General features: G+C 70.7%; 96 protein-coding genes (1 of these 96 running past the window's edge). 45 read left to right on the top strand and 51 right to left on the bottom strand.

The window, feature by feature from the left end; genetic code table 11:
- Positions 1-550, bottom strand: partial view of a DUF3616 domain-containing protein gene (locus tag ABGB01_RS33360; RefSeq protein ID WP_347777561.1) — the 5' portion only. 428 nt of this gene lie to the left of the window's left edge; the window shows 550 of its 978 coding nt (coding positions 1-550); its start codon is at positions 548-550; its stop codon lies beyond the left edge, outside the window.
- Between the two features lie 170 nt (positions 551-720).
- Between ABGB01_RS33360 and ABGB01_RS33355 the strand changes: the two genes are divergently transcribed.
- From ABGB01_RS33355 to ABGB01_RS33325, 7 genes are all read left to right on the top strand, one after another.
- Positions 721-1,482, top strand: coding sequence for a hypothetical protein (locus ABGB01_RS33355; RefSeq protein WP_347777560.1), 762 nt, complete (start codon positions 721-723; stop codon positions 1,480-1,482).
- A gap of 38 nt (positions 1,483-1,520) precedes the next feature.
- Positions 1,521-3,467 (top strand): ATP-dependent zinc metalloprotease FtsH, encoded by a 1,947-nt coding sequence (gene ftsH, locus ABGB01_RS33350; protein WP_347777559.1) that lies wholly within the window; start codon positions 1,521-1,523, stop codon positions 3,465-3,467.
- A gap of 66 nt (positions 3,468-3,533) precedes the next feature.
- Positions 3,534-4,154 carry a DUF937 domain-containing protein gene (locus ABGB01_RS33345; RefSeq protein ID WP_347777558.1) on the top strand — a complete coding sequence of 207 codons (621 nt, stop codon included), beginning with the start codon at positions 3,534-3,536 and terminating at the stop codon, positions 4,152-4,154.
- Between the two features lie 16 nt (positions 4,155-4,170).
- Positions 4,171-4,752, top strand: a complete 582-nt coding sequence (locus ABGB01_RS33340; protein WP_347777557.1) for a nucleoside triphosphate pyrophosphatase — start codon at positions 4,171-4,173, stop codon at positions 4,750-4,752.
- A gap of 10 nt (positions 4,753-4,762) precedes the next feature.
- A complete protein-coding gene (locus ABGB01_RS33335) occupies positions 4,763-5,521 on the top strand; it encodes an EI24 domain-containing protein (RefSeq protein ID WP_347777556.1) in 759 nt (252 codons plus the stop codon).
- 251 nt (positions 5,522-5,772) lie between these two features.
- Positions 5,773-6,156, top strand: a complete 384-nt coding sequence (locus tag ABGB01_RS33330; protein WP_347777555.1) for a DoxX family protein — start codon at positions 5,773-5,775, stop codon at positions 6,154-6,156.
- A 104-nt stretch (positions 6,157-6,260) separates the two neighbouring features.
- Entirely contained in the window at positions 6,261-7,361 is a 1,101-nt protein-coding gene (locus tag ABGB01_RS33325) for a DUF4192 domain-containing protein (protein WP_347777554.1), read from the top strand.
- Positions 7,362-7,473: 112 nt separating this feature from the next.
- Here ABGB01_RS33325 and ABGB01_RS33320 read toward each other — a convergent pair whose 3' ends face one another.
- The gene (locus tag ABGB01_RS33320) at positions 7,474-7,818 is read right to left on the bottom strand and encodes a hypothetical protein (RefSeq protein ID WP_347777553.1); all 345 of its coding nucleotides are present in this window, start codon (positions 7,816-7,818) and stop codon (positions 7,474-7,476) included.
- 136 nt (positions 7,819-7,954) lie between these two features.
- Between ABGB01_RS33320 and ABGB01_RS33315 the strand changes: the two genes are divergently transcribed.
- Positions 7,955-8,551: a DUF1707 and DUF4870 domain-containing protein gene (locus ABGB01_RS33315; protein WP_347777552.1), complete on the top strand. Its 597-nt coding sequence runs from the start codon at positions 7,955-7,957 to the stop codon at positions 8,549-8,551.
- 199 nt (positions 8,552-8,750) lie between these two features.
- On the opposite strand, the gene ABGB01_RS33310 is transcribed toward ABGB01_RS33315, so the two are convergent.
- The 4 genes from ABGB01_RS33310 to ABGB01_RS33295 form a co-directional block, all read right to left on the bottom strand.
- Positions 8,751-9,530, bottom strand: a complete 780-nt coding sequence (locus ABGB01_RS33310) for a septal ring lytic transglycosylase RlpA family protein (RefSeq protein ID WP_347777551.1) — start codon at positions 9,528-9,530, stop codon at positions 8,751-8,753.
- Between the two features lie 433 nt (positions 9,531-9,963).
- On the bottom strand, positions 9,964-11,487 hold the full coding sequence (locus ABGB01_RS33305; protein ID WP_347777550.1) for an ATP-dependent DNA ligase: 1,524 nt from the start codon (positions 11,485-11,487) through the stop codon (positions 9,964-9,966).
- Positions 11,488-11,759: 272 nt separating this feature from the next.
- On the bottom strand, positions 11,760-12,134 hold the full coding sequence (locus ABGB01_RS33300; protein WP_347777549.1) for an FKBP-type peptidyl-prolyl cis-trans isomerase: 375 nt from the start codon (positions 12,132-12,134) through the stop codon (positions 11,760-11,762).
- 120 nt (positions 12,135-12,254) lie between these two features.
- On the bottom strand, positions 12,255-13,694 hold the full coding sequence (locus ABGB01_RS33295) for a GuaB1 family IMP dehydrogenase-related protein (protein ID WP_347777548.1): 1,440 nt from the start codon (positions 13,692-13,694) through the stop codon (positions 12,255-12,257).
- A gap of 97 nt (positions 13,695-13,791) precedes the next feature.
- On the opposite strand from ABGB01_RS33295, the gene ABGB01_RS33290 reads away from it, so the two are divergent.
- On the top strand, positions 13,792-14,244 hold the full coding sequence (locus tag ABGB01_RS33290) for a GyrI-like domain-containing protein (RefSeq protein ID WP_347777547.1): 453 nt from the start codon (positions 13,792-13,794) through the stop codon (positions 14,242-14,244).
- A gap of 21 nt (positions 14,245-14,265) precedes the next feature.
- Here the strand turns inward: ABGB01_RS33290 and ABGB01_RS33285 are convergent, their stop codons facing one another.
- Entirely contained in the window at positions 14,266-14,784 is a 519-nt protein-coding gene (locus ABGB01_RS33285) for a helix-turn-helix domain-containing protein (RefSeq protein WP_347777546.1), read from the bottom strand.
- 83 nt (positions 14,785-14,867) lie between these two features.
- Between ABGB01_RS33285 and ABGB01_RS33280 the strand changes: the two genes are divergently transcribed.
- Positions 14,868-16,091: an FAD-dependent monooxygenase gene (locus ABGB01_RS33280; protein ID WP_347777545.1), complete on the top strand. Its 1,224-nt coding sequence runs from the start codon at positions 14,868-14,870 to the stop codon at positions 16,089-16,091.
- Here the strand turns inward: ABGB01_RS33280 and ABGB01_RS33275 are convergent.
- Positions 16,088-17,209: a CaiB/BaiF CoA-transferase family protein gene (locus tag ABGB01_RS33275; protein WP_347777544.1), complete on the bottom strand. Its 1,122-nt coding sequence runs from the start codon at positions 17,207-17,209 to the stop codon at positions 16,088-16,090. The two genes, ABGB01_RS33280 and ABGB01_RS33275, sit on opposite strands and share 4 nt — an antisense overlap.
- Positions 17,210-17,463: 254 nt before the next feature.
- Between ABGB01_RS33275 and ABGB01_RS33270 the strand changes: the two genes are divergently transcribed.
- The 4 genes from ABGB01_RS33270 (at position 17,464) to ABGB01_RS33255 (ending at position 22,726) form a co-directional block, all read left to right on the top strand.
- The gene (locus ABGB01_RS33270) at positions 17,464-18,999 is read left to right on the top strand and encodes a protein kinase (RefSeq protein ID WP_347777543.1); all 1,536 of its coding nucleotides are present in this window, start codon (positions 17,464-17,466) and stop codon (positions 18,997-18,999) included.
- Entirely contained in the window at positions 18,996-19,964 is a 969-nt protein-coding gene (locus tag ABGB01_RS33265) for an NAD(P)-dependent oxidoreductase (RefSeq protein ID WP_347777542.1), read from the top strand. Before ABGB01_RS33270 ends, ABGB01_RS33265 begins: the two co-directional genes overlap by 4 nt.
- 145 nt (positions 19,965-20,109) lie before the next feature.
- Positions 20,110-21,459: an FAD-binding oxidoreductase gene (locus ABGB01_RS33260; RefSeq protein ID WP_347777597.1), complete on the top strand. Its 1,350-nt coding sequence runs from the start codon at positions 20,110-20,112 to the stop codon at positions 21,457-21,459.
- A gap of 7 nt (positions 21,460-21,466) precedes the next feature.
- Entirely contained in the window at positions 21,467-22,726 is a 1,260-nt protein-coding gene (locus ABGB01_RS33255) for a cyclopropane-fatty-acyl-phospholipid synthase family protein (RefSeq protein ID WP_347777541.1), read from the top strand.
- Between the two features lie 48 nt (positions 22,727-22,774).
- Here ABGB01_RS33255 and ABGB01_RS33250 read toward each other — a convergent pair whose 3' ends face one another.
- From ABGB01_RS33250 to ABGB01_RS33230, 5 genes are all read right to left on the bottom strand, one after another.
- Positions 22,775-23,449: a DUF6069 family protein gene (locus ABGB01_RS33250; RefSeq protein WP_347777540.1), complete on the bottom strand. Its 675-nt coding sequence runs from the start codon at positions 23,447-23,449 to the stop codon at positions 22,775-22,777.
- Positions 23,450-23,535: 86 nt separating this feature from the next.
- Positions 23,536-24,819 (bottom strand): PHB depolymerase family esterase, encoded by a 1,284-nt coding sequence (locus tag ABGB01_RS33245; protein WP_347777539.1) that lies wholly within the window; start codon positions 24,817-24,819, stop codon positions 23,536-23,538.
- 155 nt (positions 24,820-24,974) lie between these two features.
- Positions 24,975-25,925 carry a phosphotransferase gene (locus ABGB01_RS33240; protein WP_347777538.1) on the bottom strand — a complete coding sequence of 317 codons (951 nt, stop codon included), beginning with the start codon at positions 25,923-25,925 and terminating at the stop codon, positions 24,975-24,977.
- Positions 25,926-26,122: 197 nt separating this feature from the next.
- Positions 26,123-26,671, bottom strand: a complete 549-nt coding sequence (locus ABGB01_RS33235; RefSeq protein WP_347777537.1) for an AAA family ATPase — start codon at positions 26,669-26,671, stop codon at positions 26,123-26,125.
- An 86-nt stretch (positions 26,672-26,757) separates the two neighbouring features.
- A complete protein-coding gene (locus tag ABGB01_RS33230; protein WP_347777536.1) occupies positions 26,758-28,293 on the bottom strand; it encodes a long-chain fatty acid--CoA ligase in 1,536 nt (511 codons plus the stop codon).
- A 196-nt stretch (positions 28,294-28,489) separates the two neighbouring features.
- Between ABGB01_RS33230 and ABGB01_RS33225 the strand changes: the two genes are divergently transcribed.
- Positions 28,490-30,031: a GMC family oxidoreductase N-terminal domain-containing protein gene (locus ABGB01_RS33225; RefSeq protein WP_347777535.1), complete on the top strand. Its 1,542-nt coding sequence runs from the start codon at positions 28,490-28,492 to the stop codon at positions 30,029-30,031.
- 169 nt (positions 30,032-30,200) lie between these two features.
- Here the strand turns inward: ABGB01_RS33225 and ABGB01_RS33220 are convergent, their stop codons facing one another.
- Positions 30,201-31,385: a transposase gene (locus ABGB01_RS33220; protein WP_347777534.1), complete on the bottom strand. Its 1,185-nt coding sequence runs from the start codon at positions 31,383-31,385 to the stop codon at positions 30,201-30,203.
- A 180-nt stretch (positions 31,386-31,565) separates the two neighbouring features.
- Here ABGB01_RS33220 and ABGB01_RS33215 point away from each other — a divergent pair, with 180 nt between their 5' ends.
- Together ABGB01_RS33215 and ABGB01_RS33210 are read left to right on the top strand one after the other, a co-directional pair.
- Positions 31,566-32,462 carry an alpha/beta hydrolase gene (locus ABGB01_RS33215; RefSeq protein WP_347650595.1) on the top strand — a complete coding sequence of 299 codons (897 nt, stop codon included), beginning with the start codon at positions 31,566-31,568 and terminating at the stop codon, positions 32,460-32,462.
- 87 nt (positions 32,463-32,549) lie between these two features.
- On the top strand, positions 32,550-33,791 hold the full coding sequence (locus tag ABGB01_RS33210; protein ID WP_347777533.1) for a cytochrome P450: 1,242 nt from the start codon (positions 32,550-32,552) through the stop codon (positions 33,789-33,791).
- A 16-nt stretch (positions 33,792-33,807) separates the two neighbouring features.
- Here ABGB01_RS33210 and ABGB01_RS33205 read toward each other — a convergent pair whose 3' ends face one another.
- The gene (locus tag ABGB01_RS33205; RefSeq protein ID WP_347777532.1) at positions 33,808-35,571 is read right to left on the bottom strand and encodes a hypothetical protein; all 1,764 of its coding nucleotides are present in this window, start codon (positions 35,569-35,571) and stop codon (positions 33,808-33,810) included.
- Positions 35,572-36,036: 465 nt separating this feature from the next.
- On the opposite strand from ABGB01_RS33205, the gene leuS reads away from it, so the two are divergent.
- The gene (gene leuS / locus ABGB01_RS33200) at positions 36,037-38,484 is read left to right on the top strand and encodes a leucine--tRNA ligase (RefSeq protein ID WP_347777531.1); all 2,448 of its coding nucleotides are present in this window, start codon (positions 36,037-36,039) and stop codon (positions 38,482-38,484) included.
- Here leuS and ABGB01_RS33195 read toward each other — a convergent pair.
- Both ABGB01_RS33195 and ABGB01_RS33190 read right to left on the bottom strand, forming a co-directional pair.
- Entirely contained in the window at positions 38,481-39,449 is a 969-nt protein-coding gene (locus ABGB01_RS33195; protein WP_347777530.1) for a TIGR03557 family F420-dependent LLM class oxidoreductase, read from the bottom strand. The genes leuS and ABGB01_RS33195 overlap by 4 nt on opposite strands.
- A 52-nt stretch (positions 39,450-39,501) precedes the next feature.
- Positions 39,502-39,927, bottom strand: coding sequence for a hypothetical protein (locus tag ABGB01_RS33190; protein ID WP_347777529.1), 426 nt, complete (start codon positions 39,925-39,927; stop codon positions 39,502-39,504).
- A gap of 147 nt (positions 39,928-40,074) precedes the next feature.
- Between ABGB01_RS33190 and ABGB01_RS33185 the strand changes: the two genes are divergently transcribed.
- Positions 40,075-43,224 (top strand): PDZ domain-containing protein, encoded by a 3,150-nt coding sequence (locus ABGB01_RS33185; protein ID WP_347777528.1) that lies wholly within the window; start codon positions 40,075-40,077, stop codon positions 43,222-43,224.
- Between the two features lie 79 nt (positions 43,225-43,303).
- On the opposite strand, the gene ABGB01_RS33180 is transcribed toward ABGB01_RS33185, so the two are convergent.
- From ABGB01_RS33180 to ABGB01_RS33170, 3 genes are all read right to left on the bottom strand, one after another.
- Positions 43,304-46,105: a vitamin B12-dependent ribonucleotide reductase gene (locus ABGB01_RS33180; protein ID WP_347777527.1), complete on the bottom strand. Its 2,802-nt coding sequence runs from the start codon at positions 46,103-46,105 to the stop codon at positions 43,304-43,306.
- Positions 46,102-46,557: a transcriptional regulator NrdR gene (gene nrdR, locus ABGB01_RS33175; RefSeq protein WP_347617844.1), complete on the bottom strand. Its 456-nt coding sequence runs from the start codon at positions 46,555-46,557 to the stop codon at positions 46,102-46,104. Before nrdR ends, ABGB01_RS33180 begins: the two co-directional genes overlap by 4 nt.
- Before the next feature lie 453 nt (positions 46,558-47,010).
- Positions 47,011-47,457 carry a LysM peptidoglycan-binding domain-containing protein gene (locus tag ABGB01_RS33170; RefSeq protein ID WP_347777526.1) on the bottom strand — a complete coding sequence of 149 codons (447 nt, stop codon included), beginning with the start codon at positions 47,455-47,457 and terminating at the stop codon, positions 47,011-47,013.
- A gap of 897 nt (positions 47,458-48,354) precedes the next feature.
- Here ABGB01_RS33170 and lexA point away from each other — a divergent pair.
- Positions 48,355-49,065 carry a transcriptional repressor LexA gene (gene lexA, locus ABGB01_RS33165; protein ID WP_347777525.1) on the top strand — a complete coding sequence of 237 codons (711 nt, stop codon included), beginning with the start codon at positions 48,355-48,357 and terminating at the stop codon, positions 49,063-49,065.
- Positions 49,066-49,401: 336 nt separating this feature from the next.
- On the opposite strand, the gene ABGB01_RS33160 is transcribed toward lexA, so the two are convergent.
- Complete coding sequence (locus tag ABGB01_RS33160; protein ID WP_347777524.1) at positions 49,402-50,244, bottom strand: aminoglycoside adenylyltransferase domain-containing protein; 843 nt, start codon at positions 50,242-50,244, stop codon at positions 49,402-49,404.
- A 114-nt stretch (positions 50,245-50,358) separates the two neighbouring features.
- On the opposite strand from ABGB01_RS33160, the gene ABGB01_RS33155 reads away from it, so the two are divergent.
- Positions 50,359-51,426, top strand: coding sequence for an aminotransferase class I/II-fold pyridoxal phosphate-dependent enzyme (locus ABGB01_RS33155; RefSeq protein WP_347777523.1), 1,068 nt, complete (start codon positions 50,359-50,361; stop codon positions 51,424-51,426).
- A 199-nt stretch (positions 51,427-51,625) separates the two neighbouring features.
- Here the strand turns inward: ABGB01_RS33155 and ABGB01_RS33150 are convergent, their stop codons facing one another.
- Complete coding sequence (locus ABGB01_RS33150) at positions 51,626-52,507, bottom strand: glycerophosphodiester phosphodiesterase family protein (protein ID WP_347777522.1); 882 nt, start codon at positions 52,505-52,507, stop codon at positions 51,626-51,628.
- A gap of 199 nt (positions 52,508-52,706) precedes the next feature.
- On the opposite strand from ABGB01_RS33150, the gene ABGB01_RS33145 reads away from it, so the two are divergent.
- Complete coding sequence (locus ABGB01_RS33145) at positions 52,707-54,065, top strand: MFS transporter (protein WP_347777521.1); 1,359 nt, start codon at positions 52,707-52,709, stop codon at positions 54,063-54,065.
- Here the strand turns inward: ABGB01_RS33145 and ABGB01_RS33140 are convergent.
- Both ABGB01_RS33140 and ABGB01_RS33135 read right to left on the bottom strand, forming a co-directional pair.
- The gene (locus ABGB01_RS33140; protein WP_347777520.1) at positions 54,016-54,486 is read right to left on the bottom strand and encodes a TIGR03618 family F420-dependent PPOX class oxidoreductase; all 471 of its coding nucleotides are present in this window, start codon (positions 54,484-54,486) and stop codon (positions 54,016-54,018) included. The two genes, ABGB01_RS33145 and ABGB01_RS33140, sit on opposite strands and share 50 nt — an antisense overlap.
- Before the next feature lie 57 nt (positions 54,487-54,543).
- Positions 54,544-54,945: a nuclear transport factor 2 family protein gene (locus ABGB01_RS33135; RefSeq protein ID WP_347777519.1), complete on the bottom strand. Its 402-nt coding sequence runs from the start codon at positions 54,943-54,945 to the stop codon at positions 54,544-54,546.
- Between the two features lie 37 nt (positions 54,946-54,982).
- Between ABGB01_RS33135 and ABGB01_RS33130 the strand changes: the two genes are divergently transcribed.
- The 3 genes from ABGB01_RS33130 (at position 54,983) to ABGB01_RS33120 (ending at position 58,319) form a co-directional block, all read left to right on the top strand.
- Complete coding sequence (locus ABGB01_RS33130; protein WP_347777518.1) at positions 54,983-56,194, top strand: amidohydrolase; 1,212 nt, start codon at positions 54,983-54,985, stop codon at positions 56,192-56,194.
- Between the two features lie 59 nt (positions 56,195-56,253).
- On the top strand, positions 56,254-57,348 hold the full coding sequence (locus ABGB01_RS33125) for a PrsW family intramembrane metalloprotease (protein ID WP_347777517.1): 1,095 nt from the start codon (positions 56,254-56,256) through the stop codon (positions 57,346-57,348).
- A 350-nt stretch (positions 57,349-57,698) separates the two neighbouring features.
- Positions 57,699-58,319 (top strand): pyridoxamine 5'-phosphate oxidase family protein, encoded by a 621-nt coding sequence (locus ABGB01_RS33120; protein ID WP_347777516.1) that lies wholly within the window; start codon positions 57,699-57,701, stop codon positions 58,317-58,319.
- 22 nt (positions 58,320-58,341) lie between these two features.
- Here the strand turns inward: ABGB01_RS33120 and ABGB01_RS33115 are convergent, their stop codons facing one another.
- The 3 genes from ABGB01_RS33115 to ABGB01_RS33105 all read right to left on the bottom strand — a co-directional run bounded on the left by ABGB01_RS33115 (position 58,342) and on the right by ABGB01_RS33105 (position 59,576).
- Positions 58,342-58,509, bottom strand: coding sequence for a hypothetical protein (locus ABGB01_RS33115; RefSeq protein WP_347617856.1), 168 nt, complete (start codon positions 58,507-58,509; stop codon positions 58,342-58,344).
- Between the two features lie 329 nt (positions 58,510-58,838).
- Positions 58,839-59,069 (bottom strand): carboxymuconolactone decarboxylase family protein, encoded by a 231-nt coding sequence (locus ABGB01_RS33110; RefSeq protein ID WP_347777515.1) that lies wholly within the window; start codon positions 59,067-59,069, stop codon positions 58,839-58,841.
- A gap of 57 nt (positions 59,070-59,126) precedes the next feature.
- The gene (locus ABGB01_RS33105) at positions 59,127-59,576 is read right to left on the bottom strand and encodes a hypothetical protein (RefSeq protein WP_347777514.1); all 450 of its coding nucleotides are present in this window, start codon (positions 59,574-59,576) and stop codon (positions 59,127-59,129) included.
- A gap of 71 nt (positions 59,577-59,647) precedes the next feature.
- Between ABGB01_RS33105 and ABGB01_RS33100 the strand changes: the two genes are divergently transcribed.
- Complete coding sequence (locus ABGB01_RS33100; protein WP_347777513.1) at positions 59,648-60,754, top strand: MFS transporter; 1,107 nt, start codon at positions 59,648-59,650, stop codon at positions 60,752-60,754.
- 75 nt (positions 60,755-60,829) lie between these two features.
- Positions 60,830-61,081, top strand: a complete 252-nt coding sequence (locus ABGB01_RS33095; protein WP_132516502.1) for a hypothetical protein — start codon at positions 60,830-60,832, stop codon at positions 61,079-61,081.
- 51 nt (positions 61,082-61,132) lie between these two features.
- Here the strand turns inward: ABGB01_RS33095 and ABGB01_RS33090 are convergent, their stop codons facing one another.
- The 7 genes from ABGB01_RS33090 to ABGB01_RS33060 form a co-directional block, all read right to left on the bottom strand.
- Positions 61,133-62,827: an ABC transporter family substrate-binding protein gene (locus tag ABGB01_RS33090; RefSeq protein WP_347777512.1), complete on the bottom strand. Its 1,695-nt coding sequence runs from the start codon at positions 62,825-62,827 to the stop codon at positions 61,133-61,135.
- Positions 62,828-62,845: 18 nt separating this feature from the next.
- Positions 62,846-64,867 (bottom strand): ABC transporter ATP-binding protein, encoded by a 2,022-nt coding sequence (locus ABGB01_RS33085; RefSeq protein WP_347777511.1) that lies wholly within the window; start codon positions 64,865-64,867, stop codon positions 62,846-62,848.
- Positions 64,864-65,772 (bottom strand): ABC transporter permease, encoded by a 909-nt coding sequence (locus ABGB01_RS33080; protein WP_347777510.1) that lies wholly within the window; start codon positions 65,770-65,772, stop codon positions 64,864-64,866. The genes ABGB01_RS33085 and ABGB01_RS33080 overlap by 4 nt, the downstream gene beginning before the upstream one ends.
- A complete protein-coding gene (locus ABGB01_RS33075) occupies positions 65,769-66,755 on the bottom strand; it encodes an ABC transporter permease (protein ID WP_347777509.1) in 987 nt (328 codons plus the stop codon). Before ABGB01_RS33075 ends, ABGB01_RS33080 begins: the two co-directional genes overlap by 4 nt.
- Positions 66,756-66,823: 68 nt before the next feature.
- On the bottom strand, positions 66,824-69,175 hold the full coding sequence (locus ABGB01_RS33070) for an AAA family ATPase (protein WP_347777508.1): 2,352 nt from the start codon (positions 69,173-69,175) through the stop codon (positions 66,824-66,826).
- Positions 69,176-69,239: 64 nt separating this feature from the next.
- Entirely contained in the window at positions 69,240-70,136 is an 897-nt protein-coding gene (locus tag ABGB01_RS33065; RefSeq protein ID WP_347777507.1) for a haloalkane dehalogenase, read from the bottom strand.
- Positions 70,137-70,197: 61 nt separating this feature from the next.
- On the bottom strand, positions 70,198-71,937 hold the full coding sequence (locus ABGB01_RS33060; RefSeq protein ID WP_347777506.1) for a tetratricopeptide repeat protein: 1,740 nt from the start codon (positions 71,935-71,937) through the stop codon (positions 70,198-70,200).
- A gap of 258 nt (positions 71,938-72,195) precedes the next feature.
- On the opposite strand from ABGB01_RS33060, the gene ABGB01_RS33055 reads away from it, so the two are divergent.
- Genes ABGB01_RS33055 through ABGB01_RS33045 form a run of 3 tightly spaced genes read left to right on the top strand, consistent with a single transcriptional unit; the run spans position 72,196 to position 74,455 of the window.
- Positions 72,196-72,834 carry an MFS transporter gene (locus tag ABGB01_RS33055; protein WP_347777505.1) on the top strand — a complete coding sequence of 213 codons (639 nt, stop codon included), beginning with the start codon at positions 72,196-72,198 and terminating at the stop codon, positions 72,832-72,834.
- Positions 72,762-73,727: a hypothetical protein gene (locus tag ABGB01_RS33050; RefSeq protein ID WP_347777504.1), complete on the top strand. Its 966-nt coding sequence runs from the start codon at positions 72,762-72,764 to the stop codon at positions 73,725-73,727. The genes ABGB01_RS33055 and ABGB01_RS33050 overlap by 73 nt, the downstream gene beginning before the upstream one ends.
- A 35-nt stretch (positions 73,728-73,762) precedes the next feature.
- Positions 73,763-74,455 carry a DoxX family membrane protein gene (locus ABGB01_RS33045; protein ID WP_347777503.1) on the top strand — a complete coding sequence of 231 codons (693 nt, stop codon included), beginning with the start codon at positions 73,763-73,765 and terminating at the stop codon, positions 74,453-74,455.
- Between the two features lie 53 nt (positions 74,456-74,508).
- Here the strand turns inward: ABGB01_RS33045 and ABGB01_RS33040 are convergent, their stop codons facing one another.
- Positions 74,509-75,102 (bottom strand): glycoside hydrolase family 76 protein, encoded by a 594-nt coding sequence (locus tag ABGB01_RS33040; protein ID WP_347777502.1) that lies wholly within the window; start codon positions 75,100-75,102, stop codon positions 74,509-74,511.
- Between ABGB01_RS33040 and ABGB01_RS33035 the strand changes: the two genes are divergently transcribed.
- The gene (locus ABGB01_RS33035; RefSeq protein ID WP_347777501.1) at positions 75,059-75,409 is read left to right on the top strand and encodes a CBM35 domain-containing protein; all 351 of its coding nucleotides are present in this window, start codon (positions 75,059-75,061) and stop codon (positions 75,407-75,409) included. The two genes, ABGB01_RS33040 and ABGB01_RS33035, sit on opposite strands and share 44 nt — an antisense overlap.
- An 84-nt stretch (positions 75,410-75,493) precedes the next feature.
- A complete protein-coding gene (locus tag ABGB01_RS33030; protein WP_347777500.1) occupies positions 75,494-77,077 on the top strand; it encodes a Coagulation factor 5/8 type domain-containing protein in 1,584 nt (527 codons plus the stop codon).
- A 117-nt stretch (positions 77,078-77,194) separates the two neighbouring features.
- On the opposite strand, the gene sthA is transcribed toward ABGB01_RS33030, so the two are convergent.
- Positions 77,195-78,604, bottom strand: coding sequence for a Si-specific NAD(P)(+) transhydrogenase (gene sthA, locus ABGB01_RS33025; protein WP_347777499.1), 1,410 nt, complete (start codon positions 78,602-78,604; stop codon positions 77,195-77,197).
- A gap of 64 nt (positions 78,605-78,668) precedes the next feature.
- Here sthA and ABGB01_RS33020 point away from each other — a divergent pair, with 64 nt between their 5' ends.
- Positions 78,669-79,496, top strand: a complete 828-nt coding sequence (locus tag ABGB01_RS33020) for a PhzF family phenazine biosynthesis protein (RefSeq protein WP_347777498.1) — start codon at positions 78,669-78,671, stop codon at positions 79,494-79,496.
- Here ABGB01_RS33020 and ABGB01_RS33015 read toward each other — a convergent pair.
- From ABGB01_RS33015 to ABGB01_RS32990, 6 genes are all read right to left on the bottom strand, one after another.
- The gene (locus ABGB01_RS33015) at positions 79,474-80,418 is read right to left on the bottom strand and encodes a biotin-dependent carboxyltransferase family protein (protein WP_347777497.1); all 945 of its coding nucleotides are present in this window, start codon (positions 80,416-80,418) and stop codon (positions 79,474-79,476) included. The two genes, ABGB01_RS33020 and ABGB01_RS33015, sit on opposite strands and share 23 nt — an antisense overlap.
- Positions 80,419-80,501: 83 nt before the next feature.
- Complete coding sequence (locus ABGB01_RS33010; protein WP_347777496.1) at positions 80,502-81,131, bottom strand: allophanate hydrolase subunit 1; 630 nt, start codon at positions 81,129-81,131, stop codon at positions 80,502-80,504.
- Positions 81,128-81,883: a 5-oxoprolinase subunit PxpA gene (locus ABGB01_RS33005; RefSeq protein WP_347777495.1), complete on the bottom strand. Its 756-nt coding sequence runs from the start codon at positions 81,881-81,883 to the stop codon at positions 81,128-81,130. The genes ABGB01_RS33010 and ABGB01_RS33005 overlap by 4 nt, the downstream gene beginning before the upstream one ends.
- A gap of 17 nt (positions 81,884-81,900) precedes the next feature.
- Positions 81,901-82,677 carry a thioesterase family protein gene (locus ABGB01_RS33000; protein ID WP_347777494.1) on the bottom strand — a complete coding sequence of 259 codons (777 nt, stop codon included), beginning with the start codon at positions 82,675-82,677 and terminating at the stop codon, positions 81,901-81,903.
- Positions 82,678-82,698: 21 nt separating this feature from the next.
- Positions 82,699-84,189: a hypothetical protein gene (locus ABGB01_RS32995; protein WP_347777596.1), complete on the bottom strand. Its 1,491-nt coding sequence runs from the start codon at positions 84,187-84,189 to the stop codon at positions 82,699-82,701.
- Between the two features lie 199 nt (positions 84,190-84,388).
- Positions 84,389-84,613: a hypothetical protein gene (locus ABGB01_RS32990; protein WP_132597337.1), complete on the bottom strand. Its 225-nt coding sequence runs from the start codon at positions 84,611-84,613 to the stop codon at positions 84,389-84,391.
- A gap of 154 nt (positions 84,614-84,767) precedes the next feature.
- On the opposite strand from ABGB01_RS32990, the gene ABGB01_RS32985 reads away from it, so the two are divergent.
- From ABGB01_RS32985 to ABGB01_RS32975, 3 genes are all read left to right on the top strand, one after another.
- Complete coding sequence (locus ABGB01_RS32985; protein WP_347777493.1) at positions 84,768-85,337, top strand: HhH-GPD-type base excision DNA repair protein; 570 nt, start codon at positions 84,768-84,770, stop codon at positions 85,335-85,337.
- 244 nt (positions 85,338-85,581) lie between these two features.
- On the top strand, positions 85,582-87,675 hold the full coding sequence (locus tag ABGB01_RS32980) for a SpoIIE family protein phosphatase (protein ID WP_347777492.1): 2,094 nt from the start codon (positions 85,582-85,584) through the stop codon (positions 87,673-87,675).
- A gap of 242 nt (positions 87,676-87,917) precedes the next feature.
- The gene (locus ABGB01_RS32975; protein ID WP_347777491.1) at positions 87,918-89,570 is read left to right on the top strand and encodes an RNA polymerase sigma factor; all 1,653 of its coding nucleotides are present in this window, start codon (positions 87,918-87,920) and stop codon (positions 89,568-89,570) included.
- Positions 89,571-89,748: 178 nt separating this feature from the next.
- Here the strand turns inward: ABGB01_RS32975 and ABGB01_RS32970 are convergent, their stop codons facing one another.
- The gene (locus ABGB01_RS32970; protein ID WP_347777490.1) at positions 89,749-90,486 is read right to left on the bottom strand and encodes a peroxide stress protein YaaA; all 738 of its coding nucleotides are present in this window, start codon (positions 90,484-90,486) and stop codon (positions 89,749-89,751) included.
- A 382-nt stretch (positions 90,487-90,868) separates the two neighbouring features.
- Between ABGB01_RS32970 and ABGB01_RS32965 the strand changes: the two genes are divergently transcribed.
- Together ABGB01_RS32965 and ABGB01_RS32960 are read left to right on the top strand one after the other, a co-directional pair.
- Positions 90,869-91,606 carry a GNAT family N-acetyltransferase gene (locus tag ABGB01_RS32965; protein WP_347777489.1) on the top strand — a complete coding sequence of 246 codons (738 nt, stop codon included), beginning with the start codon at positions 90,869-90,871 and terminating at the stop codon, positions 91,604-91,606.
- Between the two features lie 83 nt (positions 91,607-91,689).
- Positions 91,690-92,148 (top strand): GNAT family N-acetyltransferase, encoded by a 459-nt coding sequence (locus tag ABGB01_RS32960; RefSeq protein ID WP_347777488.1) that lies wholly within the window; start codon positions 91,690-91,692, stop codon positions 92,146-92,148.
- A gap of 224 nt (positions 92,149-92,372) precedes the next feature.
- Here the strand turns inward: ABGB01_RS32960 and ABGB01_RS32955 are convergent, their stop codons facing one another.
- Positions 92,373-92,603, bottom strand: coding sequence for a hypothetical protein (locus tag ABGB01_RS32955; RefSeq protein ID WP_132342023.1), 231 nt, complete (start codon positions 92,601-92,603; stop codon positions 92,373-92,375).
- A gap of 248 nt (positions 92,604-92,851) precedes the next feature.
- Here ABGB01_RS32955 and ABGB01_RS32950 point away from each other — a divergent pair, with 248 nt between their 5' ends.
- Positions 92,852-94,918, top strand: coding sequence for a DNA topoisomerase IV subunit B (locus ABGB01_RS32950; protein ID WP_347777487.1), 2,067 nt, complete (start codon positions 92,852-92,854; stop codon positions 94,916-94,918).
- Between the two features lie 570 nt (positions 94,919-95,488).
- On the opposite strand, the gene ABGB01_RS32945 is transcribed toward ABGB01_RS32950, so the two are convergent.
- The gene (locus ABGB01_RS32945; RefSeq protein WP_347777486.1) at positions 95,489-96,001 is read right to left on the bottom strand and encodes a carbonic anhydrase; all 513 of its coding nucleotides are present in this window, start codon (positions 95,999-96,001) and stop codon (positions 95,489-95,491) included.
- Positions 96,002-96,141: 140 nt separating this feature from the next.
- On the opposite strand from ABGB01_RS32945, the gene ABGB01_RS32940 reads away from it, so the two are divergent.
- Entirely contained in the window at positions 96,142-96,456 is a 315-nt protein-coding gene (locus ABGB01_RS32940) for a hypothetical protein (RefSeq protein ID WP_347617887.1), read from the top strand.
- A 16-nt stretch (positions 96,457-96,472) separates the two neighbouring features.
- Here the strand turns inward: ABGB01_RS32940 and ABGB01_RS32935 are convergent, their stop codons facing one another.
- Complete coding sequence (locus ABGB01_RS32935; protein WP_347777485.1) at positions 96,473-97,036, bottom strand: thioredoxin family protein; 564 nt, start codon at positions 97,034-97,036, stop codon at positions 96,473-96,475.
- A 54-nt stretch (positions 97,037-97,090) separates the two neighbouring features.
- On the opposite strand from ABGB01_RS32935, the gene ABGB01_RS32930 reads away from it, so the two are divergent.
- Positions 97,091-97,462 (top strand): VOC family protein, encoded by a 372-nt coding sequence (locus ABGB01_RS32930; protein WP_347777484.1) that lies wholly within the window; start codon positions 97,091-97,093, stop codon positions 97,460-97,462.
- Positions 97,463-97,626: 164 nt separating this feature from the next.
- Here the strand turns inward: ABGB01_RS32930 and ABGB01_RS32925 are convergent, their stop codons facing one another.
- Both ABGB01_RS32925 and ABGB01_RS32920 read right to left on the bottom strand, forming a co-directional pair.
- Positions 97,627-100,680 (bottom strand): glycoside hydrolase family 3 N-terminal domain-containing protein, encoded by a 3,054-nt coding sequence (locus ABGB01_RS32925; RefSeq protein ID WP_347777483.1) that lies wholly within the window; start codon positions 100,678-100,680, stop codon positions 97,627-97,629.
- A gap of 243 nt (positions 100,681-100,923) precedes the next feature.
- Complete coding sequence (locus ABGB01_RS32920) at positions 100,924-103,431, bottom strand: DNA topoisomerase IV subunit A (RefSeq protein WP_347777482.1); 2,508 nt, start codon at positions 103,429-103,431, stop codon at positions 100,924-100,926.
- 489 nt (positions 103,432-103,920) lie between these two features.
- On the opposite strand from ABGB01_RS32920, the gene ABGB01_RS32915 reads away from it, so the two are divergent.
- Positions 103,921-104,742 (top strand): TauD/TfdA family dioxygenase, encoded by an 822-nt coding sequence (locus tag ABGB01_RS32915; RefSeq protein WP_347777481.1) that lies wholly within the window; start codon positions 103,921-103,923, stop codon positions 104,740-104,742.
- Positions 104,743-104,836: 94 nt separating this feature from the next.
- Complete coding sequence (locus ABGB01_RS32910) at positions 104,837-106,954, top strand: ATP-dependent DNA helicase RecQ (RefSeq protein ID WP_347777480.1); 2,118 nt, start codon at positions 104,837-104,839, stop codon at positions 106,952-106,954.
- A 13-nt stretch (positions 106,955-106,967) separates the two neighbouring features.
- On the opposite strand, the gene ABGB01_RS32905 is transcribed toward ABGB01_RS32910, so the two are convergent.
- From ABGB01_RS32905 to ABGB01_RS32895, 3 genes are all read right to left on the bottom strand, one after another.
- On the bottom strand, positions 106,968-109,652 hold the full coding sequence (locus ABGB01_RS32905) for an ABC transporter substrate-binding protein (RefSeq protein WP_347777478.1): 2,685 nt from the start codon (positions 109,650-109,652) through the stop codon (positions 106,968-106,970).
- Positions 109,653-109,756: 104 nt separating this feature from the next.
- On the bottom strand, positions 109,757-110,056 hold the full coding sequence (locus ABGB01_RS32900; RefSeq protein ID WP_347777476.1) for a hypothetical protein: 300 nt from the start codon (positions 110,054-110,056) through the stop codon (positions 109,757-109,759).
- A 138-nt stretch (positions 110,057-110,194) separates the two neighbouring features.
- A complete protein-coding gene (locus ABGB01_RS32895; RefSeq protein WP_132603920.1) occupies positions 110,195-111,088 on the bottom strand; it encodes a sugar kinase in 894 nt (297 codons plus the stop codon).
- A 169-nt stretch (positions 111,089-111,257) separates the two neighbouring features.
- Here ABGB01_RS32895 and ABGB01_RS32890 point away from each other — a divergent pair, with 169 nt between their 5' ends.
- Positions 111,258-114,125, top strand: coding sequence for a GNAT family N-acetyltransferase (locus ABGB01_RS32890; protein ID WP_347777474.1), 2,868 nt, complete (start codon positions 111,258-111,260; stop codon positions 114,123-114,125).
- A gap of 114 nt (positions 114,126-114,239) precedes the next feature.
- Positions 114,240-114,830 (top strand): DUF5998 family protein, encoded by a 591-nt coding sequence (locus tag ABGB01_RS32885; RefSeq protein ID WP_347777472.1) that lies wholly within the window; start codon positions 114,240-114,242, stop codon positions 114,828-114,830.
- The last annotated feature ends 513 nt before the right edge of the window (positions 114,831-115,343 follow it).

Here is a 115,343-nt window from a genome sequence, read left to right as displayed (position 1 = left end):
GCCCCAGGTAGACCTGCTCGGCCACGACGGCGATGCCTTCGACGTCGAACCCGTTGTCCTTGCCGGGCAGGTCGAGGAACGCCCCGAGATGCCGGTCGTCACGCAGGTGCGTGGTGAGGCCCTGCCCGCCGGACAGGATCGCCCCCTGGCCGGGGGTCTGCTCGTCGAGGAGCGGCAGGCGTACGAGGATGAAGCGGTTCTCCTCCCTGACCACCGTGGCCAGCCGGTCGGCGGCCTTGGCGGGGTCCTTCGACTTGACCTTCTTGCGCTTGAGGCTGTGCGAGCCGGCCAGCCAGAGGTGGCCGTCGGTGCGGGCGAGGCCCTCGATGTCGGCTTCGTCCACGGGGCCGGCCGGGAGGTCGACGTGGCCCGCCAGCTCGAACGTGCGCTGCGCGCCGAAGTGGTCGCCCGTCCACGCCAGGTGCTCGACCGTCGCGGTCTCGTCGCCGGCGATCCAGAGGCCGGTCGCGCTCGGCCTGATCGCTGAGAGGTTTGTATGGGTTTGGGCTGCTCTGGAGGCTTGATCGAAGCGCAGCTCCACCTGTTCCACGAAGCCATGATTGCACTTCGGTCGCTTCGAGGACGCCATGGCGGGATATGTCGTACGCTCCGCTCGTGCTCGATGGGGAAGATGAGATCAAGGGTTCCCGCGTGAGAACCGCTTCCAGACCTTGGATCCCTGCTTCTCCGCCCAAACGCTCCCGCATCGGTGATCTCCGCATGCGGGTGGTGTACCGGGGGCTCGCCGTGGCCGCCGCCGTCGTGGCCGTCGCCGTGACGCTGGTCGTGGTGGTGCTCCCGTCAGGGCCGGACGAGGTCGCGGCGGGGCCGGTAACCGCGCCGCCGGCCGCACCGTCCTCGTCCGGCCCCGCACCTTCCCCCGCGGTCAGCGAGCCCGTCGAGGCGGCGAAGGCGTCACCCACTCCCGGCGCCTCGCTCGCGCCCGGTTACACGGCCATGGAGGCGCTGTACGCCGACCCGCGCATCCCCAAGCTGACCTCCAGGGTCAAGAAGATCAAGGTGCGCGCGCCCGCCAGGCGGGTCCTCAAGGACCGGCGCACCGGGCTGGCCGTGCCGAGGCTGGGCCGGCCGTGGAAGGTGCACAACCCGGCGCCGTTCACCACCAAGCAGGTGCTGCCCAGGCAGCGCGGCACGAGCCTGCGCGGGATCCTCGTGACCTGCCCGCTCCCGATCATGAGGCAGAGGTCGCCGCGCGACACGGCGCTGCTGGCCGCCCGCTGGACACTCAACCACCACCCCAAGGACTCCCGGATCACCTGGCTGGCCGCGCAACCGGTCAAGGACGGATGGATGCTGATTTACCGGGTGAAGTACGGAAAACACTCGTCCCAGGCGGCCGTCGTCGTCATGGACGGGGGAATGAGCAAGCCCGGCCTGGCGTTCGTCACTGTGCCTGACACGCAGCGCAAGCACTGGCCAGATGTCGGCCGCGTGGCCGCAGGGGTACGTGTCCTAGGCTAGAAAGATCATTGAATGCGGCGATTTGGGGGAGTGACGCCGTGGAACGCTCTGGAGCGCCGCAGGCATCCGACAAGGGCAAGGGCAAGCCGCCCTGGCGCTCGGAAGGCCTGCCCGGCACACCCGGAGGGCGACCCAAGATCAACTGGTGGCGGTTCGCCATCACCCTTCTGGTCGTGTACGCGGCCTTCTTCGTGGTCTCGTCGTTCGTCGACAGCGGCTCGGTCGAGACGATCTCGTACACCGAGTTCACCAAGCAGGTGAACGCGAAGAACGTCAAGGACATCTACGCCGAGGGCCTCTCCGTCGAGGGCGACCTCAGATCGGCGGCGAAGAACCCCGAGAGCAACGAGTCCTACACCAAGTTCGCCACCGAGATCCCGGCCTTCGCCAACACCGACCAGCTCGACCAGCAGCTGGCCAACGGGCAGGTCGAGATCACCTCCAAGCCGATCACGCGCGGGTTCTTCTCCAACCTGCTGTTCTCGCTGCTGCCCGTGCTGCTGCTGGCGGGCCTGTGGATCTGGATCATGCGGCGGGGCGCCAGCATGATGGGCGGCGGCGGCCTGGGCGGGCTCGGCAAGTCGAAGGCGGCCAAGCCGGTCGAGGCCGGGCAGGTGCGCGTCACCTTCGACGACGTCGCCGGCATCGACGAGGTCGAGAACGAGCTCGTCGAGATCGTCGACTACCTCAAAGACCCCGACAAATACCGCAGGCTGGGCGCGAAGCTGCCCAAGGGCGTGCTGCTCGCGGGCCCTCCGGGCACCGGCAAGACGCTGCTGGCCAGGGCGGTCGCGGGCGAGGCCAAGGTGCCCTATTTCTCGGCCAGCGCCTCCGAGTTCATCGAGATGATCGTCGGCGTGGGCGCCTCGCGCGTGCGCGACCTGTTCGAGGAGGCGCGGAAGGTGGCGCCGTCGATCGTGTTCATCGACGAGATCGACGCCATCGGCCGGGCCAGGGGCGGCGCCGGCGGCGTCGGCGGGCACGACGAGCGCGAGCAGACGCTCAACCAGATCCTCACCGAGATGGACGGCTTCTCCGGGGCCGAGGGCGTGATCGTCATCGGGGCCACCAACCGCCCCGAGATCCTCGACCCGGCGCTGCTGCGTCCCGGGCGCTTCGACCGTACGGTACAGGTGGGCCTGCCCGACGCGGCCGGCCGCACCGCGATCCTGGCGGTGCACACGAGGGGCGTGCCGCTCGACCCCGAGGTCGGCCTCGACCAGCTCGCCAAGACCACCCCCGGCATGACCGGCGCCGACCTGGCCAACCTCGTCAACGAGGCGGCCCTCCTTGCCGCCAAGCGCGGCAAGGAGAAGGTCTCGACGGCCGACTTCACCGACGCGCTGGAGAAACTGCAGCTCGGCGCGGCCCGCAGCATCGTCATGCCGGAGGACGAGCGCACCAGGACCGCCTTCCACGAGGCCGGGCACGCGCTGCTCGGGATGCTCCAGCCGGGCGCCGACCCGGTCAGGAAGATCTCCATCATCCCGCGCGGCCGGGCGCTCGGCGTCACGCTCTCCACCCCTGACAGCGACCGCTACGCCTACGACGAGCAATATCTCCGCGGGCGCATCACCGGCGCGCTCGGCGGCATGGCGGCCGAGCAGGTCGTGTTCGGCGTCATCACCACCGGCGCCGAGAACGACCTCGAACAGGTCACGATGATCGCCCGCGGCATGGTCGGCCGCTGGGGCATGTCGGAGAAGATCGGCCCGCTGACCATCCTGCCCAACGACGGCCAGCAGCCCCAGGCCTCGCCTGTCACGCTCGCCATGGTCGACGAGGAGGCACGGCGCATCGTGGACGAGTGCTACGAGCGCGCCGTCCAGGTGCTCAGCGACAACCGCGACAAGCTCGACGCGATCGTGGAGGCGCTGCTGGAGCACGAGACCCTCGACGAGGCCGGTGCGTACGCCGCCGCGGGCCTGTTGAGCCGGTCCACGGACACCGCCGGGAGCCGGCCGAGGGAATTTTCCGAGAATTAGGCAATTCGGACGTTGACGCCGATTGTGGCCGGGGCAGATGTTCGGACAACGATGGGGGGACTTGTCGTGACACTGACTGACGAGCTTCTCGCCGGGCTCGGAGATTCAGGGCTGGAACAGGTCGCCGGGATGCTCGGCACCGACCCGGCCACGGCCCGCATCGTGACCCAGGCCGTCGCGGGCACGATCATCGGTGGCATGGCCCGCGAGGCCGAGCACCTTGACGGCGCCGACGCCCTGCTCAGCGCGCTGGACGACCACAAGGACACCGACCCGTTCAACGGCGACGTGGCCTCGCTGACCCGCGACGGCCACAACATCCTCGGCCACGTGTTCGGCGGTCAGGGCACCGAGCGGGCGGCGGCCGGGCTGTCTCAGCTCGCCGCGGTGCACCCCGGGGTCATGATGAAGCTGCTGCCGCTGGTCGCCCCCATGATCATGTCGCTGCTCGCCGACCGCGCCGCCGCGCGCCGCCTGGACGCGCGTTCCCTGGCCGACGAGCTCGACCACGAACGGTCCACCCTTCCCGCGAAGCTGGGCGACCTGGTCACGACCCTGCTCGACGGCGTCTTCGGCGGCCCGCCCGCGCAGCGGACCAGCCCCTACGACACGGCGGCCCTCACCCCCAACCGCAGGAGCGCGAGCAGGCGTGAGATCACACCGGGCACAGCGACCCCCGACTGGTGACCGGTAGGCTGTGCGAGTGATCGTTCTGGCCTCAGCCTCCTCCGCCCGCCTGGCTCTCCTGCGCAGCGCGGGCCTCGACCCCAAGGTCATCGTCAGCGGCGTCGACGAGGAGGCCTATTCGGCCTACTCCCCGGCGGCGCTCAGCCTGGTGCTGGCCAAGGCCAAGGCCAAGGCGGTCGCCGGCGGGCTGGACGAAGGGCTGGTCATCGGCTGCGACTCGATCCTCGAGCTCGACGGCCGCCCCTACGGCAAGCCGGCCACGCCCGAGGAGGCCCTGGAGCGGTGGCGGCTGCTGCGGGGCCGCACGGGGCGGCTCGTCACGGGCCACTGCGTCATCGACGTCGCCGCCGGCCGGCAGGCGGCGGAGACCGCCACCACCGTGGTGCACTTCGGCCGGCCCTCCCCCGAGGAGATCGCCGCCTACGTCGACACCGGCGAGCCGCTCTCCCTGGCCGGAGCCTTCAGCATCGAAGGGCGCGGCGGATGGTTCGTCGAAGGGATCGAGGGCGACCACGGCAACGTGCTCGGCATCTCGCTGCCGCTCCTTCGCGACCTGTTCGCGGAGCTCGGCTACGCGGTGACGGCTTTCTGGCGCTAGCCTGCCGGGCATGCGATCAGTGCGTGACTTCTTCTCCGGCGTGGGCTTCTTCCTCCAGGGGTTCGGCTGGGTCTCTCGCAACGGGCGCTGGTGGCTGTTCGGGCTCATTCCGGCGCTCATCGCGTTCGCCGTCTACGTGGTCGCGCTGATCTTCCTCGGCACCAACGCGACCGAGCTGGCCGCGTTCCTGACGCCGTTCGCCGACTCGTGGAGCTGGCGGGAGGCGTTCCGCGCGCTCGTGGGCGTCGCCCTGTTCCTCGGCGGGCTGGCGCTGGCGGTGCTGACGTTCGTCGCGCTCACGCTGGCGATCGGTGATCCGTTCTACGAGAAGTTGTCGGCGGCGGTCGACGTGCTGGAGACGGAGGACGAGCAGCCCTGGTGGCGCACGCTGCCGCGGTCCATCCGCGACAGCCTGGTCACGCTGTTCTACGTGCTGCTCTTCACGGTTCCGCTGTTCGCGCTCGGGTTCGTACCCGTGGTGGGGCAGACGGTGGTGCCGGTGCTGGGAGCGGCCGTTTCCGGATTTTTCATGACAGTGGAGCTCACCACGCTGGCCCTGGAACGGCGCGGCATGGCCCGCAAGGAACGCTTCGCCCTCCTCCGCGCCAATAAGGCCGCCACGCTGGGGTTCGGGGTGGCCGTGTTCCTGCTTTTCCTCATCCCGTTCGTGGCGGTCATCGCCATGCCTGCCGCCGTGGCCGGCGCCGCCCTCCTCGTACGCACCCGTCTGGCCCCCACCTCCACCCCCAGCCCCGACCCGGCACCCTGAGGTGCTTCGCGGGGTGAGGCTCAGCTCGCCCCAGAAGGAGCACCAGGACCTCGCACAGCGCGTTGGCTGATCGAGCGCGCCGCCATCGCGGCGGGATCGTGTTCGTGACGTTGCGGGCCCGCGCTTCCACGACAGGAACGCGCCACGTCCTCAGCCCTTCGGCCCAGCTGACCGACGGCCCCGCCGATGTCACAGCGGAGGTGGCTGGCTCGTCATGGGAGGTGAACGCCCTTTCGTTTCTGGAGCAGCTGATGAACCTCACATTGTGGATCGCCGCCGGACTGCTGGCAGCCGTGGCCATGCTCGGCGGCTTCACCAAGACCTTCATCCCCCAGGAAAAGCTGGCCGCGGCCCGTGGCGGGGGATGGACCGGGGAGGTGAGCGCCGGCTTCGTCAAGACCCTGGGCATCCTGGAGTTCCTGGCCGCGGTGGGCTTCATCCTGCCCGCCGCGCTCGGCATCGCCCCGGTGATGGTGCCGGTGACCGCCGTCTGCTGGATCCTGCTGATGATCGGCGCGGGGATCACCCACGCCCGCCGCGGCGAATACCCGCTCGTGGCGCTGAACGTGGTCTACCTCGCGCTCGCGGCCTTCGTCGCCTGGGGCCGCCTCGCCGTCGAGCCCTTCACCGGTTGAGCCGGCACCGGGTTGTCCACAGCCTCAGCCCGACACCCCGCGCCATCCCCAGAACGACTTTCGGCTCGTCCGGCCCCCGCCCGCCCCCGGCACCCTTGGGGCCCATGACGACCGACAGTTCCACCCCCGCTCCCGCCTTCACCGACGAGCCGCGCCTCACCCTGGCCAGCCCTTCCGACGTCCTCGCAGCCGTCCCCTACCTGGTGGGTTTCCACCCGAAGACCTCCCTCGTGGTGATCGGCATCGACCACGGCGCGACCAAGGTCGTGGCCCGGTGGGGTCTCCCGCTGGAGCCCGGCACCCTCGACCCGCTGGCCCCCCTCCTGCAGCGGGAGAGTGTCACGGAGATCGTGATCATCGGCTACGGTCCCGGTGAGGTGGTCACTCCGGCGGTCGACGAGGTCAGGCGGCTGGCCCCGCGGGCCGGCGTCCACGTGGGGGAGGCACTACGCGCCCATGAGGGCCGCTACTGGTCCTACATCTGCGATGTCCCCAGATGTTGCCCCGCGGAAGGCACGCCCTACGACCCGTCCACCAGCCGGATCGCCGCGGAGGCGACGGTCCGGGGCCTGGTGGCCCTGCCCGACCGCGAGACGCTGGAGCACACGCTGGCCCCTGTCGCGGGCCCGGTGCGCATGGCGATGCAGCGGGCCACGTCCGACGCGATCGCGGAGGTCAGGGCCGGGCTCACCGCCACTCCCGACCTCGACGCCTACGCCCGGCAGTTCGTCGCGGAGGGCCTGGCCCGGGTCCGGTCGGCGGTGCGGATCCACGCCGAGGGCGGCCGCCTGGACGACGCCGAGGCCGCCAGGCTCGGCTTGGACCTGGCGATCATCCGCGTCCGCGATGAGGCCTGGACCCTCATGGACGATTCCCACGCATCCCTGTGGAAAGACCTGACGCGCAGGCTGGAGCACCGCTTCACGCCGCCGGCCGCCTCCCTCCTGGCCATGGCGGCCTGGCGAGCAGGAAACAACGTCCAGGCCACCATCGCCCTCGAGCGCGCCCTGACCGTCGACCCCGGCTACTCGATGGCCAACCTCCTCATGCACGCCCTGCAGAACCTGCTCTCCCCGAGCGTGCTGCGAGACCGTCTCCCCACTCCGGCCGAGCTCGACGCCGCCATGGGTCCCGTGCATGCCGCGTGGTTGCTGCCCCTGGTCAACCTGCTCGACGACGAGGCGCAGCCCCCACCCCTCGAATAGCCGTCCACCCATGCTGCCGTGGCCTGCGACTATCCCTGACCCGGCAGATGGATATGACCCTCGGCCGCCTGGTGAATCGCACGGAGCGTTATCCGCATTCCGGCGATTCGGGTCAGAGGGTGTCCTCCTCGCGGCGGCGGCGCTCGTTGTAATCACGCATCCGCCGCGGATATCCGGTGAGCTGAACGTCATACACCGGCAGGGCAAGATTGCGAGCGACCTTGTGGATGACGGCCGGTGAGCCGACCCTCCGCCTGGTCCACTCGCCGTCGTCGGCCACCGCCACAGCGGTCGTGTCGGTGGCGAAAGTCTCTGGCTCGACGTAGAACTCGACGCCACGCCGCGAACGGGCAAAGGCGATGAGCGCTTCGATGTCGGCGTCTGTCGCCTCACGGTCGAACTTTGCGACTTTGGGGCCGCGCAGCCGACGCAGGCCGTAGCGGTCGCGCCATCTCATGAATCCTTTTTATACGATCTGGGGGCTCCGCGCCGGGGGATGATCTAAGGGACGGATCGGGGATTCTCCGGATAGCACCCTGGCCTTCGAAGACGCAGTATGGGGGGAGACCGTTCGATTCTCACCGAGGAGAGGCATGGCGATGATGGCTGGGGTACCGACAACCCCTGGGCCGGGGCAGGTGCCGCCAGCTCAACTGCGCGTCACCAACCAGGACCGAGAGCACGTGGTGGAGCACGTCAAGGCCGCCTACGCTGAGGGCCGCTTCGACAAGCTCGAGTTCGACGACCGGCTGGAGCGCGCGATGACGGCGCGCACGCACGGTGACCTGATGCCCATCATGACCGAGATCTACGGCACCCAGGTCGTGCCCGAGCTCGCTTCTTCTCCCGCGGCCGAGGTCCGCCACGAGCGCGCGCCGGAGAGCAACGAACGCCTCGGCGCCGCACTCGGCCACATGGTGCTGCTGCTCGGCGTACCGATCGTGGCACCGCTGATCCTGCTGCTCACCGGGGGCAAGACCTCCCCCTACATCCGCCGGCAGGCGCTGGAGGCGCTCAACTTCCAGATCACGCTCGTAGGAGCGTCGATCCTGCTGCCCTTCACCATCATCGGCGTCGTGCTGGTGCCGATCATCTGGGTCGTGGCGGTGGTCCTCGCGATCGTCGGCGGCGTCTCGGCCCTGACGGAGGGCAACTTCCGCTACCCGATGACGCTCCGCCTGGTGAAGTGACACGACGTCCCGTCCCGTTCTTCCGCGTCCGCCCCGCCGAGGTCCTGGCCTCCGCGGGGCGCGTCGCGTCCTGCCAGGCGTACGCCCGACTTCGAGCTTCCCGGCCGATCGTCGTTCTTTCACCGACCGGCAGCTCTTCGGCCGGTGGCGCCGGCCGTCGGCTGATCGTCGGCCTACCGGCTGCCGGCTGTAGCCGGGGTCAGCGGGCCAGCACCTGATACTTCACCTTCATCACACCGGCACTGATGTTGCCGATGGCGGCGAAGGCGGCTCTGGACAGGTCGAGGCAGCGGCCGCCGATGTACGGGCCGCGGTCGTTGATGCGGACCGTGACCGTCTCCCCGCTGGCCGGGTTGGTCACGCGGACCCTGCTGCCCAACGGGAGGGTCTTGTGCGCGGCGGTCATCGCCGAGGGGTTGAAGCGCTCGCCGCTGGCCGTCATCTGAGGGTCGCCGTAGTAGGAAGCGCCGCACCTGCCGGACGACAGCACACGGAGCTTGGGCTTCGAGGAACGCGTGGTCGGCTTGGATGATCCGGGCTTCGCCGTCTTCTGGGATTCGATCTTCGCTCCCGATCCCCGGGCCTCAGCCTTCGCCCCGGACCCCTGGGATTCCGTCCTCGCGCCTGGACGCTGGACTGCCTTCGCGCCAGGGCCGCGGGTCGCCGTCACCGATCCGGACCCCTGGGAGCCGGTGTCACCGCCGGACTCAGGGGATGTCGTCGTCTTCGGGTGGGCCGCCGGGGTTTTGGAGAGGGGGGACGGGCGCGGGCTGTGCCGGCGGGCGGCTTCGTTCGAGGTGGTGGCCTGGCCGGGAGCGCTGCCCATCGTGCGCCGAGTGGAGTCGTCGTTGCCGAAGGCGGCCCAGGCGGTCGTCGAGGCGGCGCAGACGACGGCGGCCCCGGCTGCGACGGCGGTCCACCGCTTGGCGGGAGAGAGCTTGCGGTCATGCGGAGACGGCTTGCGGGAATGCTGGCCCAACGTAAACCACGGGTCCTACTTAGGGGACAGGGCAGGGAAAGGCCGGGCGCGAGGGGGCGAGGGCGTACGGCGGCCGATCCGCGGGCGGGCTGGGGGATCCCGCGCGACGAGGATGAACATATGCGACAAACAGCAAGTAAAGACAACTTAATGGGACATTAAGTGACTCATCTCACGGACTCGCCCCAGCGGTGTGGCAGCCGGCCGAGGACCGGCACATGTACGTCATCGAGGACACCGCTCGCGCCGGAGGCGGTGTGCACGTGATCGGGGCGGACGATCCGGTGTCCGGGGCCGACCGCATCGCAGGACGCGGGCCACGGCCGGCGGAAAGGAGCGGGGCGGCTGCGCGGGGTGGGGGACCGGCGCGGCTGTGCACCGACCGCGCCGGCGCCCTCGACGGCCCTCGCCGGTGGGTGGCGAGGCCGTCAGGTCACAACATCAGAGCGCGTACGGTCTCGACCGTGTCGGCGTCCTCGACCCGTTTGTCGGGGCGGTAGCGCAGGACGCGGGCGAAGCGGAGGGCCATGCCGCCCGGGTAGCGGGGTGAACGCTGCACCCCGTCGAAGGCGATCTCCACGACCACCTCCGGCCGCACCCTGACCGTCCAGCCGTCGGTGGGGCCTTCGGCGAGCTCGAGGAAACGCTCGGTCTGCCAGGCGAGCAACTCGTCCGTCATGCCTTTGAAGGTCTTGCCGAGCATCACGAACCCGCCCTCGGGGTCTCTGGCCCCCAGATGGAGATTGGACAGCTTGCCCTGGCGCCGCCCGTGGCCCCACTCGGCCGCCAGCACGACCAGGTCGAGCGTGTGACGCGGCTTGACCTTGATCCAGCCGGCGCCACGGCGGCCCGCCGCGTAGGGGGAGGCCAGGGACTTGACCACCAGGCCCTCGTGGCCGGCCTTCACCACGTCGGTGAAGAACTGCTCGGCCTCCGTCACCTCGTCCGCGATCAGCCGCGGGGTCAGCAGCCCTCGGGGGACCACGCGGGTCAGCGCCTCCTGGCGCCGGGCGTAAGGCTGGTCGAGCAGGTCGGCGCCGTCGACCCGCAGCGCGTCGAAGAAGAACACGCTGAGCGGCGTCCGCTCGCGCAGCCGTGCGACATCCGTCTTGCTGGACACCCGGCTCGCCGTCACCTGGAACGGGTGCGGCCGCCCGTCGGGACGCAGGGCGATCACCTCGCCGTCGAGCACCAGGTCGTCCGCGGGCATCGTCAGCACGGCCTCGACCAGCTCGGGAACCTGCGGCGTGATGTCGTCGAGTGTGCGGGTGAAGACCTTGACCTCCGAGCCCGCGCGGTGGGTCTGCACCCGGACCCCGTCGAGCTTCCACTCCAGCGCCGCGGGCGTGCCCGCCTTCTCGAGGGCGGCCGCCACGTTGGGCGCGCTGCCCGCCAGCATGGGCGAGACCGCCCGCCCCACCTCCAGCCGGAACGCGTGCACCGCCGCCACCCCGCCGGCCAGCGCGGCAGCCCCGACGGCGGGCAGCGAACCGCGCAGCGTGAGCGCGCGGCGCACGTCGCTCGCGGGAGCGCCCGACGCCTTGGCCACCGCCTCGATCATCACGCCGTCGAGCGCGCCCTGCCGCAGCTCGCCGTGGAGCAGCCGGCTCATGAACTGCTGCTCCTGGCTGGTCAGCCCCGCGAACAGCTCCGCCACCAGCGTCTTGCGCGCCATTTGCGAGCCCTGCCCGGACACCGCCTTGATCGTGCTCAGCAACGTGTCGACGGCGGTCAGCGTGGCGGTGGCGGCCAGCTTGGGCGCAGGGAGATCCTCCAGCGTGCGCCAGCCGACGCCCACCTGCCGCTGGGGCAGCTCACCCGAGAGATAGGAGATCGCGATCTCGGCTTCGCCGGGGCCGACCCGGCCCAGCAGCTCCGCCAGATGACCGATCTTGCCCAGCCTGGCGGACGTGCGCGTCACCGCCTCGGACACCCGGACCACGTCGATCAGAAGCACACGTTCATGGTGCCTCACGTGGCCGACATTTCCGCCCACTGGACTCAAGGATTCTCAGTGATTCGCCCGGTGCACGCCCGACGTGAGCGCCTGGGCGCACTGGGAACGGCTGCGCCGAGCGCCGGGCCCATGGCGGCTCCCGCAACCCGGGGCGAGGTGGTGGCTTGCGCGCCGGGCCCGAAGGGTGGCTCCGCTGGTGGTGCTGGAAGGTGGCCTTCGGGACCGGCTTCGACCGGGTGACCAGGGCAGGCCCTCCCGGAAGGAGGGAGACGCTAGCCGACGCCGAGCAGGTCGACGACGAAGATGAGCGTCTCGTTCGGCTTGATGCGGGCGCCCGCGCCGCGGCTGCCGTAGCCGAGGTGCGGCGGGATGACCAGCTTGCGCCGGCCGCCGACCTTCATGCCCGCGACGCCCTGGTCCCAGCCGGCGATGACCCGCCCGCCGCCGAGGGGGAACTCGAACGCCTCGCCGCGGTTCCACGACGCGTCGAACTCCTCCCCGGTCGAGAACGCGACGCCCACGTAGTGGACGCGTACGTTGTGGCCGGGCTTGGCCTCCTGGCCGTCGCCGATGGTCAGGTCGACGATCTCCAGGTCGGCGGGCGGGTTGCCCCCGGGGAAGTCGATCTCGGGCTTCTCGAGTGCCACGAAGTGCTCCTGTTGACGATGAGAACTGACCCGACGACTCTATGCGCTCGGGACATCGTCGTCGTTCGTGACTCCGCCGTTTCCCGACGGGGGCGGGCCGCTGTTCCGGGGGACGCGCGGTCACCAGCTCTGGTGCAGGGGCATGCCCTCGGCGTAGCCGGACGAGCTCTGGACGCCGACGACCGCCTGCCGGTGGAACTCCTCCAGGTCGGAGGCCCCCGCATACGTGCACGACGAGCGCAGCCCGGCCACGATGGCGTCGATCTGGTCCTCCACGCTGGGCCGTTTCGGATCCAGGTACATTCTGGACGTCGAGATGCCCTCCTCGAACACGGCCTTCCTGGCCCGCTCGAAAGCCGAGTCGTCGGCCGTCCTGAGCCGCACGGCCCGTGCGGAGGCCATGCCGAAGTTCTCTTTGTACTTGCGCCCGTTGGCGTCCGTACGGGTGTCTCCTGGCGACTCGTACGTGCCCGCGAACCAGGACCCGATCATCACGTTGGAGGCGCCGGCGGCCAGCGCCAGGGCCACGTCGCGCGGGTGCCGCACGCCGCCGTCGGCCCAGGCGTGCCGCCCCAGCCGCCGGGCCTCGGCCGCGCACTCGACGACGGCCGAGAACTGCGGCCGGCCGACCCCGGTCATCATCCGCGTGGTGCACATGGCGCCGGGGCCCACCCCGACCTTGACGATGTCGGCCCCGGCGGCGACCAGATCGCGTACCCCTTCGGCGGTCACCACGTTGCCGGCCGCGACGGGGACGGGGGCGTCGAGCGCCTTGACGGCGCGGAGCGCGGAGATCATCTTGTCCTGGTGGCCGTGGGCGGTGTCCACGACCAGGCAGTCGATCCCGGCGTCGAGCAGTTCCGAGGCCCTGGAGGCCACGTCGCCGTTCACGCCGACGGCGGCCGCGATGCGCAGCCGGCCCTGGGAGTCGACGGCGGGCTGGTAGAGGGTGGCGCGCAGCGCGCCCATGCGGGTGAGGATGCCGACCAGCCGCCCGGCGTCGTCGACGATGGGCGCCAGCCGGTGGCGGCCCTCGTGCAGCCGGTCGAAGGCCGTGCGCGGGTCGAGCCCGGCGGGCAGCGTCAGCAGCTCGCTCGACATGACCTCGGAGAGCTGGGTGTACATGTCCACGCCCTCGCAGTCGGCCTCGGTCACGACGCCGACGGGCTGGTTGTCCCAGTCGACCACGATGACGGCGTTGTGCGCCCGCTTGGGCAGCAGTTGCAGCGCCTGGCCGACCGTGTCGTGCGGGGTGAGGGTGAGCGGCGTGTCGTGCACGAGGTCGCGTTTCTTGACCCAGTCGACCACGTCGGCCACGACGTCCAGCGGGATGTCCTGCGGGATCACGGTGATGCCGCCGCGCCGCGCCACGGTCTCGGCCATGCGCCGGCCGGCGACCGCGGTCATGTTGGCCACGACGAGGGGGATGGTGGTGCCGGTGCCGTCGCTGGACGAGAGGTCGACCGCGAGCCGCGAGCCGATCGAGGACCGCGACGGGACCATGAACACGTCGCTGTAGGTCAGATCGTACGGAGGCTCGAGGTCATTGAGAAATTTCACGTTCATCCATCTTATGCGGTGACAGGGTGTGCCAAGGGTTTCCCCCTTTCTCGGGGGCTTATGATCGGCCGGGACACTTTTGGGGGAGGGAGGGCCTGTGGACGTCACCGAACGGGCCGAGCTGACCGTGGTCGGCTTCGCCGTACGTACCACGAACGCCGACGAGAAGGATCCGGAGCGCGCCAAACTGCCCGCGCTCTGGAAGCGAGCAGGTGCGCCGGGGGCTTTCGCGCACGTGCCGGGACGCGTGGACGAGAACCTCTACGCCGTGCTGACGGACTACGAGAGCGACCACAACGGGGCTTTCACGCAGATCGTCGGCATCGGCGTGCGCACCGTGCCGCGGTTGCCCGAGGGCATGGTGGCCGTCCGGGTGCCGGCGGCCAAGTCGCTGAAGCTGGAGGCCCGCGGCTCGATGCCGCAGGCCCTCGTGGAGGCGTGGCAGCAGGTGTGGCACTACACAGAGTCGGGCGGTTCGCCGGCGCGCGCGTTCACCACGGATCTGGAGGTGCACCACCGCGACGGCGCCGACCTGTTCATCGGGCTCTAGCGAGGGCCGGACACGGTTGGATCAGAGGCCGAGCGCGGCGGCCGCCGCCTGGACGGCCGTCGGCTTGACCTCCTCGATCGGCAGGTCGGCGTATTCGACCGCGCAGTCGGACATCCCGCCGAGCGCCACCGTGGCCCGGATGCGCTGCTCCTGCGTGAGGTCCGCGCCGAACAACAGGGCGACGAGCCGGCGCCGCCAGTCGAACATGCGGTCGGCCAGCTCGAGCTGGCCCAGCGTGGCCAGCTCCCTGATCACCATGACGAGCACCTGCCGGTGCCGCCAGATCATCTCGAAATAGTCGTCCAGCAGCTCGCGCGGGTCGCCGGGCGCCCGCGTCGTGACGAACTTGTCGTGGTCGTCGATCAGCGGCTGGACGATGCTGCGCACGAGGTCGTCGCGTGAGGCGAAGTGGTAGTAGAGCGCGGGCTTGGTGATGCCCAGCCGGTCGGAGATCTGCCGCAGGCTGGTGTTGCGCACGCCCTGCTCGACGAAGAGTTCGCGGGCGACCGCCTGGATGCGGGCTCTGGTGTCACTGGGCATGGGCCAAGGCTATCGCTTACCTTCCGTTAAGTAAGGGCTCATGCTAGCGTCGCACTTACCATCCGTTAAGTAAGGAGAGTGCGGTGCGAATCCTCATCTCGGGTGCGAGCGTGGCAGGCCCGGCGCTGGCGTACTGGCTCGGCAGGTACGGCTTCGAGGTCACCGTCGTGGAACGTGCTCCCGCACTTCGGAAAAGCGGTGGCCACGCCATCGACCTGTTCCGGCCCGCGATGGACATCGTCGAGCAGATGGGCGTGCTCGAGCAGGTTCTGGCCAGGAGGACCGGCACGGATCTGCTCACGATGTACAGGGAGGGGCACGCGCGCCCCGTGGACCTGGAGGTGCGCCGCCTCATGTCGGCGGTCTCCGACCGGCACGTCGAAATCATGCGCGACGACTTGAGCGAGATCCTCTACGACGCCACCCGGCACGACGCCGGTTACGTCTTCGGCGACTCCATCGCCTCGATCTCCGACGGCGGGGAGGTGGTCTTCGACAGCGGCAGGACGGGCGTGTACGACCTGGTGATCGGAGCCGACGGCCTGCACTCCAACGTGCGCCGCCTGATCTTCGGTCCCGAGTCGCGCTTCACCTCCTGGATCGGCGCCTACCTGGCCGTCGCCTCGGTGCCCGACCACCTGGGGCTCGACGGCCGGATGGAGGGCCTGGCGGGGGTCGGCAGGATGGCCGCGCTCTACAGCGCTGCGCACATGGCCGACGCGCGGGCCGTGTTCCTGTTCCGGACCCCCGAGCCGCTCGACTACCACCACAGGGACGTCGCCCGCCAGAAGGAATGGCTGCGCGAGCACTTCGCCGATGCGGGCTGGGAGGTGCCGCGGCTCATGGACGAGCTGGACCGTACGCCGGCCTTCTACTTCGACTCGATCACCCAGCTCCGCCTGGACACCTGGTCGCGGGGCCGGGTGACGCTGGTCGGCGACGCCGGCTACTGCCCCGGGCCGGCCGTCGGGGGCAGCACGAGCCTGGCGGTCGTGGGGGCGTACATCCTGGCGGGCGAGCTGGCCGCCCATGGCGGCGACCACACGCGGGCCTTCCCCGCCTACGAGGCGGAAATCGGCGCGTACGTACACCGCAGCAGGGCCTTCGCCATGGCCGCGGCCAAGCGCCTGGTGCCCGGCAGCCGGTTCGAGTTGTGGACGCTGGCCCAGGCCGCACGGCTGATCCACTACCTGCCGTCGGCCGTGACCAGGGCGGCGAGCAAGATCGGCGCCGCAAAGGGGGTGCGCCTGCACGACTCGATCACGCTGAAGGACTATTCGGCCCACGCCGTGACGAGGGCTCGCTAGGCGAGCACTCCCTGGGCGCGCAGCTTCTCCGCCTCCTCCGGCGACAGGCCCCAGCCCGACAGGTCGGCCTGGCGGGTGGCCGGTGACAGGTCCTGGGCGGGCATGCCCAGCAGGCGGGGCGCGGGCACGGGATGGGTCACGCCGCCGACCTCGACGAACGCGCCTCTGGCGACGTTGTGCGGGTGCGCGGCGGCCTCCGCCATGGACAGCACGGGGGAGACGCACGCGTCCGAACCCTCGAAGAGGGCCTCCCACTCGGCCCGCGTCCGCGTCCTGAACTCCGCCGTGAGGCGGGCCCTCAGCGCCGGCCACTGCGCCCTGTCGTTCCTGTCGGGCAGGTCGGTCAGGCCCATCAGGGTCACCATCGCCTCCCAGAACTGCGGCTCCAGCGCCCCCACCGCGACGTACCCGCCGTCGGCCGTCTCGTAGGTGTCGTACTGCGGGGCGCCGGTGTCCAGCAGGTTCGTGCCGCGCGGCCCCCAAAGGCCGCTCTGCACGGCCTGGTAGAACATGGAGAACAGGATCGCCGCGCCGTCGACCATGGCCGCGTCGACGACCCTGCCCCTGCCGGTGCGCTCCCGTTCGAACAGGGCGAGCAGCACGCCGTACGCGAGCATGAGCCCGCCGCCGGCGAAGTCGCCGAGGATGTTGATCGGCGGCGTCGGCTTGTCACCCTCGCGGCCCAGCATCGACAGGACGCCGGAAACGGCGACGTAGTCGATGTCGTGCCCGGCCGTGGAGGCGAGTGGCCCGTCCTGCCCCCAGCCGGTCATCCGGCCGTAGACCAGCCGCTCGTTCACGGCGTGCAGGTCGTCCGGCCCGATGCCGAGCCGCTCGGCGACCCCGGGCCGGAACACCTCGATCACCACGTCGGCGTGCCGGGCCAGCTCCTTGAACGCCGACACGCCCTCCGGGGTCTTCAGATCCAGCCCGATCGTGCGCTTGCCGCGGTCCATGACGTCGGCGCGCGGCCGGTCGGAAACCGCCTTGACACGGTCCACACGCAGGACTTCCGCGCCGTGATCGGCTAGCATCATCCCGGCGAACGGCCCTGGAGCGAGTCCGGCGAGTTCCAGCACGCGCACTCCGGCCAGCGGGCCACGGCGATCATCAGGCATGTACGTCTCCTCGGTGTGAGCCCAGCTCCAGTAGAACAACCTTCGGTCGCCCGTGGCAAGCCGCCCTTCCGAGCCTCGCGACCTTCGCGACCTTCCCGCGAAGTTGGGGGAGGTATGGGAAACTTGCCCACTGTTCGGATGGTCTACAGGCGGCCGCGTACGGCGGGTGTCTGCAGAAGGCGTACGCGCCTCCACGGACTTCCCGCGTCCAGCGGTCGTCCCGTGGCAGGCGCTCGCCGCTACAGGGGTAGGACATGGTTTCGGAGAGCAACCACCTCATCGCAGGTCGCTACCAGTTGCTGCGCGAACTGGGCCGCGGGGGGATGGGCGTGGTCTGGGAAGGCCGCGACACCTTGCTCAATCGGCAGGTGGCCGTCAAGGAATTGCTGCTGCCCGAGGGCTTCTCGCCCGCCGACCAGGAGCGGCAACTCCTGCGTACGGCCCGCGAGGCGCGCACCGCGGCCCAGCTCAACCATCCGTCCGTGGTCGCGATCTATGACGTGGCCGAGGACGGTGGCCGGCCGTGGATCGTGATGGAGCTGGTGCGGCACCCGTCCATCGAGGAGGTCGTGCTCACCACCGGCGCCCTGCCCGTACGCGAGGCGGCGGGCGTCGGCCGGCAGGTGCTGTCGGCGCTGAAGGCCGCGCACGAGGCCGGCATCCTGCACCGAGACGTCAAACCCAGCAACATCCTGCTGGCCGACGACGGCCGCGCCGTGCTCACCGACTTCGGCATCGCCACCGCCGAGGGCGACGCGTCGCTCACCCAGACCGGCATGGTCACCGGCTCGCCGAGCTTCCTCGCTCCCGAACGGGTCCGCGCCGCCGACGCCGGACCCGCCTCCGACCTGTGGTCGCTGGGGGCCACGCTGTACGCCTGCATGGTGGGGCGCTCGCCGTTCGAGCGCGGCGACCCCATGGCGACGCTCAACGCGCTGCTCAACGAGGAGCCCGACTACCGCAGGATCCCGCCGGCCCTGCACGAGGTGCTGCGCGGCCTGCTGCAGAAGGAGCCCGAGGACCGGATCGACGCGGAGGAGGCCGACCGGCTGTTCGCGGCCATCATCGCGAACCGGCCCTCGCACGACGACCAGCACGTCGAGGAGAGGAAGCCGGGCAGGCGCCGCGGCCGGGCCCTGCTCGCGGCCGGCGCCGCGGCGGCGCTGGTCATCGCGGGCGGCACGGTGGCCTACCTCGAGTTCGCCTCCCCGGCGGAGGGCACGCCGCGCACCACCACGCGTCCGGCCGCGGTGAGCAGCCCGCTCACGCCGGTCGCCACGGCGACGCAGCCGAGCGCCTCGCCGACGCCCACGCCGAGCGCGACCAGGGCCGTCCCGATCGTGCGGGCGTGGAAGTCGCGGGACGGCTGGTCGATCATGCGGCCGACGGGCTGGCGGGGCGCGCTCGCCGAGGCGTACACCGAGTGGACGCGCAAGGACAGGAGCGCGCACCTCGGGGTGGAGGCCGTCTACGCCGAACTCGACCCGCACCAGATCATCCGCGACTCCGAGGAGACGTTCAAGCAGAACGCCGTCAACGTCGTCGACCGCGGGCTCAGGAGGATCACCCACCAGGGCGTCAAGGCCGTGGAGTGGGAGTTCTCCTGGACGGCCGGCGAGGCGGGCGACGCGCGCTGGGTACGGCCGGGCGTCCGCTACCGCGAGGTGCGCAGGGCGGTCGCGATCGGCGACACCGCCTACATCCTGTCCTGGACGGTCACCGAGGGGCAGTGGCGCCGCAACAGGGAACTGATGCGGCAGGTGATCAGCAGCTTTACCGTAGGCGCATGAAACCCTGGAACCTGCTCGCCCTGCCGCCGCTCCCCGAAGAGGTGATGCGCCGCCTGCTCGCGCCGCTCGGCGACCGGGTGGCCGTGCGCGTTCCCGCGGCCCGCGAGCGCGACGCGCTCCTGGCGGTGCTCCCGGAGGCGGAGATCGTGCTCGGCGACTGGACGGGCACGCTCGCGCTGGACGCCGAGGCGGTCCGCGCCGCGCCCCGGCTGGCGTTCGTGCAGCAGCCGTCCGTGGGCGTCGACGGTCACGACCTCGACGCCCTGGCCGCGGCCGGGGTGCCCCTGGCCAACACCCCCGGCGTCAGCGCCGTCGCGGTGGCGGAGTGGTGCCTGGCCGCCACGCTGTCGTTGTCGCGCAAACTCGCCGCCGCCGACGCGGCCGTGCGCGCGGGCGAGTGGCCCCAGCAGGGCCTGCAGCCCCACGAACTGCGCGGCCGCCGCGTCGGCGTGGTCGGCTACGGACCGATCGGCGCGGAGTGCGTCACGTTGTTCCGCGCGCTCGGCTGCGAGGTGACCTACTGGACCCGCACGCCGCGCCCCGACCCCGGCTTCGAGGCCCTGGACCCGCTCGTGGCCGTCGCCGACGTCGTGGTCGTCGTCATCGCGCTGTCGGACGTGACCCGCGGCCTCGTCGACCCGGCACGCATGAAGCAGGGCGCCCTGCTGATCAACGCGGCCAGGGGCGGAGTCGTGGACCAGGGCTCGCTCACCGAGGTGCTGCGCTCCGGGCACCTGGGCGGGGCGGCACTCGACGTCTTCGACGTGGAGCCCCTGCCACCCGGCGATCCGCTGCGCGACCTGCCGAACGTGCTGCTCTCCCCGCACGTCGCGGGCGTCACTCCGGAGGCCACCGGCCGCCTGCTCACGGCCACCCTGGACAACCTGGCCGCGGCGGTCGAGGGCAGAAAGGTGGACGCCGTGCTGAACGGTGTCGGGCCGCTGATCTCCAGAAAGTTTACGTAATCGCCTACCATGCAGGCGGTTCACCTGGCACGATAAACAGTTTTCGTGTCTTTAACGACCCCGGTCTGGTTCGGGCCGCCCGCGAGAGATAACGTCTTACCGGCGATCTCTACCGGCTCAAGGGGGTGCTTCCGTGACGACGACGATGTCGACACACCAGCGGGCAGTAGAGCAGATCCGGCGGTCCTACGCCGAGATCCCGGGCGGCGCCGCGCCCCGGCTGGCCAAATCGACGTCCAACCTCTTCAGGTTCCGCGACCAGGGCCGCACGGCCAAGCTCTCGGCCCGCGATCTCGACGAGGTCATCAGCGTCGACCCGGAGAGCATGACGGCCGAGGTCCAGGGCATGACCACGTACGAACACCTGGTCGACGCCACGCTGCCGCACGGGCTCATGCCCTACGTCGTCCCGCAGCTCAAGACCATCACGCTGGGCGGCGCCGTGACCGGACTCGGCATCGAGTCCACCAGCTTCCGCGACGGCCTGCCGCACGAGTCGGTCGAGGAGCTCGAGATCCTCACCGGTGACGGGCGCGTCGTCGTGGCCCGCGAGGACAACGAACACCGCGAGCTCTTCCGCGCGTTCCCCAACTCGTACGGCACGCTGGGCTACGCGCTGCGCATCCGGATCAAACTCCGCAAGGTGCGGCCGTACGTGCATCTCACGCACGTCAGGTTCACCGACGCGGGCAAGTGCATGCTGGCCATGCAGGAGATCTGCGACAGCATGGTCCACGACGGCGAGAACGTCGACTTCGTGGACGGCGTCTTCTTCACGCCGGGGGAGATGTATCTGACGCTCGGCCGGTTCGCCGATCGTGCCCCCTACGTGTCCGACTACACCGGGATGCGCATCTACTACCAGTCGATCCGGCAGCGCAGCCGCGACTGGCTGACCGTCCGCGACTACCTGTGGCGCTGGGACACCGACTGGTTCTGGTGCTCGCGGGCCTTCGGCGTGCAGCAGCCGATGATCCGCTCGCTCATGCCGCGCCGCTACATGCGCTCCGACGTCTACCGCAAACTGGTGGCGCTCGACCGGAAATACGGCCTGACCGCCCGTGTCGACCGGTGGCGCGACCAGCCCGTGCAGGAGTCGGTGATCCAGGACGTCGAGGTCCCGATCGAGCGCGGCGCCGAGTTCCTTGACTTCTTCCACGACAAGGTGGGCATGACACCTGTGTGGATGTGCCCGCTCCGCGCCGGCTCGCGCTGGCCGCTCTATCCGCTGGAGCCGGGCAAGCTGTACGTGAACTTCGGATTCTGGGGCATGGTGCCGCTGCCACGGGGGCAGTTCGACGGCTACTACAACCGGCTCATCGAGCGGTCGGTCCACGAGCTCGACGGGCACAAGTCGCTCTACTCGACCTCCTATTACGCCCCGGAGCAGTTCTGGCAGCTGTACAACGGCGAGGCCTACCGGCCGGTCAAGCGGGAATACGACCCGAACGGTCGCCTGCTGGACCTGTACGAAAAGTGTGTACGGGGAAGGTGAAACACGGATGGCGCTGGCAACCATCTTCGAGAAGATCGTCGGCACTGACGCGAACGTCGCGTTCACGGCCTACGACGGGAGCAAGGCCGGGCCGGACGGGGCAGACCTGGCCATCGAGGTGAAGTCCCCGATCGCGGTGGCCTACCTCGCCCAGGCTCCCGGAGAGCTGGGCCTGGCCCGGGCGTTCGTCTCCGGGCACCTTGACGTGCAGGGAGACCTCTACACCCTGCTCGACCGCATGTGGAACATCACCACCAACGACCTCACGACGTCGGAGAAGCTCGCCGCCGTCCGGGCCCTCGGCATGAAGCCGCTGCTCATGCGCGTGCCGCCGCCCCCGCAGGAGATGCGCCAGAGCGCCCTTGCCAGGCTCGGCTCCCGCCACGCCAAGCAGCGCGACGCCGAGGCCATCCACCACCACTACGACGTCTCCAACCGCTTCTACTCGTGGGTCCTGGGCCCGTCCATGGCCTACACGTGCGCCGTCTTCCCCTCTGAGGGCTCCACGCTCGAGGAGGCCCAGTTCGCCAAGTTCGACCTGGTGGCCCGCAAGCTCGGGCTGGAGCCGGGGATGCGCCTGCTCGACGTGGGCTGCGGCTGGGGCGGCATGGTCATCCACGCCGCACAGCACTACGGCGTCAAGGCCCTGGGCGTGACGCTGAGCAGGCAGCAGGCGGAGTGGGGGCAGAAGGCCATCGCCGACGCCGGCCTCGAGGACCTGGCGGAGATCCGCTTCATGGACTACCGCGACGTCCAGGAGACCGGCTTCGACGCGGTCAGCTCGATCGGCCTGACGGAGCACATCGGCAAGGCCAACCTGCGGGCCTACTTCTCCTTCCTGAACGGGAAGCTGAAGCCCGGCGGGCGTCTGCTCAACCATTGCATCACCCGGCCGACCGGCAAGGAGAAGACCTTCAACAAGGGCGGCTTCATCAACCGCTACGTCTTCCCCGACGGCGAGCTGGAGTCGGTGGGCCTGCTGATCAGGCAGATGGAGGACCTCGGCTTCGAGATCCGCCACGAGGAGAACCTCAGGGAGCACTACGCGAAGACCCTGCGGCACTGGTGCGACAACCTCGACGCCAACTGGGACGACGCGGTCCAGGAGGTCGGCATGGGCACGGCCCGGGTGTGGGCCCTCTACATGGCGGGCTGCATCGTGGGCTTCGAGCGCAACAAGGTGCAGCTCCACCAGGTGCTGGGCGTCAAACTCGACCGGGACGGCCGGTCGGGGGTGCCGCTGCGGCCGGCGGTCGACTGGCCGTGACGGCCCCGCGCGGGAGGGCCGGCCGGTCCTCCCGCGTGACGGGTGCCGTCAGTCGTAGGGATCGTGGTCGCGGCGCTCGTAGCCGCGCTGTTCGTAACCTCGCCGCTCATAACCCTGCCGCTCGTGACGGGGCTGCTCGTAGCGCGGCTGCTCGTGGCGGGGCTGCTCGTAGTGCGGCCGGTCGTATCCGCGGGGCTGGTCGTATCCGCGGGGATCGTAGCCCCTGGGCTGCTCGTACGGGTGGGGCTCGGGCTCCGGCGCCTCCATCAGGGCCGTGCGCCCGATCGACGTCAGCAACGAGGCGATGGCGATGCCGATGACGAGGTTGATGGCGGCCGTGGCGATCTGCTCCAGGAGATCGGCGGAGTGCATGAACGGCAGGATCGTGATGATGACGGCGAAGAGCCCGGCGATCCAGCTGAAGAACCTGGCCGGCTCAGGCGTGGAGAGCATGAGGACGAAGAGCAGCAGCGTGGCCACGAGCGCGGCCGCGGCGGCCGAGATCGCGTAGCCCGTGGTCGCCGCGCTGCCGTAGACGGGATCGCCGTCGGGGGCGATCACGCGGATGCCGAGCAGGCTCTTGCTGATCATCACGCCGACCACGGCGATCAGCGCGGCCACGACGGCTGCGGCGACCCCTCCTCCCCACACGCGCGCCGGGTTGACCCGTGGTCCGGCCGATCCAGGGCGGCGATCATAGCGATCGTGCGAGGGGTATGACATGGGCTCACCTTTGTCGCGGATGCCGATCAAGCACTTCGGAAACCTTACACGCGCCGTCAAGAGCCGCCCGGGGAGCCGCTCTCCCGTCAGGAGGTCGTGCAGGCGGCGCCGTTGAGGGTGAAGGCGTCCGGCTCTGCGGTGTCCCCGCCGTGCGTGGCCTGGAAGCCGAACGACGCCGACGCGCCCGGGGCGATCGTGCCGTTGTAGGGGGCGTTCGTGGCCGTGACCTGGCCGCCGGCCGGCGAGACGGTGGCGTTCCACGCGGAGGTGACCGTCTGTCCCGGGGGAAGCGTGAAAGCGAGGGCCCACGAGCCGACCTGCGACGAGCCCGTGTTGGTGATCGTGACGGCCGCCGTGAAGCCGGTGTTCCAGCTGTTCATGGTGTACGTGACCCGGCAGGCTCCCGGCGGGTCCGGCGTGACGGTCGGCGAGGTGGTCGGGCCGCCGCCGGCCGACAGGCCGAAGAAGTCGATGACCGCGGCGGCCATCCCGCTCTGAGGCAGGCTGTGGCCGACTCCCTGGATGCTGATCGCCTCCACGGGCGGGGTGGTCCCGGTGCCGCCGTACCTGGTCCTGGTCCAGTTGGGCTGCGGCCGGTCGGTGAGGCTGGGCGTCTGGCTCAGGCCGTGGACGTCGGTCCACTGCTTGATCTGCTCCTGGAAGTTCGGATAGCGCAGCGTGCCGTCCTCGGTGCCGTGCCAGATCTGCATGCGCGGCCTGGGGCCGCTGTAGCCGGGGTAGGCGGCGCGCACCAGGTCGCCCCACTGCTGCGGCGTCCTGCTGATCTGCCCGTTGGCGCAGGCGCTGTTCCAACTGGAGCCGTCGGTGGTGGCGAAGCAGCCGAACGGCACCCCCATGAACGCCGCCCCGGCCTTGAACACGTCGGGGTAGTCGCCGAGCAGGACGTTGGTCATCATGCCGCCGGACGACGCCCCAGTGACGTAGGTGCGGTCGGGGTCGGCGCCGTAGCGCTGCTGGACGTACCTGACCATGGAGACGATCCCGACGGGGTCACTGCCTCCGTCGTGCCGCAGCGCCTGCGGCGAGGAGACGTCGAAGCAGGAGCCGCTCCTGGTCGCCGACGGGTAGATGATCACGAACTTGTGCCGGTCGGCCAGCGAGGCGAACTCCGTGCCGGAGTGGAAGGCGGGGCCGGACCCGGTGCAGTAGTGCACGGCCACCAGGACCGCCGGGCGGGCGGGCACGCCGTCGGGGATGTACAGGTGCATGCGCAGGTTGCTGGGGTTGGCGCCGAAGCCGGTCACCTCCGTCAGCTGGGCGGAGGAGGCCGGGGTCGCCGTGATCAGGCCGGCGATGACGAGGGCCGCGGCGGCCGTCACGGCGCCTGCTATCCGGGATCTCAGGTTCATCGGGTTCCTCTCCCACGCGGCTGAAACATTGCGAGTGTGAAGAGAAACTTTCAATCTGGCAATCACCTCGGCACGGAACCGTGCGGTGAAACACATGCTGAGCTGCCATGAAGGGCCGGCGGAGGGCGACGCCGGGCTGAAAGTTTCGGCTGCCGTCAGCAGGCCGCGCGCAGCTCCTCGAGCGTGCCGGCCAGCGACGTCCAGGCCTGTCCGGCGTCCGGCGTGCGCCCGTGCGGCGAGCGCAGCCACTCCACGAACTCGGCCACGTCGTCGAGGGCCCACCGCAGCCGGTAGAACGCCAGCGCCCGCGGGTCGGGCGTGCGGCCCGTGGCCTCGGCGTACCGGGCGAGGTCGCCCGGCTCCTTGGCGACCAGCCAGAGGTCGCGCTCGGGCGGAGCCAGGCCGACCGTGTCCCAGTCGACCAGGGACCACTGGCCGTCCGCGCACAGCAGGTTGCCCGGATGCGGCTCGCCATGGGTCACCACCGGCTCGCCGAGGACGCCCGCCAACTGGTCGAGCTCCGCAAGCTTCCGGCGCAGCGTGCCCGCATGCTCCGCGATCAGCTCCCCGGCGGGCTCGGAGAACGGGCCGCCGAGCCAGGGACGGTCCGGCTCGCCCAGGCACGACTCCAGGACAGCCCGGCCGGCCGGCTCCGGCGGGCGCGACGGGGCCGGCAGCGGAGGAGGTGTCGCGTGCAACTCGGCCAGCAGGTCGATGACGGCGCCGCGCTCGGAGGCCGTCAGCTCATCGCCGAAATGCCCGGCGGCGCCCGCGGCGTACGGGAAGACGCTCATGGCGTAGCGGTGCCGGTCGAGCCGGCGCAGCGTCGTGCCGTCGGAGGCGCGCAGCGGGGCCACCACGAAACCGAGCCCCGCCTCGTCCCGCAGGGCCACCGCGGTGTCCATGGCCAGCCCCAGCCCGTCGAACGTCCGGCGCCGCACGTCGGCGACCGTGATGAACCACCGCCGCCCGCCCTCGTCGCCCGCGACCCAGTGATAGTCGCCGAACCCGACGGGCGCGTAGTCGAGCCTGGTGGCGCGCACGTCCCACGCGCGCAGCGCGGGACGCAGCAGCCCTTCGTCGAAGTCCTCCGGCCGATCTCGCACGCGATCCACGCTATCGGTACGAACCAGGCGATTTCCCGTCAATAAGCCAGTCGATGGCGGAGACGACATGGTCGGCCCCGCCCCCGGACGGCTCCGCCACCATGCCCCGGTCGACCCAGATCGTCCGCAGGCCCGCCCCCCGCCGTCGAAGAGCGCCAGCATCAGGTCTCCTTGTCGTGACGGGAACGCGGGCCGCTTCACGAGAGGGGCGCCGCGCCGGCGACGAACGCGGCCCGCTCCTCGACCGGCGCCCTGGGCAGCGCCACCACGTCGTACCCGTGGTCGGCGTAGGCCCGGACGACGGCCTCGTAGGTCCGCTCCGCCTCCTCCAGGCTCTGCTTGCGCTCGCTGTCGTGCTCGTAGATCTCGGGCCACGGCGGGGCGGCGAACACGCGCCGGTGATAGCGGAACGTCTCGGCCGCGGTGAGCAGGTGCGGCGGCACCGGACGCCCCAGCATCCGCAGGTAGCCGATGGTGTCGACCAGCCCCCGGTCGAACACCACCGGTCCCGGCCCCGGGGCCGTGCGGTGCGAGCGCAGGTCCCACGACAACATCAGCTCCGCGAACAACTCCGGATCCACCCAGGGCAGCGCGCGGCCGGAGATCGCCACCTGGTCCCGGATGATCGCCCGCCCGGCCTCGGGCCGCGTGGCGAACCCCTGGGCGCCCAGGTGCTCGACCAGCGTGCTCTTCCCTGAGCCTGGTCCTCCGGTGATGACGATGTAGCGGTCGTGGTGTTCGGGCATGCGGCAGCGTTCCCCTTCTCTCGGTGGTGACAGGAAGGCCGCCGATGAGGGCCGGGCGCGGGAGGCACGCGCCCGGCACGTCGCGCCTAGCGCAACTCCCGCTTGAGGATCTTGCCCGTGGCCGTCATCGGCAGCTCGTCGCGGAACTCGATGATGCGCGGATATTTGTAGGCCGCCATGTTCTCCTTGCACCAGGTGATCAGCTCGTCCTCGGTGATCGTGGCGCCGGGCGTGCGGATGACGTACGCCTTGATCTCCTCGCCGTGGGAGTCGTGGGCGACCCCGACCACGGCGGCGAGCGAGACGGCCTCGTGGGTGATCAGCACCTCTTCGAGCTCGCGCGGGTAGACGTTGAACCCGCCCCTGATGATCATGTCCTTGGAGCGGTCGATGATGGAATAGTAGCCGTCGGCGTCACGGGTCGCGATGTCGCCCGTCCTGAACCAGCCGTCGCGCATGACCTCCGCGGTCGCCTCGGGGCGGCCGTAGTAGCCCTTCATGATGTTGTGGCCGCGGATGGCGATCTCGCCGGGACCCTCCCCTTCGACGGTCTTCCAGTCGCCGTCGACCAGCTTCATCTCCACGCCCCAGATCGGCGTGCCCACGGTGCCCGGCTTAGCGGGCCGGCCGGGCTGGTTGAAGCTGGCCACCGGCGCGGTCTCCGACAGCCCGTACCCCTCCAGGATGCCGACCCCGAACGTCTGCTCGAAGTCCTTGAGCACCTCGACCGGCGAGGACGCGCCGCCCGCCACGGCCACGCGCAGGGAGCGCGGCACCTCCACGCCGTCCGCGTGGATCTTGGAGAGCATGCCCCAGTACATCGTGGGCACCCCGGCGAAGAACGTGACGTTCTCCTTCGTCATGAGCGCGAGCGCCTCGCCGGGGTCGAAGCGCGGCATCAGCACGATCGCCGAGCCGCGCAGGAAACCCGTGTTCATGACGACGGTCTGGCCGAAGGAGTGGAAGAGCGGCAGCACCGCCAGATAGACGTCGCCGCCCTCGCTGTCGGGGAACATCGTGTCGCTGACCATGGCGTTCATCAGCATGTTCTGGTGGCTGAGCTCGGCGCCCTTCGGCTGGCCCGTGGTGCCCGAGGTGTAGAGGATCACCGCGGTGTCGTCGGCGGCGGTCTGCACGGTCGCGAACTCGCCCGCCATCCCGCCGAGCGCGGCCCAGATCGACTCGCCGTGCTCGGACTCGGTCGCCAGCGGAGTGGCGGGGAGGACGAAGAAGTGCTCGCAGCCGGCGGTCGCCTCGAACCCGGCCTTCCCGCGCTCACCCAGCGGCAGTTCGGGCGTGCCCTCGAAGCAGAACAGGGCCTTGGCGTCGCTGTCGTCGAGGTGGTAGGCGATCTCGCGGGACTGCAGCAGCACGTTGAGCGGCACCACCGTGGCGCCGGCCTTCAGGATGCCGAAGTAGACGAACGGGAAGTACGGCAGGTTCGGGCAGGCAAGCGCGACCTTGTCGCCCTTGCCGATCCCGCGCGACACCAGCAGGTTGGCCACCTGGTTGGCGACAGTGTCGATCATGGAGTACGGCAGCCGCATGTCGCCGAAGACGATCGCGGTGCCGTCGGGGGTGTTCCTGGCGCTGTCCTCCAGGACGACCGACAGATTGAGCATGACGCCTTCCTCCCTCTCAGCAGGCTTCGGCGCCATCTTCGCAGGGGCAACATACCGGCCGGTAGGGCAAAATCGCGATTTCTCCCGCTGTGGCGCCCCGGACGCGGCCCGTCGCAGGTTGCGGGGGCCACCTCGGGATATGGACGTGCCCCTGCGCCTGGAGTAAGCAGGGAGCAAACACTCCCCAAGGAGGGTCATGGAGTACGACTATGTGATCGTCGGAGCGGGGTCGGCGGGCTGCGTGCTGGCCGGCCGCCTCTCGGAGGATCCGGATGTGTCGGTGGCGCTGGTCGAGGCGGGCGGGCGGGACGGCAAGCTCGAGATCCGGATGCCCGCGGGCTTCTCCAAGCTGTTCAAGACCGGCGACGACTGGAACTTCACCACCGCCAAGCAGGGCGAGCTGTCCGGCCGCGAGCTCTACTGGCCCAGGGGCAGAGTGATCGGAGGCTCGTCCTCCATGAACGCCCAGATGTGGGTGCGCGGCTGCCAGCGCGACTACGACCAGTGGGGCGTGCCCGGCTGGACCTACGACGACGTGCTGCCGTACTTCACCAGGGCCGAGCGCCGCGTCGGCAGCAACGAGGGCGGCGTCTACGGCACCTCGGGCCCTCTGTACGTCTCCGAGCTGCGCAGCCCCAACGTCACCACCGCCGCGTTCCTCCAGGCCTGCGACGAGCTGGGATTATCCCGGCTCAGCGAGCTGAACGGGCGCTCCAACGAGGGCTACAGCCCCACCCCCGTCACCCAGCGCCGCGGCCGCAGATGGAGCGCGGCCGACGCCTACCTGCACCCGGCCATGAAGCGGCCCAACCTCCACGTGATCACCGGGGCCTCCGTCGAGCGGGTGCTGTTCGACGGCCGCCGGGCCGCCGGCGTCGAGTACGGCGGCGGGCGGATCGGAGTCAGGCGCGAGGTCATCCTGTCCGCCGGTACGATCGGCTCGCCCCACCTGCTCATGCGCTCCGGCGTGGGCGCGCCGGAAGAGCTCCGCGACGCCGGGGTGCCCGTCGTGCGCGAGCTGCCCGAGGTCGGCAAGAACCTGCAGGACCACCTCTCCACGGGCGTGTTCGTCGAGTGCCGGCAACCGGTGACGCTGACCAAGGCCGAGTCGATCGGCAACCTGCTGCGCTATCTCGTCCTGCGCTCCGGCATGCTCACCACGAACATCGGCGAGGCCGTGGCGTTCATCAGGACCTCGGACGAGGAGCCCGCTCCCGACATCGAGCTGGTCTACGCGCCCGTGCCGTTCGTCGACCACGGCCTGTCCGAACCGGCCGGCCACGGGATCACCGTCGGGGTCGTGCTGCTGCAGCCGGACAGCCGCGGCAGGGTCGGGCTGAGCGGACGCGACGTGGTGATCGACCCCGCCTACCTGACCGCGGAGGCCGACCTCCGGCGCCTGGTGGCAGGGCTGAAGACGGCCAAGCAGGTGTTCGCCACCGCCGCCATGAAGCCGTACGCGGGTGGGCCGATGGCGCCGTACTGGGGGCCGGAGAGCGACGAGGAGCTCGCGCAGTGGGTGCGCGAGCGCGCCGAGACCCTCTACCACCCCGTCGGAACCTGCCGCATGGGGGTCGACGACGCCTCCGTCGTGGACCCCGAGCTGCGGGTGCGCGGTGTCGAAGGGCTCAGGGTCGTGGACGCGTCGATCATGCCGACACTGAACCGTGGCCACACCCACGCCCCGGCCGTCATGATCGGGGAGAAGGCGGCCGACCTGATCAGGAACGCGGGATGACGTAGGCGCGCCACCTCGCCCGCAGGATCGTCCTCGCCGCCGGTGATCCGGGCACGCAGGCCTGGTGGGAGCGCGACCCGCGTTCGCGGCGGGTGCTCCGGCGGCGAGCCGAATAATGCTAGGTTTCGCAGTCGTGACTCCTCCGCCCCCTGAAGGAGGCGGCTTCTCGCTAAGCCGCTTCCGCAGGTTCGCGAAGGGCAAGCCCTGCCCTGAGGATGTTGACCGCCGCGTTGATGTCGGCGTGCGCGGTATGACCGCACGCCGTGCAGGCGAAGTCGGCCTGGGTGACGCGGCTCTCCCGTGCGCTGTGCCCGCAGCGGGCGCAGGTGCGGGAGGTGCCAACGGGGTTCACCGCGATCAGCGTGCGACCGGCGCTTTCAGCCTTGTGCGACAGGATCGTCAGGAACACCCCCCAGCCCGCGTCCAGGATCGACCGGTTGAGGCCGGACTTCTGCGCGACATTCCGGCCGGGGTGCTCGATCGTGCCGGACGCCGAGCGGGTCATGTTCGCGATCCGCAGGTCCTCGTGCACGATCACGTCATAGGCGGCCACCAGGGCGAGCGCGGCCTTATGCGCGCCGTCCAGACGTTGCCTGCGCACCTTGGCGTGCAGCGCGGCCACGCGGGCCACCGCCTTGCGCCGCCGCTTGGAGCCCCGCTTCTTGCGGGCCAGAACCCGCTGCGCGGCGGCCAGCCGGTCAGCGGAGGCGGCCAGGGGGCGGGGGTTGCTCAGATGCTGTCCGTCGGAGGTGGTGACGAGGGACGCCACGCCCATGTCGATCCCGGCGACCGCGCCGGTGGCGGGCAGCGGCTCGGCGGGCACGTCGTCGCACGACAGGACCACGAACCAGCGGGAGCCCTCGCGCTTGACGCTGATCGTCTTCACCTGGCCGTGCACGGGCCGGTGCCGGTGGACGCGGACGTGCCCGACGCCCTGGAGGCGCACGTAGGTCGTGGTGGGGTGGCCGGGCTGGGAGTCCCACCGGCAGCCGTCGCCGTCCTTGGGCCATTCGACCGTGTCGAACCGGCCGCGCCCCTTGAACCGCGGGAACCCCGGCGTGCGACCCGCGCGGACCCGCTTGAAGAACGCGGTGAACGCCTTGTCGAGCCGTCGCAGGGTGGCCTGCTGGGAGGAGAACGACCAACGCGCCTGCCCGTCCGGGTCGTCGGCGCGGATGTGTTTCAGCTCGGCCGACTGATCGCCGTACCGGACGCTCACGCCCGCCTTGGCGTAGGCGGTGCGGCGGTGCTCCAGAGCGGCGTTGTAGAGCTGCCGGTGGTCCTCCAGGCACGCCGCCAGCGCCGCCGCCTGCCGGGCCGTGGGGCGCAACAGGAATCGGAACGACCTGCGCACACCCCACCCCCCATCACGTTCGGTAACGGCATCACCACGATACTGGCTGGCGCCGACAAAATCAGGAAGGACATCCGTGATGCGCAGATGTGACAGGTCAGGGCACGATCGGGCCTTGACGGCCCTCCCGCTCCCGATTCACCCGTCGACTCAAGGCGACGGTCCCCTCGGGAGGATCTGATGGAGATCAGGAATGTCCACGCCAACGGGGTGGAGTTCGCGTACCTGACGATGGGGGAGGGGCCGCTGGCGCTGTGCCTGCACGGCTTCCCCGACACCGCCCACACCTGGCGCCACCTGATGCCTGCGCTGGCCGAGCGCGGCTACCGCGCGGTCGCGCCGTTCATGCGCGGTTACGCACCCACCGAGGTGCCCGCCGACGGCGCGTACGAGCAGGCCGCGCTGGTCGCCGACGTGCGCGCCCTGCACGAGGAACTCGGCGGCGACGCCGACGCGGTCGTCGTCGGCCACGACTGGGGCGCCTTCCCCGTCTACCTCACCGCCGGCCGCTTCCGCAGGGCCGTGGCACTCGCCGTGCCGCCGCCCGGCGTGCTCGGCTCGAGCTTCCTCGACTACGACCAGCTCAAGCGCTCGTTCTACGTCTTCCTCTTCCAGACCGGCATGGCCGAGGCCGCCGCCTCCAGGCCCGGCTTCTTCGACAACCTCTGGCGCGACTGGTCGCCCGGCTACGACGCGCGCCAGGACCTCGAGTTCGTCCGGCGCAGCATCGGCGCGCCCGCCAACCTCAGCGCGGCCATCGGCTACTACCGCTCGATGCTCGGCACCACGCCGCCCTCCGGCCGCTATCCGGAGGTCGAGTCCAAGGTGACGGGGCCCGTCCTCTACCTGCACGGCGCCCAGGACGGTTGCCTGAGCGCCGAGCTGACGCGCGACGCGCCCGGCCACCTGCCCGAGGGCTCACGGGTGCAGCAGGTGGCCGGCACCGGTCACTTCCTCCATCTCGAACGGCCCGCCGAGGTCAACCGGCTCATCCTCGACTGGCTCGGCCCGGCGTCCTCGGCCGAGCTGACCCAGATCCGCCCGATGGGCTTCAACCCCGGCTCCGGGCCTTTCTGAGCACCTGCCGCCCCGGACGTCCGGCGGATGCGTACGGTGTACGTCCGGACCATTGACGTAAGTGGCCGCTTTCCGAATGATGGCCACATGAGCGTCCTCGACTTCGATCTGTCGGACCCCGAGTTCTGGGCCAGGCCCATGGGCGAGCGAGAGCAGGCGTTCGAGCGGTTGCGCTCGCGCGAGACGCCCGCCTTCTTCGAGGAGATGGAGCTCTCCTTCGCGCCCAGGGGGCCCGGCTACCACGCGCTGGTCAAGCACGCCGACATTCTCGAGGCCAGCCGTAATCCCGAGGTCTTCAGCTCCGGCCAGGGCGGTGCGACGAACATCCCCGACATGCCCGCCGAGTTCACCGAGTATTTCGGCTCGATGATCAACATGGACGACCCCCGGCACGCGAGGCTCCGCAGGATCGTCTCGCGCGCGTTCACGCCCAAGATGATCAAGCAGTTCGAGGCGGACGTCGAGGCGGCGGCGGGTGCCATCGTCGGCGACCTCCTCGTCAAGGGGCCCGGCTGCGACTTCGTCACCGAGGTCGCCGCGCGCCTGCCCCTGAAGATCATCTGCGACATGATGGGCATCCCCGAGCGCGACTACCGGTTCGTCTTCGACCGCTCCAACATCATCCTCGGCGGCTTCGACCCCGAATACACCGGCGGCGATCTCACCCAGATCGCCGACCGCCTGCTCACCGCCGGGATGGAGCTGCAGCAACTGGTCCAGGACCTGGCCGCCCACCGCGCCGACCACCCCACCAACGACCTGACGTCATCCCTGGTCAACGCGAACATCGACGGCGAGCGGCTGACGATGCAGGAGCTGGGCTCGTTCTTCATCCTGCTGGTCGTGGCCGGCAACGAGACCACCAGGAACGCCATCTCGTACGGCCTGCGCCTGCTCACCACGAACCCCGGCCAGCGCGCGCTCTGGCTGGACGACATCGACGGGCGCGCGCCGGGAGCCGTGGAGGAGATCGTCCGCCTGGCCTCCCCGGTGAACTTCATGCGCCGCAAGGTGACCCGCGACCACGAGATGAACGGCCACCTCTACCGCGAGGGCGAGAAGGCGGTCCTGTACTACTGGGCGGCCAACCGGGACGAGGACGTGTTCGCCGACCCGCTGCGCTTCGACATCGCCCGCGACCCCAACCCGCACGTCGGCTTCGGCGGCCCTGGCCCGCACTTCTGCCTCGGCGCCCACCTGGCCAGGCGGGAGATCACGGTGATGTTCCGCGAGCTGCTGCGCCGCGTCCCGCACATCGAGGGCGGCAAGCCGGACCGCCTGCACTCCAGCTTCATCAACGGCATCAAGCACATGGAGTGCGTCTTCTAGCCGTCGAGGCCCCGGGTCAGGAGGCCAGCCTGATCTGGTTCATGACCGTGCGGATGTCGGGCAGGAGCTGCTTGCTCTCGGCCGGGATCGACATGTAGACGATAGCCGGGACGTTGCCGCCGGTGTTGACGGCCATCGTCACGATCGTGGCCTTCTCGGTCTGCGACGTCAGCGAGTACGCGATCAGCCGTCCCGTGGAGTCGCCCACCTTGATCGCCTGCTGGGCGATCTTGCGGACCTTGTTGTCCTTGGGGAAGAAGCTCCTGCGGGCGGAGAGCACGACCTGCTTGATGACCGGCTCCAGGTCGTCCCGCTCGTAGTACGAGGCCAGCCGCTGCGACAGCGGTGCCGTCATCAGCTGCGCGTAGCGCTCGGGCGCTACCTGGACGTACTGGCGGGTGTCGAAGCCGTACGTGGCCTTGACCGTGGCGCGCTGGTCCAGCCGCCAGTCACCGCCGAGGCGCGGGACCGAGATGCGGGCCGGCGCGTCCGGGATCCTGCCGAGGACGGGGGATGGCTTGCCGGAGTATTTCGGCAGCGGGCCGATCGACGACGAGGTCTTGGTGGCGCGCGGCTTCTTCGAGGCGGACGGCTGCGCCGCGACGTTCGAGCTCGCCGGGTCCTCGCTCGCGAGCGGTCCCGCGAGGAACGCCCAGACCAGCGCGATCACCAGGGCGACCGCCACCGAGCTGCCGAGAGCGTACATCCAGACGGGTTTGCCTGGTTCGTCCTCCAGGGCGTCCTGCTCGCCCATGGCCTGGTAGTTGTCGCCGAAGACGGTGTTCCAGAGCTCCTGCTGGCGCTCGGGCGGCGGGGTGCGCGACCCGCTGATCTGGCCGGCCGTCACGAAGCGGCGGTCGGGGTCGGAGGGGTCGCGGTTGAGGTTCGACCCGGGGCGGGAGGCATGGTCCTCGCCGGGGGGCGTGTCAGTGTGGGGGGAGTCCATGGGGGTGGAGGGCACCGCGCGATCGTCTCGCAGGTTCTCGGAGTGTTTGGCGTACGTGATCGTCCGCTCGGAGGCGGGGATGGAGGGCGGGGGAGGGTGAGCTGCGGACGGGCCGTCGTGCGGCGGGGCGTTGTTCGGGGCGGACTGGTGGTGCGTGGGCGTGAGCTCCGGTGACTCGGCCGCGTGGCGCTTGCCCCGTGGCGCCGGTTCGTCCGGCCACGCGCCGGGGGCGGGGGCCGGCGGCTGCGCCCACGCGGGCACCGGGTCGGGGACCTGAGGCTGCTCGGGGTGCTGGGGCGCCTTCGTGCCGCCCTGCGGTGGCCGGTCCTGCCGCGAGGAGGATCCAGGAGCGGCCTGCGGTGGTCCGGCCGCGCTCTGGCGGGACGCCTCTGGCCAGGACATGGGCACCTCGGGGGAGGACGTCTCCGGCCACGAGGCCGGCATGTCCCGGTGTGGTGTGTCAGGCCAGGAGGAGGGAGCGGCGGCGTTCTGCGCGGAGCCGGACCAGGAGGAAGGGCTGGTGGCGCTCTGCGGCGGGAGGTCCGGCCAGGAGGAGGCGCCCGGGGCGGTGCTCTGGGGCGGCTCGGGCCAGGACGGGCCGGTCGTGTCCTGCGGGGAGGCCGCGTGGCGTGAGCGGCGGGGAGGCTCGGGCCAGGAGTCGTCCTTGCGCGGCGGCTCCGGCCACGCGGGGTCGCCGTGGCCGGGCACCGGTGTCTCGGGCCACGATGTGGGAACGTCGGCGGCGTGCGAGCCGGACGTCCGTGGGCCGGATCCGTCGCGTCGCGGCGCGTCGGGCCAGGACGGCAGGTGTGATCCGGAATCATCCGCTGCCATGGCAGGCCCTCCCGATGTAGTGTCCGGATTTACCCTTATGTCCGGATTTGACGCCCTCGGCATGATCTCATGGGATTTTCCAGGAGATGTAGGCGGTTCCGCAGCGAAACGAGCGAAGCCGTCAGGATCGGTCGGCGGATCCTGGAGCGGCAGGTCGGCTTCCGGACGATCAGGCTCAGCTGGGTACACCACGGCGACAAGGCTATTCTTCTGGGACGAATGAGGTCACAACGGATACATCACCATCAGGTCTCGCTGGACCTGAAGAATCTATTGTGCCCGCCCGCCTCGATCGAGTATCTGCATTCAGCCGAAGACGTGCGCTAGGCTTGACACATGCGTTCCGCGACCCTGCTTCTTAGCGGGCCGCGACGGCCCTGAAGATCTCGCCGTCGCGGCTCCACCCCTCGTTGTGTGCACGGGGGGTTTTCTTATGGGTCCGAGTCAATTCAAAGGACAGTAGCCGTGAGTGAGTACGATCCGCAGGCGCTGCAGGCCAAGTGGCAGCAGCGATGGGAGGAGCAGGACCCCTACCGGGCGAGCGAAGACCCGGCCGACCCCCGCGAGCGGCGCTACATGCTCGACATGTTCCCCTACCCGTCGGGCGACCTGCACATGGGCCACGGCGAGGTCTTCGCCATCGGCGACGTCATCGCGCGCTTCTGGATGCAGCAGGGCTACAACGTCCTGCACCCGATCGGCTGGGACTCCTTCGGCCTGCCCGCCGAGAACGCCGCGATCAGGCGCAACGCCCACCCGGCCGAGTGGACCTACGCCAACATCGAGACGCAGGCCACCTCGTTCCGGCGCTACGCCGTCTCCTTCGACTGGTCGCGTCGCCTGCACACCAGCGACCCCGACTACTACCGGTGGAACCAGTGGCTGTTCAACCGGTTCTTCGAGCGCGGCCTGGCCTACCGCAAGGGCGGCCTGGTCAACTGGTGCCCCAACGACCAGACCGTGCTGGCCAACGAGCAGGTCGTGGCCGGCAAGTGCGAGCGCTGCGGCGCCGACATCATCCGCCGCGAGCTGACGCAGTGGTACTTCAAGATCACTGACTACGCGCAGCGCCTGCTGGACGACATGGACCAGCTGGACACCTGGCCCGAGCGGCTGCTGACCATGCAGCGCAACTGGATCGGCCGCTCAGAGGGCGCCGACGTGCTGTTCGAGATCGAGGGCCGCGACGAGCCGGTCCACGTCTACACCACGCGGCCCGACACCCTGTTCGGCGCCACGTTCTTCGTGGTCGCCGCCGACGCCGCGCTGGCCGACGAGATCGTCACCGACGAGCACCGCGCCGCCTTCGAGGCCTACCGCGCCGAGGTCGCCAAGCTGAGCGACATCGAGCGCCTGGCCACCGACAAGGAGAAGACGGGCGTCTTCCTGGGCCGCTACGCGATCAACCCGGTCAACGGCGAGCGCATCCCCGTCTGGGCGGCCGACTACGTGCTGTCCGACTACGGCCACGGCGCCATCATGGCCGTGCCCGCCCACGACCAGCGCGACCTGGACTTCGCGCTGAGGTTCGGGCTGCCGGTGAAGGTCGTCGTGCACACCGGCCTGGCCGACCCCGGCGAGACGGGCGAGGCCACGCCCGGCGAGGGCACGCTGGTCAACTCCGGGCCGCTCGACGGCCTGAGCAAGACCGAGGCCATCGCCAGGATCATCGAGATCCTGGAGCGCGACGGCAGGGGCACGGGCGCGGTCAACTACCGGCTGCGTGACTGGCTGCTGTCCCGGCAGCGCTTCTGGGGCACGCCGATCCCGATCATCCACTGCCCCGACTGCGGCGAGGTGCCCGTCCCCGACGAGCAACTGCCGGTCACGCTGCCCGACATGCGCGGCGAGGCGCTGGCGCCCAAGGGCGTCTCCCCGCTGGCCAGCGCGACGGAGTGGGTCAACGTCGAGTGCCCCAAGTGCTCCGGTCCCGCCCAGCGCGACACCGACACGATGGACACCTTCGTCGACTCGTCGTGGTATTTCCTGCGTTACTGCTCGCCGGGCTACGCCGACGGCCCGTTCGACCCCGAGCAGGTGCGCAAGTGGGGCCCGATCGACCAGTACGTCGGCGGCATCGAGCACGCGGTGCTGCACCTGCTGTATTCACGGTTCTTCACCAAGGTCCTGCACGACATGGGCATGGTCGACTTCACCGAGCCGTTCGTCCGCATGCTCAACCAGGGGCAGGTGATCAACGGCGGCAAGGCCATGTCGAAGTCCCTGGGCAACGGCGTGGACCTGGGCCAGCAGATCGACGACTTCGGTGTCGACGCCGTGCGCCTGACGATGATCTTCGCCGGGCCGCCCGAGGACGACATCGACTGGGCCGACCTCTCGCCGGCCGCCTCGCAGAAGTTCCTGGCCCGCGCGCTGCGCGTGATGTCCGAGGTCACCAGCGAGCCCGGCGTCCCGGTCGAGCGCGGCGACGTGGAGCTGCGTAAGGTCACGCACCGCACGATCGACGAGGTCACCAGGCTGGTCGAGTCCTACCGCTTCAACGTGGCGGTGGCGCGCATGATGGAGCTGACCTCGGCCACGCGCAAGGCCATCGACTCCGGCCCCGGCCCGGCCGACCCGGCGGTGCGCGAGGCCGCCGAGTCGCTGGCCGTCATGCTGTCGCTGGTGGCCCCCTACACCGCCGAGGAGGGCTGGGAGCGGCTGGGCCGCACCGGTCCCGTCGCCTTCGCCGGCTGGCCGGCGGCCGAGCCGCAGCTGCTGGTGCAGGAGTCGGTCACCTGCGTGGTGCAGGTGGCGGGCAAGGTCCGCGACCGCCTGGAGGTCCCGCCCGGCATCAGCGAGGACGACCTGCGGGCGCTGGCCCTGGCCTCGGAGAAGGTCGCATCCTACCTGCAGAACGCGCCCCGCAAGGTGATCGTCCGGGCGCCCAAGCTGGTCAACATCGTCCCTTAGAGGGAGCGCAGGGCCGGCAGCAGTTCCTTCTCCGCCCAGTCGAAGAAGGGCTGCTGCCGGTCGTGCCCGATCTGGACGAGCGCGATGTGGGTGAATCCCGCGTCGACGTACTTCCTCGCGGCCTGCACGACCGCGTCCACGTCGTCGCCGCAGGGCACGCTCTGCGCCACGTCCTCCGGGCGCACGGTGCCGGCAGCGGCGGCGAAGTTCACCGGCGCGGGCAACTCGGCCATGACCTTCCAGCCGCCGGTGGCCGCCCAGCGCCACAACGTGTGCGCGCGCTCCTTGGCGGCCTCGGCGTCGGTGTCGTAGGAGAGGGCGAGCTGGCCGTAGACGGGCCTGCCGTGGCCGCCCGCCGCGTGGAACTGCTGCACCACCTCCGGCAGCGGCTCGTTGATCACCAGTACGTCGCCGTACTCGGCGGCGAGCTCGGCGGACTGCCCGCCGGAGGCGGCGATGCCGATCGGCACCGGGCGCTCCGGCAGGTCGTAGAGCTTGGCGGAGTCGACGTCGTAGAACTCGCCCTGGCGGGTGACGTACTCGCCGCTGAAGAGCTCCCTGATGATCTGTACGGCCTCGGCGAACATGCGGTGCCTGGTGTCGACCGGCGGCCAGCCCTCGCCGATGACGTGCTCGTTGAGGTTCTCGCCCGCGCCGAGCCCCAGGGTGAACCGGCCCCCGCTCAGCACGCCCATCGTGGCCGCCTTCTGCGCGACCACGGCCGGGTGGTAGCGCATGATGGGGCACGTCACGTAGGTCATGAGCGGGAGCCGCTCGGTGACCTGGGCCACGGCGCCGAGCACCGACCAGCAGTAGGGCGAGTGCCCCATCTCCTCCAGCCACGGGAAGTAGTGGTCGGAGATGACCGCGTAGTCGAAGCCGATCCGCTCGGCCGCCGCGGCGTAGTCGACCAGCTCGCGGGCCGGGGTCTGTTCGGACATCAGGGTGTAGCCGATTTGTACCATGTGCCCCGGCTACCCCTGTTCGCCGGGATTAGCGTCCAGGGACTGGAGATCGTCAACGACACCGGTCGCGCATCTCCTCGGCCACCAGGCCCAGGCCGATGCCCAGCAGCCAGACGTCCTTGGCGATCGCGACGCCCTGCTCGGAAGGCCGCAGACTGCCCTCCTGCCGCAGGCCGGGAGTCTTGAGATACAGCCCGAGCAGGCCCGCCGCGAAGCCCGTCAGCGCGGCCCCCGCCAGGAGCGACGGCACCAGCGGCACCAGCAGGGCCACGCCGAGGGTGATCTCCGTCTTGGAGAACAGCCTGGTGAAGGTGAGCGGGCTCATCCTGTGCAGGAACGGATAGGTGCCCGAGGCCATGCCGTGCAGGCTCGCGGCGGTGTCCTCGCCTGCGCCTGACTTGCTGAGCCCGGAGTTGAGGATGACGGCCGCGGCGGCCAGCCGGGGTGGGAGCTGATGCGGGCGGGCGAGGATCTTCATGGTGCCTCACAGGATGCAGAAGCCGGAATCCGTACCATTCCCCTGCATGTCCGGCGCATCCCGGACTTGGCCGTTCCGAGGACAGCGTCAGTTCGCTGGGGAGAGAATTCTTGGGCTGGCCTTGGTCTCGCGCATTAGTGTGCATCTGTGACAAATGGCGCATACCTCAGACACCCGCACCTGCACGGTGACATGGTGACCTTCGTCGCCGACGACGACGTCTGGCTGGCTCCCCTGACAGGAGGCAGAGCCTGGCGCTTCACCGCGGACCGCGTATCGGTGTCGCATCCGAGATTCTCGCCCGACGGCAGCCGCATCGCGTGGACCAGCGGCAAGGAGGGCGCCCCGGAGGTGTTCGCGGCCGAGATCGACGGCCCGGAGGGCGAACGGCTGACCCACTGGGGCAACACGGCGACCGGCGTACGCGGATGGACCCCCGAGGGCGACGTGCTCGCGGTCAGCGCGGCCGGGCAGAGCGAGACCAGCAGGAACTGGGCCTACGCGGTGCCGCTGGACGGGGGACCGGCCACACGCCTGCCGTACGGGTGGCTGAGCGACGTCGCGGTCAACGGCGCTCAGGTGGCGACCGTGTCGCCGATGTGGCGGGAGCCCTCGCAGTGGAAGCGGTACCGAGGCGGCACCGCGGGCAAGATCTGGGTCGACGCCGACGGCGACGGGACGTTCACCAGGCTGTTCGCCGACAGCGCGGCACAGTACTGGTCGGCCGGCTGGGTGGGCGACAGGATCGTGTTCCTGGCCGACATCGACGGCGTCGGCAACCTCTACTCCGCCCGGCCCGACGGCTCCGACCTGCGCAAGCACAGCTCCCACGAGGAGTTCTACGCCCGCCACGCCGCCGGTGACGGCGAGCGGGTCATCTACAGCCACGCCGGCGACCTGTGGCTGCTGGAGAGCCTGGACGCCGAGCCGTACCGGCTGGACGTGCGGCTGGGCGGGCCGCGGCCAGGGCGGGCCCGGCGGCCTGCGCCCCTGCGGGCGGGCTCGTACTCGCCCGACGCGAGCGGGCGGGCCAGCGTCGTGGAGATCCGCGGCACCGCCCACTGGGTGACCCACCGCGACGGCCCCGCCGGCGTGCTCCAAGCGCAGCCCGGCGTCCGCGTACGTCTCCCGCAGGCCCTGGACTCCGACGGGCGGGCCGTGTGGGTGTCCGACGCGAGCGGCGAGGACGGGCTGGAGGTCGGCACGCCAGGAGGCGAGATCAGGACGCTGGCCACCGGTCAGCTCGGCCGCGTGCTCGACCTGGAGGCCGCCCCTGACGGCAAGCACGTGGCGGTGGCCACCCACGACGGTCGGCTGCTGGTCGCCGACCTCGAATCCGGGAACCTCCGCGAGCTCGACCGCACCACGCAAGGAGACGTCAGCGGCCTGACGTTCTCGCCCGACTCGAGCTGGCTGGCCTGGGCGCACCCGCACCACGAGCCGCTGTCACAGATCAAGATCGGACGCGTCGACGGGACCTCCGTCATCGACGTGACCCCGATGCGGTTCGCCGACTACGACCCCGTCTTCACCAGGGACGGGAAACACCTGGCGTTCCTGTCGATCCGGACATTCGACCCCGTCTACGACACCCACAGCTTCGACCTGTCGTTTCCCCAAGGCTGCCGCCCCTACCTCGTGCCGCTGCAGGCAGGCACGCCGTCACCGTTCGACCCCTCGCTGCAGGGCCGCGGGTTCAACGGCGAGGACGCCAAGGCCGCCAAGGACGACGGAGCGAAGGACGACGCGCCGCCGCGCACCGAGGTCGACCCCGACGGCATCGCCTCCCGCGTGGTGCCGGTGCCGGTGCCCTCAGGGCTCTACGGCAACCTGCGCACCGCCAAGGACGCCCTCCTCTGGCTGCGCCACCCGCTCACCGGCCGCCTGGGCGACGGCACCGAGTCCGAGAACGACACCGTGCTCGAACGGTACGACCTCAAGAAGCGCGCCAAAGCAGAGCTCGGCAAGGAGGTGCGCTCGTTCGAGGTCAGCGGCGACGGCGCCAGGCTCGTCACCAACGGCAAGAACGGCCTGCAGACCCGCTCCGCCACCGAGGGGGACGAGGTCGTCACCATCGACCTCGACCGCGTCACCGTCCAGATCGACCCGGTCGCCGAATGGCGGCAGGGTTTCCGCGAGGCCGGACGGCTCATGCGCGACCACTTCTGGCGCGAGGACATGAACGGCGTCGACTGGCAGGCCGTACTCGACCGCTACGAGCCGCTGGTCGACCGCATCGGCTGTCACTCCGAGCTGATCGACCTGCTCTGGGAGACCCAGGGCGAGCTGGGCACCTCGCACGCCTACGCCGTGGCCAACGCCGGCGGCCACGACCCCCGCCGCCGCCAGGGACTGCTCGGCGCCGACCTGGCCAGGGACGGCGACGGCGTGTGGCGGGTCACCCGCATCCTGCCCGGCGAGTCGTCCGACCCCGCCGCCCGCTCGCCGCTGCTCGCCCCGGGCGTCGCCGTCCGCCCCGGCGACGCGATCACCGCCGTCGGCGGCCGCCCCGTCGACCCGGTACGCGGGCCGCTCGCCCTGCTGGCCGGCACCGCCGACCAGCCCACCGAGCTGACCATCCGCCCGGGCTCAGGTGGCGAGCCGCGCCGGGTCGTGGTGAACCCCATCGCCGACGAGACGCAACTGCGCTACCACGACTGGGTGGAGGACCGCCGCGCCCACGTCAGGCAGGCTACGGGCGGCCGGCTCGGCTACCTTCATGTGCCCGACATGGTGGCCTCGGGGTGGGCGCAGTTCCACCGCGACCTGCGTACCGAGATGGCCCGCGACGGGCTCATCGTGGACGTCCGCGAGAACAGCGGCGGGCACCTGTCGGAGCTGATACTGGAGAAGCTGTCCAGGAAGGTCACCGCGTGGTCGCTGGTCCGCGGGTACGAGCCGATGCGCTACCCGGAGGACTCGCCGCGCGGGCCGATCGTGACCGTCACCGACGAGTTCGCCGGCTCCGACGGGGACATCGTGAGCGCGGGGGTCAAGAACCGCGGGATCGGGCCGCTCGTGGGCACGCGGACATGGGGCGGCGTGATCGGGATCGACTCGCGCTACACGCTCGTCGACGGGACACGGGTGACGCAGCCGCGCTACGCGTTCTGGATCGAAGGCCCTGGGTGGGGGGTGGAGAACTACGGGGTCGATCCCGACGTCGAAGTGGTGATCACTCCGCAGGACCGGGTCGCGGGGCGTGACCCGCAGCTCGACAAGGCGATCGAGCTGGCCATGGCCGCCCTGGAGGAGAACCCGCCCGCCACGCCTCCCAGCCTGCCGCCCGCCCGCTGACCCCGCACACCGGTGGGGAGGAGCCGTACGGCCCCTCCCCACCGATGATCAATCACAACGGCCACCCGCCGAGCGCGGGTCAGCTGCAGCCGCTGGTCGAGCCGCAGCCCTCGCAGACGTAGCAGCTGCCGGCCGGGCGCATCTTGGTGCCACAGGTCATGCAGAGCGGCGCGTCCGCGGTGAAGCGCTGGTGGCTCTCCAGCGTCAGCTCGGCGACCGGCTGCTCCGTCTTGGGGGTCTCGATGGGCGCCGACTGGGCCAGCGCCTCGCGGTCGACCGGCTCCTGCAGCGCCGCGGGGTCCTCGCCCCGCTGCTGCGCCGCCCGCTCGGCCGCCGAGAAGATGCCCAGGGCCGCCCGCTCCTCATAGGGCAGGTGGTCGAGCGCCAGGCGGCGGAAGATGTAGTCCATCACCGACGTGGCCATCCGGATGTCCGGGTCGTCCGTCATGCCGGCCGGCTCGAACCGCATGTTCACGAACTTGCTCATGTACGTCTCCAGCGGCACTCCGTACTGGAGCCCGATGGAGATCGCCACGGAGAACGCGTCCATGACGCCCGCCAGCGTCGAACCCTGCTTGGACATCTTGAGGAAGACCTCGCCGAGCCCGTCGTCAGGGTAGGAGGAGGCGGTCATGTAGCCCTTGGCTCCGCCCACGGTGAACCGGGTGGTCATGCTCGGCCGCTGGTTGGGCATGCGCCGGCGGGTCGGCCGGTTGACCTCGACGACCTTGACCTCGGGCTCCGCCTGCGGCTCCTCCTTCTTGGAGCCGTTGCCCGCCGACAGCGGCTGGCCGACCTTGCAGTTGTCGCGGTAGACGGCCAGGGCCTTGAGCCCGAGGCGCCAACCCTCCGTGTAGACCTGCTCGATGTCGTCGATCGTGGCCGACTCGGGCAGGTTGACCGTCTTGGAGATGGCGCCGGACAGGAACGGCTGCGTGGCCGCCATCATCCGCACGTGACCCATGGGAGCGATCGCCCGCTCACCCATCGCGCAGTCGAACACCTCGTAGTGCTCCCGGCGCAGGCCGGGCGCGTCGACGACGTGACTGTGCTCGGCGATGTACTCGACGATGGCCTCGATCTGCTCCTGCTGGTAGCCGAGCTGCTTGAGCGCCCGCGGGATCGTCTGGTTGACGATCTGCATGGAACCGCCGCCGACCAGCTTCTTGAACTTGACCAGCGCCAGATCCGGCTCGATGCCCGTCGTGTCGCAGTCCATCATGAGGCCGATGGTGCCGGTGGGGGCGAGCAGGCTGGCCTGGGCGTTGCGGTAGCCGTGCTTCTCGCCCAGCTTGAGGCACTCCGACCACTGGCGCGAAGCCTCGGAGTGGATCTTCGCGTCCATGGAGCCGACCGTGCGCAGGTCGTCGTTGGCCGCCGCGTGCTTGCGCATGACCCGCTTGTGCGGCTCGGCGTTCCTGGCATATCCGTCGTACGGCCCCACCACGCCCGCCAGTTCGGCGCTGCGCCGGTAGGACACGCCGGTCATCAGCGACGTGATCGCCCCGGCCACCGCCCGGCCGCCGTCGGAGTCGTAGGCGTGCCCGGTGGCCATCAGCAGCGCGCCCAGGTTGGCGTAGCCGATGCCGAGCTGCCGGTAGGCGCGGGTGGTCTCGCCGATCTTCTCGGTCGGGAAGTCGGCGAACGAGATCGAGATGTCCATCGCGGTGATGATCAGCTCGGTCAGCTTGACGAAATCGGCGACGTTGAAGGAGTTGTCGTCCTTCAGGAACTTCAGCAGGTTGATGCTGGCCAGATTGCAGGACGAGTTGTCCAAATGCACGTATTCGGAGCAGGGATTGCTTGCGGTGATACGTCCGGTTTCCGGGGTGGTGTGCCAGTCGTTGATCGTGTCGTCGTACTGCAGGCCGGGGTCGGCGCACTCCCAGGCGGCCTTGGCCATCTTGCGGAAGAGGTCTCTGGCGTCGACCTTCTCGATGACCTCACCGGTCAGGCGGGCGCGCAGGCCGAAGTCTCCGCCCTTCTCCACCGCCCGCATGAACTCGTCGGAGACGCGCACCGAGTTGTTGGCGTTCTGGTACTGCACGGAGACGATGTCCTTGCCGCCCAGGTCCATGTCGAACCCGGCGTCGCGCAGCGCGCGGACTTTGTCCTCCTCGCGCGCCTTGGTCTCGATGAACTCCTCGATGTCGGGGTGATCTACGTCGAGCACCACCATCTTGGCGGCCCTGCGGGTCGCGCCGCCGGACTTGATCGTCCCCGCGGACGCGTCGGCGCCCCGCATGAACGACACCGGGCCGCTGGCCGTGCCACCGCTGGAGAGCAGCTCCTTGGAGGAGCGGATGCGGGACAGGTTGACCCCGGAGCCCGAGCCGCCCTTGAAGATCACACCCTCTTCTTTGTACCACTCCAGGATCGACTCCATCTGGTCGTCCACGGAGAGGATGAAACACGCCGACACTTGCTGCGGCGACTGGGTGCCGACGTTGAACCAGACCGGCGAGTTGAACGCGAACACCTGGTGGGCGAGCGCGTGCTTCAGCTCGTGGTCGAAGATCTCGGCGTCCTCGTCGCCGGCGAAGTAGCCGTGCTCGATGCCCGTCCTCGTGTAGACGCCGACGACCCGGTCGATCAGCTGCTTCAGGCTCCACTCGCGCTGCGGGGTGCCCACGGCGCCGCGGAAGTATTTCGTGGTCACGATGTTGGCCGCGTTGACCGACCAGAACTCGGGGAATTCGACACCCCGCTGCTCGAAGTTGACCGAGCCGTCGCGCCAGTTGGTCATGACGACGTCGCGGCGCTCCCACTGGATCTCGTCATACGGGTGCACACCGGGCTTGGTGAAGATGCGCTTCATCTTCAGTCCCTTACGCGGACGCTTGCCCCCGCGCGCCACTGAACCGCTGGCCGTCTCCGTCATGACTCCCCCTTCTCCGCCTTCAACTGTGAGATCTCGGCCTCGAAGTCCGCCAGGCTCTCGAAACCGCGATATACCGATGCGAAACGCAGGTAGGCCACCTCGTCGAGCTCCCGCAGCGGGCCGAGGATCGCCAGACCCACCTCGTTGGAGGGGATCTCCGCCGCGCCCTTGGCCCTGATCGCCTCCTCCACCCGCTGCCCGAGCTGCGCCAGCGAGTCCTCGCTGACGGGTCTGCCCTGGCAGGCGCGCCGCACGCCTGCGACGACCTTCTCCCGCGAGAACGGCTCCGTCACTCCGCTGCGCTTGCTCACCATGAGCAGTACGGTCTCCTGCGTGGTGAACCTGCGCCCGCACTCGGGACAGGTGCGCCGGCGCCTGATGGCCGCACCGTCGTCCGTCGAACGGCTGTCGATGACCCTGGTGTCAGGGTGGCGACAGAACGGGCAGTGCACGCTTTCGCCTCCAAGGCCCCTGCTTCACCACGAACCCGAACAGTGCACGAGGGGACGCTCGCGCACGCTCCATGGCTGACCACGGAACGGTGGCATAACCACAAGGTGTGGTGAACCTACATCGGTGTAACTACTAGATGTTGTGGTCCAACCGTAGAAGCGTGCGACCATGAACGCAAGTTGAGCCACCCCATCCCACCGAAGTCGCTGATCAGCCCGCCATCCTCTTCTGCCCCGGGCGTGTCGCGCCTTCGGACGGGGCGTTCGCGCAGTTGAGGGTGTCACAGGAGTCGTGCACGGCCTCGTCGGTGAACGATCCTCACAACGCTACCGGAAGACACTCCCACCACCACGCCCCCTCATTGAGCGCCCATGTCACCTCCGTCCGGGCCCCTGCCTCTGCGGCGTCGTGCGGCGGGATCCCGGCGCCACGCTGCGCCTGCCGGCAGGAGGTCAGCGTAAGGCGGTGGCGTCGTCCTTCGGGATGAAGAGGCGGGTGCCGGGGCGGATGAGGGAATCGGGCAGGCCGTTCAGCCGCTTGATCTCCTCCACCAGGGCTGCGGGATCCTCGCCGCGGGAGAGGGCGTCGGCGATCGCCCACAGTGTGTCTCCCTCGTGGACCTCCACCCACGACAGCCCCGCGTGGGCCGGCACCATGACGTGGACGGCGGCGTGCCCGGCGGTGCGCGTACCGAGCCAGAACCCGCCCAGGGACAGCAGTGCGGCCGCCACCACCAGCACGACCCGCCCGCGCCGGGTCAGCCGTAGCGGCGGGGTGGTCCGGCGGCGCGACGTGACGGCGGTTCGCCGCTGCCGCCGCTCCGCCGCTCGGCGACCCCACAGCCGCGCGATCCCCGTTCCGGCCTCCGCCTTCCTCCTCGCTCTGGTCTCCCTCCGCATCCGGGCCCCGGCCCTCGTCCCGATATCGGATCTCGTCGAGGCCCTTCCTGCCTCGCTCTGGGCCCTCCGGCTACCGTTTCGGGCCGTCCCCGGCCCGAGCCTCCGGGTTCCGGGCCTGGGGCGCGTTCGGGCTCGGGTGTCGGCGTCGGTGAGGGGGTCGGCTCCGGTCGGGCGCTCGACTTCGGTCGTCACCCGGGTTCCGGCACCGGCTCCCGGCTGCGTGCCGGCTCGTGCCCCCGCTCGGCTCCTCGGCTCGGCCCCTGTCGCGCTCAAGCCCGTCGGTCCGGACCGCCTCGGGGCTCCCATCCGTCGCGGGTCCGCGGGTGAGGCCCGCTTTTCCCTGCCGCCCGGGCCCGCGCCGGCGCCCGCGTTCGCGGCGCGTCGTCGGGTGGAGACGGTGGGGTCGCCGTCGGTGACGGACCGGCCCGGCGGCGCGGTGTCGTCGGTTGCGCCGCCCGTGCGGGGCGGCGGGACGAGGCGCAAATGGGATCTTCCTCCGCTATTCGAACGGGACCCCAACCTCTTGCCGGAATTACCGCTGGCGACGGGCTGTGTACGCGTATTGTCTCCCCGTCGGTCCTTACTCTGCGTGGCATCGGCGATGAGTGTGAGCTGTTTGACGTCTTCGCTGGTCGTGTCCATGTTTGTGGGTGTTCGCATGGATGACCTCCTGCCGTGCGGCCCGAGGAAAAGGCCAAATAAAGATCAGCAAATCGAACACGATGTCGATCGAACTCCCGTACGATGTTGTACACCACGCACGCGATATTTTCGAGGAAGACTCGAACAATTGTTTGAAGATGATCTTCAACAGAGATACGGTCGCTGTGTGCGACATCGAGACCACGGACTGGGAGGTTCGCCGGTGAGGCGGGCCGCCAGGCGAGGAGGCAGAGCATGACCGAGCGGGATGACACAAACGGGGTCAGCGACCTCGCGGTGCGACGGCGAGATTCTCTGGGCCTGACCCCCAGGCAGCGCAAGATCCTCGAAGTGATCCGCGACTCGGTGCAACAGCGCGGATATCCGCCCTCCATGCGCGAGATCGGCGAGGCGGTGCAGCTGACCAGCACCTCCAGCGTGTCTCACCAGTTGACGGCGTTGCAGCGCAAGGGCTATCTGAGGCGTGACCCGCACCGGCCCCGCGCGCTCGAGGTGCGGCTGCCCGGTGAGCCCGTGATGTGGGTCGATCCTGACGCCGCCCCCGACGTCGAGTCCACAGTGAGCCGCCCCACGGCCGCCTACGTGCCGCTCGTCGGGCGCATCGCCGCCGGCGGGCCGATCCTGGCCGAGGAGAGCGTCGAAGACGTCTTCGCCCTGCCCAAGCAGCTCGTCGGCGAGGGCACCCTCTTCCTTCTCCAGGTCGCCGGTGACTCGATGATCGACGCGGCCATCGCCGACGGCGACTGGGTGGTCGTCCGCCAGCAGCCGGTGGCGGAGAGCGGCGACATCGTGGCCGCGATGATCGAGGGCGAGGCCACCGTCAAGACCTTCAAGCGCAAGGACGGCCATGTCTGGCTCGTCCCCCACAACCCCAACTACGAGCCCATTCCCGGTGACGAGGCCAGCGTCCTGGGCAAGGTCGTGGCGGTTCTCCGGCGGCTCTAGCCCGACGGGGTGGCCAGGCGCGCGTCCAACCGCACGCGCCGCGATGACGGCGCGCGCCACCAGCACACATGCCATGGGAAACGACACCGCCCCTCCCCCCGGGGTCGTCGCCTTTTCGCCAGCCCGTCCCCGAAGAGTCCTCGGCGCGGACACGCCACCCCGCCGCAGTCCCCGACCGGCCGGCGAAACTCTCCGTGCGCACGTGTACCTGCCTGCCCGTGCGCACGCCGACCGTTCCTCTCCGGGGCCCCGCGGTCGGGAGCCTTTCGCGAGCCCGGGCCTGACCGGCGTCAACGCCGCGACGGGCGGCCTGCGAGTCGTGTGCGGCGATGCCGGTCAGCGGGCGGCGTACAACGCGTGTGCGGACATGATCGCCTGCCCGGCGAAGCCCAGCACGTCCTTCCTGCGCTCGAACGGAGAGCCGTAGAGCGACTGACGGGGAGCGCCGAAATGGTCACCCAGCCCCGAGGCCAGGCTGCCGAGCGTCGGTTCCGCGGTGTCCTCCTCGCGCACGCGCAGCGCCTCGTTCACCACGCGGTGCCAGCGCTCGGGGAACGCCTCCAACGCGTACCGCCCGGCCTCCGTCTTGGAGGTGATGTCGCCGGTCGCCAGCGTGTAGTGCAGCCGCGCGACGCCCGTGACGACCCACAGCGTGCCGTATCCGCCCAGGCAGATCAGCCCCCAGGGCGTGGCCAGCCGGGAGGCCCGGCTCACCAGGCGTCGCCAGTAGCGGTCGAGGTTGTCGTCGGTCCAGGCGGCCAGCGCGTCAGGATCGTTCCAGATCTCGAGCTCGTCCGGTTTGGGCCCGCGGCAGGTCAGCCCGTGTTGTGCCAGCGTGTGCCAGGTGATCGGGTTGAGCGCGCCCCGGCGGTTGAGCCTGCCGTGCTGCGCCTGCGGACGGGTGCCCAGGCCGTCGGGGCCGCGGCGCAGATCGTCCCAGGTGAGGTAGACGCCGTCGAAGGGATGGGCGCCGAGCCGGGTGTGGATGCGCTCCAGCACGTCTTCGGGCGGCGCGGCGGCCGTGACGGCGATGAAGTCCACGTCGCTCGTGCTCGGCCGGTAGTCGCCCAGGGCCGCCGAGCCCTCGAGGTAAAGCCCCTCCACCAAGCCGGGCGCCTCCATGTCGGCGATCGACAGGTAGGTCTCGACAATGGCATCGACCTTCGAGTGGGGCATCATGGCCGCCCAGCCTGCCACAATCGGCGGTAGCACCTCATCAACATTCGAGAATCCTAAAATGGGTGGGTGGATTACGCATATACCCCTGAAGGGGTCAAAGCCACACACGACGGTTTGAAATGGGCAGCGGTCGAACCGGGGGTGATCCCCGCCTGGATCGCCGACATGGATCTCCCCACCGCACCCGAGGTGATCGAGGCGCTGCGGCGCCGGGCAGGCGGCGACCTCGGCTATCCGGCCTGGCTGACCGATCCCTCCGCGGGGCCGCTGGCCGAGGCGTTCGCCGAGCGCATGGCGGGCAGGTACGGCTGGGCGGCCGACCCCGCGCTCGTACGCTCGTTCAACGACCTCAACCAGGCGCTCCAGGTGTTCCTCCACACCTGCACCGAGCCGGGCGACGGCGTCGCGGTGCACACCCCCGCCTACCATCCGTTCCTGTCGACGCTGGAGGTCATGGAACGCCCCCTCCGCCCCATCCAGATGGAACCCGACGGCGACTCGTGGCGCTTCGAGGTGCCCGACCTGACGGGCTGCCGGGTGCTCCTCCTGGTCAACCCGCACAATCCCACCGGCAGGGCCTTCACCCGCGCGGAGCTGACCGAGCTGGCCGAGCACGCTGAGCGCCACGATCTGCTGGTCCTCGCCGACGAGATCCACGCCGACCTCGTGTACGAGCCGTACCGCCACATCCCGTTCGCCACGATCCTCCCCGACCGCACCGTTACGCTCACGTCCGCGACGAAGGCGTTCAACCTGGGCGGCATCCGCTGCTCGGTCGCCCATCTCGGTCACCCGGGCGCCCGCAAGGCGCTGGAGGCGCAGCCGCCCTTCGTGTACGGCTCCGCGAACGTGTTCGGCGTCGAGGCCACGGTCGCGGCGTGGCGGCACGGGGACGCCTGGCTGGAACGGACCCTCGCCTTGCTCGACCGCAACCGGCACACGATCGCGGCCCGCCTGCCGGAGACGTTCGGCTACCGGGTGCCGGAGGCGACCTACCTGGCCTGGCTGCGCGTCGGCAGGCCGGGCCTGGCCGAGGTCTTCGAGCGGGAGGCCGGCGTACGGCTGAACGAAGGCGCGGACTTCGGCCCCGGCGGCGCGGGCCACGTACGGCTCAACTTCGCCACCACCGAGCCCATCCTCGCCGAGATCCTCGACCGCCTGGCCGGGGCCCATCCAGGTTGACCACGGCACGGTGACCGGCTCCGGGGCCGGGAACGCCGCTTGTCGCCGGCTGGCGTCGCCACACAGTCCGGGCTCCTTGTGGCGTCGCCATCCCCGGGAAGCCCGGGCCGTGCCGGGCTCCGGAGCCGGTCAGGGACAGGCGGTCGGGCACGGAAAGTCGGGGACGGGAGGCCGGCGGTGGGATCGGGCCTCCTGGAGGTCAGGCGTCGGTCAGGTCACGTAGGACGTCGGGTTTGTTAGTGATGATGCCGTCCACCCCGTACGAGATCATCCGGCGCATGTCGTCCGGGTCGTCGACCGTGTAGGTGAGGACCTCCATACCGAGCCCGTGCACGCGCCGGACGTACGCGGACGTGAGCGTCGTGTACGGCGGGTTGATCTGGCCGGCGAACGTGGCCAGCGAGGGCAGCTCCGCGGTCGCCGGCGTGCCGAGCAGTCCGATCGGCACGCCGGGCAGGAGCCGGTGGAACTTCCGCATCGAATTCCAGTCGAACGACTGCACGACCAGCCGCCCCGGTGCCAGCCAGCGGGGGTTGCGCCGCAGTTCGGTGGCGATGCGGGCCTCGATGCCGGGGTACCGGTCGGGGGCCTTGACCTCAAGGAGGAGACCCATGTCCGAGCCGCTCATCGTGCGCAGCGCCTCCCCGAGTGTGGGCACCGGCTCGCCCGCGTGCTGTCCGGAGAGCCACGAGCCGGCGTCGAGCTCGCGGATCTGGGAGAGGGTGAGGTCGCCGACGTTCCAGGGCGACAGGCCGGGGAAGACCTCCTCGGCGTCGGTGGTGCGGGTCAGGGTGGTGTCGTGCATGAGGACCAGCCGGTGGTCCTTGGTCTCCTGGACGTCCAGCTCGAACATGTCGGCCCGCTGGTCGTCCGCGAGCTCGAAGGCGGCGATCGTGTTCTCGGGGGCGTACGCGGACGCGCCCCGGTGGGCGACGTTGACGACCGGTCGGCCGGTGTACGCGGAGGCGCTTCGGTGGGCGACGTCGGCGACCGGTCGGCCGGTCGCCGCGGGCGCGGTCCCGGTGAGCGCGGTCAGGGCGGCGAGGGCCGTCGCGATGATGAGGGCGAGTCGTCTGGACATGGGTCTCCTTGCTGGGGAGAGGCCTACGACTCGACGGTCACAAGATCGCATGACTTGCAGTTGAGTGCAGAGTAGCCCTGCGGTGCCCTGGCGGTGAGCATCCGACACGCGGACCTGCCGCAGTGTCGAAGTTCATCACCCTTTAACCTGAAATGTGAATTATCGCGGGGCGTTGGCCGTTCTTCTGTCGGCTTGGTTCATGGCGCAGTTCGATTTCTTCGTGGTGAACGTGGCCGCCCCTTCCCTCGAACGTGACCTGCGCGCCGGCCCCGCGGCCCTGGAGCTGATCGTGGCCGGCTACGCGTTCACGTACGCGGCCGGCATGATCACCGGCGGGCGGCTCGGCGACCGCTACGGCTACCGGCGCGTGTTCGTCTGGGGAGTGGCCGCCTTCACGGTGGCGTCGCTGCTGGGCGGGATCGCGCAGACCCCTGCCCAACTCGTCGCCGCCCGCCTGCTGCAGGGGCTGGCGGGCGCCGCCATGGTGCCGCAGGTGCTGGCCACGATCTCCGCCGTCTGTCCGCCGGGCGAGCGGGCACGCGCCATCGGCTGGTACGGCGCGACCGGCGGCCTCGGCTCGATCGCCGGCCAGGTGCTGGGCGGCCTGCTGCTGACGGCCGACGTGCTCGGGCTCGGCTGGCGGGCGGTCTTCCTCATCAACCTGCCCGTCGGCCTGGTCGTCGTGCCGCTGGCCTGGCGGCTGCTCCCGGAGGTGGAGACGCAACGTCGATCCCGCCTCGACGTGCCGGGCGCGGCCGGGCTGGCGGCAGGGGTGGCGTTGCTGCTGGTGCCCGTGGGCCTCGGCAACAGCCTGGGCTGGCCCCTCTGGACGTGGGCGTGCATGGTGGCGAGCGTCCCGGTGTTCGCGCTGACCTGGCGCTGGTTGCGGGCGCTCGGAGCGCGCGGCGGGCAGCCGGTGCTCGACCTGGAGCTGCTCAGGGTCCACTCTTACCTGGCGGGCGTCGGGTCGATCGTCGCCTTCATGGCGTACTTCGCCTCGTTCATGTTCACGCTGACGTTGCTGCTCCAGACCGGGCTGGGGCTCACGGCGTTCGAGGCGGGCCTGGCATTCGCGCCGATGGGCGCGATGTTCACGCTCACCTCGTTGCTCGGGGTCCGGCTGGTCAGGAGGCGCGGGCTGATCGTGGTCATCGCGGGCGGCCTGGTGGTCGCGCTCGGGCTGGTCCTGCTCATGGTGGCGGCCGGTCAAGGGCTGCCGTACGTGCTGGTCGCGCTCATGCTCGTCGGCGCCGGCAACGGCCTGGTGCTGCCGCAACTCATCGGGGCGGCGCTGGTCGAGGTCGAACCCCATCAGGCCGGCATCGGGTCGGGGGCGCTGAGCACCGCCCAGCAGTTCGCGGGAGCGGGTGGCGTGGCCGTGATCGGCGCGCTCTTCTTCGCCGTCGCGGAGGGCGGGCGCCACGTCGCGGCCATGCGCTGGTCGGCGGCCGTCGACCTGGCGCTCGTCCTGGTCGTGATCGCGTCGGTGGCCTACAACCGGCGCCGCGCTATCCGGCGGGCCTGGCCAGAGCGGTCCCGTACAGTTGCGACACCCTGAGCCTGATCACCAGCCGCCGGTCATCGGCCATCTGGCGCAGAAATGCGGTGGGGTCGTCGACGTGCTGCTGCATGGCCAGGAGTTCCAGGCCCACCTCGTCGCCCGGACCGGTGGTCACCGGCGACAGCTCCGCCTCGCCCTCGGCCACGGCGTAGGAGGCGAAGTCGTCGCTGGCCACGTAGAGGGCGCCGTGCGGGTCCTTGTGCAGGTGCCTGACCTTGAGCCGCTCGGCCATGGTGGAGATGCGCACGACGCGCTGCTGGGGATCCCACGTGTACTGAACGGTGGACATGTGCGGGTGACCGCTGCTCTTGTTGGTGGCCAGCGCCCCGAATCGCTGCCCGCTCAGCAGCTGGGACAGCTCGCCGTCACTCAGCGAGCGGGGTGGGGGGCCCGCCTCGGGCGCGTACTCCTGTGACATGCACCATCCTGTACGTACGCGTGCACGACCTCAAGTGCACCGACATAAAGAGATATGTCAGCCTATCCCCAGTTCCCTGCTGAAGGTCTGGGCGTCCGAGATCACCCAGTATTCGGCGAACCTGCCGCCCTCGGCCCGCAGGATGTCGTGCCCGCTGAAGGCCACCCTGGTCCCCTCGGCCACGGTCGCGCCGGGGATGCCGCTCCGGTAGGCGCCGGTGAACGTCCATCTGGCCGCCACCAGGTCGCCGTCCGGGATCGGGCCGATATCGAGCGTGACCTCGACGTCGGCGAAGGGGGCGTACCCCTGCTTGAGCACCTCGACCAGCTCGCCCGGCCCTGACACCTCCATGCCTGGCCAGTGGCCGGTGAAGCCGGGGGTGACCAGTTCGTGGGCGAGCTCGAAGTCGCCGTTCCACATCTCGAGCAGCCATCGCCTGTACAGGTCGGAGATCGTCATTCAGAGCCCCTACCCGCCCACCTGTAAGTTACGGGTCATGAAACTCGCTATTATCAGCGGATTTGTCGTTCCCGTCGACGGAGACCCCATCGACGGCGGCACCGTGCTCATCGAGGACGGGAAGATCACCGCGGTCGGCCAGGACGTGGCCGTGCCGGAGGGGGCTTCCGTGGTGGACGCGGGCGGCGGCTGGGTGCTGCCCGGCTTCGTCGAGGCCCACGGCCACCTCGGTGTGTACGAGGAGGCGGAGGGCTGGGCCGGTCAGGACACCAACGAGATGACCGACCCGAACGGCGCCCGCCTGCGTGCCCTCGACGCCATCAACCCCGCAGACCTGGGCTTCGGCGACGCGCTGTCGGGCGGCGTGACCACGGCGGTGATCAAGCCGGGCTCCGGCAACCCGATCGGCGGGCAGACGGTCGCGGTGAAGTGCTGGGGCAGAAGCGTGGACGAGATGCTGATCAGGGAGCCGGTGAGCGTCAAAAGCGCCCTGGGCGAGAACCCCAAGCGTGTGTACGGCGACCAGAAGAAGCTGCCCTCCACCCGGCAGGGCGTGGCCGCGGTGATCCGCGACGCGTTCATGAAGGCGCAGGACTACCGGGCCAGGCGGGCGGCCGCGGAGGCGGAGGGCAAGCCGTTCGACCGCGACGGCACGCTGGAGATCCTCGTCCGCGTGCTGGACGGCGAGCTGCCGTGGTGCCAGCACACGCACCGGGCCGACGACATCGCCACGGCGCTCAGGCTGGCGGCGGAGTTCGGCTACCGGGTCGTGATCAATCACGGCACCGAAGGTCACCTGCTGGCCGACACCCTCGCCGCCAGGAACGTTCCGGTCATCATCGGCCCGCTGTTCACCAGCCGGTCGAAGGTCGAGCTGCGGCAGCGCTCGCTGCGCAACCCCGGCATCCTGGCACGGGCGGGCGTCGAGGTGGCCATCACCACGGACCACCCCGTCGTGCCCATCCACTTCCTCGTCCACCAGGCCACGCTCGCGGTCAAGGAGGGGATGGACCCGGCCGAGGCGCTGCGGTCGATCACCGTGAACCCGGCCAGGATCATGGGCCTCGACGACCGGGTCGGCTCCCTGCGCCCCGGGCTCGACGGCGACGTGGTCATCTGGTCCGGTGACCCGCTGGACGTCATGAGCCGGGCGCGGAGGGTGTTCATCTCCGGCCGGGAGGTGTATTCGTACACCGACGGCGAGCCCGTCGTGGCCGACCCCTATTACCGCGAATCAAGTGACCGTTGAGCGCCTGTAAATGCGTGGCCCGCATAGTGGGCGGACCGAACGGGAAGTGAGGCACCACGATGACAGCTCCGCCCCAGAGCATCCTCTCCCAGCGCCCCAGCAAGGCCCTGCTGATCGGTCTGGTCGTCTCTGGTGTGCTGGCGCTGCTCGTGCTGGCGGTGATGCTGGTGTCGGGCGGTCCCGTCGGCTTCGGTCTGGCCGCGCTGCTGGCCGTGGCGCCGCTGCCGGTGCTGCTCGCCGCTGTGCTCTCTCTCGACCGGCTGGAGCCCGAACCCAAGCTCAGCCTCGCGTTCGCGTTCGCGTGGGGTGCGGGGCTGGCGATCGTGCTGGGCATCGCGCTGACGCTCGTGGGGCAGCAGTTGTTCGTCCGGGCCGGGTTCGGCGCCGCGGTCGTCGACGACGTGGGCGCCGTCGTGCTCGCCCCGGTGATCGAGGAGGCGCTCAAGGGCTCGGCGCTGCTCCTGCTCCTGCGCAGGCGCAGGGAGATCGACGGCCTGACCGACGGCATCGTGTACGCCTCCATGGCCGGCCTCGGCTTCGCCGCCGTGGAGAACGTCGGCTACTACCTGCTGGCGTTCGCGCAGGACGGCGCCGGCGGTGCGGTGCAGTTGTTCGTCGTGCGGGGCCTGATCGACCCGCTCGGCCACCCGGTCTACACCTCCATGATCGGTGTGGGGGTCGCGTACGCGCTCACCCGGCGCACTGCGGGAAGGTACGCCGCGATCCCGCTGGGTTACCTGGCCGCCGTCTTCCTGCACGCCCTCTGGAACGGCGCCGCCACCACAGGATCGCTGGCCTGGCTGGGCCTGGCCTACCTGGTGATCATGGTGGCGCTGATCGCCCTGATCGCCGTGACCGTCGCCGAGCGCCGTCACCTCGTCGCCAAGATGGGCGCCTACCTGTCCGGCTACGGGCCGACCGGGCTGGTCACCGAGGCCGACGTCAGGATGCTCAGCACGCTGCCCGGCCGTAAGGAGGCGCGCAAGTGGGCCAGGAAGGCGGGGCTCGGCCGGGCCATGAGCGACTACCAGCAGGCGGCGACCGAGCTGACCATGCTGCACCTGCGGGCCGAGCGGCAGGGCATGGATCCCGCCCGGTTCGCGGCCGAGCGCGATGCGTACCTGGCGGCGATGGCGCACGCCCGGCGCTGGTAGCGGTGTGGTGGTGTGGCCCGCGGGGTCCGGAACTCTGGCAGGCACGCCAGCGTACGCGTCCGTCACTCCGGGTACGAGACCTCATCCGGCAAGGCGAGGAAAGGACCGGACATGATCCCTGGCTGCGGCAACTGCAACTGCAACGACGCGATGTACGAGGGTAGGCCGTCCCACTGGACCACGTTGCGCGTCGAGTGACGGCACCGCGCCGGGGCCGCCTTCTCTCCCACCACGGCCGGCCCCGGCCACCCGGTTGAGTCCCGAGTGCGGAGCTCATTCTGCGGGCAAGCTCACAGGACGCTCGACCCGATTCCCTGGCAAAATAGGGGAAACCCTCGAAGGGAGACCAGATGAGCTGGGCGGAGATCGGGTCTGAGGATGAGCTGCGCGAGATCCTCGGCGAGGTGATGCCGAGGGCCGCGACCAAGGAGCGCGTGCGCCTCCACCAGCGCGACCGCGACTGGCTGGCGGCCTCGCCGTTCTGCCTGATCGCCACGTCGGACGACAAGGGCGCCTGTGACGTCTCGCCCAAGGGCGACCCCGCCGGGTTCGTGCATGTCATCGACGACACCACGATCGCCATCCCGGACCGCCCGGGGAATCGCCGAGCGGACGGATTCCTCAACGTCCTGAAAAATCCGAATGTGGGGTTGATCTTCCTCATTCCCGGCCGCAACGAGACGCTGCGCATCAACGGCCGGGCCAGGCTCGTACGCGATGCCCCGTTCTTCGACGAGCTGATCGTCAAGGGCCACCGGCCGCACCTCGCGCTCGTGGTGGAGATCGAGCAGATCTTCTTTCACTGCGCCAAGTCGTTCCTGCGCTCCGCGCTGTGGAGGCCCGACACCTGGCACCCCGACGTCCTGCCCTCGCACGCCAGGCTGGTCAAGGAGGTGCAGGTGGTCGCGGAGAGCGTGGAAGAGCTGGAGACCTACTACGGCAAGGCCTACGCCGAGAAGTTGTACGGCTGACGCCGGAGCCCCGGGAGGGCCGTCAGGCGGCGGAGGTGGGGCCTCCGGGGAAACGGATCACGTTTCTGCCGGTGTAGGCCCGCAGGTCGATCACCTTGGGGTCGGCGGGTGGCTTGCGGCGGTCCGCTGTGCGGATATAGCGGACCTTGTGCCTGGCGATGTGTGGCGGCACCACCACAAGCCTCGTCATCGTGAGCCCCCCGTGATGTCCTTGTTATCTCTGTGTCTACAGAAACCCCCGTAAATTCGGCGTAAGGAGCAGCTCAGTAGGGAAGCGTGCGACCCGCGGGCGAGCGCAGGTCCAGCTCCACCGCCGGCCGCGGGCGCCGTTTGGCGGTCGACTTCATGACTCTCACGCGTTTCATGGTCTTCCCCCTCTCTGAACGCGTGTCCTGTCTCCTGCGACTATGCGCCGCGCCGCTTGACGGCGGCATGCCGGGCGCTTGTCACCCGCCATGCGCGCCAACCTAACCGGGGCTCACTGATCGGCTCAATACATTTCCCCACAGAGAAGGGGTCTCAGGTGCCCGGTGTGAACCGCGCGGCGACCCCGATCCGGTCGCAGGCGCCCGCCTCTTCCGCCGGCGCGAGCGCGGCGCGCTCTGCCGGGGTGCGGACGATGGCCTCGCGCCAGGCCGTCACCGGCCATGGACGCTCGTCGCTTTCGCCGGCCTTCTTCAGGTCGCGGCTGTGCATCTCCACACAGTACCCGCAGCTGTTGACCTGGCTGGCACGCGGCCTGACCAGCACTAAGGCAGCTCGCTGTCGTGCAGGAGCTGCTCCGCCGCGTAGAAGACGGTGGCGTGCCTAACCTTTGCAGTTACCCCAGGCCTTGCGTCCGCCCCAGGCTTCGACGCGGTTGCTGGAGTCGCGGGTCCAGCCGGAGTACCGCACGCACTTCCAGGCCCCGTCGATGTGGCCCGTCTCGGCGTAGTAGCGGTATTTCTGCACGTCCTCGCTCCGGCCGCCGCCACGGACCTCGAGGTGGGCGCCGGTCACTGTGCGGGCGCCCACGTACGCCGTCTTGATCGCGGCGACGCAGTTCTTGCCGCTGCGCTTGCTATACATCAGATAAACGTGCCCGAACACCGCTCCTGCGCGGGTCTTCATCGCGCGGTGGCCGTCCTTGACCCGGTGGAAGCCGGGGCCGCAGACGCGCTCGGGGGTGTAGGCGGCCGATCCGGCGTAGGCGGCGGAGGGGATGGCGGCGATTCCGGCGGCGGCCAGGGCGGCCGCGATGACCGTGCGGATGAGCACGTGTGCCCTTTCGACAGGCGGCAATAAGGACATCGTCGATCTTTACTGTGACTTGACCAAAATTTCAAGGGGTGCTGGTCATAATGCCGCTGATCGCGGTCTGCGCGGTGTGGGGTGTGTTCTGGGGCTCGTGGTCGGTCCTGCTGCCCGCCGTCAAGCTTGAGCTGGGGCTGTCGGCGAGTGACCTGGGGCTGGCGCTGAGCGCCGTACCCGTGGGGGCGCTGCCCGCGATGGCGCTGGCAGGCAGGCTCGTGCGCGGGCGCGAGCGGGTGGCTCTGCTGGGGTTCACCGTGCTGTTCGCGATGAGCGTGGCCGGCATCGGGCTGGCGGGCACGGCCTGGCAGCTCGCTCTCGCGCTCCTGCTGGTCGGCGCGGCGAGCGGCGCGCTCGACATCGCGCTCAACCTGGCCACGGGGCGGGCCGAGCGCGAAAGCGGGCGCCGGCTCTTCCAGCCCGTGCACGCCGCCTTCCCCGTCGCGGTCATCGCCGCCGCGCCGGCCACCGGGCTGGCCCGCTCACTCGGACTCAGCTCCGGCGCGGTCCTCGTGGCGATCGGGCTGATCGTGATCGCCGCCTCGCTGACGCTGCTCGCGCTGCCGCTGGGGCGCGGTCTGCCGGTCACGTCCTCCGAGATCGACCGGCGCAGCCTCGTGGGGGCCGCGCTGCTGCTCGGCGCGCTGGCCGCCTGCGTGCTGACCATCGAGAACTCGGTCGAGCAGTGGTCGGTGCTGCTGCTGGAGGAGCACCGCGAGGCGTCCCCGCTGACGGCCAGCGCCGCGCCCGCGGTCTACATGGCGGCGTTGACGGCCGGGCGGCTCATCGTGCAGGCGCTGCCTAGGACGCCGCTCAGGGCGCTGCACCTGGTGGCGGGGGCAGGCGGCGGCGCGGGCATCGTGCTGGCCGGCCTGGGCGGCAGCGTGCCGGTCTCCATGGCCGGGTTCGCGCTGACCGGGCTGGCACTCGGCCCGATGGTGCCCGCCCTGCTCAGCCGCGCCGCCGCCGACGACGCCGGCGGGACGCTGGTGTGGTGGGTGTCGACGATCTCGTACACCGGATTCGTGGTCAGCCCCCTGCTGGTCGCCGGGCTCAGCGGCTGGCTCGGCCTGCCCGCCGCGCTGGCGGCTCTCGGGCTGCTCGGTCTGCCGCTGATAGGCCGCTTCGTGTTGCGCGGGCCGTGACGAACGGCCGGAATACGGCCGCTGTTTGGGGAAAGGAGACCCACGAACTGCGGATTCAGTGCAAAGGGGATCACCATGGCTGTCTGCGAGACCTGCGGCAACGACTACGACATGGCGTTCGAGGTGCGCGCGCAAGGGGCCGTGCACACCTTCGACTGCTTCCAGTGCGCGATCGAGGCGATGGCGCCCATCTGCGAGCACTGCGGTACGAAGGTCATCGGGCACGGCGTCCAGTCGGGCGAGCACTGGTACTGCTGCGCCCATTGCGCGCGTGAGGAGGGCACCAAGGGCCTCGTCGACCGCGTCACGGCCGGCGCGCCCACCTGACGGCCTCCGCCGGCGGCGGGGCGAGGCGAGCGGGCCGGCCGGTCGACCGCGTCAGCGCATGAAACCGATGTCCTCGTAGCGGAGGTCGTAGAATCCGCGCGCCCCCACGTTGGCCAGCGTCTCCCGGGTCGCGACGATCTGCGGCCGCTGGTAGAGCGGCAGCACGGTCACCAGCTCCCAGATCAGCCGGTCCGCCTTGTTGGTCTCCTTGCGGGCCTGCACCGGGTCCAGGCTCTGTGCGGCCCGGCTCATGGCCTCGTCGACCGCCGCCGACCCGACGCGCCCGAAGTTCGCGTTCCAGGTCTTCCCGTCGGGCGCGTTCGCGTAGATGCCGTAGCTGCTCGAGACCGGGAACGGTGTGCCGATGTAGGCGAACGGCGTGATGTCGAAGTTCCCGGGGATCACGTACTTGCTGAAGAAGTCGTCGCTGGGCACGGACTTGATGGTCAGTTTCACGCCGATCTGTGCCAGCATGCTCTGCGCCAGCTCGCCTTCCGACTTGCTGAGCTGCACCCCCGACGGCACCACGAAGCGCAGGTCGAGAGGCTTGCCGTCCTTCTGCCTGACCGTGCCGCCCCCGCCCGCGAGCTTCCAGCCGGCCGCGTCCAGCAGCTTCTTGGCCCGTTCCGGGTCGTACACGCCCAGGCTGCCGGCGTTGTCCTGGTAGCCCTCCTGCGTGTTCATGAAGAAGTGGTTGTTCAGCAGCGCGATCGGCCAGTCCAGCCCTTGCAGGTCGGACCGGGCGATGGCCTGGCGGTCGATGCCGAGCTGCACGGCCAGCCGCACATTGCGGTCCTTGAGCAGCTCGCCCGACCCGTTGAAGGTGAAGTGCCGGAAGTCGGGGCCGGCCGCCTGCCGCACCTGCGCGCCCTGGGCGGCCCTGGCGCGGGCGAGATCCGGGGCGGACGGGCCGAGGTCGACGATGTCGAGCTCGCCGTTGCCGAACGCCCCGATCAGCGCGTCCTGCTCCGACGCCCGGTAGATGATCTTGTCGAGCTTGGCCCGGTCACCCCACCAGGCCGCGTCCCGTACCAGCGTGATCGTCTTGGCCGTCTGGTCGAATCCGCCGAACTTGAACGGACCCGCCGACATCGGGATCTTGTTCAGCCAGGCGTTGTTGAAGGACTCGGGCGTGCGGTTGGCGGCGGCGGGCAGCAACGGCGAGAACAGCGACTGCCAGTCCCCGAAGGGCCGCTCGAACGTCACCACCACCTCGAAGTCGTTCTTGCCCCGCGCCACCTGCCCGATGTCCTGATAGCCGGTGGACGAGGCGATGCGGAAGTCAGGGTCGCGCCCGTTCAAAGCCCGCCACTGCGCCTGGTAGTCGGCCCACGTGATCGGCCGCCCGTCCGACCACCTGGCCTTGGGATTCAGCGTGTACGTGACCACCTGCTCGGGCCGCCGCTCGGTCACCCTCGCGTCGATCACGTAGTTGTCGTTGACCGTGATCTCGGCCTTCTCGTCGGACAGGAACGGCGAGGGCAGCAGCGCGTTGCTGACCACGGCGGCCATCGCCAGGTTGCCGTCGACGTGGTTCCTGTTCCACTGCGCGGGGAACTCGTTGATGCCCCACCGCAGCGTGCCGCCGTCCTCGACCTTGTCGCGCGGCTGCGGGTTGACGTCGTAGGCCTTCGGCGCACGGTCGTCCCCCGCCGTGCCGCCGCCCGAGCCGCCTCCGCCGCCGCAGGCGGCCAGCAGGAGCGAGCCCGTCACGGTGACGGCCACGACAAGACGTGATGCTTTCATCGAGCGATTACCTCCTGGTCATACGACGTCGCGCCGCTCGGCGTAGTGGCAGGCCGCGCCCTGGTCCGCGCCCAGCGGGCGTACTTCGGGCTCGACGTCCACGCAGAGCCTGCGCTCGTCCCCGGTGAGCTCCGCGCGGAACTTCGGGCATCTGGTGCGGAAGCGGCAGCCCGTCGGAGGGTTGGCAGGGCTGGGCAGGTCGCCTTCGAGCACGATCCGGTCCCGCGCGCGCTCACGCACCGGATCGGGCAGCGGGATCGCCGACAGCAGGGCCTGCGTGTACGGATGCATCGGAGCCTGGTAGACGGCGTCCACCTGCCCGATCTCGGCGATCCTGCCGAGGTACATCACGGCCACCCGGTCGGCGATGTGGCGCACCACGGCCAGGTCGTGCGCCACGAACAGGTAGGACAGGCCGAGCCTGGCCCTGAGCGAGCCGAGCAGGTTGATCACCCCGGCCTGGATCGACACGTCGAGGGCCGAGACCGGCTCGTCCAGCACCAGCAGCCGGGGCTCCAGCGCGAGCGCGCGGGCGATGGCGATGCGCTGCCGCTGCCCGCCGGAGAAGTCCTGCGGGTAGCGGGCGGCGTGCGAGGGGTCGAGGCCGACCAGCGCGAGCAACTCGGCGATCCGCCGTCCTGGACGGCGCTGCCCGTGGGTGCGCAGCGGCTCGGCCAGGATGTCGTGCACCGTCATGCGCGGGTCGAGCGAGGCCAGCGGATCCTGGAAGACGACCTGCATGTCGCGCCGGATCTCGGTGCGCCGCGCGGCGTCGAGCCGGGCGGCGTCGTGGCCGAGCACGGTGATGCTGCCCTGCTGCGGCGGGGCCAGCTCGAGGATCTGCGTCAGCGTGGTGGTCTTGCCGCTGCCCGACTCGCCGACCAGCCCCAGCGTCTCGCCCTGGCGCAGGTCGAAGTCGATCCCGGCCACCGCGTGCACGGTGCCGATCCTGCGCCTGAACAGCGCCCCCTTGAGCAGCGGATAGTCCTTGACCAGGCCGCGCACCTCCAGCACCGTGCGCTGCGGGCGCCGCGGCGGCCGCAGCGCGGAGCGGGGGGCCTCGGACGCGCCCGCGGCGTACGGGGCCACCTCCTTCCAGCGGATGCACGCGGCGCGGTGCCCGTCGCCCACCTCGAACAGCGGCGGCTCGCGCTCCTCGCACGCGTCGATCCGCATCGGGCAGCGCGGCGCGAACGGGCACCCGGGCGGCAGCGCGGCCGGCGACGGCGGATTGCCCTCGATCGGCGTCAGCGGCCGCCGCCCGCCCTCGTCGACACGCGGGATCGAGCCCAGCAACCCCACCGTGTACGGCATCCGCGTCCGGTAGTAGACGTCGTCCACGCCGCCCACCTCGACCGGGCGGCCGGCGTACATGACCAGCACCCGGTCGGCGAAGCCGGCCACCACACCGAGATCGTGGGTGATCATGATGATGGCGGCGCCGGTCTTCTGCTGCGCCTTCTTGAGCACCTCCAGCACCTGCGCCTGGACGGTCACGTCGAGCGCGGTGGTCGGCTCGTCGCAGATGATCACATCGGGGTCGTTGGCGATGGCCATCGCGATCATCACGCGCTGCCGCATCCCGCCGGAGAACTCGTGCGGGAAGGCCAGCGCCCGCTCCGAGGGGTGCGGGATACCGACGAGGTCGAGCAGCTGCACGGCCCTGACCAGGGCCGCCTCCTTGTCGACCCGCTGGTGCACGCGCACGGCCTCGGCGATCTGGTCGCCCACCCGGTAGACGGGCGTCAGCGCGGACAGCGGGTCCTGGAACACCATCGACATGGCCTTGCCGCGGCAGGCGGTCAGCTCCCGCGCGGGCGCGCCGATCAGCTCCCTGCCGTGCAGGCGTACGGACCCGGTGACGCGCGCGCCCGGGGGCAGCAGCCCCATGACGGCCGCCGAGGTGACCGACTTGCCCGACCCCGACTCGCCGACGATGCCGAGGACCTCGCCGCGGCGTACGGCACAGCTCACCTCGCGCACGGCGGGCACGCCGTCGAACGACACGCTGAGGTCGCGCACGTCGAGCACCGGGCTCATCGCGCCCTCTTCGACGAGGGGTCGAACGCGTCGCGCAGGGCGTCGCCGACGAGGTTGACCGCGAGCACGGTGACCACCAGCAGCCCCGCGACGAACCAGAACGTCCACGGCGCGTAGACGGCCGTGCGCGAGCCGTCGGCGATGAGCGTCCCGAGCGAGACGTCCGGCGGCTGGATGCCGAACCCGAAGTACGACAGCGAGGTCTCGGTGAGGATGGCGGTGCTGACGTTGAGCGTCGCGTCCACGATGAGCAGGGACGACAGGTTGGGGATCACGTGGCGGAAGATGATCCGCACGGGAGGCACGCCCATGTAGCGGGCGGCCTGGATGAACTCCCGCTCCTTCGTCGAGATCGTCATCCCGCGTACGACCTTCGAGGTCACCATCCACAGGAACAGCGCCAGCGTGATCACGAACAGCGGCCACTGTCCCGACCCGAACAGCGGCGACATGATCGCCAGAACCAGGAACGCGGGCAGCACCAGCAGCAGGTCGCTCACCCAGGTCAGCGTCCGGTCGGTCCATCCCAGGAAATAGCCCGCGAACGCCCCGACCACGGCGGCCAGCGCCGTGGACACCAGCGCCGCGAGCAGCCCCACGATCAGCGACTTCTGCATGCCGCGCAGCGTCACCGCGAAGACGTCGGCGCCCGTCTGGAGCGTTCCGAACCAGTGATCGGGCGACGGCGGCTGCAGGAACGCGGTGAAGTCCTTGTCGAGGTAGCTCCACGGGCTGACCAGGGGCCCCGCGAAAGCCAGCAGGAACATCAGCGCGAGCACCGCGAACCCGAGCCGCCCCTGCCCCGAGCGGAAGAACCGCCTGGCTATCAGGCGCGTGCTGGACGGCGCGCCGGCCATGGCGCCGCCGCGGAGCTCCTCGGCCAGCTCCTCCTCGGAGAGCGTCATCGTGCCCGCACCCTAGGGTCGAGCGCGGCGTGCAGCAGGTCGGCGGCCAGCGAGGCGCACAACACGGCGACGGCAGCCAGGAGGGAGATGGCGGCGACGGTGTTGACGTCGTTGCGGAAGATCGAGTTGATCAGCTGCTCGCCCAGGCCGTGCCAGCCGAAGATCTTCTCGGTGAACGTGGCCCCCGTCAGCAACGTCCCGAAGGTGAACGCGAAATAGGTCGCCACGGGGATGAGCGCGGTCCGCAGCGCGTGGCGGACTAGCGCCCTGCCCCTGCTCAGCCCTTTGGCCATGGCGGTGCGCACGTAGTCGGCGCCCAGCACGTCGAGCATCATGTTGCGCTGGTAGCGGCTGAAGACGGCGATGAGTCCCACCGACAGCGAGACGGTCGGCAGGACCAGGTGTTGCAGCCGGTCGAGCGCGTGGCCCCAGAACCCGGTGTCGAGGCCGTCGCTGTATTCGCCGCTGACCAGGAACACCTGGCGGCCGAAGACGTGCTCGTTGGCCCACGTGGCCGCCAGGATCAACATGTTGGCCAGCACCACCACCGGTACGGCGAGCACCACGAACGACAGGCCGGTCGAGAGGCGGTCGAACCATCCGTACTGCCGGGCGGCGGCCAGCGCGCCTGCCAGCACGCCCAGCAGGCTCCCGCACACCAGCCCCAGCACGACCAGCCGGAAGGTCACGCCCATGCGGCGCCTGAGATCGTCGTTGACCGGCGTGCCCGCGACGGACCTGCCGAAGTCGCCGTGCAGCACGCCGGCCGCCCACGTGGCGTAGCGCTGCAGCAGGGGAGTCCTGTCGTTGAGGTTGAGCGCGGTCAGCTGGGCGTCGACCACGGCGGCCGGGGGCTTGGGCGTGCGGTCGGCGTAGTTGGAGCGGGGGTCGAGGGCCGTGGCCGCCAGAAGGTAGGCGAGACTGGCGGCCACCACGACGAGCACGGCGTAGTTGAGCAACCTGCGGGCCAGGAACCCCGCCATCGCTCCCCCTTCGACGCCGAGCCACCCATCGTGCTCATCTTGCTACACAGGGTGAGCGTCGTGGTGGATTACCGGCCGGAAAGTTCGTCCACGGCGGTGCGGACGTCCTCGCTCGTGATCGTCGTCAGGTCGGCGGAGCTGGCCGAGCCGCCACGCGAGGCGTGCGCGGCCAGCCGGACGTCGCGGCGCATGGCGGCGCGCTCGAACAACGACCGGGCGAAGCGGCCGTTGCCGAGCCCGTCGATCAGCCGCTCCTCGCACACCCAGGCGAACACCTCGTCGAGCCGGCGCAGCGCCTCCCCGTCGAACGAGTCGCCGGACCGCTCGGCGAGCAGCACCGCGATCTCGGACAGCTCGGAGGGGGAGTAGCTGGGGAAGGCCACCCGCTGGTTGAACCGGCTGGCCAGGCCGGGGTTGGTGGCCAGGAAGGAGTCCATCTCGCGCTGATAGCCGGCCAGCACGATCACGAGCCGGTCGCGGTCGTCCTCGGCGCGCTTGAGCAGGGTCTGCACGGCCTCCGCGCCGAACGCGTCGCCGCCCTGGTAGCCGGGGTTGACCAGGCTGTAGGCCTCGTCGATGAAGAGCACCCCGCCCAGCGCCCGGTCGACCAGCTCGTTGGTCTTGATGGCGGTGGCGCCGAGGTGCTGGCCGACCAGGTCGGCCCGGTGCGCCTCGACGACGTCGGGCCTGGCCAGCAGGCCGAGCGCGGCGAACACCCGGCCCAGCACCCTGGCGACCGTGGTCTTGCCGGTGCCGGGCGGGCCGGCGAACACGAAGTGCCGCATCTGCGGTGGGGTGGGCAGCCCGCGCTCCTGCCGCATCCTGGCCACCTGGAGCTGGGCGGCGATGGCGTGCACCTGCCGTTTGACCGGTTCCAGGCCGGCCATCCTGTCGAGGTCGGCCAGCGCCTCCTCCAGCGTGGGCGTGGCCACGTAGCCGCGGAACCGCGCGGTCAGCTCCTCGAACGCCTTGGTGACGTCGGGCGTCGTGGTGGTGACGAGGTCGTGCGTGGTGGGAGTGCCGCCCGCGCCCACCACCCGCACGTCGCGGGCCTGCGCGGCGGCCTCCACCAGGCTGCGCGCGAACCTGGCGTTGCCCAGCTCGTCGACCAGGCCGCGCCGGTGCACGTCGTCGAAGAGGCCGAGCAACACCCGCTTGGTGTCGTCGCCCATCGTGTCGCCCCTGCGCTTCTGCAGCAGCTCGGTCACCTCGACGAGCTCGGCGGGGGAGTAGCCGGGGAAGCGCACGCGCGTGGCGAACCTGCTGGCCAGGCCGGGGTTGCTGGACAGGAACGAGCCCATCTCCTGCTCGTAGCCGGCCAGGATGATGATCAGCCGGTCGCGGTCGTCCTCCGCCCGCTTGAGCAGGGTCTGCACCGCCTCCGCGCCGAACCTGTCGGGCTGCCCGTCGGAGGAGTTGACCAGCCCGTACGCCTCGTCGATGAACAACACGCCGCCCAGCGCGCGATCGACCAGCTCGTTGGTCTTGATCGCGGTGGCGCCCAGGAACTCGCCCACCAGGTCGGCCCGCTGCGCCTCGACGACGTAGGGGGTCTCCAGCAGGCCGAACGCGTAGAAGATCTTGGCCAGCGCGCGGGCCACGCTGGTCTTGCCGGTGCCGGGCGGGCCGACGAAGACGAAGTGCCTGGTGGGCCGGCCGGTCGTGTAGCCGGCCTCGGCCCGCAGCCTGGACGCCTCGATGGAGGCGGCGATCGAGCGCACCTGCTCCTTGACCGGCGACAGGCCGACCATGCTCTCCAGCTCGCCGAGCGCCTCTTCTACGGAGATCTGCGGCGGCGCGGCGGATCTGTCCTGTGGCGACTCCGGCCTGCCCTCGCGGACCCTGACCCGGACCTGCTGCTCCTCGGCCGCCGCGCGTTCGGCCTTGGCCTTGCGGGCCAGCACGAAGCGGTGGATCAGCACCGCGAGGGCGGTGGCGTACGCGACCCAGACGGAGACGCTCTCGGAGGCGAAGGAGAGCGGGACGGCGAGCAGGCCCGCGGGGGCGAGCGCCACCAGCGTGCTCACCCACGGCGTCACCCAGCGGATCAGATGGGCGCCGGCCGCCACGGGCAGCGCCAGCCCGACCATGAGGTGCACCGAGCCCGAGCCGGCCGGGAACAGTCCGGAGAAGAGATACAGCGCCAGCACCACCCAGCCCGCGACCACCAGGGCGGTGGCGGCGGCGCGCGGGAAGCGCATGGTCAGCGCGACGAACGCGAGCGCCAGGAGGACGAGCGGGAAGGTGCGCAGCAGGTCCCAGCCGAGTGCGGCGCCCACGCCCATGGCGGCGACCAGCACGACCACGTAGAGCACCCGGCGCACGGCGGGGGGAATCTGGTAGTAACGCTGCCGCACCTTCTCGAACAGATCCCGCGCCGCGGCCCGCCCCGCCGCCTGGGCCCTGTCGGACTCACGCATCACGCCTCCCCGGTCCGCCCCCGGTTATACCGCACCGGACGGGCGATTGGGCGGTCCTGACACGCTAGGTGGAGGTCACGAAAGCGGCGACGTGGCGGCCGAGTTCGGTGCCCGCGTCCTCCTGGAGGAAGTGGCCGGCGCCCTCGATCACGGGATGCCGCAGGCCGGAGGTGCCGGAGATCGATTTGAGCAGGATCGGCGCCATGCCGCCGGTGATCGGATCGCCGTCCGAGAACGCCACCAGGAACGGCCGGTCGAGGGTGGTGAGAACCTGCCAGGCAGCGCGGTTGGCGGGCGCGGCGGGGTCGTCGGGCGTGATCGGCACGAGACCGGGCATGGCCCGCGGCCCCGCTTTGTACGCCTCGCCGGGGAACGGCGCGTCGTAGGCCGCGCGGACCTCCTCGGCCAGCCGCGTCCTGCAGCCCGCCTGCACGAGCCGGGCGATGTCCAGGACCGGGGCCTTGAGCACGGTGGCCTTGAACTGGTGCCACACCTCGGGCAGGGGAATGTCACCGGTCGGCAAGCCCGTGTTGGCGGCCACGATCCTGGCGACGCGCTCGGGGTGTTCGGCGGCGACGCGCAGCCCGATCAGCCCGCCCCAGTCCTGGCCGACGACGGTGACGCCGCTCAGGCCGAGCGCGTCGAACAGCAGGGCGCGGGTCCACTCCACGTGCCTGGCGTACGTGTGGGCGGCGAGGTCGGCCGGCTTGTCGGAGCGGCCGAACCCGACCAGGTCGACCGCGATCGCGCGCAGCCCGGCCGCGGCCAGCTCCCGCATGACGTGCCGGTAGAGGAACGACCAGGTCGGCTCCCCGTGCAGCAGCACGACGGGCTCGCCATCGGCGGGGCCCGCCTCGACGTAGGCCATGCGCAGGCCGTCGGCGACGTCGGCGTAGCGGGGTTCGTAGGGGAAGCCGGGCAGGCCGGCGAAGCACTCTTCAGGCGTGCGCAGGACCTCCATAGAACAATATTCTACGCGGGATCCGCGGACCGCGCCCTGTCCCGCCGGCGCGCGGGCACGCTCAGGCCTGGCGGCGCTGGTGGCGGCCGGGGAACTCGCCCAGGAACACCTGCTTGGGGGTGATGCGCAGGACGTCCGAGTCGGCCTGGGCGATGCCGCGCACCTCCACCCAGAAGCGCCGCTGCAACGGGTCCGTGGCGAACACCGCCACCCTGGGGTCGGCCTCGATGGCGTCCCAGGCCTCCGTCTCCGCGATCAGCCGCAGCTCGCCCGACGAGGTGACGGACGCCACCGCGCCCGCGACACGGGGACCGAGGGAGTCGGCGTACGACAGGACGATGCTGCGGGCGTAGGAGAAGGTCTTGCGCGCTTCCGGGCCGAGCGGGACGGACGGCTCGGCGCCCATGGGCAGGTCGCACATGAGGAGGGAGGCCCGCCACGGGCCGGCGCCGCCGCGCCACCACGCGCGTGCCGCGCGGGCCAGGAACACGGCCATCGCCACGCCCAGACCTCCGAGCCCGGTCCGCCACGCCCAGGCCGACCCGAGCAGCCCGCCCGCCGCGCTCGCCACGGCGGACAGCACCACGAGGCCCGTCGCGGCGAGCAGCCACCTGTCTCCGCGGTGCCGGGCGCGCACATATCCGCGGACCATCGGGTACGGCACGGCGACCGCCGCCAGCGCGGCCCTGGGCTCCACGGCGAGGGCCCCGCCGAGCAGCGGAACGAGCACCGTCCAGGTCCTGACGAGCAGGATCCAGAGCGTCACGCCGGTGTTCCGCCTGGCGGTGCGCTCGCTCTCCTGAGCCCGCGCCGACGCGGCCAGCGCCCGCAGCGGGCGGCCCCGCCACGCCTCGGCCAGGGCGCGTACGGTGGCCAGCGCCGGCCAGCCCAGCACCGCGATGCCCGCCAGACCGGCCCAGACGGGGTCGAACGCGGCCGGCAGCGCCGGCATGGCCGCCAGCAGCAGCCAGGCGGCGAACGCCGCCACCGACACCGCCGCCGAGACGAGGTGCGCGCCGAGCCAGGGGTCCCGGCAGAGCATCGGCCGCACGTACCGCCACAAACCCACCCGCCTGGCCTGCCTGACCGTGAGCGGCACCAGCAGGGCCAGCACCGCGAAGCCGCCGAGCTCGGCCTGCGCGCCCCAGCCGGTCAGCAGCGCGGCCGCGGCGACCGCGACCGTGGCGACGGCGACCAGCAGGCGCGCCTGGCGGGACCAGACCTCCAGGGCGCGCCTCGCCCTGCCGGTGTCGCGCGGGTGCACCGGCCATGCGGGGTCGTGGTGCGGGCGGGGGCGGTCCCAGCGCAGCAGCGACAGGCCGAGGTTCACGCGGGCCTGCGGGTGGCCGGGCTCGCTGGCGAGCGCGGCGCGGTAGGACCGCTCGGCGGCGGCGTGATCGCCGCGCAGCAGGGCCAGGTCGCCCAGCAGGACCCCGGGGCCGGCCTCCTCGGGCGCGAACTTGCCCGCCAGCGTGGCGTGCTCGACCGCGTCGCCCCAGCGGCCGGGCACGCGGCGCAGGATCGAGGCCAGGCGCAGGCGGGCCGGCCAGGAGCCGCGGGCCAGCTCGACGGCCCGCTCAGCGGCGGGCACGGCGTCGGCGTCGCGGCCCAGCCGCTCGTGGGCGAGGCTGATGAGCCGGTGCGCCCACTCGGCGGACGGATCAAGGTCGGCCGCCCTCCGGGCGGCGTCGAGCGCGGAGTCGGGACGGCCGGCGTTCAGCCTGGCCAGCGCCTCGGCACACCACTCGCGGGAGGACCGGTCGGGAAGGTTGCCTTTTCTGCCATGTTGATCGGTCCCCACGGTCCCATGATCGCTTCGCGAATGATCGTTGGATAGATACCGACATATGGCTGTATCTCTCTAGAGAGGTTCTGGTGTGACCCTGGATCAGGCGATACCGCTACGACAAGTGCCTGACATGGCCTAAGCTGCCACGCAAGCCGGAGCGGAGGAGCCGGGCGCGAGGCCTCGGAAGGAGCGAGTGCCGAGCCGTGGCCCCACGCGCCGACCTGAGAGCACGTGCGGGCCCTGGACACGGATCGGCCTGCAAGGAGGCCCATGACCGTCACACAGGCCGCACTTTTCGTACGGACTGCGGATCGGGAGCGCCGGGACCACCGCTGGTCCATCCTCGTGCTCCTGTGCCTGAGCCTGCTGTTGATCACCGTCGACGCCACGGTCCTGCACATCGCGGTGCCCGCGCTCACGGCCGCGCTCGAACCCTCCGCGGTGCAGCTGCTGTGGATCATCGACATCTACTCGCTGGTGGTCGCGCCCCTGCTGATCATGTTCGGCACGCTGGGCGACAAGTACGGCCGCAAGCGCATGGTCCTGTGCGGCTTCGTGCTGTTCGGCCTGGCCTCGGCGGGCGCGGCGTTCGCCCCGACCCCGCTGACCCTCATCCTGGCCAGGGCGCTGCTCGGCGTCGGTGGTGCGATGATCATGCCGGCCACGCTGTCGCTGATCCGGCAGGTGTTCACCGACCGGCGCGAGCGGGCCATCGCGCTGGGCGTCTGGAGCGCGGTCGCCGCCGCGGGCGCGGCCGTCGGGCCGCTCGTCGGCGGCGTGCTCGTCGGCGTCTGGTGGGGCGCGGTCTTCCTCATCAACGTGCCGATCCTGCTGGTGTGTTGCTGCCCGCCGCCGTCCGGCTGCTCCCGGATTCGCGCGAGCACAAAGACCGGCCATGGGACGCGATGAGCGCCGTGCTCTCCGTGCTCGGGATCCTGGCGCTGGCGTTCGGGCTGAAGGAGGCGGGCTCGGGCAGCCTGATGCCGTTGTGGGCGTCCGTGCTGGTGTTCCTGACCGGGCTCGGGCTGCTGGCCGCCTTCGTCCGGCGGCAGACGCGGCTACCGGCGCCGCTGCTGGAGATCGGGTTGTTCCGGCGGCGCGAGTTCGCCACCGGGGTCGCGGGCGTGCTGCTCGGCGTGTTCGCGCTGGTCGGGCTCCAGCTCATGCTCGCGCAATACCTTCAGCTCGTGCTCGGCGACAGCCCGCTGCGCGCCGCCGTCCGGATGTTGCCGCTGGTCATCTCCGCCATCTCCGGCGGGCTCGCCGCCGCCCACATCCTGCCGAGGATCGGCATGCGGGCCACGATGAGCGGCGGTCTCGGCCTCGTCGCGCTGGCGCTGACGCCCACGCTGAGCTGGGGGGTCGAAGGCCACCCCGTGATGCTGGCGATCTGTTTCGTCGGCATCGGCTTCGGGGTGCAGGTGGCGCTGCTGGCCGCCTCCGACACGATCATGTCGTCGGCGACCGAGTCCCAGGCGGGTGGGGCCGCGGCCATCGAGGAGACCGCCTACGAGCTGGGGGCCGGGCTGGGCGTCGCCGTGCTCGGCACGATCACCGCGATCGTGTACGCCCCCGCATTGCCCGCCGTGCCCGGAGTGTCCGCGGGCGGCATGGACAAGGCCAGGCAGTCGCTCGCCTCGGCCGCGCACGTCGCGGACGAGATCGGTGGCCGCGCCGGCGGCGCGCTGCTCGACGCCGCCCGGTGGGCCTTCGTCAACGCCCTGCACACGACCGTGGTCGTGAGCGTCGTTCTGCTGAGCCTGACCTCCGTCGCGGTGGCCACGTTGCTCAGCCGTGATTGAGGTGTGCCATGTCCCGATTAGGGCAGACAACTACCGTGAAACAGGCCCTAAGCGATATTGCCGCTTTAGTCGCCCGCATCGGCGTGGGCGGTATCTTCTTCGCCAACGGCTGGGCCAAGCTGGAAGACGGGCTGAAGATCACCGGGGAGAAGTTCCTGGAACAAGGCGCCCCCGCGCCAGGCGCCTGGGCCCCGATCACGATGCTGGCCGAGCTCATCGGCGGCGCGTTGCTGATCGCCGGGCTGGCGGTCTCCGTCACCGGGCTGATCCTCTTCGCCGAGGCGCTCGCCGTCTTCCTGGTCGCGCCGCCGCTCAACCCCATCAGCCTCAATGAGCTGATCCTCCTCGGCGCGGCGTCCCTGCTGCTGGCCGTGGTGGGGGCGGGACGGGCTTCGGTGGACCACATGGTGGTGATCCGGCGGCGGGAGTCGGAGGCGGCGGACGAGTTCGCCGCCGACAGGGAGGCGGACAACGTCATCGCCTCCCTACGCGAACCCGACACACCCTCCAAGCCGGAGAAACCAGATGCTCGGGACAAGCCCACCAAGGCGGGCAAATCCGAACCCGCGCCCGAGACGCCGGCCACGGAGGACACGGCGCCGCACCCGCGTCCGCGCTCCGGGGAGCAGAAGAGCGGCGAGGACCCGGCGCCGACGCCGGGCGACACGCTGGTGGCCGGCCGCAAGAAACCGCCCGCCCGGGGCCGCCGCACCACCACCTCCGACTGACCCCCTCCCCGCCGGCTCGGCCCCGCGGGGAGGAGGAACGGCCCGCCGCCCGGTCAGGCGGGGGCGACGGGGGAGGAGACGAGGGCGGCGCAGGCCTCGGTGGCCATGACGGCGCTCAGCTGCGCCGACAGGGGCACCTTGCCGTCCACCGCGCGCGTCCACACCGGCCCGGCCAGGATCGTGCCGTCGCGGGCGCACGACCGCCACAGCCGCTCGGTGCTGGCCAGCATGAAGTCCCGCAGGTCGGGTACGTCCGCCGCGTCCACCAGGAGGCGGGCGTACCGGTAGAACACGCCCTTGAACAGCCCTTCGTCACCGCCGCCGCCCTCATGGGCGAAGACCCCGTCGGCGGTCAGCTCCGCCAGCGCCGTGCGCGCCGTCCTGGTGGCGCGCCGCAGGTAGTCGTCATCCCCGAGAGCGCCGGCCAGCTCCACGCAGGCCCCGATGTACAGACCCTGGTTGTACGTGAAGCGCCACTGCTCGTCGATGGCGTGGTCTCGCTGCCGGTTGATGCCGTCGTGGACGAACCCGTCGGCCCGCACCAGCACGCGCTCGAGCCAGTCCATCGCCCGCCGCCCCCAGTCCAGCTGCGCGGGGTCGCCCGTGTGCCGGTGCAGGCGGGCGGAGAGCAGCCGGCCGGGCTTCACCGGCAGGGGCTATCTCGCCGGCTGGAACGCCGCGGACCAGGCGCTGACCATTCACGTGAACGTGGGCCGCGCCGGGCCCCACCAGCTGCGCTTCCGCTACGCCGCCGGCGCGGGCGACGCGGGGCGCCGCATCCTGGTGAACGGCGCCCAGGCCGGCGACCTGCGGTTCCCCGCCACGCAGGGCTGGGGCCAGTGGGGCACCGCCGTGCTCGACGGGGTCAGGCTGGCGCGCGGGCACAACACGATCCGGATGGAGCTGGGCGCCGGCAACTACCTCAACCTCGACGCGGTGACCCTGGGCACATGAGACACGCTCATGTTCAGGTCTTGCGGGGCCGGTGACGGCGGCGGATGCTGGGAGGGCAGCGACCCCCCAGCCTGGCGAGGTGTGATGTCCCGCCGCTCAGCCCTCGCAGCGATCGCCGTGCTGCTCCTCGTGACCGGCACGCTGACGATCCCGCGGACCGGCCCCGCCACGGCGGCGGCCGAGGTCCGCGGGTTCGTCGACGCCCACAGCCACCTGTTCTCCTACGAGGCGTTCGGCGGCCTGCTGATGTGCGGGCGGCCGTTCCACGCGCAGGGCGTCGAGAAGGCCCTGACCGACTGCGCCGACCACCACCCGAACGGCGAGCTCGCCTGGTACGAGAACCTCACCCGCACCGGGTCGCCGACCGGAACCCACGACCCGGTCGGCTGGCCCACGTTCCGCGACTGGCCGGCGCACGACTCGCTGACCCACCAGCAGGCGTACTACACGTGGGTGGAACGTGCCTGGCGGGGCGGCCTGCGCGTCATGGTCAACCACCTGGTCGCCAACCGGCAACTCTGCGTGATCTACCCGCTGAAGCGGAACGCCTGCGACGAGATGGCCTCGATCAGGCGGCAGGCCGAGCGGGCCCGCGAGCTGCAGGACCACATCGACGCCGAGCACGGAGGCCCAGGGCAGGGCTGGTTCCGCATCGTGCGCGACCCGGGCGAGGCCAGGCAGGTCGTCCAGGCCGGCAAGCTCGCCGTCGTCCTGGGCGTCGAGACCTCCGAGCCGTTCGGCTGCCGCACGCTGCTCGGCATCCCGCGCTGCACCAGGGCGCAGATCGACCGGGGGCTCGACGAGATGCACGCGCTCGGCGTGCGCAGCATGTTCGTCTGCCACAAGTACGACAACGCGCTGTGCGGCGTGCGCTTCGACTCCGGCACCCAGGGCGCGATCGTCAACCTGGGCAACCTGCTCAGCGGCGGCTCGTTCTGGCAGGCCCGCACCTGCACCGGCCCGGCGCACGACAACCCGATCGACCCGGGCGGCGTCCTGCCCGATCCGATCGCCGGCCTGCTCCCGCCCGGCGTCTCGCTCCCGCTCTATCCGCTGGCGCCGCACTGCAACACGAGGGGCCTGACCGCGCTCGGCGAGCACATGGTCAAGGGCATGATCGAACGCGGCATGCTGGTCGAGATCGATCACATGAGCGTGAAGGCCGCGAAACGCGCGCTCGACCTCCTCGAAGCCGCCCGGTACCCGGGCGTGATCTCCTCCCACAGCTGGACCGACCCGCACTTCTTCGGACGCGTTTACGCACTCGGCGGCATGATCACCCAGTACGGGCACGACGCCGAGCACTTCGTCGCCGAGTGGGCCCGCACCGAGCCGCTCCGGCAGGAGCACCGGATCGCCGGCTACGGCTACGGCCTGGACGTCAACGGGATGGGGCAGCTGCCCGGGCCGAGGGCCGGCAACTCCGGCAACCCCGTGACGTACCCGTTCACGACCTTCGACGGCGGCGAGCGCCTTGACCGGTTGCGCACCGGCGAGCGGGTCTGGGACGTCAACACCGACGGGGTCGCCAACTACGGCCTGGTGCCCGACTGGATCGAGGACATGCGGATCATCGCCGGCGACGAGATCGTGCGGGACATGGCGGCGGGCGCCGAGGCGTACCTGCGGATGTGGGAGGCGGCGACTTCCGCTCGAGCATCGACCTGACGGTCCCGGCCCCGCAAGGCAGGCCGGTCGCCCAACGGCCTGCCCGACGGGGGCGACAACCCCGAGGCCGCGCCAGGAACCGCAGGGCGGAGATCGGCGTCACCCGCTGAACCCGGTTCACATCCCCGCCGTGAGCCGGGCCACCACCCGCATCTTGTTCATCGCGTCCAGCGCCGCCACCTTGTACGACTCGGCCAGCGTCGGATAGTTGAACACCGCGTTGACCAGGTAGTCGACCGTGCCGCCGCAGCCCATGACCGTCTGCCCGATGTGCACCAGCTCCGTCGCCCCCGTGCCGAACACGTGCACGCCGAGCAGCCGCCGGTCCTCCGGCGACACGAGCAGCTTGAGCATGCCGTACGAGTCGCCGATGATCTGGCCCCTGGCCAGCTCGCGGTAGCGGGAGATGCCCACCTCGAACGGCACCTTGTCGCGGGTCAGCTCGTCCTCCGACTTCCCGACGAAGCTGATCTCGGGGATCGTGTAGATCCCGATCGGCGGCAGGTCGTCCATGTCGCCGACCGGCTCGCCGCACGCGTGCTGGGCGGCCAGCCGGCCCTGCTCCATGGACGTGGCCGCCAGCGCGGGGAAACCGATCACGTCGCCGACCGCGTAGATGTGCGGCACCTCCGTGGCGTAGTCGCCGTCCACGGAGATCCGGCCCCGGTCGTCGGCGGTCAGGCCCGCGGCTTCCAGGCACAGCTCGGCCGTCTTGCCCTGGCGGCCCGCGGAGTACATGACGCAGTCGGCCGGGATCTTCTTGCCGCTCTCCAGCAGGGTCAGCGCACCGCCGGGGCGGCGTTCGACGGCGGCGACGTTCTCGCCGAACCTGAAGGTCACCGCCAGGTCGCGCAGATGGTATTTCAGCGCCTCCACGATCTCCAGGTCGCAGAACTCCAGCATGCGCTCGCGCCGCTCGATCACCGTCACCTTCGTGCCGAGGGCGGCGAACATGGAGGCGTACTCGATGCCGATCACCCCGGCGCCCACCACGACGAGCGTCTCCGGCACCCGGTCGAGGTGCAGGATGGCGTCGGAGTCGATGACCGTCCTGTCGTCGAACTCGACGCTCGCCGGCCGCGCCGGCGACGTGCCCGTGGCGATCACGATCTTCTCGGCGGTGACCTTCGTCTCCTTGCCCTCCTCGTGGACGACGCCGATCGTGTGCGCGTCCAGGAACCGGCCCGTGCCCTGCAGCACCGCCACCTTGTTACGGGCCAGCTGGCTGCGGATGACCTGGATCTCCCTGCCGATCACGTGCTGCGTGCGCATGCCGAGGTCGGCTACGGTGATCTCCTCCTTGACGCGGTAGCTGGCGCCGTACAACTCCCGCTGGTTGAGGCCCGTGAGATAGAGCACGGCCTCGCGCAGGGTCTTCGACGGGATCGTGCCGGTGTTGATGCACACGCCGCCGATCATGTGCCGCTTCTCGACTATCGCTACGTTCTTGCCTAGTTTCGCCGCCGCGATCGCGGCCTTCTGCCCACCCGGACCGGAACCCAGGACCACCACATCGAAATCCGCCACACCGACCAGTCTGGGGGTGGCACGGCGACGGGGAAAGCCCTCTCCTGGAAGACTCCGTCGTGTGATGCGCGCATTCAGCCAGGTGGACGTCTTCACCGCCGTCCCCTATCGCGGCAACCCGCTGGCCGTGGTGCTCGACGGCGAAGGCCTGAGCACCGAGGAGATGCAGCGGTTCGCCGCGTGGACCAACCTGTCGGAGAGCACGTTCCTGCTGCCGCCGGCCACGCCGGAGGCCGACTACCGGGTGCGGATCTTCACCCCGGACAGGGAGCTGCCCTTCGCCGGGCACCCGACGCTGGGCACCTGCCACGCCTGGCTCGAGGCCGGGGGAGTGCCGCGCGAGGGCGGCGAGATCACGCAGGAGTGCGCGGCCGGGCTCATCCGGTTGCGCGGGACGGACGCCGGGCTCGCGTTCCAGGCGCCGCCGCTGCTGCGCTCGGGACCCGTGGAGGGCGAGCTCGTCGAGCGGATCGCCGAGAGCCTGCGGATCTCCCGGGACGACATGGTCGACGTCGAGTGGGCCGACAACGGCCCCGGCTGGGTGGCGGTGCTGCTCGCCGACGCCGACGCGGTGCTCGCGCTCAGTCCCGGCCCGGTCCCGCACGACGTGGGCGTGGTGGGGCCGTACCCGGAGGGCTCGCCGTGCGCCTTCGAGGTGCGGGCCTTCAGCCCCGCCCAGGACGCCTTCGTCGAGGATCCCGTGACGGGCAGCCTGAACGCGTCGCTGGCACAGTGGCTGCTGCGGACCGGCAGGGCCACGGCGCCGTACGTGGCCAGCCAGGGCACCGCGCTCGGGCGAGCGGGACGGGTGCACGTCTCCACCGGCGAGCAGGGCGAGGTCTGGGTGGGCGGCTCGGTCGTGACCTGCGTCAGCGGGCGGGTCGTCCTGTGAACCTGACCTCGTCACCCGGCCTCAGCTGGGCGGCCACCGGCAGATCCGCGGCCGTCACGACGGCGATCACCGGGTAGCCCCCCGTCGGCGGGTGGTCGGCGAGGAAGACGATCGGCTGCCCGCTCGGAGGCACCTGCACGGCCCCGGCCACCATGCCCTCGCTCGGAAGTTCGCCCTCCTTGGCCCGCACCAGCTCGGGGCCGCTCAGGCGCACGCCGACGCGGTTGCTGTCCTGGCTCACCACGTACGGCCCCGCGCACAGCGCCTCCGTCGCGTCCGGCGTGAACCAGTCGTCGCGCGGCCCCGGCAGTACGCGCAGTACGGCGGGCCGGGGCCCCGGTAGGGGCGCGAGGTCGGCGACGATGCCGGCCACGGTGCCCGCCGCGGTGCCCGCCGCGGTGCCCACCGCGGTGTCAGCCCGCTGCGGGCCGACCGGCAGCAGCGCGCCCGCCCGCAGCGGCTCGGGGCCGAGCCCCGACAGCGAGTCGGTGGACCGGCTGCCGAGCACCGGTTCGGCCGCGATCCCTCCGCGTACGGCCAGGTAGGTGCGCAACCCCCAGGCAGGCGTCCCCAGACGCAGCTCCGCCCCCGCGGGCACCCAGAACGGCACTCCCATGCCGGCCCGCGCGCCCGCCCTCCTGGCGGCCTCGAGCGGACCCGTGCCCTCCTCGCCGGGGGCGACCGCCACCGCCACCGGGGCGCCGGCCAGCGCCGCCCACCCGCCGTCGTGGAAGCGCAACCAGGCCCCGCCGAACGTCAGCTCGATCCCCGCCGACCCTTCCGCGTTGCCCACGAGCCGGTTGGCCAGCCGCAGGCTCGGCGCGTCGGCCGCCCCCGAACGGGGCACGCCGAGGTGGGCGTAGCCGGGCCGCCCGAGATCCTGCACGGTCGCGTACGGACCGGGCGCCAGCACCTCGATCATCACGTGCCCGTGGCCTCACTCCGTCCGGAGGGCTCGGTCGCCATCTGCCACCCTCTTCCTCAGCAGCCCTGGTAGCCCGCCTTTCATGACGGCGGCTCTCCCTCGCGTACGAACCGCACGCGCATGCCCGGCCTGAACAGCGACGGAGGGTCGGCCGTGACATCCCACACCCGCACGGACGTGCGCCCGAGCAGCCGCCACCCGCCGGGCGAGGCGGTCGGATAGACCGCGGAGTAGGGGCCCGCGATCGCCACGGACCCGGCGGGCACCGACGTGCGCGGCGTGTCGAGCCTGGGCGACTCCAGCACCGGATCGAGCCCGGTGAGGTAGGCGAACCCCGGGGCGAACCCCAGCCACCCCACGACCAGCTCGCGCCCGGAATGCCGGGCGACGACCTCGTCCGCGGAGATGCCGGCCAGCGCCGCCACCGAATCGAGATCCGCGCCGTCATAGGTCACGGGAATCGTCACGACGGGCCCCTCGGCAGGCCCGGCGCCGGCCTTGCCGCGCTCGTCGGCGACGACCGCCGCCAGCCGATCGCGCAACCACGCCTGATCCGCCCCGGGCGCCACCACGAGCACGGTCGCGGGCCCGGGCACGATCTCCGCCACCCCGGCGGGCCGGTCCGCCCGCAGCGCCGCGTCCAGCCGGTGCGACAACTCCAGCGAACCCGTCTCGACGAGCAGCCCGTGCTCCCCGGCCCTGCGGATCACGTGAACGCCTGCAGGACGACCCCGGCCGCCAGCAGCGCGTCGCGGACCCCCTGCGCCAGCGCGACCGCGTCAGGCGTGTCTCCATGGACGCAGATGGAACGGGCGGTCAGCGGGACGGAACTCCCGTCGGAGGCCGTCACGGAGCCCTCCACGGCCATCTGGCGGGCACGGGCCGCCACCACGGCGACGTCGTGGATGACCGCGCCCGGCTCCCCGCGCGGGACCAGCATCCCCTCAGGGGTGTAGGCGCGGTCGGCGAACGCCTCGTTCACCGTCGGCACGCCGGCGGCCGCCGCCGCCTCGTGCACGACCGAGCCGGGCAGAGTGAGCACCGGCAGCGAGGGATCGTAGTCGGCCACCGCGTCGATCACCGCTCCCGCCTGCACCTTGTCGCGGCAGATCCGGTTGTAGAGGGCGCCGTGGGGCTTGACGTAGGACACCCGGCCGCCCATCGCCCTGGCGATGCCGTCGACGGCCGCGAGCTGGTAGAGCACTTCGGCGCAGAGCTCCTCCGGCTCGAGCTCCATCTCCCTGCGCCCGAAATGCGCAAGGTCGCGGTAGGACACCTGCGCCCCGATCGCCACGCCGCGGTCGACGGCCGCCGCGCACGTGCGCCGGATCGTCACCGGGTCGCCGGCGTGGAAACCGCAGGCCACGTTGGCGCTCGTGACGATGTCGAGCAGCGCCGTGTCGTCGCCGAGCCGCCAGATGCCGTAGCCCTCGCCGAGATCCGCGTTGAGGTCGATCACCATGGCACCATCATGGCGCTTCACGGCCGGCGTGGTGCGACGAACAGAGTCTGAGTGGCCGTCCCCACCTCGCCATTCTCGTCATACAGGGTCGAACGGGTCAGCCCGCGGCCGGCCGGGCCGAGCACGGTCGCCGCCTCCATACAGATCCACTCCGTTTCGGGCGACCGGAACAAGGAGATCGTCAGGTCCACGTTCACAAAGAGGTGCGTGGCGAAGTCGACGGCGAGGCTGACGCCGTTGCCGCTGTCGGCGAACACCGCCAGGCGCTCCAGCGGGCTGATCTCCTCGCCCTCGACCAGAGGCATGCCGAGCCTGCCCCAGACCGTGGCGGGGCCGGGCGTCATGGGGCTGCCGGTGACGAAACGCCAGTCGAGCGCCCTGCCGTACCCGAAGCCGGAGCCCAGCCACGAGCGCGCGTGCTCCTCGGAACGCGGCGGGACCGGCGCGGGCGGCTCCTGCGCCGGGGTCGCGGGTGTGCCGGCCTCGCGGATGCGCCAGGCACTCGCCCTGGCGAACTCGCGGCCGCCGGAGTGGACGCTCGCCGACAGGCACTGCACACGCTTGCCGTCACGGGCGACGTCGGTCTCGACCCGCACCTCGGCCACGGGCACGGGCGCGAACACGTCGACCACCAGCCTGGACAGCTGCAGGCCGGGCCGCGGCGCCGTGCGTGCCAGCTCGTGCACGAGCAGGGCGGTGACGGGACCCATGTGCTGCGAGCCGGGGTCCCACGGGCCCTGGGTGTGCTCCGACGCGCGGTAACGGCCTTCGCCGACGCGGCTGTACATCGCCATAGAACGAAATTCTATGGCGTGCTAGATCCCGTCGGGAATGTCGGCGATGTCGTCGAGAGCCGCCGCGAGCTCCTCCGGGTCGTCGCCGATCCGCTCGGCGATCTCGATCAGCACGTGGAGCACGTCGTGGCGGTCGTGCCCGAGATCGAGCAGGCGCTGCGCGGCCTCCCACAACTGCGGCGGGTCGCCCTCCCACAGCCGGGTGGCGATCTCCTCGTGCCAGGCCAGGTGCTCCTGATCGATCGCGCCGCCGTGGTCGATCTCGAGCAGCGTGCGGCGGTCGGCCTCGTCGGCGGGATTGAGGTGGTCGAGGTCGACGCCGTTGTGCGTGCCCTGCAGGAAAGGGAAGGCGAAGACCCGCCTGGCCAGGGCCGACAGGTCGCCGTCCGGCAGCAGGCGCTCCAGCAGCGGCCGGTCGAGGCCGAACGAGGTCGGATCCCGGTAGGCCTCGGGGAACTTGCCGATGGCCTCCCACACCGCGTCGAGCGTGGCCTTCAGCCCCTGCTCGGGCAGCCCCGTGCGGTGGGCGGCGAAGCGCGCCCACGCCGCCAGCACGTGCGGCATCGCCTCCTGCTCCGCCACGCTCAGCATCACCTTGCGCGGCAACCAGTCGAGCAGGAACGTCTCGCACTTGGTGGGGCTGACCCGCAGCGGCCGGTTGAAGTCCTGCTCGCAGCCGTAGTCGATGATGTGGTCGGCGCACCGGGAGGCGGCCGAGGGGTCGGACAGGTGCTCGGCCGCGTCGGAGGCCAGGAACTCCGCCGCCAGCATGGCCCGCCGCTCCCTGCTGTAGGGGGCCTCGATGTGCAGCGGCGCCGGCCGCTTGCGCCCGGGCGGCAGCGCCTTCAGCCTGGCCCTGGCGAACGCGTGGTAGGCGCTGTAGCTGTCGCTCACCGGCGGCGGGGTCTTGGGCTCCTTCGTGGCCTTCATCGCCGACTCCAGCAGCGCCCTGGCCTGCTCCGGCTGGATCTCCTCGAACAGCAGCATCGGGTTGCCCGCCGCCTCGGCCCTGGCCTGCTCGAGCAGCTTGTCGACCTGGGAGGAGACCCAGGCGTCGCGGGTCATGCCGCTCATGTTGTAGTCGACGACCATGACGAGCGCGTGGCGGTCGGCGGGGGGCTCGCCGTCGTTCCACCGGTAGGAGAACGTGCAGATCACCGTGTCCTGGTCGCCGTAGGCGTCGCGGGAGACGTAGCAGCCGGCCGGTTTCACCGCGCCCACCCGGTCGGCCCAGCCCGGCCTGGCCACCCCCGACTCCATCATCGCGAGCGCCGCGCCCTCGGCCTTGGCGCCCTGGCGGGCCGTGCCCAGGTAGGCCAGGCACATCAGCAGGGTCAGCGAGGCCGGCGTGCCGGCCTTGGCCGCGTAGTCGACCAGCCCTTCGCCGAGCACCTGCTCCACGTCGCCGCCCCTGACCCGCCGGCCCCACCAGGCCCCGATCATGTCGGAGACCATCAACTCCGCGTCCAGAGGAGTGCGTACGGCGAGCAGCTCTCGAGCCGCCTGCACCATCTCCTTGAACACGTCGTCGGGCGGAGTGCTCTCCCGGGGATCTCGTCGGTGTCGGCGCACACCCTCACTCTCTCGTATTCCAGGCACGAACGGTGCGGAGAACACGGCCCGGTGACCCCGATGTTATCGACAGGGTCATGCCGGTGACCCGCGTCCGGCGTCCTGCGGGAACACGCCGCAGGACGCTCGCGACGTCACGTCAACGGGAGCTCCGCGGCGGAGGCGCGGAGTTCACGATCGCGAGCAGGTGCTCGCGGGCGATGCGTTCCACGATCTCCGGGGTCGCGGTGACGCCCAGATGCTGCGCACACGCGCACACGTCGGCCACGCAGCGGTCGATCGTGTCCACGGGTACGGTCAGGAACTCTTCGGCCAGCCTGAGACTGACCGGTTCGCGCAGGAACCGTGTGGCCAGAGCGAGCATAGGAGTGAGATTCCTCTGGAGACCTAGGGGCAAACCCCTAGGAAGGTCTGCAGGGCGACTTGCGCTCTCATTCCACCCTTTCTCGGACGGGTGTCAAGCCTCCACGACGCCTGTGTTCACTTCACCCGGTGCCCTTTCATGCGAAGCTGTCTCCATGCGCATCCAGCTCGCCCAGCGGAGCGAGGCAGACGAGCTCCTCGGCCGCAGCCCGCTCGCCCTGCTCGTCGGCATGCTGCTCGACCAGCAGATCCCCATGGAGTGGGCGTTCACGGGGCCTCACACCATCTCTCAGCGGCTGGGTCACGACTTCACCGCCGAGGAGCTCGCCTCCTACGACCCGGGGGAGTTCGCGGCGCTGCTGGCCCAGCCGCCGGCCGTGCACCGCTATCCCAAGGCGATGGCGGGCCGCATCCAGCAACTCGCGGCCTACCTGGTGGAACACTACGACGGCAGGCCCGAGCGGATCTGGGCCGAGGCCGCCGACGGCAAGGACTTGTTCAAACGACTGAACGCCCTTCCGGGATACGGCAAGCAGAAGGCCCAGATCTTCTTGGCATTGCTGGGGAAGCAGCTGGGGGTCCAGCCGTCAGGCTGGCGAGAGGCAGCCGGGCTCTACGGCGAGGAGGATGCACACAGATCGGTCGCCGACGTGGTCGACGCCGACAGTCTGAGCCGGGTGCGCGCAGCCAAGCAAGAGGCCAAGCGTGCGGCCAAGGCCCGATGACCGTGGCGGGCAAGCGCCCCGGCAATCGGGCGCGGTAACCTGATCTTGCTGCGCAAAGTGGAGCGACTTTGACAGGATGCGTAGACCCTAGAGGCGACCGGGCACCGGCGGGGGCTTCCGTCCGCGCGTGCCCATCGCCGATGATGTACTGCAGGATCCGGTCGCCCGGAGCTGCGCTACGCCGATACACGATTATGGAGATGTGCCGCGTGGGAGACCCTGGCACGCGACGGAGGTGCGGACCATGAGCGCCGAGACCTCCGTTCCCCGTCCCCGGGAGTCGGATGTGGACATCTCAGACTCCGCCCTCTTCAAGGGCATGTTGTCGGAGGCGGAGTTCGCCTTCGCGTTCTTCGACGCCGACGGCCGCGTCCAGCGGGTCAACGACGTCTTCAGCGACGTCGTCGGCGTGCCCGCGGAGCGCATGGCGGGCCGCCAGCCCGTCGAGGTGCTGGCCGCCGACCTGAGCCAGATCATCACGCACGCCGTGCAGGCCGTCACCGAGAGCGACGCTCCGGTCACCGAGGGCCGCGTGCGCGTGCGGTCGGCGGAGGGCGACACCCGGCACTGGTCGTTGTCGTTCTCGCCGGTCCACGACGACGCCGGCGAGCTGCGGGCGATCGCGCTGATCGGGCTCGACGTGACCGAGAGCCGCCAGACCGAGGAGGCGCTGCGCCGCAGCGAGGAGCGCTACCGCTCGCTGGTCGAGGCGCAGTCGCAGCTGGTGTGGATCACCTCGCCCACGGGCGCGGTCGTCGAGGACGCGCCGCAGTGGCGCGCCATCACCGGCCAGGGCCTGGAGGAATACCTCGCCAACGGCTGGCTGGACGTCGTGCACCCGGAGGAGAGCCAGCAGACCGAGGAGGCCTGGAGGGAGGCGCTGCGCGGGCGCACCATGTTCGAGTGGAACTACCGCGTGCGCACCCGTGCCAGCGGCTACCGCCACTTCGAGGTGCGGGCCGTGCCGATCATCCGCCACGGCCGCGTCGTCGAGTGGGTCGGCGCCAACACCGACGTGACCCCGCAGCGCGAGGCCGAGGAGATGCGCGGCAGGCTGACCGACCAGCTCGGCGCGGCCGCCCTGCGCACCGCCCGGCTGCAGGGCGCCACCGCCATGCTCGCGGAGGCGCTGACGGTCGAGCAGGTGGTCCAGGTCATCATCGACGTGGGCCGCACAGCCCTGGCCGCCGACCGCTCGGCGGTGGCGCTGCTCGACACCGACAGGGCCGCGCTCAAGCTGATCAACGGCGAGGGCATCCCCGAGGCGTCCGGCCCCTCCGGCGAGGAGATCCCGCTGTCCAGCTCCAGCGTGATGACCATGGCGGTCAACAGCCGCAGGCCGGTCTTCGCCGAGTCTCCCGAGTCGCTGAAGGCCCAGCTGCTGGAGGCGGGCGGCGACGAGGACGTCCTGGGCAACTACCTCGCCAACAGCGACGAGCGCGCCTGGGTGGGGCTGCCGCTGCTGGCCGCCGGACGGGCTTTGGGAGCGCTCCGATTCTCCTTCACCCGGCCCCAGAAGATCTCCCAGGAGGACGGCGTCTTCCTGGAGGCGCTGGCCGGTCAGTGCGCCCTGGCGGTCGAGCGGGCCACGCTGTTCGAGCGTGAGCACCGCACCGCCGAGACGCTGCAGCGCAGCCTGCTGCCCGACCGCCTGCCGGTGGTCAAGGGCCTCGTGCTGGCTCAGCGCTTCCGTTCGGGCAGCCGCCACGTCCAGGTCGGCGGCGACTGGTACGACGCCTTCGTCCTGCAGGACGGGCGTGTCGCGGCGGTCGTGGGCGACGTCATGGGCAAGGGCGTCAAGGCCGCCGCCGGCATGGGCCGCATCCGCAACGCGATGCGGGCCCTGGCGCTGACCAACCCGCCGCCCGCGGCCGTGCTCACCGGGCTCGACCGGGTCTTCGAGGCCACGGAAGAGGAAGAGCAGGTCACGACGCTGGCCTACATGGTCGTCGAGCCCGTCACCGGTGAGGGCACGCTGGCCGTGGCCGGGCATCCGCCGCCCGTGCTGGTTTCGCCCCAGGGCACGGCGATCCTGTGCGACGCGGAGCCCGGCACTCCGCTAGGCTGGCCGACCAGCCGCAGGCAGTTCCGGTTCGTGGTGCCGCCCGGCCATACAGCCGTGCTCTACTCCGACGGGCTCGTGGAGAACAGGAAGCGCGGGCTGGATGCCGGTCCCGCAGAGATTTGCAGTGTTGTGACCGAAGCGCCGCCTGAAGTTGTGAGTAGTCCTCACATGTTGCTGGACTTCCTGGTTGACCGGATGTTGTCTGGATATGAACAAGATGATGACGTTACCGCGCTAGCAATTCACGTGCCGCCAGCCACGAAGAGTGACTGAATGAAACAGTCATAACGGTTGCTTTCGGGTATCGGTGCCCCGCTTACGTACGCACTACTGTCTCGGTCGGCCTAGGGTGGAGGTCAACCGCCGGGAGGTGGCCGTATGGAGTGCGGGGTCGTGCCACAATGCTGTGCAGGTCCGTCGCGGTCCGCACGGCCTCACCGATCTCCGAGAGAGGCAACAGCCCCCCAGCGGGCATCTGGGTCCATTGTCGCCACGCGTTCGTTCGAGAGGTGTTCGTGTCGCCTGCAAGTTCGACTCGCTCGAAGCCACAAGAGCTGAACGAGCCCGTCATTCAGCGACTGCTCGAGCGTGGGCGCTCGCAGGGTTTCCTCGAGTCTGAGGATGTCCGTCAGGCCTTCGAGGAGGCGGACATCCCCATGTCGCACGCCGCCGCGTTCTTGCGGAACCTCAGCAAAGAGGGCGTGACCGTGGTGGTGACCGCCGCGGATTCGGCTGCGCCGAAGAAGTCTCGTGGTCCAGCAAAGCGCCGCACCGCCGCCCCCGTCAAGACCAAGACGGCGGCGGCCGCCAAAGAGCAGCAGCCCGAGACCGTGACCGCGGTCGTGGGCACCGCTGAAGCCGAGCCGGCCGCCAAGAAGGCGGCCCCTGCCAAGAAGGCCGCTCCGGCGGCGAAGAAGGCCGCGGCCGCCGCCGCCGCCAAGAAGGCCGAGCCGAAGAACGCTGGGCCTGCCGAGACCAAGCCGATCGAGGCACCCGAGGCCCGCGCCGACGGAGACGACGAGGACATCGAGCTCGACGGCGACGTGGAGCTGGAAGACCTCGACGACATCGAAGTCGACGACGAGGAGATCGTCGCCGAGGGCGACTCCGAGGCGGAGGGTGACTCCGACACCGACGACGAGGCCGAGGAGCCCAAGGCCGCCGAGGTCACCGTGGAGAAGACCGAGGAAGAGGTCCTCATCCTCTCCGACGACGACGATGACGCCCCGGTGGCGCAGGTCGCCGCCGCCGGTGCCACCGCCGACCCGGTGAAGGACTACCTCAAGCAGATCGGCAAGGTCCCCCTGCTCAACGCCGAGCAGGAGGTCGAGCTGGCCAAGCGCATCGAGGCGGGCCTGTTCGCCGAGGAGCAGCTCGGCGGCGGAGAGACCGAAGGGCTCCCCGTCGACGTCAAAGCCGAGCTGGAGTGGATCGCCGAAGACGGCCGCCGCGCGAAGAACCACCTGCTGGAGGCCAACCTCCGGCTCGTGGTCTCGCTGGCCAAGCGCTACACCGGCCGCGGCATGTTGTTCCTCGACCTGATCCAGGAAGGCAACCTGGGCCTGATCAGGGCCGTCGAGAAGTTCGACTACACCAAGGGCTACAAGTTCTCCACCTACGCCACGTGGTGGATCCGGCAGGCGATCACGCGTGCCATGGCCGACCAGGCGCGGACCATCCGCATCCCGGTCCACATGGTCGAAGTGATCAACAAGCTGGCCCGCGTCCAGCGGCAGATGCTGCAGGACCTCGGCCGCGAGCCCACGCCGGAAGAGCTGGCCCGCGAGCTCGACATGACGCCCGAGAAGGTCGTCGAGGTCCAGAAATACGGCCGCGAGCCCATCTCCCTCCACACCCCGCTGGGCGAGGAGGGCGACAGCGAGTTCGGTGACCTCATCGAAGACTCCGAGGCCATCGTCCCGGCCGACGCCGTCAGCTTCACGCTGCTCCAGGAGCAGCTGCACTCCGTTCTCGACACGTTGTCGGAGCGGGAGGCGGGCGTCGTCTCGATGCGCTTCGGGCTCACCGACGGCCAGCCGAAGACGCTCGACGAGATCGGGAAGGTTTACGGGGTCACCCGTGAGCGCATCCGCCAGATCGAGTCGAAGACCATGTCCAAGCTGCGCCACCCGTCACGCTCCCAGGTCCTGCGCGACTACCTGGACTGATCGACCGCGAACGCCGCCGCCCCGCCCGGACCCGTCCGGGCGGGGCGGCGGCGTTCGTACACCGGCGGTGGGGTCATGAGACACGCGTAGGCCGAGCGTCGTGGGCGGCCGGTTGACGAGACGTGCACGTCGAGCGTCCGTGGCTCGAGACGTGCACGTCGAGCGTTCGGGGCGTTGGCTAGGAGACGTGCACGTCGAGTGTCCATGAGCGGCCGGCGCGCGTGGGCGACGCCGCTTCGACGCGGTAGCCCAGCGTGTCGAGCACCTTGACCAGCTCATCGGGACTCGTGGGCGTGGTGCCCTGCTGCAGGAGGGCTCGGGCGATCTCGCCCCGGGTGGCCTTGGCCATGTGGCTGACCACCTTGCCGTCCCTGAACACCCGGACCGTCACCGAACGCTCCCCAGGCTGCCAGGCGCTCGCGTACGTGGTCGAGCGGAGATCCACCACCAGCCCCGGGATGCCGTCCAGGACCTTCGAGACCTGCGGCCGCCAGAACGCGCCCAGCCCTCCGAGCGGAGGCAGGTTGACGCCCATCGACAGGCGGTAGGGCGGAATCCGGTCGGTGATCCGCACCACACCCCACAGGCCGGAGAAGATCAGCAGCGACTCCTCGGCCCGGCTCCTGGCCTCGCCGTCCAAGGTGCGAAGCCCGAGGTTGTCGTAGAGCACGCCGGTGTAGAGGTCGGCGGCGGGCAGCGTGGCAGCCGTCTTCAGCGCGATGTTCCTGGCCGGCTCGCCCGCCAGGCCTGGCGTCAGGCCGAGCACGTCGATGGCGTCACGGCGCTTGGACGCCCGCACGAGCGCGGTCATCACCCGCTTACGGGATCTGTCCAGGGCGGGGAACGACAGCTCGCCGACGGGCGGGCCGTTGCCTTCCGCCGCCTTCCCCTCCGACGGCGGCAACAGAATCAGCACAGCCCCAGCCTAGGGGTAGCTCATCATTCTTTACGGCAGGCCAGGTGGGCCCCAGCCGCCGACCAGGGCCGGGCCCTGTCCAGGGAGACGCTCACCAGGTGGAGACGGCTGAGCGCCGCGACGGCGCCTCCTGGGCCGTCCGCTTCGGCGAATCGATGACCGTCGTCCTCCCGCGACGCTGCCCGCTCCTGCCCCTGTTCCGTTCCCTGTCCGTGCCTTCTCCCTTGGGCGAATGTTCGTCAGCCGTGGATGGCCGTTCGTCGGGATGGCATGTGTCGTGGGTGTGGGAGCCGAGCTGGCTGGAATTTTCGTGGGAGGACATGGTTTCGGGGGGTGCCGGGTGGTTCGTCGGGGTGGTGGGCGAGGTGGTTAGGCTGCGCGAATGGACTTCGACGTGCTGGTGCATGAGGCCTGGCCTGCCTACGAGCAGCGCGTACATGACGGATGGGTGCTGCGTTACGCCGGTGGCGTGACCAAGCGGGCCAACTCCGTGCTGCCGCTGCACGCCCCTGCCGATCTCGGCGGCGCCATCGAGGCCGCGGAGGCGTTCTACGACACGCGCGGGCAGCGCTGCGTCTTCTCGCTGGGGCTCAACGCCGCGCCCGGCCTGGACGAGGAGCTTGAGCGGAGAGGGTACGACCTGGTCGATCCGACCGTGATCATGGCCGGCGCGCCGGGGAACGCGCCCGCGTACAAAGTCAGGATCCAGGATCGGCCGTGGCGGGGCTGGTTGGAGACGTGGTGGGCCGTGGACGGGCGCTACGGCGCGGGTGTCGAGGACGCCGAGCGCATCTGCACCGGAGTGCCGGCCTGGTATGCGGCGTACGAGGAGGATGGTGTGGCGTTGTCCGTCGGGAGGGGTGTGCCGCAGGAGGACACGCTGGGGGTCTACTGCATGGCCACGTTGCCCGGCGCCCGCCGGCGAGGGCTGGCGCGCGCGGTGCTGCGGGCGCTGGTCGGGCACGCGGGCACGCGCTCCGCCTACCTGGTCACCACCGCCAGGAACGAGGGAGCGCAGGCCCTTTATCGGGGCGAAGGGTTCGAGATCGCGGGAAGCTATCACTACCGTGTGGCCGGCGTGCCGGTCCGGGCAGCGGATGCGCCTGTCCGGTCCGCGTGAACCGTGGAACGTCCCGGACCTGCCTGACGAACGATCGGGCTACGTCCGAACCAGCCCTGCGACAGGAGAGGGAGATCACGTTCATGAACGCCGACGGCTTTCGCGCACTGTCTGTTCGAGCGGGGAGCGCGGCGGATGTGGAGCACCTCGTGAGCCTTGACCCGGTCGCGGGATCGGGCGGTGGCGAGCGGCGCGCCGCCATCCATCGTTGGTGTCGCGACGGTGCCGTCCTTGCGGCCGACACGCCGAGCGGGCTCGTCGGCTACTGCGTCGTGGAGTACACCTTCTTCGAGCAGGGTTTCGTGACGATGCTCATGGTCGCCGAGCCCGCCCGGGGCCACGGCGTCGGCGAGCGGCTTCTGCGTGCCGCGGCAGCCTCATGCAGGACCGGGAAGCTGTTCACTTCGACGAATCTGTCCAACCATCCCATGCAGCGACTGCTGCAACGGGTGGGCTGGCGGTCGGTGGGGATGGTGCACGGTCTCGACGACGGTGATCCTGAGGTGTTCTACCTGTGCACGTCTGCCGAAACTGCGCGATGAGTCTGGACAGGTGGCGGCCATCGTTCGGAACTCCATGGCCCTGGGCAGATCAGCACGAGGGTCGCGTGCGGACGAGACTGCCGGGCGGATGGCCGGCGTAGCGGGCGTACCTGCTGGAAAGGGGTTAGCGGTGGCCGGGTGAACGCAGCACGGCGACCCCGGGCACGCCCGGGGTCGCCGTGCTGTTACGCGCTATGTGGTTATCTCATCACGACCAGCGCCGGTCAGCGCTCGTCGTTGGGGGCAACAGTTGGGGTTTCGCTGAGGCGAGCCGACTCGTCCAGGATGTCGGCGCCCTTTTCGCGCAGCGCTGCGATGTGCTGACGCCCATGATGGGCGCAGAACAGCAGCTCCCCACCCACAGGCAGGGTCGCGCGAATGTAGGCCTGGGCACCGCAGCGGTCGCAGCGGTCGAGGGCCGTCAGCGGCTTAACGGGGGCGAGAGCTCCAGTCACGTATCGCCTTTCGGGTCACCCCCGCCGAAGCGAGGATCTGGCGTCAGTCACTTGGAACAACATCTAACCGGACGTGGACGTTCCCAACCGTCCCGTCTCTACGCCCAGAGCAGAATGTGTCCGGAAGTAATGATGATCAGCCGCTTGGTAACAGCAAACGCGGCTCCATGGCAAGCTTGTACGCGCGCGTGTGGGAAGAACGGTAAGCTACGCACACGTGTTCGATGCCTAGACTCAGGGGAGCTGGAGTGACGCTAGTGGAGGCGGGTTACACGGCTCGTCACCTGTCGGTGCTTGAGGGCCTCGAGGCCGTCCGCAAGCGACCCGGCATGTATATCGGGTCCACCGACAGCCGCGGGCTCATGCACTGCCTCTGGGAGATCGTGGACAACGGCGTCGACGAGGCGCTCGCGGGCCACTGCGACCGCATCGAGGTCGAGCTCCACGCCGACGGCTCCATCGAGGTGCGCGACAACGGGCGCGGCATCCCGGTGGACGTCGAGCCCAAGAGCGGCCTGGCCGGCGTGGAGCTGGTCTATACGAAGCTGCACGCGGGCGGCAAGTTCGGCGGCGGCTCCTACGCCGCGTCCGGCGGCCTGCACGGCGTCGGCGCCTCGGTGGTCAACGCCCTGTCCTCACGGCTCGACGTGGAGGTCGACCGCGACGGCCGGGTGCACGAGATCAGCTTCCGCCGGGGCGTCACCGGCGTCTTCGACGGCGCAGGGCCGGCGGCCAAGTTCAAGAAGAAGTCCGGGCTGCGCGTCGGCGACAAGCTGCCGGAAAACCCCACCGGCACGCGCGTGCGCTTCTGGGCCGACAAGCAGATCTTCCTGCCCGACGCCGAGGTGTCGCTCGACGAGATCCACGTGCGGCTGCGCCAGACCGCGTTCCTGGTGCCGGGGCTGACCCTGGCGGTCTATGACAGCAGGCACGAGGAGCGCATCGAGGAGGAGTTCCGCTTCGACGGCGGCATCTCCGAGTTCACCGAGTTCCTGGCCCGTGACGAGGCCGTCTGCGACGTGCTGCGCCTGCAGGGCTCCGGCCACTTCCACGAGACCGTGCCGGTCCTCGACGACCAGGGCCACATGACGCCCACGCAGGTGGAGCGCGAGCTCCTCGTCGACGTGGCGGTCCGCTGGGGCAAGGGCTACGAGTCGACCGTGCGCTCGTTCGTCAACGTCATCGCCACGCCCAAGGGCGGCACCCACCTGTCCGGTTTCGAGCGCGGGCTGATGCGCACGGTCAACGAGGTGCTGCGCGAGACCCGCCTGCTGAAAAACGGCGACGACCCGGTGACGAAGGACGACATCTCCGAGGGCCTGACCGGCGTGGTCACCGTCCGCGTCCCCGAGCCCCAGTTCGAGGGCCAGACCAAGGAGGTGCTCGGCACCTCCGCGGCCACCCGCATCGTCTCCCACGTGGTCTCCCGCGAGCTCAAAGAGCTGTTCGCCAACCCGCCGCGCGGCTACAAGCAACCCCTCAGGGCCGTCCTGGAGAAGATCGTCGCGGCGGCCAAGGCCCGCATCGCGGCCCGCGAGCACCGCGACAACCAGCGGCGCAAGAGCGCGCTGGAAAGCTCCGCGCTCCCGGCGAAGCTGGTCGACTGCCGCAGCGACGACGTCGACCGCAGCGAGTTGTTCATCGTCGAGGGCGACTCGGCGCTGGGCACGGCCAAGCTGGCCCGCGACTCGGAGTTCCAGGCGCTGCTGCCGATCAGGGGCAAGATCCTCAACGTGCAGAAGGCGTCCGTGAGCGACATGCTCAAAAACGCCGAGTGCGCCGCCATCATCCAGGTGGTCGGGGCCGGCTCGGGGCGCTCGTTCGACATCGAGGCGGCCCGCTACGGCAAGGTCATCCTCATGGCCGACGCCGACGTCGACGGCGCCCACATCCGCTGCCTGCTGCTGACCCTCTTCCACCGCTACATGCGGCCCATGGTGGAGGCGGGGCGCGTGTTCGCCGCGGTGCCGCCGCTGCACCGCATCGAGCTGACCAACCCCGGCCGGGGCAAGGAGAAATACATCTACTGCTACTCCGACGGAGAGCTGCAGAAGGTGCTGCGCGATCTGGAGCGGCGCGGCAAGCGCTGGAAGGATCCGGTGCAGCGTTACAAGGGTCTGGGCGAGATGGACGCCGACCAGCTGGCCGAGACGACGATGGATCCCCGCCACCGCATCCTGCGGCGGGTCCGCATCGAGGACGCCGAGGGCGCCGAGGGCATCTTCAGCCTGCTGATGGGCAGCGACGTGGCGCCGCGCCGCGAGTTCATCGTCAACAGCGCCGCCGAGGTGGATCGCGACCACATCGACGCCTGACGCCCCCGGACGCCTAGCCCGCGTAAATCGCCTCCGCGGCGACGTCGGGTGCTCCGCGCGTCTGAGTTTCCCGGTGCCCATGGGGCTGCTGTGATGCGGGTCGGCGTCCTGTGCCCCTGTGCGGCGCTGGAGCGGCCCTGAGGGACGGAACGAGCCCGGTCTGCGTGTTCCAGGGCATCCGTGCGGTGGCGTGGCGACAGGGGCATTCGAGGCTGCAGAGAGCCAATGCGGGTTTGAGGCGGGCCCGGCTCCAAGGCTCCTGAGGGCCACTAGCCGATTCGGGGCTTGCTGAGAGGGGCAACGAGCCGATTCCGGGGCGGCGTAGGAGGAGACCTCGAGCCGGCTTCGAAAGCACAAAGGGCCCGCGAGCCGGCTTCGGGTCCGTTGACGAGGCCGCCGCGAATCGGCTCCAGGCGCACCCGAGGAAGGGGTGGAGGGCGCCTCCGATAAGCCGGTTCTCCTGGCGGTTGGTCCGGAAGGGATGGTCGCGGCCGGAGCGCGTTCGCGATCGGCGGGCGCGTTCAGCACTGGGAGCCGGACGCGACGCTCCCTCACGGAAGGGACCGGACGTCAGGCCGCGTCGGACGCCTGTCTCGGGGCGGGGGTCAGCAGGCCGGTGTGGACGTCGTAGATGGCGCCGGCCACCGGCATGTCCCGTGGCAGGAACGGGGTGCTGCGGATCCGCATGAGGTCGTGGCGCAGCGCCTCGTCCTGGTCGGGCACGGTGTGAAACTCCAGGCTGCGGGTGTCGACTCCCTGCTCGCTGGTGAGCGCGTGCACGTCGGAGTCCGTCACCTTGGACATGCCGCAGTCCGTGTGCGGCATCACCAGCACCCGATCGACGCCCAGCAGGTAGACGGCCAGCACCAGAGTGCGCAGTACGTCGTCCGTCACCCGGGCGCCTGCGTTGCGCAGGATCTTGGCGTCGCCCGGGTTGAGACCCAGCAGCCCGAGCGGGTCGATGCGGGAGTCCATGCAGGTCACCACGGCCAGCCCGCGGGCCGCCCGGCCGGTGAGGGTGGAGTTCTCGAATTCCTTGGCGAACGTCGCGTTGGCGGCGTACAGGTCGTCGAACGCTGTCATGACCACAAATATCCCTCACTCTCCGAACTTCATGCTCCCCGGGGGTCACGAATGGCCCGACTTGGCAAACCTCCCGCGAATGCCCATCGCTCTGCGTGATGATGTCGTAGCCGTATGTACGGGATCGAAGAAGGGTGCTCGTGAGTAGGTCCGAATCCCTCGCCGCGTTTCTCCGCGTTCAAGCCTGGCGCCGCCTCGACCGCGTGGAGTCCAACGACGGTGGCCGTAATGCCAGGAGCGCGCTGGCTCTCCTCGACACCGCCGCCTACGCGGCCGGTCTCCCCGACGACGATCCGCTGATCATCATGTTGGATGAGGCGGGTTGCTACGGGCCGCTGGGCTGTGAGGGCTTCGACCCGGGGGAGGCGGGCACCCGGCTGATCCGGCACTGGGAGGGCGGCGAACCGCACGAACTGCTGCTCGCGATCCCGTCCGCCATCGCTGCCTCCGGTTGAGGGGACACGCGGGCGATCAGGCGGGTGCGTTGCCCGGCTTCCACTTGATGCCGCACCCGAGTGACGGGTGTTGTTCTTCCGGTACCGGGTCGCCCGCCAGCACGGCGTCGATGGCCGCCCGCAGGGACGCGCCGGTCACCGGTTCCGCGTTGCCCGGCCGCGAGCCGTCGAACTCTCCCCGGTAGGCGAGCCGCATCTGCGCGTCGTACAGGAAGAAGTCGGGCGTGCACGCCGCCCGGTAGGCCTTGGCCACCTCCTGCGTCTCGTCCAGCAGGTACGGGAACGTGAATCCGGCTCGCTCGGCCTGCTCCGCCAGGTGTGTCGGGTCGTCATCCGGGTAGTTCACGCTGTCGTTGCTGGAGATGGCGACGATCGACAGTCTCGCGCCGTAGCCGGCGGCAAGGGCTGCGATGCCGTCCTCGACATGCCGTACGTAGGGGCAGTGGTTGGACAGGAAGATCACCAGTGTGGCGGGAGAGCCTTTGAGGTCCTCCAGCGAAACGCTCCCTCCGTCGATGGCGGTCAGGTCGAAGGCCGGCGCGGGAGTGCCGAGCGGAACCATGAACGAGTTGGCAGCCATGGCAACATTCTTGTCTCCGATCGGCCAGGTAAAACAGGCCGGGAAGGTGAATTGATGAGCGGCATCGCGCGGTTCCGTACCATCGTGCTGGACTGCCCGGACCCCGAAGGACTCGCGGAGTTCTACTCGAACCTCCTCGGGTGGCCGGTCACGTCCGTCGAGGAGGACTGGGTGGTGGTCTCCGACGGAGGGTCGTCCGGACGGCTGGCCTTCCAGCTCGCCCCCGACCACCGGCCGCCGGCCTGGCCCGACCCGCGACACCCCCAGCAGATCCACCTCGATCTCACCGTGGACGACATGGACGAGGCAGAGGCGCAGGCCGTCAAGATCGGGGCGCGCAAGCACGAGCACCAGCCGAGCGAGGACGACGCGTTCCGGGTGTTCCTCGACCCGGCGGGGCACCCGTTCTGCCTCTGCGCCGGCTGAGAGCAGGCTCCCGGTTCAGCGACCCCGGCCCGGGCTATGGGGACTGCTCCCCGGGCCGGGGCGCCGGGACCGGGATGGGGACTGACCCCGCCCACACCGGGGCCAGTCCCCTTCATGACCGGGCGATGCACCTGGAGGCGACCGCCGCGTTCATGACCACCGCGTCAGCGGATCGACCGGGCCAGCAGGTCCACCGCCTTCCTGTACGCGCCGGCCGCCAGTTCGTGGTCGGCCGCGGCCTGCAGGTCGGGCCGCTTGCCGGCGCGCTGCGCGACGTCCCTGGCGACCGAGACGAGCGTGTCAGCCGCGGCGTACGAGACGCTCCGCGAACGTTCGAGCAGCGCCGCGGCCGCTTCGAGCGCGCCCAGGACCACGCGCGTGTCACGGACGGAGCCGTCGGCGTGCCAGTGGCGATCCGACAGGGCGGGCGCCAGCAGCAGGGCCGCCGCTTTCGACCGGCTGTCGCCGTGGGCGAGTTCGTGTCGTACGCCCTTGAGCCGGTCGCGGGCGCGGTCGGTGCGCAACCCCCACCCGTACGGGAACAGCGGATCGTAGGCGGCGTCGCCCACGTTGATCGGCAACTGCTCCACCGAGCGGAACCAGGTGAACGGCAGCCGCCCCGTGTACGGCACCGCACCGAACAGGGGGTCGGCCACGCCGTCGCCCTCGGTCCCCGGCAGCCACGAGGCGACCAAGGCCTCGACGCCCGACAGGTCGCCGAGCACCATCGGACGCCCGGAGACCACCAGCACGGCGCACTTCATCGCCCCGCACACCCGGTCGACGGCGGCCCGGTCGGCGGGGGAGAGATCGAGCGTGCGGCCCGCGCGTCCCACGTCGCCCTGGCCCTCGGCGTACGGGGTCTCGCCGACCACCACCACGCCCACGTCGTGCCCCGCCAGGTCGGCTGAGGCGTCCCGCGAGTACGTCACGGACCCGGCGCGCGACCGGACGGCCTGCAGGATCGTGGTGCCGGTGGTGATCGGACCGGACGAACCCTGCCAGCTGATCGTCCAGCCGCCCGACTGGTTGCCGATGTCGTCGGCGTTCGAGCCGGCCACGTACACCTTGGCCCCGCGCCGCAGCGGCAGCAGGCCGCCCTCGTTCTTCAGCAGCACCTGCGACTTCGCCGCCGCCGTGCGGGCGACCGCGCGGTGCGCCGCCGAGCCGACGTCGCCGAGGCGGGACCGGTCGGCGTACGGGCGTTCGAACAACCTCAGCCGGAACTTCTGCGTCAGGATCCTGGCGACCGCGTCGTCCACCCGCGCGATCGGCACCCGACCGGCCTCGACCTCGGCCTTGAGCGCTCCGGTGAACTCGGGGTAGGCGTACGGAACCATGATCATGTCGAGCCCCGCGTTGACCGACGTGCGCACGTCGCTCGGGTAGTCGCCGGGGATCTGGTCGATGGCCTGCCAGTCGCTGACCACGAATCCCTTGAACCCGAGCTTGCCCTTGAGCGTGCCGTTGATCAGCTCGTCGTGGGCGTGCATCTTCAGCGGCCCGTCGCCGAAGTCCACGCTGGAGAACGACGGCATCACGGTGGCGACGCCGCGCTTGACCGCCTCCTGGAACGGCGCCAGGTGGATCGCCGCCAGTTCCTCGCGACTCGTCCGGGTGACGCCCTGGTCGATGGTGTAGTCGCCGGTGGAGGACGAGCCGTACGCGGTGCCGCCGTCGCCGGCGTAGTGCTTGGCGGTGGCCAGCACCCCGTTGTCCTGCAGCCCGTCGATGACGGTGGCCATCCGCGTCACCAGCGCGGGGTCCTCGCCGAACGACTCGTACGTCCGGCCCCACCGGTCGTCGCGCGCGACGCACAGGCACGGGGCGAAGTTCCACGGGATGCCGGTGGCCTTGACCTCCCTGGCGGTGATCTTGCTCGCCTTCTCGGCGAGCTCGGCGTCGCGGCCGGCGCCCAGTCCGATGTTGTGGGGGAAGATCGTCGCGCCGACCACGTTGTTGTGCCCGTGCACCGCGTCGACGCCGTAGATCAGCGGCACCTGCAGGCGCGTCTGCCGGGCCTGCAGCTGGAAGGCGTCGACCATGTCGGCCCACCCCTCCGGCGTGTTCCTGGCGGGTGCCGACCCGCCGCCCGACAGGAGCGAGCCGAGCCGGTACGTGGCGATGTCGCTCTGCTTGGCCAGCGCGCCGCGCTCGGCCTGGGTCATCTGGCCGACCTTCTCCTCCAGCGTCATCCTGCCCAGCAGGTCGGAGACGCGGTCCTTGACGGGTTTGCGGGCATTCAGGTACGGCAGGTCGTGCGCGTTGATGACGATGACCGGCGGCTCGGCCGGAGGCCGCGTGCCCGTGCCCGACAGCTCGATCGGGATGGTCTCCGCGACCTCGCTCTGCCGGTCCTTCCTGATCTCGACGGTGAACGTGCGCGCCGAACCGGAGGCGGTGCCCGCGGGGAACGCCAGTGTGCCCTGGGCCGGCGCGTAGTCGTCGCCGGAGGTCGCGGTGCCCGTACCGGTCCTGTAGTCCACGGCCAGGTCCGCCGGGAGCGGTTCGCCGGTGGCCGTGGTTACCGTGACGCTGACGCGTACCGTGTCCTTCTCGTCCACCGGGTAGACGGGCCTGTCCGTGGACAGCCGCACCGGGCGCGGGGGAGCGGTCCCGTACACCTGCACCTCGTCCCACCGCAGGGTGCCCTGAGCGGTGGGCAGGCGCATCCCGTACCCCCACATGGCGACCAGGTCCAGCTCGCCGTCGGTCGGGGCGCCGCCGGGCTGGTAGTCGGCGCGGCGGGTGAAGCTCTCGAACGGCACCTTCACCTGCCGCCAGCCCGCCGTGTCATCGGTGAACGACGACTCGAACAGCTCGGAGGTGCCCGGACCGCCGCCGCCGTCCTTGAGCTCGAAGAAGATCTTCTGGCCCGAGCCGGTGCCGTTCACCCAGAAGGAGAACCCTTCGTACGCGGACCAGTCCTGGGTGGCGGGCAGGTCGTGGGACCAGCCGCCCCACTGGCTCACGTCGTAGACCGAGGTGAGCACCCGGTTCGTGGAGGGCGCCTCCGGCCGGGTGGTGTCGGGCTCGACGGTGAGCGCCGGGGTCGAGGCCGCGTCGTTGCCCCAGGTGTACACGCCGGTGGGCACGCCGTCCGACTCGAAGTCGGTGACGGTGAGCGGTTCGGCGGCGGCCGCGGCGGGTGGGGCGACGATCAGGGAGCCGGCCAGGGCCAGGGCCGCCGCCCATAAGGGTGGTCTGGATGGGAACACGGTACCTCCAGTCGAGGGGGGAGAGAGCGCTCTCCCAGACCATCGGAGGTAAGGCGCAATTCATAACATCAGCCCACCCAGCCCCGTGAAGCCGCGGAACGTGCCCACCGGGGCCAAGCGTTGCGCGCGACCGGCCCCGGCAACCCCGTCACACGCGCCGACCAGCCCCGCCCCGCCGACACGTGCGTCGCCGGTGCCGGGACACCTCCCACCGCGCACGCAGCCGGTGAACGTGCGCCTCGGTCACTCCTCCAGGGGCGTCTCGCCGCCGGCGGAGGGCAGGGCGGCAGGATCGGCGGCGATGGCGCCGCCGATGGCGCCGCCGATGGCGCCGATCGTGTGGGTGAGGCGGACGCCCGAGCCGTCGCGCCGGCCGAGCTCCTCCGGCAGCGGCACCGGCTTGCCCACCGTGGAGACCGCCTTGGCCGGAGCGGGTCCGGCCCAGGCCATCAGGAGTTCGTCCTCGCCCTTCAGGAACCGCTGAGCCCGGACGCCGCCCGTGGCCCGGCCCTTCGCTGGGAACTCCGCGTAGTCGGACACCTTGCCGCCGCCCACCTGCGTGCCGGGCAGCGCCGTGGAGGAGCCGGCGATCGTGACCACATGGCCGGGCCGCTCGGGGTCGACGGCGCCGAACCAGATCACCCGCGTGTCACCGTCGAGGCGGATGCCCGCCACGCCCCCCGCCGGACGCCCCTGCGGGCGCACCAGCGCGGCGGAGTAGCGCAGGAGCTGGGCGTCGGAGGAGATGAACACCAGGTCGTGGCTCTCCGACACCAGCTCGACGGCGCCCACCACGCGGTCGCCTTCTTTCAGGGTGATGACCTCGAAGTCGTCGCGGTTGGCCGGGTAGTCGGGCACCACCCGTTTGACCACGCCCTGTGCCGTGCCCAGGGCCAGGCCGGGGCTGTCGGGGTCGAGGGAGCCGAGCCCGACGACCTTCTCGTCGGGCTCGAGCGAGACGTATTCGGAGACGGGATGGCCCCCCGACAACGATGGCGGGTTGGCCGAGGGCGGCAGCGTCGGCAGGTCGACGACCTGGACGCGGATCAGCCGGCCGTGCGACGTGACCACGCCCACCTCACCGCGTACGGAGGTGCGGACGACGGAGACGAGCACGTCGTGCGCGGTGCGGTCGCCCTCGCCCGCCAGCGGCGAGGCGTCGGAGGTGCGGGCCAGCAGGCCGGTCGAGGACAGCAGCGCCAGGCACGGGTCGTCGGCCACCTGGAGCGACTGGATCGGGGTGCGGGCGACGCCCGGCGCCTCCAGCAGGACGGTCCGGCGCGGCGTGCCGTAGCGCTTGGCCACGTCGGCCAGCTCGCCCGAGACCACCTGGCGGAGCTTGGCCGGGGAGGAGAGGATCTCGGTCAGCGCGGCGATCTCGTCGCTCAGCGTCTGCTTCTCGCGGTCGAGCTCCAGCTTGTCGTATTTGGTCAGGCGGCGCAGGGGCGTGTCGAGGATGTAGGCGGCCTGGACCTCGGACAGCTCGAAGACGTCCATCAGGCGGGTGCGCGCCTGGGCCGAGTCGTCGGAGGAACGGATGACCTGGATGACCTCGTCGATGTTGAGCAGCGCGATGATGAGGCCGTCGACCAGGTGCAGGCGTTCCTCGCGCTTGCGGCGCCGGAACTCCGACCTGCGGCGCACGACCTCGAGCCGGTGGTCGACATAGACCTGGAGCATCTCGCGCAGCCCGAGCGTGCGGGGCTCGCCGTCGACGAGGGCGACGTTGTTGATGCCGAAGGTCTCCTCCATCGGCGTCAGCCGGTAGAGCTCCTCCAGCACGGCCTCGGGGATGAACCCGTTTTTGATCTCGATGACCAGGCGCAGGCCCTTGTGCCGGTCGGTGAGGTCTTTGAGGTCGGCGATGCCCTGCAGCTTCTTGCTGGTCACCAGCTCTTTGATCTTGGTGACCACGCGCTCGGGGCCGACGTTGTAGGGCAGCTCGGTGACGACGATGCCCTTGCGGCGCGGGGTGATCTGCTCGATCGCGCACGTGGCGCGCATGCGGAACGTGCCACGCCCCGACTCGTACGCGTCGCGCACCCCCTGCAGCCCGATGATCGAGCCGCCGGTCGGCAGGTCGGGCCCCGGCACGAACTTCATCAGCTCGTCGAGCGTCGCCTCGGGCTTCTTGATCAGGTGGCGGGCGGCGGCCACGACCTCAATGAGGTTGTGGGGCGCCATGTTGGTGGCCATGCCGACCGCGATGCCGCTCGTGCCGTTGACCAGCAGGTTGGGGAACGCCGACGGCATGACCGTGGGCTCGGTCTCCTGGCCGTCGTAGTTGGGCTTGAAGTCGACGGTCTCCTCGTCGAGCGACTCGACCATGAGCATCGCCGCCGGGGCCAGCCTGGCCTCGGTGTAACGCATGGCGGCGGGTGAGTCGTCGGGGGAGCCGAAGTTGCCGTGGCCGTCGACGAGCGGCAGGCGCATGGAGAACGGCTGCGCCAGCCGGACGAGCGCGTCGTAGATGGCGCTGTCGCCGTGGGGGTGCAGCTTGCCCATGACGTCGCCGACGACGCGCGAGGACTTGACGTGGCCGCGCTCGGGGCGCAGGCCCATCTCGCTCATCGAGTAGAGGATGCGTCGCTGCACCGGCTTGAGGCCGTCGCGGGCGTCAGGCAGGGCGCGCTGGTAGATCACCGAGTAGGCGTATTCGAGGTAGCTCGTGCGCATCTCGGAGGAGACGTCGATGTCGACGATCCGCTCCTCGAAGTCCTCAGGTGGGGGTGCAGTCGTGCGTCGGGCCATCTTGTGCTGCGCGGCTGCCTCGGTCGTCGCGCCGAGGGGAAGCGCATCCTCCTTCTGTCCTTGTGCGGTAACCGTAACCGTCAGCCCGGCAGAGCGGCGTCAGGTCGGCGGGTGGGGCGTCGACGTAAGCTCTCCCGGTCGCGACGGCGGCCGAAGGCGCGCGCGGGCACGAGACCGGTGCGGGTGTGACGTTTTCTCCCCTGGAGATGATGGCACGAGCCAGGCGCGCCGTGACGTATCCATGGCGTTGCTCATGCCTTCGCCGGCCGCCTGCGGGGCCGCGCGGGCGAGGGCCGCTGCCGTCAAGACGCCTCCTCGGTGATGATCTGGATGCCGGGGAGTGTGCGGTGTGCGCGTCGCCGGCGTCAAGATGATACGCGATCCGCGCCACTTCTCGTATACATGTTCGATGTCTTGGCGATTCTTGACCAAGCAATTGCTTGGGTGTTACGTTCCGGACACGAGGGTCCCGTCGTCTTCGGAGGCGTCATGATCGAGTTTCATCCCGTGACGAAGCACATCGGCGCCGAGGTCACCGGGGTCGATCTGCGCAAGCCGCTCTCACCGGAAGAGGTCACGACCCTGCGCGAGGGCTGGCTCCGACATCTCGTCCTGTTCTTCCGCGACCAGAACATCGACGACGAGCAGCACCTGCAGTTCGCCCTCAACTTCGGCACGCTCAACCATCCCGCCTTCAAGAAGGACGCCGACAGTCCCATCCACGTGCTCGACCAGACCTCGCCCAAGGGCGAAGGCGGCGACGAGTGGCACAGCGACAACACCTTCGAACCCACTCCGCCGATGGGCTCGCTGCTGCGCTGCGTCCAACTGCCCAGCGTGGGCGGCGACACGTGCTGGGCCAACACGTACCTGGCCTACGAGACGCTCTCGCCGTCGCTGCAGCGGCTGTGCGACGAGCTGACCGCCGTGCACGACATCACGATGTCGATGAAAAAGGCCATCTCGAAGGGACACCCGTTCGACCTGGCCGAGATCCAGGCGAAGTGGCCGCCGATCGAACGCCCGGTCGTCCGCGTGCACGCCGAGACCGGCCGCAAGGCCCTCTTCGTCAACCGCGCGTCGACGACCCGCCTGGTGGGGCTGAGCGACCGGGAGAACGAGGCGCTCCTGCCCTTCCTGATCGACCACATCCGATCGCCCGAGCTCCAGCTCCGGCTGCGGTGGCGGCCTGGGACGCTGGCCTTCTGGGACAACCGTCCCACCCAGCACTACGCGGTCGCCGACTACACCGAACGCCGCCGGATGCACCGCGTCACCATCAACGCCTTCCCGGAGCACGCCGACGCGTAGTCCTCACGGCACCAGCCCGCGCATGCCGTAAAAGATGCTGGTTTTGCGGGCCTCGGTCACCACGGCGCCCGGGAGAGCTGGTAACAAGGGAGGCATGATTGACGCCCCCGATGTCGGGATGCTACGGGAAGAGGCCGAGACGCGGCTGCGGGCGCTGGCGGGTGAGCACGCCGTGCTCCGCGACGACCAGTGGGCCGCCATAGAGGCGCTCGTGATCGACCGCCGCAGGGTGCTCGTCGTGCAGCGCACCGGCTGGGGCAAGTCGGCCGTCTATTTCGTGGCCACCGCGCTCCTGCGCGAGCTCGGCGAGGGCCCCACCGTCATCGTCTCCCCGTTGCTGGCCCTCATGCGCAACCAGATCGCCGCCGCCGAGCGGGCCGGCATCAGGGCCGTCACGATCAACTCCGCGAACCCCGAGGCGTGGGAGGAGATCTACGGTCAGGTCGCCGACGGCATGGTCGACGTGCTTCTGGTCAGCCCCGAGCGGCTCAACAACCCCGACTTCCGCGACAACGTCCTGCCCGAGCTGGCCGAGAGCGCCGGGCTGGTCGTGGTCGACGAGGCCCACTGCATCTCCGACTGGGGCCACGACTTCAGGCCCGACTACCGCAGGCTGGCGACGTTGTTCGGGGACCTGCCGCCGGGCATCCCCGTGCTCGCCACCACGGCCACCGCCAACGCCCGCGTCACCCGCGACGTGGCCGAGCAGCTGAGCCTTCCTCCGGAGCTGCGGCCCGAGGGCGGCGACGACACGCTCGTCCTGCGCGGGCCGCTCGAACGCGAGAGCCTGCACCTGAGCGTCGTCCGCCTGCCCTCCGCCGAGCAGCGGCTGGCCTGGCTGGCCCAGACGCTGCGCGAGCTGCCCGGCTCCGGCATCGTCTACACCCTCACCGTGGCCGCCGCCCACGAGATCGCCGGCTACCTGCGCGAGCAGGGGCTCGAGGTGGCCGCCTACTCCGGCCAGACCGAACCGGCCGAGCGGCTGGCGGCCGAGGAGGCGCTGCTCCGCAACCAGATCAAGGCGCTGGTGGCGACGAGCGCGCTCGGGATGGGGTTCGACAAACCCGATCTCGGGTTCGTGGTGCACGTGGGGGCTCCGCAGTCGCCCGTCGCCTACTACCAGCAGGTCGGCCGGGCCGGGCGCGGCGTCGAACGGGCCGAGGTCATCCTGCTGCCCGGCACGGAAGACCGCGACATCTGGGCCTATTTCGCGTCGCTGGCCTTCCCGCCCGAGCCCGTCGTACGCACCACGCTCCAGACCCTCGAGGAGCGCGGCGTCATGTCCACCCCCGCGCTCGAAACGGCCGTCGACCTGAGCCGCGGCCGGCTGGAGATGATGCTCAAGGTCCTCGACGTCGACGGCGCGGTCCGCCGGGTCAAGGGCGGCTGGGAGGCCACCGGGCAGCCGTGGGCCTACGACACCGAGCGTTACGCCCGCATCGCCGCTGAGCGCAAGGCCGAGCAGGACGCCATGCTCGGCTACCTGACCACTTCCGAGTGCCGGGAGCGGTTCCTGCGCGGGCACCTCGACGACGAGACCGCCACGCCGTGCGGCCGCTGCGACAACTGCACCGGCACGCACCGCTCGACGGAGATCGGCGCCCAGGCCGTCGAGGGCGCACGCGAGCGCCTGAGCAGGCCCGGTGTCGAGATCGAGGCCCGCAGGCAGTGGCCCACCGGGCTGCCCGACCTGTCCGGCCGGATCAAGCCCGAACTGGGCGCCGAGCCGGGCCGGGCGCTGGGGCGGCTGACCGACATCGGGTGGGGCAACCGGCTGCGCGAGATGTTCAGCGCCGGCGACGGGCCGATGGCCGACGACATGTTCGCGGCCGTGGTGAAGGTGTTGTCCGCGTGGGACTGGCGCGAGCGCCCGGTGGCCGTGGTCAGCGTGCCGTCGGCGACGCGGCCGAAGCTGGTGCGCACGTTCGCCGAACGGCTGTCCCAGGTCGGGCGGCTGTCCTACCTGGGGGAGCTGGGTTACCGTGCGGGCTCGCCCGGCCAGCAGTTCAACAGCGCCAAACGGGTGCAGGCGATCCGGGGCACGCTCGCCATGCCGAAGGACGTGGGCGCCGCGATCGCGCAGTGCGGCGGCCCGGTCCTGCTCATCGACGACCGCGTCGACACGGGGTGGACGATGACGCTGGGCGCGGCCATGGTGCGCCACGCCGGGGCGCCCGCCGTGCTCCCGCTCGCCCTGGCCACCACCTCCTGACCGGCACGTCCGGTCAGGTGAGACCCATCGTGACCAGTTCGTAATTGCCGAAGACCGGGCTGACATGGACGTTGGCGGCCCGGGCGCCGCGCAGCAACAAGGGGGTCCGCCAGGCCAGTGGCACGAGCACGGCCTCCTCGGTGAGCCGCCGCTCCACCTGCGTCCACAGGCCGGCCCGGCGGGCGGGGTCGAGTTCCGTCCCGGCCTGGTCGATGAGGGTGTCGATCTCCTTGACGCGCACGCTCACGTTGATCGAGTTGTCCTCCTCGTTGATCTCCCTGCTGTCCGCGATCAAGGGCAGGAACGCGCCAGGGTCGGGCCAGTCAGGGCTCCAGGTCTTGGCGATCAGGCCGACCTTCTCCTTCTTGAGGTACGCGGGGCTGCCGCCGTACTTCTGGTAGAAGTCCGTGAGCGGTTTGCGCTCGAGGGTGAGGTCGATGCCGACCTTGGCGAGCGCGGCCTGGACGGCCTCCGCCGCGCTGGTCTCGATGGGGGACAGGTCCCGGTAGAGGTAGGTCGCGGTGAAGCCCGAAGGGCTCCCGCACGCCCGCAGCGACTCCCGGGCGGCCTCCGGGTCACCGGCCGGCGTGAGGTTCGGATCGGCGTGGCGGCGGCCGGCGATCGTGGGCGGCAGCAGTGACGTCGGCGTCCTGGTGGCGCCGTAGACGCGGGCCAGGGCGCTCAGGTCCAGAGCGCGGACGACCGCCCGGCGGCACTCGACGTCGTCGAACGGCGGCACCTGCGGGTTGATCGCCAGGAGTTGGACGGAGGCGGTGACGGGTGTGTCGGCCCGCGCCTTGAGCGCCGGATCGCCGAGCACCGCTCCGACGGCTTGTCTCGCCACCTCCGGCCCGTAGTCGAGGGTGCCCGCCCGCAGGCGCTGGGTGGCGTCGTCCGCGCCGACCTCGAACTCGATCACGTAGCCGTCGGGGAGCGCCGTCCGGTGGGGATCGGCCCCCCAGTGCTCGTTACGCGCCAGGACGACCCTGCGATCGCCCACGCTCCGCAACCGGTAGGGGCCCGAGGATACGACGTGCGCGGCGTAGCGCGCCTTCGTGTCCTCGGCCTCCGGCACGGGGATGGTCTCCGGGAGTTGGGCGGTGTGGTCGAACGTGGCAGCCGGCCGCTTGAGGTGGAACACGATCGTACGGTCGTCGGGCGTCTCGATGGCCGAGTCCGTGTTCGCGCCGGGCGACCGGTAGGGACCCTGGTAGCCGGCGGGGAGATCGAGCGTGAGGTCGAACAGGCTGGATCCGCTGGCGAAGCCGGGGTCCATGCTGCGCAGGACGGCGTATTTGACGTCCTGCGCGGTGATCGGCGTGCCGTCCTGATATTTCACACCCTGGCGGAGCGTGTAGGTCCAGGTCCTGCCGCCGTCGCTGGGCACACCCAGTGATTCGGCCAGGTCCGGCACGATCTGCGCCCCGCCGCCCCCCGGCGCCGGCTTGAACATCGTCAGCGACCGTCCGTACAACCTGACCAGGTTGAGTGAGTCGGGCAGGTACATGTTGCCCGGATCGGTGGAGTCCAGGGAGGACGCGAAGGCCACGTTCAGGGTCCCGCCCTTCTTCGCGGACGGGTTCGCGACCGAGGCCACCGCCGCCCCGAAGCCCTTCACGGTTGAGGGGGCGGGCGTGGAACCCGCCGCGGTGTTGTTCGCCGGCGGCGTCGCCTGCCAGACCAGCCAGCCGGCGAGCCCCACGACCAGCGCGGTGGCCACGGCGCCTGCCGGGATCAGCACCTTCCTGCGGCGGAGGGGATCGGCGGCCGCCACCGGAGCCGGCGGCGTCATGGGCCCGCTCCGCGGGTAGCGGGCGTCGTACGGACGGGTCTCGTCGCCGGCCTGCGGCTGGGAGCGCATCGGGGCCGGCCCTGCGGCGGCGGGCGGCGCCGTGCCCGCGCGGATGAGGTCCTGGATCAGCTGCCGGGCGTCCGGCCGCTGCCGGTGGTCCTTGGCCAGCGCCGCCCGCAACAGCGGCACGAGCTCGTCAGGGACGCCCGACAGATCGGGATCGACATTGAGGATGCGGTGCATCACCACCGGCATCGGCCCGGAACCGAACGTCACCCGCCCCGTGGCCGCGAACACCATCGTCCCCGCCCACGCGAACACGTCGCTGGCGGGGGAGGCGTCGCCGAGGAACTGTTCGGGCGCCATGAACGCGGGCGTCCCCACGATTCCGCTCGTCATGCTCTGGCTGATGTCGAGCGCTCGCGCGATGCCGAAGTCGATCACCCGGGGCCCGTCGGGACCGAGCAGCACGTTGCTCGGCTTGAAGTCGCGGTGCACCACCCCGGCCTCGTGGATGGCGGCCAGCGCCGTGGCCGTCGTGATCGCCATCCGCGTCAGCGCCGGCCCCTGGATCGGCCCCTGCCTGGTGACCTGGTGCTGGAGGGAGGGGCCTTCGACGTACTCGCCCACGATGTAGGGCTGGTCGTTCATGGTGCCGACGTCGAGCACCCTGGCGGTGCAGAACGCCGCCACCCGCCGCGCCGCCTCCGCCTCGCGGCGGAACCGGCGTACGGCCTGCTCGTCGTCGGTGAATCTGGCGTGCAGCAGCTTGATGGCGACCTGCTCGCCGGAGGGGGAGGCGCCGAGATAGACGCTGCCCTGGCCGCCCTCGCCGAGAAACCCGGTGATCTTGTACGAGCCGACCGACGGCGGGTCACTCGGCCGTAACGGACGCACGACGCCCATCCGGCTCCCTTATGTCCTGATGATTCGTCATCGCTCACCATAGTGCCGGAAGGGCGCCTGGAGCGGGAGCCGCCGGCACCACGTCAGGCGACTTTCACCGGTGATCAGCGCGTGCCAGGAGGTGCGCCCTCCTCGGCGTCGAGCTGGTGGTCCGCCCAGACGTAGCTGTCGGGAAGCAGGTCGGTGATGGTGACCGTGCGGAGACTGCCGCGTGCGCCGACGATGACCTTGAGGGCGGGCGCCGCCGGTGAAGTGGTAGGCGTTGACCGCAGTGATGATCCGGCCGTCGTGGTCGCGGGCCGCGGCCGCCATGGTGTGGTTGTCGCCCCGGCAGCGGTGGCGGCGACATGTGCCGCGGCCTGGATCAGTTCACGGTCGACGTGATCGAGCTCTGCGGTCATCATCTCTGCCCTCATGCGCTCGACAGGTCGAGAGCGGCAGGCCGTGTCCGGCCGGTTTCGGCGTCCAGCCGTTGCATCGATCCGCCGGCCCGCCCGTGTTCGTTCTGGGCGTCCGGCGTCGCGTGAACGGGTGCTCGGGCACTAGAACGGGGGGCGCGCACCCAGGTGCATGATGGCCTTGGCCGCCAGGCGGCAACCCGACGCCAGCGCCTCCGCCGGCGGCTTGCCCTCGAGCCACGGCGGCAGGAATCCGGCGGAGAACGCGTCACCCGCACCGGTGCCGTCGACGATCTTGTCGACCGGCTCGGCGGCGACCCGGACCGGATCGGGGCGGCCGTTGGTATACCACAGCGCGCCCTCGGCGCTCATCTTGATCACGACCTGCGGGAACCACGCGGTCAGCACCTTGGCGGCGGCCTCGGGCTCGTCGCGGCCCGTCAGGACCTTGGCCTGGTCGATGTTGGCGAACAGCAGCTTGGCGCCGTTGGTCCACTCGAGGAACGGCTCTGCGCCCGTGCGCTCCAGCGGCGCGGACGAGGCGCAGTCGACCGAGATCGACATGCCGGTGCGCCTGGCCATGTCGAGCGCCGCGAGACCGGCGTCGCGCGAACCCTCGTTGATCAGCGTGTAGCCGGAGAGATGCAGATGGGTTCCCTGGCCGAACAGGTCGCGCGGCAGGTCTTCCGGCGACAGCGCCGCGTTGGCGCCAGGGTCGGACAACATGGTGCGCTCGCCCTTGTGCGTCACGAGCACCACGCAGGTGCCGGTGGGCCGCTCAGGGTCCATGACGAGCCGGGCGTCGACGCCGTAGCCCATCAGCTCCATGTCGCGGTTGCGCCCCGTGATGTCGGCGCCCCTGCGGCCGATGTAGGCCACCTCCGCGCCCTCGACGGCCAGCCACGAGGCGATATTCGCCCCCGAGCCCCCGCCGTGCATGGTCACGATCGCCGGGGTGTCGCTCGCCCTGGCGAGCGCATAACGGGCGCGCGCGACCGCGTCGGTCATGAGATCGCCCACCACGACGACCCGCGTCATGATGTCACCACCTTGCTGCCTTCGGAACGAGCCTGGCCACGGCAAAACTAACAGCTTCCGGGCTGCTCGTGGGACGGACCCATCACACAGGGCAGCAGTCGATGCACAAGCGTTGCCCAACTGGGGCCCCGGGTCTTGGCATGTGGAATGCGGGTTTACGCTCAGGACTGTGGAGGAACAGTATCCGGCTCACTGGGAGGCGGATGTCGTCCTGGCCGACGGCGGCACCGCACACGTCAGGCCGATCAGGCCCGCCGACGCCGATCGTCTCCGTTCCTTCTACTCCCGTCTGTCCGACGAGTCGATCTATTTTCGCTTCTTCGGGCCCCGGCCGCGGCTGTCCGACAAGGAAGTCGCCCGCTTCACCAACGTCGACTACGTCACCAGGGTCGCGCTGATCGCCACCATCGGCGACGAGATGGTCGCCGTGATCCGCTACGACCGCACCGGCCCCGGCGAGGCCGAGGTCGCCTTCCTCGTCGAGGACGCGCACCAGGGCAGGGGAGTGGCCTCCGTGCTCCTGGAGCACCTGGCGGCCACGGCCCGCGAGCGCGGCATCGAACGCTTCATCGCCGACGTCCTGCCCGCCAACATGCGGATGACGGGCCTGCTGCGGCAGGCGGGCTACACGGCCCAGAGCCAGTTCGCCGACGGCGTCGTACGCATGACGCTCGACCTCACCCCCACCGACACCTCAGCCGAAGTGAGGGCCGCCCGCGAGCACCGCGCCGAGGCCAGGTCCATCGCCCGGCTGCTCACCCCCGGCTCCGTCGCGGTCATCGGAGCCTCACGCGAGCCCGGAGGCGTCGGTCAGAGCGTCCTGCGCAACCTGCTGGCCGCCGGCTTCACCGGCCCCGTCTACCCCGTGCACCGCGAGGTGCGGGCCGTGCACGGCGTACGCGCCTATCCGAGCGTGACGGCGATCGACGACGAGGTCGACCTGGCCGTGGTGGCCGTGCCTGCCGAGAGCGTGCTCGACGTGGTCGAGGAGTGCGCGGAGAAGGGCGTGCACGGACTGGTCGTGGTCTCGTCGGGGTTCGGCGAGACGGGCGCGCGGGGCCGGGCCAGGCAGGACGAGCTCGCCAGGATCGCCCGCTCCTACGGCCTGCGCGTCGTCGGCCCCAACTGCCTCGGCATCGCCAACACCGACCCGGCCGTCAAGCTCAACGCCACCCTCGCCCCCACCGTGCCGGGCCGGGGCAAGGTGGGGTTCTTCAGCCAGTCGGGCGCGCTCGGCACCGCGCTGCTCCAGCGGGTGGCGCAGCGTGGCATGGGCATCTCCTCGTTCGTCTCCGCGGGCAACCGGGCCGACGTGTCCGGCAACGACCTGCTGCAGTATTGGGAGGAAGACGACTCCACCGATGTGATCCTGCTCTACCTGGAGTCGCTCGGCAATCCACGCAAGTTCACCCGGCTGGCCCGGCGCATCGCCCGCCGCAAGCCCATCGTGGTGGTCAAGAGCGGCGGCACTCCCGCGGGGCACTCGGCGGAAGAGCTCGGGCTGCCCGACTCGGCGATCAGCTCCCTGTTCGAGCAGGCGGGGCTGATCAGGGTCGACGATCTCATCCAGCTGTTCGACGTGGGGCAGATGCTGGCGTACCAGCCGCTGCCCGCCGGGCCCAGGGTCGCGCTCGTGACCAACTCCGACGCGCTCGGCCTGCTCGCCGCCGACGCCTGCCTCGCCGCGGGCCTCGAGCCCCGCCCGCCGGTCAACCTCGGTCCCGCCGCGGGTCCCTCGGAGTTCGGTACGGCGCTGGCCGGCGAGTTGTCCTCCACCGACGTTGACGCCGCCGTCGTGATCCACATGCCGCCCATCCCCGGCGCGTCCGACGAGGTGGCCGCCGAGCTGCTGCGCGTCTCCAAGGACGTCGCCAAGCCGGTGGTGACCACGTTCCACGGTCATCTGGGCATGCATCCGGCGCTGCGTGTCGAGACCGGCTCCGCGACGCCTGGGAGGTGCTCCATCCCCTCCTACGCGGCGCCCGAGGAGGCGGTGAGGGCGCTGGCGCACGTGGTGCGGTACGCGAGGTGGCGGGCGCACCCGGCGGTGCCGCCACCGGAACTCGACGGCATCGACACCACCCGCGCCCGATCCCTGGCCCACACCGCCCTGGCCGCCGCCCCTTCGGGAGACACGGTCACTTCCTCGCCGGGTGAGGCGGTCACCGCGTCGCCTGATGGATCACCCGGTACGGCGATCGCCGGGCCGTCCGATGGGTCGTCCGGTGAGGCCGCCGTCACGTCGCCCGGTGGGGCGCTTGGTGAATCGGTCCCCACGTCCGCCGGAGCGCCGTGTGGGACACCGTCCGGGACGCCGGGCGGAGGGCCGGACGGCGGGCGGCTCGGCTCTGTGTTCGCCGAGCCAGGGCCGCCGGTCGAGATCGACCCCACCGAGCTGCTGTCCTGCTACGGCCTGACCGTGTGGCGGGCCGAGCTGGTGCGTTCCGCCGATGAGGCGGTGGCGGCGGCCGAGCACCTGGGCTGGCCCGTGGTGGTCAAGGTCGCCGACCCGGGTGCCTCACGCAGAGCCGGGACGGTGCGCCTGGGGTTGACGGGCCCGGAGATGGTCCGCAACGCCTACACGGAGTTCGCCGTGCAACTGGGCGAAGGAGCGGAGCTCGCGGTCCAGCGTATGGCTCCGCAGCCCGCCGTGCCGACCGTCGTGGGCGTCATCGAGGACCCCGCGTTCGGGCCGGTCGTGTCGTTCGGGCTGGGCGAGGTGACCGCCCGGCTGCTGCAGGACCAGGGTTTCCGCCTGGCCCCGCTGACCGGCGAGGACGCCGCCGCCCTGGTGCGCTCCGTACGCGCGGCTCCGCTCCTGTTCGGCGAGTACGGCTACCCGCCCGTGGCCGTCGGCGCCCTGGAGGATCTGCTCGTACGCGTCGGCCGCCTGGCCGGTGACCTGCCGGAGCTGGCCCGGCTGGACCTCGACCAGGTGCTCGTGGGGGAGTCGGATGTCATGATCCTCGGCGCCCGCGCCACCCTGCGCACGCCGGCGGGCCCGCGTCTGGACGGTGGCCCGCGCCGGCTCTCCTGATGCGCCTCGAGCGCATGCAGGGAACAGAGTGCTCGGTGTTACCTGTACACAGACCGTTATAGAGCGTTATATCCGGCGGGTGAGTGCACTGCCCGGTCCTGGCAGGATGGACCCATGAGGGAAACCCGAGTCTCCGCCGCGGGCCTGCGCGAAGCGATCGAGCGCAGCGGCTATTATCCCGACCTCGTCACCGACGCGGTCGAATCCGCGCTGGGCAAGGAGGTCGTGACCGCGTTCGTGGTGCACCACGAGGCGACCTTCGATCCTGCCATGGAGGTGCGCAGGCACGTCACGGTCCTAGTGCTGACGACGACGCGGCTGCTGGTCTGCCACACCGACGAGCACCCGGCGGTGGAGGGCGTCTCCGCGTCCCACGCCTCCACCACCACGGAGGCCGTGCGCCTGAGCCGTGTCCAGTCGGTCGCCGTCACCCGCGTGGTGCCCGACCCCGCCGCCTACGCGCCCGGTGTCCCGCCCACGGAAGTGACCCTCACGATCGGCTGGGGCGCCATCTCCCACGTCGATCTGGAGCCGGCCACCTGCGGCGACGAAAACTGCGAGGCCGACCACGGCTACACCGGCGCCATCACCGCCGACGACCTCTCGCTCCGGGTCAGTGAGGCGGCCGACGGCCCCGAGGCGGTCAACCACGTCCTGGCGTTCGCGAAGTCCCTCTCCGAAGCCACGGCCCACGCCACCACCTGACCGCTCCCGGCCCCGCACCGGCCCACCCTCGACGCCGGCGCGCCCGCCCTCTTCACTCCACACCCCCGGATTCCGGCTGAACACCACCAGAAGACGCCCATCAGGCGACACCGCCCGCCGGGGGACACCGGCCTGCAGGCAAACGACGACAGTCACGAGCGAGCACACGGCCGATGGGGCACCGGCCGACCATTCGGCGAAGAACACGGCCCAGAAGACGCTCGTCACGGCGAGCACCCCGTGAGCCTTCACGACCGGCCATGACGGACGGAAACCAACGTCGGCGCGTGCGGGCAGGCCGGCTTTGCCGTAACAGATGTAAGAAGCTCCAGCGCCGCCGTAACGGATGCGAGCCGGATCCAACGCGAGCGGCGGTTAGGCTATGCGCATGTTGCGTCCTGGAAGCTGGTCCAGGCCTGCGGGTGAAAGTCCCGTCCGGGTAAGCATCGGAGCGCCCGGTAGCAGGCCCCGGTTCGTCGTGGAGACATGGCGGGCTGAGCGGGGTGTCAAGAG

This window comes from Nonomuraea sp. B5E05 (assembly GCF_039880665.1).
GTDB lineage: Bacteria > Actinomycetota > Actinomycetes > Streptosporangiales > Streptosporangiaceae > Nonomuraea.
Note: the sequence above shows the minus strand (reverse complement) of the source record. Positions and strands in the feature narration are given on the sequence as shown.

Coding starts and splice junctions, on each gene's coding strand:
- ABGB01_RS33355 (WP_347777560.1), top strand. CDS start 721: ATGCGGGTGGTGTACCGGGGGCTCGCCGTGGCCGCCGCCGTCGTGGCC.
- ABGB01_RS33335 (WP_347777556.1), top strand. CDS start 4,763: ATGCGATCAGTGCGTGACTTCTTCTCCGGCGTGGGCTTCTTCCTCCAG.
- ABGB01_RS33330 (WP_347777555.1), top strand. CDS start 5,773: ATGAACCTCACATTGTGGATCGCCGCCGGACTGCTGGCAGCCGTGGCC.
- ABGB01_RS33325 (WP_347777554.1), top strand. CDS start 6,261: ATGACGACCGACAGTTCCACCCCCGCTCCCGCCTTCACCGACGAGCCG.
- ABGB01_RS33320 (WP_347777553.1), bottom strand. CDS start 7,818: ATGAGATGGCGCGACCGCTACGGCCTGCGTCGGCTGCGCGGCCCCAAA.
- ABGB01_RS33315 (WP_347777552.1), top strand. CDS start 7,955: ATGGCGATGATGGCTGGGGTACCGACAACCCCTGGGCCGGGGCAGGTG.
- ABGB01_RS33285 (WP_347777546.1), bottom strand. CDS start 14,784: ATGCCCAGTGACACCAGAGCCCGCATCCAGGCGGTCGCCCGCGAACTC.
- ABGB01_RS33275 (WP_347777544.1), bottom strand. CDS start 17,209: ATGCCTGATGATCGCCGTGGCCCGCTGGCCGGAGTGCGCGTGCTGGAA.
- ABGB01_RS33270 (WP_347777543.1), top strand. CDS start 17,464: ATGGTTTCGGAGAGCAACCACCTCATCGCAGGTCGCTACCAGTTGCTG.
- ABGB01_RS33265 (WP_347777542.1), top strand. CDS start 18,996: ATGAAACCCTGGAACCTGCTCGCCCTGCCGCCGCTCCCCGAAGAGGTG.
- ABGB01_RS33260 (WP_347777597.1), top strand. CDS start 20,110: ATGTCGACACACCAGCGGGCAGTAGAGCAGATCCGGCGGTCCTACGCC.
- ABGB01_RS33255 (WP_347777541.1), top strand. CDS start 21,467: ATGGCGCTGGCAACCATCTTCGAGAAGATCGTCGGCACTGACGCGAAC.
- ABGB01_RS33250 (WP_347777540.1), bottom strand. CDS start 23,449: ATGTCATACCCCTCGCACGATCGCTATGATCGCCGCCCTGGATCGGCC.
- ABGB01_RS33245 (WP_347777539.1), bottom strand. CDS start 24,819: ATGAACCTGAGATCCCGGATAGCAGGCGCCGTGACGGCCGCCGCGGCC.
- ABGB01_RS33235 (WP_347777537.1), bottom strand. CDS start 26,671: ATGCCCGAACACCACGACCGCTACATCGTCATCACCGGAGGACCAGGC.
- ABGB01_RS33230 (WP_347777536.1), bottom strand. CDS start 28,293: ATGCTCAATCTGTCGGTCGTCCTGGAGGACAGCGCCAGGAACACCCCC.
- ABGB01_RS33225 (WP_347777535.1), top strand. CDS start 28,490: ATGGAGTACGACTATGTGATCGTCGGAGCGGGGTCGGCGGGCTGCGTG.
- ABGB01_RS33215 (WP_347650595.1), top strand. CDS start 31,566: ATGGAGATCAGGAATGTCCACGCCAACGGGGTGGAGTTCGCGTACCTG.
- ABGB01_RS33210 (WP_347777533.1), top strand. CDS start 32,550: ATGAGCGTCCTCGACTTCGATCTGTCGGACCCCGAGTTCTGGGCCAGG.
- ABGB01_RS33205 (WP_347777532.1), bottom strand. CDS start 35,571: ATGGCAGCGGATGATTCCGGATCACACCTGCCGTCCTGGCCCGACGCG.
- ABGB01_RS33195 (WP_347777530.1), bottom strand. CDS start 39,449: ATGGTACAAATCGGCTACACCCTGATGTCCGAACAGACCCCGGCCCGC.
- ABGB01_RS33190 (WP_347777529.1), bottom strand. CDS start 39,927: ATGAAGATCCTCGCCCGCCCGCATCAGCTCCCACCCCGGCTGGCCGCC.
- ABGB01_RS33180 (WP_347777527.1), bottom strand. CDS start 46,105: ATGACGGAGACGGCCAGCGGTTCAGTGGCGCGCGGGGGCAAGCGTCCG.
- ABGB01_RS33170 (WP_347777526.1), bottom strand. CDS start 47,457: ATGCGGAGGGAGACCAGAGCGAGGAGGAAGGCGGAGGCCGGAACGGGG.
- lexA (WP_347777525.1), top strand. CDS start 48,355: ATGACCGAGCGGGATGACACAAACGGGGTCAGCGACCTCGCGGTGCGA.
- ABGB01_RS33160 (WP_347777524.1), bottom strand. CDS start 50,244: ATGATGCCCCACTCGAAGGTCGATGCCATTGTCGAGACCTACCTGTCG.
- ABGB01_RS33150 (WP_347777522.1), bottom strand. CDS start 52,507: ATGTCCAGACGACTCGCCCTCATCATCGCGACGGCCCTCGCCGCCCTG.
- ABGB01_RS33145 (WP_347777521.1), top strand. CDS start 52,707: ATGGCGCAGTTCGATTTCTTCGTGGTGAACGTGGCCGCCCCTTCCCTC.
- ABGB01_RS33140 (WP_347777520.1), bottom strand. CDS start 54,486: ATGTCACAGGAGTACGCGCCCGAGGCGGGCCCCCCACCCCGCTCGCTG.
- ABGB01_RS33135 (WP_347777519.1), bottom strand. CDS start 54,945: ATGACGATCTCCGACCTGTACAGGCGATGGCTGCTCGAGATGTGGAAC.
- ABGB01_RS33130 (WP_347777518.1), top strand. CDS start 54,983: ATGAAACTCGCTATTATCAGCGGATTTGTCGTTCCCGTCGACGGAGAC.
- ABGB01_RS33125 (WP_347777517.1), top strand. CDS start 56,254: ATGACAGCTCCGCCCCAGAGCATCCTCTCCCAGCGCCCCAGCAAGGCC.
- ABGB01_RS33120 (WP_347777516.1), top strand. CDS start 57,699: ATGAGCTGGGCGGAGATCGGGTCTGAGGATGAGCTGCGCGAGATCCTC.
- ABGB01_RS33115 (WP_347617856.1), bottom strand. CDS start 58,509: ATGACGAGGCTTGTGGTGGTGCCGCCACACATCGCCAGGCACAAGGTC.
- ABGB01_RS33095 (WP_132516502.1), top strand. CDS start 60,830: ATGGCTGTCTGCGAGACCTGCGGCAACGACTACGACATGGCGTTCGAG.
- ABGB01_RS33090 (WP_347777512.1), bottom strand. CDS start 62,827: ATGAAAGCATCACGTCTTGTCGTGGCCGTCACCGTGACGGGCTCGCTC.
- ABGB01_RS33085 (WP_347777511.1), bottom strand. CDS start 64,867: ATGAGCCCGGTGCTCGACGTGCGCGACCTCAGCGTGTCGTTCGACGGC.
- ABGB01_RS33080 (WP_347777510.1), bottom strand. CDS start 65,772: ATGACGCTCTCCGAGGAGGAGCTGGCCGAGGAGCTCCGCGGCGGCGCC.
- ABGB01_RS33075 (WP_347777509.1), bottom strand. CDS start 66,755: ATGGCGGGGTTCCTGGCCCGCAGGTTGCTCAACTACGCCGTGCTCGTC.
- ABGB01_RS33070 (WP_347777508.1), bottom strand. CDS start 69,175: ATGCGTGAGTCCGACAGGGCCCAGGCGGCGGGGCGGGCCGCGGCGCGG.
- ABGB01_RS33065 (WP_347777507.1), bottom strand. CDS start 70,136: ATGGAGGTCCTGCGCACGCCTGAAGAGTGCTTCGCCGGCCTGCCCGGC.
- ABGB01_RS33055 (WP_347777505.1), top strand. CDS start 72,196: ATGACCGTCACACAGGCCGCACTTTTCGTACGGACTGCGGATCGGGAG.
- ABGB01_RS33030 (WP_347777500.1), top strand. CDS start 75,494: ATGTCCCGCCGCTCAGCCCTCGCAGCGATCGCCGTGCTGCTCCTCGTG.
- ABGB01_RS33020 (WP_347777498.1), top strand. CDS start 78,669: ATGCGCGCATTCAGCCAGGTGGACGTCTTCACCGCCGTCCCCTATCGC.
- ABGB01_RS33015 (WP_347777497.1), bottom strand. CDS start 80,418: ATGATCGAGGTGCTGGCGCCCGGTCCGTACGCGACCGTGCAGGATCTC.
- ABGB01_RS33005 (WP_347777495.1), bottom strand. CDS start 81,883: ATGGTGATCGACCTCAACGCGGATCTCGGCGAGGGCTACGGCATCTGG.
- ABGB01_RS33000 (WP_347777494.1), bottom strand. CDS start 82,677: ATGGCGATGTACAGCCGCGTCGGCGAAGGCCGTTACCGCGCGTCGGAG.
- ABGB01_RS32995 (WP_347777596.1), bottom strand. CDS start 84,189: ATGGTGCAGGCGGCTCGAGAGCTGCTCGCCGTACGCACTCCTCTGGAC.
- ABGB01_RS32990 (WP_132597337.1), bottom strand. CDS start 84,613: ATGCTCGCTCTGGCCACACGGTTCCTGCGCGAACCGGTCAGTCTCAGG.
- ABGB01_RS32985 (WP_347777493.1), top strand. CDS start 84,768: ATGCGCATCCAGCTCGCCCAGCGGAGCGAGGCAGACGAGCTCCTCGGC.
- ABGB01_RS32980 (WP_347777492.1), top strand. CDS start 85,582: ATGAGCGCCGAGACCTCCGTTCCCCGTCCCCGGGAGTCGGATGTGGAC.
- ABGB01_RS32965 (WP_347777489.1), top strand. CDS start 90,869: ATGGACTTCGACGTGCTGGTGCATGAGGCCTGGCCTGCCTACGAGCAG.
- ABGB01_RS32960 (WP_347777488.1), top strand. CDS start 91,690: ATGAACGCCGACGGCTTTCGCGCACTGTCTGTTCGAGCGGGGAGCGCG.
- ABGB01_RS32945 (WP_347777486.1), bottom strand. CDS start 96,001: ATGACAGCGTTCGACGACCTGTACGCCGCCAACGCGACGTTCGCCAAG.
- ABGB01_RS32935 (WP_347777485.1), bottom strand. CDS start 97,036: ATGGCTGCCAACTCGTTCATGGTTCCGCTCGGCACTCCCGCGCCGGCC.
- ABGB01_RS32930 (WP_347777484.1), top strand. CDS start 97,091: ATGAGCGGCATCGCGCGGTTCCGTACCATCGTGCTGGACTGCCCGGAC.
- ABGB01_RS32920 (WP_347777482.1), bottom strand. CDS start 103,431: ATGGCCCGACGCACGACTGCACCCCCACCTGAGGACTTCGAGGAGCGG.
- ABGB01_RS32915 (WP_347777481.1), top strand. CDS start 103,921: ATGATCGAGTTTCATCCCGTGACGAAGCACATCGGCGCCGAGGTCACC.
- ABGB01_RS32910 (WP_347777480.1), top strand. CDS start 104,837: ATGATTGACGCCCCCGATGTCGGGATGCTACGGGAAGAGGCCGAGACG.
- ABGB01_RS32905 (WP_347777478.1), bottom strand. CDS start 109,652: ATGGGCGTCGTGCGTCCGTTACGGCCGAGTGACCCGCCGTCGGTCGGC.
- ABGB01_RS32900 (WP_347777476.1), bottom strand. CDS start 110,056: ATGATGACCGCAGAGCTCGATCACGTCGACCGTGAACTGATCCAGGCC.
- ABGB01_RS32895 (WP_132603920.1), bottom strand. CDS start 111,088: ATGACGCGGGTCGTCGTGGTGGGCGATCTCATGACCGACGCGGTCGCG.
- ABGB01_RS32885 (WP_347777472.1), top strand. CDS start 114,240: ATGAGGGAAACCCGAGTCTCCGCCGCGGGCCTGCGCGAAGCGATCGAG.